The 86,712-nt window shown below is 56.6% G+C and carries 79 protein-coding genes (1 of these 79 running past the window's edge); 50 read left to right on the top strand and 29 right to left on the bottom strand.

The annotated features are described in order from the left end of the window. Window positions 1–516: 516 nt before the first annotated feature. The 5 genes from rpmH to mnmE all read left to right on the top strand — a co-directional run bounded on the left by rpmH (window position 517) and on the right by mnmE (window position 4,502). The gene (gene rpmH, locus PMYSY11_RS21835) at window positions 517–651 is read left to right on the top strand and encodes a 50S ribosomal protein L34 (RefSeq protein WP_003213577.1); all 135 of its coding nucleotides are present in this window, start codon (window positions 517–519) and stop codon (window positions 649–651) included. A gap of 15 nt (window positions 652–666) precedes the next feature. Further along, complete coding sequence (rnpA, locus tag PMYSY11_RS21830) at window positions 667–1,068, top strand: ribonuclease P protein component (RefSeq protein ID WP_170827746.1); 402 nt, start codon at window positions 667–669, stop codon at window positions 1,066–1,068. Beyond that, on the top strand, window positions 1,061–1,306 hold the full coding sequence (gene yidD, locus PMYSY11_RS21825; RefSeq protein ID WP_069900050.1) for a membrane protein insertion efficiency factor YidD: 246 nt from the start codon (window positions 1,061–1,063) through the stop codon (window positions 1,304–1,306). The genes rnpA and yidD overlap by 8 nt, the downstream gene beginning before the upstream one ends. Window positions 1,307–1,308: 2 nt before the next feature. After that, window positions 1,309–3,057 carry a membrane protein insertase YidC gene (gene yidC, locus PMYSY11_RS21820; protein ID WP_150547977.1) on the top strand — a complete coding sequence of 583 codons (1,749 nt, stop codon included), beginning with the start codon at window positions 1,309–1,311 and terminating at the stop codon, window positions 3,055–3,057. A gap of 77 nt (window positions 3,058–3,134) precedes the next feature. Next, window positions 3,135–4,502, top strand: a complete 1,368-nt coding sequence (mnmE, locus tag PMYSY11_RS21815) for a tRNA uridine-5-carboxymethylaminomethyl(34) synthesis GTPase MnmE (RefSeq protein WP_150547976.1) — start codon at window positions 3,135–3,137, stop codon at window positions 4,500–4,502. Between the two features lie 2 nt (window positions 4,503–4,504). Here the strand turns inward: mnmE and PMYSY11_RS21810 are convergent, their stop codons facing one another. Then, complete coding sequence (locus PMYSY11_RS21810) at window positions 4,505–5,401, bottom strand: LysR family transcriptional regulator (RefSeq protein WP_150547975.1); 897 nt, start codon at window positions 5,399–5,401, stop codon at window positions 4,505–4,507. A gap of 101 nt (window positions 5,402–5,502) precedes the next feature. Between PMYSY11_RS21810 and PMYSY11_RS21805 the strand changes: the two genes are divergently transcribed. The 17 genes from PMYSY11_RS21805 (at window position 5,503) to glmS (ending at window position 22,990) form a co-directional block, all read left to right on the top strand. Beyond that, on the top strand, window positions 5,503–6,501 hold the full coding sequence (locus tag PMYSY11_RS21805; protein ID WP_150547974.1) for a YeiH family protein: 999 nt from the start codon (window positions 5,503–5,505) through the stop codon (window positions 6,499–6,501). Window positions 6,502–7,053: 552 nt separating this feature from the next. Then, window positions 7,054–8,946 carry a tRNA uridine-5-carboxymethylaminomethyl(34) synthesis enzyme MnmG gene (mnmG, locus tag PMYSY11_RS21800; RefSeq protein ID WP_150547973.1) on the top strand — a complete coding sequence of 631 codons (1,893 nt, stop codon included), beginning with the start codon at window positions 7,054–7,056 and terminating at the stop codon, window positions 8,944–8,946. After that, window positions 8,946–9,605 (top strand): 16S rRNA (guanine(527)-N(7))-methyltransferase RsmG, encoded by a 660-nt coding sequence (gene rsmG / locus PMYSY11_RS21795; protein WP_090512508.1) that lies wholly within the window; start codon window positions 8,946–8,948, stop codon window positions 9,603–9,605. Before mnmG ends, rsmG begins: the two co-directional genes overlap by 1 nt. A gap of 13 nt (window positions 9,606–9,618) precedes the next feature. Then, complete coding sequence (locus PMYSY11_RS21790; RefSeq protein WP_069900044.1) at window positions 9,619–10,410, top strand: ParA family protein; 792 nt, start codon at window positions 9,619–9,621, stop codon at window positions 10,408–10,410. Window positions 10,411–10,428: 18 nt separating this feature from the next. Further along, the gene (locus tag PMYSY11_RS21785; RefSeq protein WP_150547972.1) at window positions 10,429–11,301 is read left to right on the top strand and encodes a ParB/RepB/Spo0J family partition protein; all 873 of its coding nucleotides are present in this window, start codon (window positions 10,429–10,431) and stop codon (window positions 11,299–11,301) included. Window positions 11,302–11,461: 160 nt separating this feature from the next. Further along, window positions 11,462–11,869 (top strand): F0F1 ATP synthase subunit I, encoded by a 408-nt coding sequence (locus PMYSY11_RS21780; protein WP_069900042.1) that lies wholly within the window; start codon window positions 11,462–11,464, stop codon window positions 11,867–11,869. Between the two features lie 16 nt (window positions 11,870–11,885). Next, on the top strand, window positions 11,886–12,755 hold the full coding sequence (atpB, locus tag PMYSY11_RS21775) for a F0F1 ATP synthase subunit A (protein ID WP_090512503.1): 870 nt from the start codon (window positions 11,886–11,888) through the stop codon (window positions 12,753–12,755). Between the two features lie 134 nt (window positions 12,756–12,889). Then, complete coding sequence (gene atpE / locus PMYSY11_RS21770; protein ID WP_003097235.1) at window positions 12,890–13,147, top strand: F0F1 ATP synthase subunit C; 258 nt, start codon at window positions 12,890–12,892, stop codon at window positions 13,145–13,147. Between the two features lie 58 nt (window positions 13,148–13,205). Further along, the gene (locus PMYSY11_RS21765; RefSeq protein ID WP_090512500.1) at window positions 13,206–13,676 is read left to right on the top strand and encodes a F0F1 ATP synthase subunit B; all 471 of its coding nucleotides are present in this window, start codon (window positions 13,206–13,208) and stop codon (window positions 13,674–13,676) included. A gap of 14 nt (window positions 13,677–13,690) precedes the next feature. Further along, window positions 13,691–14,227, top strand: coding sequence for a F0F1 ATP synthase subunit delta (locus PMYSY11_RS21760; protein ID WP_069900039.1), 537 nt, complete (start codon window positions 13,691–13,693; stop codon window positions 14,225–14,227). A gap of 21 nt (window positions 14,228–14,248) precedes the next feature. Further along, entirely contained in the window at window positions 14,249–15,793 is a 1,545-nt protein-coding gene (atpA, locus tag PMYSY11_RS21755; protein ID WP_069900038.1) for a F0F1 ATP synthase subunit alpha, read from the top strand. A 50-nt stretch (window positions 15,794–15,843) separates the two neighbouring features. Beyond that, on the top strand, window positions 15,844–16,704 hold the full coding sequence (gene atpG / locus PMYSY11_RS21750) for a F0F1 ATP synthase subunit gamma (protein ID WP_069900037.1): 861 nt from the start codon (window positions 15,844–15,846) through the stop codon (window positions 16,702–16,704). Between the two features lie 30 nt (window positions 16,705–16,734). After that, entirely contained in the window at window positions 16,735–18,111 is a 1,377-nt protein-coding gene (atpD, locus tag PMYSY11_RS21745) for a F0F1 ATP synthase subunit beta (protein WP_150547971.1), read from the top strand. A 78-nt stretch (window positions 18,112–18,189) separates the two neighbouring features. Then, the gene (locus tag PMYSY11_RS21740) at window positions 18,190–18,615 is read left to right on the top strand and encodes a F0F1 ATP synthase subunit epsilon (RefSeq protein WP_069900035.1); all 426 of its coding nucleotides are present in this window, start codon (window positions 18,190–18,192) and stop codon (window positions 18,613–18,615) included. A gap of 134 nt (window positions 18,616–18,749) precedes the next feature. After that, window positions 18,750–20,111, top strand: a complete 1,362-nt coding sequence (gene glmU / locus PMYSY11_RS21735; protein WP_150547970.1) for a bifunctional UDP-N-acetylglucosamine diphosphorylase/glucosamine-1-phosphate N-acetyltransferase GlmU — start codon at window positions 18,750–18,752, stop codon at window positions 20,109–20,111. A 246-nt stretch (window positions 20,112–20,357) separates the two neighbouring features. Next, window positions 20,358–21,128, top strand: a complete 771-nt coding sequence (locus PMYSY11_RS21730) for a DeoR/GlpR family DNA-binding transcription regulator (protein WP_150547969.1) — start codon at window positions 20,358–20,360, stop codon at window positions 21,126–21,128. 11 nt (window positions 21,129–21,139) lie between these two features. After that, the gene (gene glmS / locus PMYSY11_RS21725; RefSeq protein ID WP_150547968.1) at window positions 21,140–22,990 is read left to right on the top strand and encodes a glutamine--fructose-6-phosphate transaminase (isomerizing); all 1,851 of its coding nucleotides are present in this window, start codon (window positions 21,140–21,142) and stop codon (window positions 22,988–22,990) included. A 159-nt stretch (window positions 22,991–23,149) separates the two neighbouring features. On the opposite strand, the gene PMYSY11_RS21720 is transcribed toward glmS, so the two are convergent. Beyond that, the gene (locus tag PMYSY11_RS21720; RefSeq protein ID WP_069900025.1) at window positions 23,150–23,431 is read right to left on the bottom strand and encodes a hypothetical protein; all 282 of its coding nucleotides are present in this window, start codon (window positions 23,429–23,431) and stop codon (window positions 23,150–23,152) included. A gap of 23 nt (window positions 23,432–23,454) precedes the next feature. Next, complete coding sequence (locus PMYSY11_RS21715) at window positions 23,455–24,213, bottom strand: hypothetical protein (protein WP_150547967.1); 759 nt, start codon at window positions 24,211–24,213, stop codon at window positions 23,455–23,457. 716 nt (window positions 24,214–24,929) lie between these two features. Between PMYSY11_RS21715 and PMYSY11_RS21710 the strand changes: the two genes are divergently transcribed. Together PMYSY11_RS21710 and PMYSY11_RS21705 are read left to right on the top strand one after the other, a co-directional pair. Next, window positions 24,930–27,641: a cation-transporting P-type ATPase gene (locus PMYSY11_RS21710; RefSeq protein ID WP_150547966.1), complete on the top strand. Its 2,712-nt coding sequence runs from the start codon at window positions 24,930–24,932 to the stop codon at window positions 27,639–27,641. A gap of 516 nt (window positions 27,642–28,157) precedes the next feature. Further along, the gene (locus PMYSY11_RS21705; RefSeq protein ID WP_150547965.1) at window positions 28,158–29,486 is read left to right on the top strand and encodes a sigma-54 dependent transcriptional regulator; all 1,329 of its coding nucleotides are present in this window, start codon (window positions 28,158–28,160) and stop codon (window positions 29,484–29,486) included. Between the two features lie 50 nt (window positions 29,487–29,536). Here PMYSY11_RS21705 and PMYSY11_RS21700 read toward each other — a convergent pair whose 3' ends face one another. The 6 genes from PMYSY11_RS21700 to PMYSY11_RS21675 form a co-directional block, all read right to left on the bottom strand. Beyond that, window positions 29,537–30,802 carry a transporter gene (locus tag PMYSY11_RS21700; protein ID WP_150547964.1) on the bottom strand — a complete coding sequence of 422 codons (1,266 nt, stop codon included), beginning with the start codon at window positions 30,800–30,802 and terminating at the stop codon, window positions 29,537–29,539. 48 nt (window positions 30,803–30,850) lie between these two features. Further along, a complete protein-coding gene (locus tag PMYSY11_RS21695; RefSeq protein ID WP_150547963.1) occupies window positions 30,851–31,591 on the bottom strand; it encodes a hypothetical protein in 741 nt (246 codons plus the stop codon). Window positions 31,592–31,622: 31 nt separating this feature from the next. Further along, on the bottom strand, window positions 31,623–32,303 hold the full coding sequence (locus tag PMYSY11_RS21690; RefSeq protein ID WP_069900018.1) for a C39 family peptidase: 681 nt from the start codon (window positions 32,301–32,303) through the stop codon (window positions 31,623–31,625). 115 nt (window positions 32,304–32,418) lie between these two features. Continuing rightward, a complete protein-coding gene (locus tag PMYSY11_RS21685) occupies window positions 32,419–33,408 on the bottom strand; it encodes a hypothetical protein (RefSeq protein ID WP_150547962.1) in 990 nt (329 codons plus the stop codon). Window positions 33,409–33,462: 54 nt separating this feature from the next. Further along, on the bottom strand, window positions 33,463–34,035 hold the full coding sequence (locus PMYSY11_RS21680) for an adhesin (RefSeq protein WP_090512479.1): 573 nt from the start codon (window positions 34,033–34,035) through the stop codon (window positions 33,463–33,465). 1 nt (window position 34,036) lies between these two features. Beyond that, the gene (locus PMYSY11_RS21675) at window positions 34,037–34,516 is read right to left on the bottom strand and encodes a hypothetical protein (protein WP_090512478.1); all 480 of its coding nucleotides are present in this window, start codon (window positions 34,514–34,516) and stop codon (window positions 34,037–34,039) included. Window positions 34,517–35,068: 552 nt separating this feature from the next. On the opposite strand from PMYSY11_RS21675, the gene bufA2 reads away from it, so the two are divergent. The 11 genes from bufA2 (at window position 35,069) to PMYSY11_RS21620 (ending at window position 46,789) form a co-directional block, all read left to right on the top strand. Next, on the top strand, window positions 35,069–35,329 hold the full coding sequence (bufA2, locus tag PMYSY11_RS21670) for a BufA2 family periplasmic bufferin-type metallophore (protein ID WP_069900014.1): 261 nt from the start codon (window positions 35,069–35,071) through the stop codon (window positions 35,327–35,329). A 129-nt stretch (window positions 35,330–35,458) separates the two neighbouring features. Further along, a complete protein-coding gene (gene bufB, locus PMYSY11_RS21665) occupies window positions 35,459–36,304 on the top strand; it encodes an MNIO family bufferin maturase (protein WP_150547961.1) in 846 nt (281 codons plus the stop codon). Continuing rightward, complete coding sequence (locus tag PMYSY11_RS21660; RefSeq protein ID WP_150547960.1) at window positions 36,295–37,074, top strand: HvfC/BufC N-terminal domain-containing protein; 780 nt, start codon at window positions 36,295–36,297, stop codon at window positions 37,072–37,074. Before bufB ends, PMYSY11_RS21660 begins: the two co-directional genes overlap by 10 nt. A gap of 88 nt (window positions 37,075–37,162) precedes the next feature. Further along, complete coding sequence (gene cfaB / locus PMYSY11_RS21655; RefSeq protein WP_150547959.1) at window positions 37,163–38,347, top strand: C17 cyclopropane fatty acid synthase CfaB; 1,185 nt, start codon at window positions 37,163–37,165, stop codon at window positions 38,345–38,347. Window positions 38,348–38,451: 104 nt separating this feature from the next. Next, window positions 38,452–40,200, top strand: a complete 1,749-nt coding sequence (locus PMYSY11_RS21650; protein ID WP_150547958.1) for a sensor histidine kinase — start codon at window positions 38,452–38,454, stop codon at window positions 40,198–40,200. 93 nt (window positions 40,201–40,293) lie between these two features. Beyond that, window positions 40,294–41,637, top strand: a complete 1,344-nt coding sequence (locus tag PMYSY11_RS21645; protein ID WP_150547957.1) for a sigma-54-dependent transcriptional regulator — start codon at window positions 40,294–40,296, stop codon at window positions 41,635–41,637. A 269-nt stretch (window positions 41,638–41,906) separates the two neighbouring features. Next, on the top strand, window positions 41,907–42,860 hold the full coding sequence (locus PMYSY11_RS21640; protein ID WP_150547956.1) for a TAXI family TRAP transporter solute-binding subunit: 954 nt from the start codon (window positions 41,907–41,909) through the stop codon (window positions 42,858–42,860). A 235-nt stretch (window positions 42,861–43,095) separates the two neighbouring features. Beyond that, a complete protein-coding gene (locus PMYSY11_RS21635; protein WP_069900008.1) occupies window positions 43,096–45,123 on the top strand; it encodes a TRAP transporter permease in 2,028 nt (675 codons plus the stop codon). Then, window positions 45,120–45,536, top strand: a complete 417-nt coding sequence (locus PMYSY11_RS21630) for a DUF1850 domain-containing protein (RefSeq protein ID WP_150547955.1) — start codon at window positions 45,120–45,122, stop codon at window positions 45,534–45,536. Before PMYSY11_RS21635 ends, PMYSY11_RS21630 begins: the two co-directional genes overlap by 4 nt. Window positions 45,537–45,716: 180 nt before the next feature. After that, entirely contained in the window at window positions 45,717–46,193 is a 477-nt protein-coding gene (locus tag PMYSY11_RS21625; RefSeq protein ID WP_090512713.1) for a GNAT family N-acetyltransferase, read from the top strand. A gap of 65 nt (window positions 46,194–46,258) precedes the next feature. Beyond that, complete coding sequence (locus PMYSY11_RS21620) at window positions 46,259–46,789, top strand: DUF3617 domain-containing protein (RefSeq protein ID WP_069900006.1); 531 nt, start codon at window positions 46,259–46,261, stop codon at window positions 46,787–46,789. Window positions 46,790–46,796: 7 nt separating this feature from the next. On the opposite strand, the gene PMYSY11_RS21615 is transcribed toward PMYSY11_RS21620, so the two are convergent. From PMYSY11_RS21615 to PMYSY11_RS21600, 4 genes are all read right to left on the bottom strand, one after another. Beyond that, window positions 46,797–48,353, bottom strand: a complete 1,557-nt coding sequence (locus PMYSY11_RS21615) for a sulfite reductase subunit alpha (protein WP_150547954.1) — start codon at window positions 48,351–48,353, stop codon at window positions 46,797–46,799. A gap of 72 nt (window positions 48,354–48,425) precedes the next feature. After that, complete coding sequence (locus PMYSY11_RS21610; RefSeq protein WP_150547953.1) at window positions 48,426–49,301, bottom strand: DUF4198 domain-containing protein; 876 nt, start codon at window positions 49,299–49,301, stop codon at window positions 48,426–48,428. A gap of 42 nt (window positions 49,302–49,343) precedes the next feature. Further along, a complete protein-coding gene (locus PMYSY11_RS21605; protein WP_150547952.1) occupies window positions 49,344–49,856 on the bottom strand; it encodes a DUF2271 domain-containing protein in 513 nt (170 codons plus the stop codon). Window positions 49,857–49,869: 13 nt separating this feature from the next. Beyond that, a complete protein-coding gene (locus tag PMYSY11_RS21600) occupies window positions 49,870–50,469 on the bottom strand; it encodes a PepSY-associated TM helix domain-containing protein (protein WP_150547951.1) in 600 nt (199 codons plus the stop codon). Window positions 50,470–50,808: 339 nt separating this feature from the next. Here PMYSY11_RS21600 and PMYSY11_RS21595 point away from each other — a divergent pair, with 339 nt between their 5' ends. Both PMYSY11_RS21595 and PMYSY11_RS21590 read left to right on the top strand, forming a co-directional pair. Further along, on the top strand, window positions 50,809–52,896 hold the full coding sequence (locus PMYSY11_RS21595) for a TonB-dependent siderophore receptor (RefSeq protein WP_150547950.1): 2,088 nt from the start codon (window positions 50,809–50,811) through the stop codon (window positions 52,894–52,896). Window positions 52,897–52,947: 51 nt separating this feature from the next. Then, a complete protein-coding gene (locus tag PMYSY11_RS21590; RefSeq protein WP_150547949.1) occupies window positions 52,948–54,159 on the top strand; it encodes a PepSY-associated TM helix domain-containing protein in 1,212 nt (403 codons plus the stop codon). Between the two features lie 31 nt (window positions 54,160–54,190). On the opposite strand, the gene cls is transcribed toward PMYSY11_RS21590, so the two are convergent. After that, window positions 54,191–55,636 carry a cardiolipin synthase gene (gene cls / locus PMYSY11_RS21585; RefSeq protein WP_150547948.1) on the bottom strand — a complete coding sequence of 482 codons (1,446 nt, stop codon included), beginning with the start codon at window positions 55,634–55,636 and terminating at the stop codon, window positions 54,191–54,193. Window positions 55,637–55,860: 224 nt separating this feature from the next. On the opposite strand from cls, the gene PMYSY11_RS21580 reads away from it, so the two are divergent. Next, window positions 55,861–57,528 (top strand): BCCT family transporter, encoded by a 1,668-nt coding sequence (locus PMYSY11_RS21580; protein WP_069899999.1) that lies wholly within the window; start codon window positions 55,861–55,863, stop codon window positions 57,526–57,528. A gap of 82 nt (window positions 57,529–57,610) precedes the next feature. On the opposite strand, the gene PMYSY11_RS21575 is transcribed toward PMYSY11_RS21580, so the two are convergent. From PMYSY11_RS21575 to PMYSY11_RS21565, 3 genes are all read right to left on the bottom strand, one after another. After that, complete coding sequence (locus PMYSY11_RS21575) at window positions 57,611–58,348, bottom strand: 3'-5' exonuclease (RefSeq protein ID WP_090512446.1); 738 nt, start codon at window positions 58,346–58,348, stop codon at window positions 57,611–57,613. Continuing rightward, window positions 58,345–60,261, bottom strand: a complete 1,917-nt coding sequence (locus tag PMYSY11_RS21570) for a putative nucleotidyltransferase substrate binding domain-containing protein (RefSeq protein WP_150547947.1) — start codon at window positions 60,259–60,261, stop codon at window positions 58,345–58,347. The genes PMYSY11_RS21575 and PMYSY11_RS21570 overlap by 4 nt, the downstream gene beginning before the upstream one ends. A 414-nt stretch (window positions 60,262–60,675) precedes the next feature. Continuing rightward, window positions 60,676–61,029 carry an NADH:ubiquinone oxidoreductase gene (locus PMYSY11_RS21565; RefSeq protein WP_150547946.1) on the bottom strand — a complete coding sequence of 118 codons (354 nt, stop codon included), beginning with the start codon at window positions 61,027–61,029 and terminating at the stop codon, window positions 60,676–60,678. A gap of 118 nt (window positions 61,030–61,147) precedes the next feature. Between PMYSY11_RS21565 and PMYSY11_RS21560 the strand changes: the two genes are divergently transcribed. Continuing rightward, on the top strand, window positions 61,148–62,125 hold the full coding sequence (locus PMYSY11_RS21560) for a CobW family GTP-binding protein (protein ID WP_150547945.1): 978 nt from the start codon (window positions 61,148–61,150) through the stop codon (window positions 62,123–62,125). A 64-nt stretch (window positions 62,126–62,189) separates the two neighbouring features. Then, window positions 62,190–63,068 (top strand): alpha/beta fold hydrolase, encoded by an 879-nt coding sequence (locus PMYSY11_RS21555; protein WP_150547944.1) that lies wholly within the window; start codon window positions 62,190–62,192, stop codon window positions 63,066–63,068. A gap of 15 nt (window positions 63,069–63,083) precedes the next feature. Here PMYSY11_RS21555 and PMYSY11_RS21550 read toward each other — a convergent pair whose 3' ends face one another. The 5 genes from PMYSY11_RS21550 to PMYSY11_RS21530 all read right to left on the bottom strand — a co-directional run bounded on the left by PMYSY11_RS21550 (window position 63,084) and on the right by PMYSY11_RS21530 (window position 68,222). Beyond that, the gene (locus PMYSY11_RS21550; protein ID WP_150547943.1) at window positions 63,084–63,548 is read right to left on the bottom strand and encodes a DUF3301 domain-containing protein; all 465 of its coding nucleotides are present in this window, start codon (window positions 63,546–63,548) and stop codon (window positions 63,084–63,086) included. Between the two features lie 95 nt (window positions 63,549–63,643). Beyond that, window positions 63,644–64,126 (bottom strand): acyl-CoA thioesterase, encoded by a 483-nt coding sequence (locus tag PMYSY11_RS21545; RefSeq protein WP_150547942.1) that lies wholly within the window; start codon window positions 64,124–64,126, stop codon window positions 63,644–63,646. Window positions 64,127–64,311: 185 nt separating this feature from the next. Further along, window positions 64,312–65,070: an SDR family NAD(P)-dependent oxidoreductase gene (locus PMYSY11_RS21540; protein ID WP_150547941.1), complete on the bottom strand. Its 759-nt coding sequence runs from the start codon at window positions 65,068–65,070 to the stop codon at window positions 64,312–64,314. A gap of 324 nt (window positions 65,071–65,394) precedes the next feature. Then, window positions 65,395–66,762: a glutamine synthetase family protein gene (locus PMYSY11_RS21535; RefSeq protein WP_150547940.1), complete on the bottom strand. Its 1,368-nt coding sequence runs from the start codon at window positions 66,760–66,762 to the stop codon at window positions 65,395–65,397. Between the two features lie 68 nt (window positions 66,763–66,830). Further along, on the bottom strand, window positions 66,831–68,222 hold the full coding sequence (locus tag PMYSY11_RS21530; protein ID WP_150547939.1) for an aspartate aminotransferase family protein: 1,392 nt from the start codon (window positions 68,220–68,222) through the stop codon (window positions 66,831–66,833). 134 nt (window positions 68,223–68,356) lie between these two features. Here PMYSY11_RS21530 and PMYSY11_RS21525 point away from each other — a divergent pair, with 134 nt between their 5' ends. Both PMYSY11_RS21525 and PMYSY11_RS21520 read left to right on the top strand, forming a co-directional pair. Next, on the top strand, window positions 68,357–69,136 hold the full coding sequence (locus PMYSY11_RS21525) for an SDR family NAD(P)-dependent oxidoreductase (RefSeq protein WP_150547938.1): 780 nt from the start codon (window positions 68,357–68,359) through the stop codon (window positions 69,134–69,136). A gap of 63 nt (window positions 69,137–69,199) precedes the next feature. Then, window positions 69,200–69,847, top strand: coding sequence for a GntR family transcriptional regulator (locus PMYSY11_RS21520; protein ID WP_069899989.1), 648 nt, complete (start codon window positions 69,200–69,202; stop codon window positions 69,845–69,847). A gap of 82 nt (window positions 69,848–69,929) precedes the next feature. Here the strand turns inward: PMYSY11_RS21520 and PMYSY11_RS21515 are convergent, their stop codons facing one another. The 5 genes from PMYSY11_RS21515 to uvrD form a co-directional block, all read right to left on the bottom strand. Beyond that, window positions 69,930–70,337 carry an SMI1/KNR4 family protein gene (locus PMYSY11_RS21515; RefSeq protein ID WP_069899988.1) on the bottom strand — a complete coding sequence of 136 codons (408 nt, stop codon included), beginning with the start codon at window positions 70,335–70,337 and terminating at the stop codon, window positions 69,930–69,932. Between the two features lie 125 nt (window positions 70,338–70,462). Further along, window positions 70,463–70,831, bottom strand: a complete 369-nt coding sequence (locus PMYSY11_RS21510; protein ID WP_150547937.1) for a VOC family protein — start codon at window positions 70,829–70,831, stop codon at window positions 70,463–70,465. A 133-nt stretch (window positions 70,832–70,964) separates the two neighbouring features. Next, window positions 70,965–71,804, bottom strand: a complete 840-nt coding sequence (locus PMYSY11_RS21505; RefSeq protein ID WP_090512422.1) for a Tim44 domain-containing protein — start codon at window positions 71,802–71,804, stop codon at window positions 70,965–70,967. A gap of 161 nt (window positions 71,805–71,965) precedes the next feature. Further along, window positions 71,966–73,078 (bottom strand): TRAP transporter substrate-binding protein, encoded by a 1,113-nt coding sequence (locus PMYSY11_RS21500; RefSeq protein ID WP_150547936.1) that lies wholly within the window; start codon window positions 73,076–73,078, stop codon window positions 71,966–71,968. A 33-nt stretch (window positions 73,079–73,111) separates the two neighbouring features. After that, on the bottom strand, window positions 73,112–75,307 hold the full coding sequence (gene uvrD, locus PMYSY11_RS21495) for a DNA helicase II (protein ID WP_150547935.1): 2,196 nt from the start codon (window positions 75,305–75,307) through the stop codon (window positions 73,112–73,114). A gap of 299 nt (window positions 75,308–75,606) precedes the next feature. Between uvrD and PMYSY11_RS21490 the strand changes: the two genes are divergently transcribed. Next, entirely contained in the window at window positions 75,607–76,272 is a 666-nt protein-coding gene (locus PMYSY11_RS21490; RefSeq protein ID WP_069899983.1) for a hypothetical protein, read from the top strand. Window positions 76,273–76,290: 18 nt separating this feature from the next. On the opposite strand, the gene zwf is transcribed toward PMYSY11_RS21490, so the two are convergent. Then, a complete protein-coding gene (gene zwf / locus PMYSY11_RS21485) occupies window positions 76,291–77,778 on the bottom strand; it encodes a glucose-6-phosphate dehydrogenase (RefSeq protein ID WP_172970646.1) in 1,488 nt (495 codons plus the stop codon). A 110-nt stretch (window positions 77,779–77,888) separates the two neighbouring features. Here zwf and hexR point away from each other — a divergent pair, with 110 nt between their 5' ends. Both hexR and PMYSY11_RS21475 read left to right on the top strand, forming a co-directional pair. Beyond that, window positions 77,889–78,755: a transcriptional regulator HexR gene (gene hexR, locus PMYSY11_RS21480; RefSeq protein WP_069900112.1), complete on the top strand. Its 867-nt coding sequence runs from the start codon at window positions 77,889–77,891 to the stop codon at window positions 78,753–78,755. Between the two features lie 801 nt (window positions 78,756–79,556). Beyond that, window positions 79,557–79,781, top strand: a complete 225-nt coding sequence (locus tag PMYSY11_RS21475; protein ID WP_090512412.1) for a PA3496 family putative envelope integrity protein — start codon at window positions 79,557–79,559, stop codon at window positions 79,779–79,781. On the opposite strand, the gene PMYSY11_RS21470 is transcribed toward PMYSY11_RS21475, so the two are convergent. Then, window positions 79,723–80,685 carry a LysR family transcriptional regulator gene (locus tag PMYSY11_RS21470; RefSeq protein ID WP_150547933.1) on the bottom strand — a complete coding sequence of 321 codons (963 nt, stop codon included), beginning with the start codon at window positions 80,683–80,685 and terminating at the stop codon, window positions 79,723–79,725. The genes PMYSY11_RS21475 and PMYSY11_RS21470 overlap by 59 nt on opposite strands. Window positions 80,686–80,911: 226 nt before the next feature. Between PMYSY11_RS21470 and PMYSY11_RS21465 the strand changes: the two genes are divergently transcribed. From PMYSY11_RS21465 to PMYSY11_RS21445, 5 genes are all read left to right on the top strand, one after another. Next, window positions 80,912–82,327 carry an acetyl-CoA carboxylase biotin carboxylase subunit gene (locus tag PMYSY11_RS21465; protein ID WP_069900111.1) on the top strand — a complete coding sequence of 472 codons (1,416 nt, stop codon included), beginning with the start codon at window positions 80,912–80,914 and terminating at the stop codon, window positions 82,325–82,327. Between the two features lie 11 nt (window positions 82,328–82,338). Then, the gene (gene oadA / locus PMYSY11_RS21460) at window positions 82,339–84,159 is read left to right on the top strand and encodes a sodium-extruding oxaloacetate decarboxylase subunit alpha (RefSeq protein ID WP_069899980.1); all 1,821 of its coding nucleotides are present in this window, start codon (window positions 82,339–82,341) and stop codon (window positions 84,157–84,159) included. A 340-nt stretch (window positions 84,160–84,499) separates the two neighbouring features. After that, window positions 84,500–85,408, top strand: coding sequence for a glutaminase B (gene glsB, locus PMYSY11_RS21455; RefSeq protein ID WP_069899979.1), 909 nt, complete (start codon window positions 84,500–84,502; stop codon window positions 85,406–85,408). Window positions 85,409–85,920: 512 nt separating this feature from the next. After that, the gene (locus tag PMYSY11_RS21450; protein ID WP_090512404.1) at window positions 85,921–86,187 is read left to right on the top strand and encodes a YrhK family protein; all 267 of its coding nucleotides are present in this window, start codon (window positions 85,921–85,923) and stop codon (window positions 86,185–86,187) included. A 288-nt stretch (window positions 86,188–86,475) separates the two neighbouring features. Then, window positions 86,476–86,712: the 5' portion of a hypothetical protein gene (locus tag PMYSY11_RS21445; protein ID WP_069899976.1), read on the top strand. The gene runs 123 nt beyond the window's last position; the window shows 237 of its 360 coding nt (coding positions 1–237); the start codon lies at window positions 86,476–86,478; its stop codon lies beyond the right edge, outside the window.

Here is an 86,712-nt window from a genome sequence, read left to right as displayed (position 1 = left end):
GCATCTAGCCAAAATCAGCCGCCATTGTATCGTCCGCCAGCAAAGTTATCCACATGAAAACGTGCTTTATGGCTATGCAAAATCAATGTGTTAATGAAACGTAAAAGTTATTCATTGAAGAAATTTACTCTGTGGATAACACCATATGAGGGCTTTGCATAACCCGGACCGAAACCCTGTGAAAAACCTGCCTGTGGATAAAAACGCCTTTCATCCTCAGCTTTTGCGCCTGAACTGAACAACGGCAGCACGGCTTTCTTACAGACTTGCCAAACGCTGTAATTACCGAAGATACTAGCCTCCAGCTACTTATCCACAGATAATGGCCTGCGTAAGTATTACAAGCATTACAAGAAAGCTTTAAATAATCTCTTCCTTATATTTCTATTGACCGGCGAATTACCTGCTAATCGGTATTGGTTGGAAATTGACCTATGGCTCGGCTTTCTCTACAATCGCCGGTCTCTTAAAACGGGGGCCATTCCGGCCCGTTGTCGATCAATCAGGTAACACACCATGAAACGCACTTTCCAACCTAGCACCATCAAACGCGCTCGCACCCATGGTTTCCGTGCACGCATGGCTACTAAGAACGGCCGTGCTGTCCTGTCGCGTCGCCGCGCCAAGGGCCGTGCTCGTCTCGCCGTTTAATATTTCTGTCTTGTGGTGAGTCGAGGCTTCGGTCGGGATAAGCGCCTGCTTACTCCGCACCAGTTCAAGGCAGTCTTCGACTCCCCCAGCGGTAAAGCTCCGGGCAGAAATGTCCTGCTGCTAGCGCGTGACAACGACTTAGATCACCCCCGCTTGGGTTTGGTGATTGGTAAAAAGAGCGTCAAGCTCTCGGTCGAACGCAACCGACTGAAACGCCAGATCCGCGAATCGTTCCGCCTCAACCAGGAAAATCTGGTGGGCTGGGACATCGTGGTTGTGGCGCGTAAAGGTTTTGGCGATCTGGATAATGCTGAAGTGGCACACCAATTCAGCAAACTCTGGAAACGTCTTGCTCGTAGTAAACCCAGTCCCGGTGCTAACGCGCCGACTGGGATAAGTGACGGTGCCCATGCGTAAACTGGCTTTGATCCCAATCCAGTTCTACCGCTACGCCATCAGCCCTCTGATGGCGAGTCACTGTCGCTTTTATCCAAGCTGCTCCTGCTATGCGTATGAAGCCATTGATCAACATGGTTTCATGCGCGGTAGCTGGCTGACCGTACGTCGGCTGGGCCGCTGTCATCCGTGGAATCCCGGCGGCTACGATCCGGTTCCTCCTGTGCATAAATCCCGTACCTCTTCGATGGCCGAATAATCATGGATATCAAACGCTCGATCCTGATCGTCGCCCTGGCAGTCGTGTCCTATATGATGGTTCTTCAATGGAACCAGGATTACGGCCAAGCAGACCTGCCGACTCAGAATGTGACAGTCAACAGCACACCAAATAGTGCTGATTTGCCGGATACCCCGGTAGCTACCACTGGTAACCATGACGACATTCCGAGCACCAACAGCGAACAGCTGAAGCCGGATACCTCGGCAATCGCCAACAGCAATGAACTGATTCGGGTTAAAACCGACGTTCTTGATCTGGCCATCGATCCACGTGGCGGTGATGTTGTTAAGCTGACCCTGCCGCAGTATCCACGTCGTCAGGATCGCCCGGATGTTCCATTCCAGTTGTTCGACAACGGCGGCGAGCGCATTTATCTGGCGCAAAGCGGCCTGATCGGCAGTAATGCACCGGACAAATCCAGCGGTCGTGCGCTGTGGAACAGTGCCCAGAAGAACTACCAACTGGTTGAAGGTCAGAATGAGCTGGTGGTTGATCTGACACTGAACGAAGGCGGCATCAACTACATCAAGCGTTTCAGCTTCAAGCGTGGCCTGAACCCAGAATGTTCAGCCAAAGAGCAGATGCTGAAAAAGCCTGGCTGTATTGATCCGTCCTCGTATCAGGTTGATGTGAAATACCTGATCGACAACCAGAGCAGTGAAGCCTGGAGCGGCAGCATGTTTGCCCAGCTCAAGCGCGACAACAGCGATGACCCGTCGAAAACAACCGCAACCAGCACCGCTACTTACCTCGGCGCTGCGATGGCAACTCCTGAGTCGAACTACCAAAAAGTTTCGATGAAGGACATCGACAAGCAGCCGGTTAAAGAAACTGTAAACGGTGGTTGGGTTGCCTGGTTGCAGCATTATTTTGTGACGGCCTGGATACCGGATCAAAATAACAGCAACGTGATCCAAACCCGTAAAGACAGCCAAGGCAACTACATCGTCGGTTACACCAGCCCATCCGTCAGCATTGCTGCCGGTAGCAAAGGTGAAATTGGCGCGACCTTGTATGCCGGTCCAAAAATCCAGAAGCACCTGGGTTCATTGGCGCCAGGCCTGGAACTGACAGTCGATTACGGTATTTTGTGGTTCATTGCCCAGCCGATTTTCTGGTTGCTCGAACATATCCACAGCCTGCTGGGTAACTGGGGTTGGTCGATCATAGTCCTGACCTGCATCATCAAGCTGATCTTCTTCCCACTGTCTGCAGCGAGCTACAAGTCGATGGCACGTATGCGTGCTGTTGCGCCGAAGATGGCGGCCCTGAAAGAACAGTTTGGCGATGACCGCCAGAAAATGTCTCAGGGAATGATGGAGCTCTACAAGAAAGAGAAGATCAATCCGCTGGGTGGCTGCTTGCCGATTCTGGTACAGATGCCGGTATTCCTTGCGCTGTACTGGGTACTGCTGGAAAGCGTCGAGATGCGTCAGGCACCTTGGATGTTCTGGATCACTGACCTGTCGATCAAGGATCCGTTCTTCATTCTGCCGATCATCATGGGTGCATCCATGTTTATCCAGCAGCAGTTGAACCCGACTCCGCCGGACCCAATGCAGGCCAAGGTTATGAAAATGATGCCAATCATCTTCACCTTCTTCTTCCTGTGGTTCCCTGCTGGTCTGGTTATGTACTGGGTTGTGAACAACTGCTTGTCGATCGCACAACAGTGGTACATTACTCGCAAGATCGAAGCTGCAACCAAGGCCGCTAATCCCGCCTAAATGCTGCGCAGCTTCTAAGATAAAGCTAACGCCCCTGTAACAAGGGGCGTTTTGCTATTCAGCGTTTGGAGAAAGTTATGCACAATGCCCGCGATACCATTGCCGCTGTTGCCACCGCACAAGGTCGAGGCGGTGTGGGCATTGTGCGAATCTCCGGACCGTTGGCGGCAAAAATGGCTGTTGCCATTTGCCAGCGCGAGTTATCCCCACGTTATGCCCATTACGGTGATTTTTTCACCGAAGACGACACTGTCATTGACCAGGGCCTGGCGCTGTATTTCCCGGGCCCCAACTCATTCACCGGCGAAGACGTACTCGAATTGCAGGGCCATGGCGGCCCCGTGGTGCTCGATATGCTGCTGCGCCGCTGTGTACAACTGGGTGCACGACTGGCCAGACCCGGCGAGTTTAGCGAGCGGGCGTTTCTCAATGACAAACTCGACCTGGCCCAGGCAGAGGCGATTGCCGACTTGATCGAGGCCAGTTCCGAACAGGCAGCACGCAATGCTGTGCGCTCCCTGCAAGGTGAGTTTTCGAGACGTGTGCATAACTTGACCGAGCGCCTGATCAATCTGCGTATCTACGTTGAGGCGGCGATTGATTTCCCAGAAGAGGAAATCGATTTTCTCGCGGATGGCCATGTGCTCAGCATGCTTCAGGCTGTGCGCGAAGACTTGCTAGATGTTTTGCGTGAAGCCGGGCAGGGCGCACTGCTGCGCGACGGCATGAACGTTGTGATTGCCGGACGGCCGAACGCCGGTAAATCCAGCCTGCTCAATGCGCTTGCCGGTCGAGAAGCGGCAATCGTCACCGAGATTGCCGGCACCACCCGCGACGTTCTGCGCGAACATATCCACATTGATGGCATGCCCCTGCATGTGGTCGATACCGCTGGGCTGCGCGATACCGAAGACCATGTGGAAAAGATCGGGGTCGAGCGCGCCCTCAAGGCCATTAGCGAGGCTGATCGGATTTTGCTGGTTGTGGACTCAACAGCACCGGAAGCCATTGACCCGTTTAGCCTGTGGCCCGAGTTTCTCGATATTCGACCCGATCCGGCCAAGGTGACGCTGATTCGCAATAAAGCAGACCTGAGTAACGAGAACATTGCGCTGGAGGTCAGCAGCGACGCTCATGTCACCATCAGCCTCTCGGCGAAATCCACAGATGGCCTGGACTTGTTGCGCGAACATCTGAAAAGCTGCATGGGTTATCAACAGACTGCCGAAAGCAGCTTTAGTGCGCGCAGACGTCACCTCGACGCGCTCAATCAAGCGCAAGCGCACCTTGAGCATGGTTATGCACAACTGACACTCGCAGGCGCTGGTGAGCTGTTGGCGGAAGACCTGCGTCACGCCCAGCAAGCATTGGGCGAAATTACCGGGGCATTCAGTTCAGACGATTTGCTCGGACGGATTTTTTCCAGCTTCTGTATCGGTAAGTAAGCCTACTTATCCACAGTTTCAGCCTTGGCATGCTGTTGTAAATGCTCGACAAAGGCCCTGACCAAGGCATTGCTCTGCTCAACGGGGGGTGAAACCAGCGAAAACCGCCGGCGTAATTCCAAAGGTGTGTGCAAAACCACCAGCTCACCGGCGTCTACCTGTTCTGCAATCGACAATGCAGACAAACAACCGATTCCCAATCCAGCCTTCACCGATTGCTTGATCGCTTCCTGACGATTCAACTCCAACGCCAACTTAACTTGTCCACAGACTTGCTGAACGGCAGCGTCAAATACGGCACGCGTGCCTGAGCCATGCTCGCGCAAGACCCAACGCTGCTGCGCTATTTGCGTGGCAGTTAACTTACCCACAGCGGCAAGTGGATGGTCGGGCCGGCAGAAGACTGCCAGTTGGTCTTCGCTCCAAGGCGTAATCAGTAAATGGTTATGGGTGGCGGGACCTTCTATCAAGCCAATATGGACCTGGCCCTTTTCCACAGCACTGATGACTTCTCCGGTATTACTGATGCGAACATCGGGATCAACCTGAGGATGCTTGTGGATAAATTGGCTCAACAATTCGGGAAGTAAATAACTTCCAATGGTCACACTGGCTGCAACGCGTAACACACCACTGATTTCATCAGCCTCGCTGTGCATAAGGCTGTCCAGAGCTTGCAGGATCTGTCCCACCTTCGGCAGCGCATTGCGCCCAGCATCGGTAATGACCAGTTCACGACCGATGCGCATGAACAGTGGATAACCTAATTCCGATTCCAGCTCTTTCAACGCCTGACTCGCAGCCGACTGGCTGATGGCTTGGTCATCCGCTGCGGCAGTCAGCCGTCCCAGGCGTGCGGTGGCTTCGAAAATCTTCAGTTGCCTGATCGATACGCTCATAGTTCAGCTCAGCTTATGTAACGCATTAAAACAATCCAATTTTATTAACAGTATCACCGGCGCACTATTAGACCTAACATTTTTCAGCCTTGTGAATAACTATGCGTACTCTGATAGCACTGCCACTGATCGCAATCGCTTCGCTGCTTCTCGCGCAAATCCCAGCGGTTGCCCATTTGGGGCTCAGCGCCCTGCCACTGGCCATTCTGCTCGGCGTTATCTATGGCCACTTCAATCAACAAACGCCAACTGCACGGGAACAGGCATTCACCCGGTTCTGCCAGCAACGCCTGTTGCGCACCGGGATTATTTTGTTTGGCTTCAGCCTCAGCTTTCAACAGATCGTACAAGTCGGTTGGCAAGCTGTTGTCCTGGACATCATGGTCACCACCAGCATTTTGCTGATAGGGACCTGGCTGGGGATAAAACTGTTCAAGTTGCCCCGCGAGCTGTCCATCCTGATATCTGCGGGTAGCGCAATTTGCGGCGCGGCTGCAGTTCTTGCCAGTGAGCCTGTGGTTAAAGCCAAACAACAACACGTGACTGTAGCTGTCGCCACTGTTGTGCTGTTTGGCACGCTGGCCATGTTCAGTTATCCACTGATCTTCCAGTTTAGCGGCATGACTGATCATAACTTCGGGATTTACATCGGCAGCACCATCCATGAGGTTGCTCAGGCAGTTGCTGCGGGTGACTCTGTGAGCGGCGAAGCCTTGCAGGCTGCAGTTGTGGTCAAGCTGATCAGAGTGATGCTGCTGGCTCCCTTCATCTTGATTCTCAGCAGCGTGATGATGCGCAAGAGCAAAGGCCAGGAAACAGCAGGCAGCGCCACACGCAAAATCAACATTCCTTGGTTTGTTCTCGGATTTATTGCTGCAGCCGGTATCAACAGCTGGGTCGCCTTACCTCCAATGGTTATCCACAGCTTGCAGATGATCAGCCAACTGACTTTGGCCATGGCCATGGCAGCACTGGGTAGCCAGACACAATGGCGTGTACTCAAGCAGGCTGGGGCTAAGCCGATGCTGATGGGCGCCATATTGTTCACTTTGTTGATGTGCGGTGGCTTCTTCCTGAACACCTTGGTCATCCCGCAGTAAGACCTTAGGGCCTCTTTATCCACGGTTTTTATGGGTGTGCATAAACCCTGTGGAAAATCGGCCCTAAGCCCGGTCCATAAGCAGGTGACAAAGTTGAGGATAAACTGCCCTGTGCATAAGTAGCTCTTTCATCCACAGCTTAGTGACGGCTATCTGACAGTTAGATGGCAGGCTTAGCACAGTTCCATACATCGCTGTACAGCACGTTTTTATTGGCTTGTAGCAATGTATCCACAGAAAAGTGCTTGCTACTTTATAAACATATAAACAAAGCTTTATAAAAATTCTTTCTTTTTTATTCTTATTTGCTGACTCGTCTGTATTGCCAAATCAGGACCGTTTGGACGCTAAGGGCTGATTGGCTATTTTTTGTGCAAAAGGCTTCTTTAAGGTCGCTTAACTGCCTATACTTACCGGCTATTCAGCTTTTCAGTGGCATTTGAGCGTTATTACGCAATGGCACGCCTTGAGAAATGCCGGACTACCCAGCGAAGTAGGCCCGCGTGTTCTCTGATAAAAGCCTCATTTTTCAGTACAGGCACGAGGTGCGTGGTGGATTTCCCTTCCCGTTTTCAAGTGATCGTTATCGGCGGTGGTCACGCCGGCACCGAAGCTGCGTTGGCAGCTGCACGCATGGGTGTAAAAACCCTACTGCTTACTCATAACGTGGAAACGCTGGGGCAGATGAGCTGCAACCCGGCAATAGGTGGGATTGGTAAGAGCCATCTGGTCAAGGAAATCGACGCACTCGGCGGCGCAATGGCTGAAGCGACCGACAAAGGTGGCATTCAGTTTCGTGTGCTCAACAGCCGCAAAGGTCCTGCAGTCCGCGCTACACGGGCTCAAGCAGATCGCGTGTTGTACAAGGCCGCGATTCGCGAAACCCTGGAGAACCAGGAAAATCTGTGGATCTTCCAGCAAGCTGCAGACGACCTGATCGTCGAGAACGATGAAGTCAAAGGCGTAGTTACCCAGATGGGACTGCGTTTCATGGCAGATTCAGTTGTTCTGACTACGGGAACATTCCTCGGCGGACTTATCCACATTGGTATGCAGAATTACTCTGGTGGCCGTGCAGGTGATCCTCCGTCGATTGCACTGGCGCACCGTTTGCGTGAATTGCCGCTGCGTGTTGGACGTCTGAAAACCGGCACACCACCGCGTATTGACGGTCGTTCTGTGGATTTCTCGGTAATGGCCGAGCAACCGGGCGATACACCGATTCCAGTGATGTCGTTTTTGGGCAGCAAAGAGCAGCATCCGCAGCAAGTCAGCTGCTGGATTACTCACACCAATGCGCGCACTCACGAAATCATCGCCGCCAACCTTGATCGCTCACCGATGTATTCGGGTGTGATCGAAGGCGTTGGCCCGCGCTATTGCCCGTCTATCGAAGACAAGATTCATCGTTTTGCCGACAAGCAGAGCCATCAGGTATTCATCGAGCCGGAAGGCCTGAATACCCATGAGTTGTATCCGAACGGTATTTCGACTTCATTGCCGTTCGATGTGCAGATTCAGATCGTGCGCTCGATTGTCGGCATGGAAAACGCTCACATCGTGCGTCCGGGCTATGCGATCGAATATGACTATTTCGATCCGCGTGATCTGAAATACAGCCTCGAAACCAAAGTCATCGCCGGTTTGTTCTTTGCAGGCCAGATCAACGGCACCACCGGTTACGAAGAAGCCGGTGCGCAAGGTTTGTTGGCCGGTGCTAACGCTGCACTTCGCGCCCAGGGCAAAGATGCCTGGTGTCCGCGCCGCGATGAGGCGTACATCGGCGTATTGGTCGACGACCTGATCACCCTGGGTACGCAAGAGCCGTATCGGATGTTCACCTCACGGGCTGAATATCGCCTGATTCTGCGTGAAGACAACGCCGACTTGCGCCTCACTGAAAAGGGCCGCGAACTGGGCTTGGTCAATTATCAGCGCTGGGCAGCATTTGAAACCAAGCGCGAAGCCATTGCGCTTGAAGAACAACGCCTGAAAAGCACATGGGTGCGCCCGAATACGCCGCAAGGCACGGCGATTGCCGAACGTTTCGGTACGCCGCTGACCCATGAATACAATTTGCTCAACCTGCTGACGCGTCCGGAAATTGATTATCAAGGGCTGGTTGAAGTCACCGGTGGCGGCGCGCTTGATCCGCAAGTTGCCGAACAGGTCGAGATCAAAACCAAATACGCGGGGTACATTGACCGCCAGCAAGAAGAAATCGCCCGCTTGCGCGCCAGTGAAGACACCAAGCTGCCAGCCGATATCGACTATTCAACGATTTCCGGCCTGTCCAACGAGATTCAGGCCAAGCTGAGCGCTACTCGCCCGGAAACACTGGGCCAGGCTTCACGTATTCCGGGTGTCACCCCGGCGGCGATTTCGCTGTTGCTGATTCACCTTAAAAAACGCGGTGCCGGTCGCCAGTTGGAGCAGAGCGCTTGATGAGCGGTGTAAAAACTTTCGTAACAAGCCAGCATGCAGAAGAACTCGCTCGTGGTGCTCGTGAACTCGGTGTTGAGGTTTCTGCCGAACAGCAGCAATTGCTGCTTGGCTATCTCGAATTGCTGATCAAGTGGAACAAGGCGTATAACCTGACCGCGGTGCGTAACCCCGATGAAATGGTTTCGCGGCACCTGCTCGACAGCTTGAGTGTGGTCAAGTTTGTCGCCGAGGCTGGGGATAACTGGCTCGACGTGGGCAGCGGCGGCGGAATGCCAGGTATTCCACTGGCCATCCTGTTCCCGCAGAAGCAATTCACCCTGCTGGACTCAAACGGTAAGAAAACCCGTTTTCTGACTCAGGTAAAACTTGAGCTGAAACTGGCCAACCTTGAAGTTATCCACAGCCGGGTAGAGGCATTCACGCCGGCGCAGCCATTCAGTGGTATTTGCTCCCGGGCATTCAGTTCGCTGCAGGACTTTTCTGACTGGACGCGACATTTGGGCGATGGCAATACCCAGTGGTTGGCAATGAAAGGCGTGCATCCGGATGATGAGCTACAAGCGCTGCCAGAAGATTTTAGTCTGACCGCAACGCATGTTCTCAAGGTTCCCGGTTGCCAAGGTCAGCGCCATCTGTTGATACTGCGACGCTTGGTCTAAGGGGAAAAGCAGTATGGCAAAGGTATTCGCAATAGCTAACCAGAAAGGCGGCGTGGGCAAGACCACCACCTGCGTCAATCTGGCTGCCTCTCTGGTCGCCACCAAACGCCGCGTGCTGTTGATCGACCTCGATCCGCAAGGCAATGCCACCATGGGCAGTGGTGTGGATAAGCATGCGCTGGAAAATTCGATTTATGACGTGCTCACCGGTGAATGCAACCTGGTCGAGGCAATGCAGTTCTCCGAGCATGGCGGTTACCAGCTACTGCCGGCCAACCGTGACCTCACGGCTGCAGAAGTTGATTTGCTTGAAGTGAAAATGAAGGAGAGCCGCCTGCGTAATGCGCTGGCGCCGATCCGCGAGAACTACGATTACATCCTCATCGATTGTCCGCCGGCTTTATCCATGCTCACCGTTAACGCATTGGTGGCATCTGACGGCGTGATCATCCCGATGCAGTGTGAGTACTATGCGTTGGAAGGTTTGAGTGATCTGGTCAACAGCATTCAACGCATCGCCAAGTTGCTCAACCCTGAACTGAGAATCGAAGGTTTGTTGCGCACCATGTATGACCCTCGCATGAGCCTGACCAATGATGTGTCGGCTCAGCTGAAGGAACATTTTGGCGACAAGCTTTATCAAACGGTCATCCCGCGTAACGTACGACTGGCTGAAGCCCCGAGTTTTGGTATGCCGGCGCTGAGCTACGATAAGCAATCGCGGGGGGCCATCGCCTATTTGGCATTGGCTGGCGAATTGGTTCGCCGTCAGCGTGCAAACGCTCGTAAAGCGCCCGCACTGTAATCGAATAAGGAATTGCGCATGGCCGCCAAAAAACGCGGGCTTGGACGTGGCTTGGACGCTCTTTTGGGCGGTTCCACCGTCGATAAGCTGCAAGAAGAAGCCACACAGGTTGATCCTAACGAACTGCAATATCTGCCACTGGACCTGATCCAGCGCGGCAAGTATCAGCCGCGTCGGGATATGGACGTGACTGCGCTGGAAGAACTCGCGCACTCGATCAAGACCCACGGTGTGATGCAGCCCATCGTCGTACGCCCGATCGCCAAGGGGCGTTTCGAGATCGTTGCGGGTGAACGCCGCTGGCGCGCATCGCAGCAAGCCGGGCTGGAAAAGATTCCGGCAATGGTTCGCGAGTTGGCGGATGAAGCCGCCGTGGCCATGGCGCTGATCGAGAACATTCAGCGCGAAGACCTCAATCCGATCGAAGAAGCGATGGCGTTGCAGCGTCTGCAGCAGGAATTTCAACTCACTCAACAGCAAGTTGCCGATGCCGTGGGTAAGTCACGTGTGACCATCACCAACTTGTTGCGCTTGATTAGCTTGCCGGAAGAGATTAAAACATTGCTCTCGCATGGCGACCTCGAAATGGGTCATGCCCGTGCATTGCTCGGCCTACCCCTCGAACAGCAGGTTGAAGGTGCGCGACATGTTGTCGCACGCGGCCTCACTGTGCGCCAAACTGAAGCGCTGGTTCGTCAGTGGTTGAACAGCAAAGAGAAGCCTGCTGCTGTGGCTAAAGCAGACCCGGACATCACCCGGCTGGAACAGCGTCTGGCTGAGCGCTTGGGCTCTCCCGTGCAGATCAAGCATGGACAGAAGGGCAAGGGCCAGTTGGTCATCCGTTATAGCTCGCTGGATGAACTGCAAGGAGTGCTCGCGCACATCCGCTGAAACATTTAGCCATGTAGCACTAGTCGGAAATCACTACCTGACAGTTGAATGGGGCGGCCTGCGCCCCTATACTCTGCGCGCATTTCGACGGCATAAACTATGCCAACTGTGTTGGGATACCCAGTCGTCGAAGCCAGAGGTCTGATTTCAGGAAACAGTGATGGATACCCGCACGCCAAATCGCCTGCCCTTCCATCGTTGGCCGGTCTTCCCGGTTCTTGTCGTACAGTTGATTGTTGCGCTGCTCTTGGCTGCTGTCTTTTGGCAGTGGCGCGGCCCGATCGCAGGATACTCCGGTCTTTGTGGTGGCCTGATTGCATGGCTGCCTAATGTGTATTTTGCCCACAAGGCTTTTCGCTTTAGCGGAGCCCGGGCAGCTCAAGCCATCGTGCGGTCTTTTTATGCCGGCGAGGCGGGCAAATTAATTCTGACGGCAGCGTTGTTTACGCTGACGTTTGCAGGGGTGAAACCTTTGGATGCGCTGGCTGTATTTGGCGTTTTCCTGCTGACCCAACTGGTCAACTGGTTCGCACCGCTGCTGATGAAAACAAGATTTTTGAAACCTTAGGGCGTTTGAGGCAAACATGGCAGAACAAACCGCTTCGGGCTATATCCAGCACCACTTGCAGAACCTGACTTTCGGGAAGCTGCCTTCGGGTGACTGGGGTTTCGCTCACACAGCAGAACAAGCTAAAGAAATGGGCTTCTGGGCATTCCATGTGGATACCCTGGGTTGGTCTGTGGTTCTTGGTCTGGTTTTCATTCTCATTTTCCGCATGGCAGCCAAGCGCGCTACCAGCGGCCAGCCTGGTGGCTTGCAGAACTTTGTTGAAGTGATGATCGAGTTCGTCGATGGCAGTGTCAAAGACACCTTCCACGGTCGTAACAAGTTGATTGCTCCGCTCGCCCTGACCATCTTCGTCTGGATCTTCCTGATGAACCTGATGGACTTGATTCCGGTCGACTTCCTGCCGGTTCTGGCGCAGAAAATCACCGGCAACGAGCACGTCTTCTTCCGCGTAGTTCCGACGACCGATCCAAACGCGACCCTGGGCATGGCCCTGTCGGTGTTTGCTCTGATCATTTTCTACAGCATCAAGGTCAAGGGCATCGGCGGCTTCGTCGGCGAGCTGACCCTGCACCCGTTCGGCAGTAAGAACATTGTGGTTCAGGCGCTGCTGATTCCGGTGAACTTCCTGCTTGAGTTCGTAACACTGGTCGCTAAGCCTATCTCTCTGGCGCTGCGTCTGTTCGGTAACATGTATGCCGGCGAACTGATCTTCATTCTGATTGCCGTGATGTTCGGCAGTGGCATGTTCCTGCTCAGCGCGCTGGGTATTGCCCTGAACTGGGCGTGGGCTGTGTTCCACATCCTGATCATCACGCTGCAAGCGTTCATCTTCATGATGTTGACCATCGTCTATCTGTCGATGGCACACGAAGACAACCACTAATAGCGCACCGCGTACCTGCAAAGGTGCGCAGCGATATCGGTGGACGCCCGCAAGGGCTTGCTGGAAAACGATTTAGCTTTAACGCTTAACCTTAGTAACACTTAACCAATACGACATAAAAGTCGGGAGGAAAAATGGAAACTGTAGTTGGTCTGACTGCGATCGCTGTTGCTCTGCTAATCGGCCTGGGCGCCCTTGGTACTGCCATTGGTTTCGGCCTGCTGGGCGGCAAATTCCTGGAAGGCGCTGCGCGTCAACCGGAAATGGTTCCTATGCTGCAAGTGAAAATGTTCATCGTCGCCGGTCTTCTCGACGCCGTGACCATGATCGGTGTTGGTATCGCACTGTTCTTCACCTTCGCGAACCCCTTCGTTGGTCAAATCGCAGGCTAATCACTCGGTTATTACGAGTGAGATGGTTTGTTGAACAACGAACGAGCGAGGTGTTGGCGTGAACATTAATGCAACCCTGATTGGCCAGGCCGTTGCCTTCTTCATCTTCGTGATGTTCTGCATGAAGTTTGTATGGCCTCCGGTCATTACAGCCCTGCAAGAGCGTCAAAAGAAGATCGCAGAGGGTCTGGACGCTGCCAGCCGTGCAGCTCGTGATTTGGAGTTGGCCCAAGAGAAAGCGGGTCAGCAACTGCGCGAAGCTAAAGCACAGGCAGCTGAAATCATTGAGCAAGCCAAGAAGCGTGGCACTCAGATTGTCGACGAGGCCCGTGAACAGGCCCGCGTTGAAGCTGACCGCGTTAAGGCTCAGGCTCAGGCCGAGATCGAACAGGAAATCAACAGCGTTAAAGACGCCCTGCGTGCCCAAGTTGGCGCACTGGCTGTCGGCGGTGCTGAGAAGATCCTGGGCGTTTCGATCGACCAAAACGCGCATGCGGAGCTGGTTTCCAAACTGGCAGCCGAAATTTAAGCGAGGGCGCGATCATGGCAGAATTGACCACGTTGGCCCGACCTTACGCTAAGGCTGCCTTCGAGTACGCCCAGGCCCACCAGCAGCTGGCCAATTGGTCAGCCATGCTCGGCCTGGCTGCAGAGGTGTCGCAAGACGACACCATGCAGCGCGTGCTCAAGGCCCCGCGTTTGACGAGTAAAGACAAGGCCACCACCTTTGTTGAGGTGTGTGGTGACAAGTTTGATGGATCGGTTAGCAATTTCATCCACATCCTGGCTGAAAACGACCGTCTGGCATTGCTGCCACACGTGTCTGAACTGTTCGAGCTGTTAAAAGCCGAGCAGGAAAAGTCGATTGATGTGGACGTTACTAGCGCCTTTGCGTTGAACGATGAACAGCAAGACAAACTCGCCAAGGTTCTCAGTGCACGGCTCGGCCGAGAAGTGCGTCTGCACGCCGCGGAGGATGCTGCCCTTATCGGTGGTGTCATCATTCGCGCCGGCGACCTGGTTATCGATGGCTCAGTTCGCGGCAAAATCGCGAAGCTGGCCGAAGCATTGAAATCTTGAGTTTGAAGGGGCAGCAGAGCTATGCAGCAACTCAATCCTTCCGAAATAAGTGAAATCATCAAGGGACGTATCGAGAATCTCGACGTCTCTTCCCAAGCCCGAAACGAAGGCACTATCGTCAGCGTATCTGACGGTATCGTGCGTATTCACGGTCTCGCCGATGCTATGTACGGCGAAATGATCGAGTTCCCGGGTAGCGTCTACGGTATGGCACTGAACCTGGAGCAAGACTCCGTAGGTGCGGTGGTACTGGGTGCGTACACGTCGCTCGCTGAAGGCATGAGCGCCAAGTGCACCGGCCGCATCCTGGAAGTTCCGGTTGGTCCGGAACTGCTGGGCCGCGTTGTTGACGCATTGGGTAACCCAATCGACGGTAAAGGCCCGCTGAACAACGTCGCTACCGACGCTGTTGAAAAGGTTGCACCGGGCGTGATCTGGCGTAAGTCGGTTGATCAGCCGGTACAGACTGGCTACAAGTCAGTCGATGCCATGATCCCGGTAGGCCGTGGCCAGCGTGAGCTGATCATTGGTGACCGTCAGATCGGTAAGACTGCTCTGGCAGTCGACGCCATCATCAATCAGAAAGACAGCGGCATTAAGTGCGTCTACGTAGCAATCGGTCAGAAGCAATCGACCATCGCTAACGTTGTGCGCAAGCTGGAAGAAAACGGCGCTCTGGCAAACACCATCGTGGTGGCTGCTTCGGCTTCCGAATCGCCAGCTCTGCAGTACATTTCTGCCTACTCCGGTTGCACCATGGGTGAATACTTCCGTGACCGTGGTGAAGACGCGCTGATCGTTTATGACGATCTGTCCAAGCAAGCAGTGGCTTATCGTCAGATTTCCCTGTTGCTGCGCCGTCCGCCAGGCCGTGAAGCTTACCCAGGCGACGTGTTCTATCTCCACAGCCGTCTGTTGGAGCGTGCATCGCGCGTATCCGAAGAGTACGTTGAGAAGTTCACCAATGGCGCCGTGACTGGCAAGACCGGTTCTTTGACCGCTCTGCCAATCATTGAGACCCAGGCTGGCGACGTTTCTGCGTTCGTACCGACCAACGTGATCTCGATCACCGACGGTCAGATCTTCCTTGAGACCTCGATGTTCAACTCGGGTATCCGTCCGGCGGTCAACGCTGGTATTTCGGTATCTCGTGTTGGTGGCGCGGCTCAGACCAAGATCATCAAGAAGCTTTCCGGTGGTATCCGTACCGCTCTGGCTCAGTACCGTGAATTGGCGGCATTCGCCCAGTTCGCATCTGACCTGGACGAAGCCACTCGCAAGCAGCTTGAGCACGGTGAACGTGTAACTGAGCTGATGAAGCAGAAGCAGTATGCGCCTATGTCCATCGCAGATATGTCACTGTCGCTGTACGCAGCAGAACGTGGCTTCCTGCGTGATATCGAAGTTGCCAAAGTTGGCGCTTTCGAACAGGCTCTGATTGCTTACTTCAACCGTGATCACGCCGATTTGATGGCGAAGATCAACGTGAAGGGTGACTTCAACGACGAAATCGACGCAGGCCTCAAAGCCGGTGTCGAGAAGTTCAAAGCCACCCAAACCTGGTAAGCCGCAGCGAGGGCTTAGCGGCCCTCGCTTGCTAACCTGATAGGTGTCAAATGGCAGGCGCAAAAGAGATTCGCAGCAAGATTGCGAGCATCAAAAGCACGCAGAAGATCACCAGCGCCATGGAGAAAGTGGCGGTCAGCAAAATGCGCAGAGCACAAATGCGCATGGCGTCTAGCCGTCCTTACGCGGAGCGTATCCGCCAGGTTATTGGTCATCTGGCCAACGCTAACCCGGAATACCGTCATCCGTTCATGATCGAGCGCGAAGTAAAGCGTGTAGGTTATGTGGTGGTGAGCAGTGACCGTGGTCTGTGTGGTGGTCTGAATACCAACCTGTTCAAGGCTCTGGTCAAAGACATGGCGAGCAATCGCGAGCAAGGCGTAGAGATTGATCTCTGCGTAATTGGCAGCAAGGGCGCGGGCTTCTTCCGCAACTTTGGTGGCAATGTAGTTGCTGCGATCAGCCACCTGGGCGAAGAACCATCGATCAATGATCTGATTGGTAGCGTCAAGGTAATGCTCGATGCGTACCTCGAAGGTCGTATCGATCGTTTGTCCGTGGTCTCGAACAAGTTCGTCAACACCATGACGCAAAAGCCGACAGTGGAACAATTGATTCCATTGGTGGCGACTCCGGATGAAGGTCTCAAGCATCACTGGGACTACCTGTACGAACCCGACGCCAAAGAGCTGCTCGACGGCTTGATGGTACGTTACGTGGAGTCGCAGGTTTACCAGGCAGTGGTTGAGAACAACGCAGCTGAACAAGCTGCGCGGATGATTGCAATGAAGAACGCCACCGACAACGCCGGTGATCTGATCAGTGATCTACAACTGGTCTATAACAAGGCGCGTCAGGCAGCAATTACCCAAGAGATTTCGGAAATCGTCGGCGGCGCTGCCGCGGTTTAAGAACGGTTCAAATATTCAGAGGAACCAAAGATGAGTAGCGGACGTATCGTTCAAATCATCGGCGCCGTTATCGACGTGGAATTCCCGCGTGATCATGTGCCGAGTGTTTATGAAGCGTTGAAAGTAGTCGGCGCTGAAACCACCCTCGAAGTTCAGCAGCAGCTGGGCGACGGCGTGGTTCGTACAATTGCAATGGGTTCGACCGAAGGCCTGAAACGTGGCCTCGACGTAACCAGTACTGGCACTAACATCCAGGTACCGGTCGGGGTTAAGACCCTGGGCCGTATCATGGACGTGCTGGGCAACCCGATCGACGAAGCTGGCCCGATCGGCGAAGAAGAGCGTTGGGGCATTCACCGTCCTGCGCCAACTTACGCTGAGCAAGCTGGCAGCAACGAACTGCTGGAAACAGGCATCAAGGTTATCGACCTGATCTGCCCGTTCGCCAAAGGCGGTAAAGTTGGTCTGTTCGGTGGTGCCGGTGTTGGTAAAACCGTAAACATGATGGAACTGATCCGTAACATCGCCATCGAGCACAGCGGTTATTCCGTGTTCGCCGGTGTGGGTGAGCGTACTCGTGAGGGTAACGACTTCTACCACGAGATGAAGGATTCCAACGTTCTCGACAAAGTAGCCCTGGTCTACGGTCAGATGAACGAGCCACCAGGCAACCGTCTGCGCGTAGCGTTGACCGGTCTGACTATGGCTGAGAAGTTCCGTGATGAAGGCCGCGACGTACTGTTCTTCGTGGACAACATCTACCGTTACACCCTGGCCGGTACTGAAGTATCCGCACTGCTCGGCCGTATGCCGTCGGCAGTAGGTTATCAGCCGACTCTGGCCGAAGAGATGGGCGTTCTGCAAGAGCGTATCACTTCGACCAAGACCGGTTCGATTACTTCGATCCAGGCCGTATACGTACCTGCGGATGACTTGACTGACCCGTCCCCGGCGACCACCTTCGCCCACTTGGACGCAACCGTCGTATTGTCCCGTGACATCGCCTCTCTGGGTATCTACCCAGCTGTGGACCCGTTGGACTCCACCTCTCGCCAGCTCGATCCACTGGTAATTGGTCAGGAGCACTACGACACCGCACGTGGCGTTCAGTACGTACTGCAGCGTTACAAAGAGCTGAAGGACATCATTGCGATTCTGGGTATGGACGAACTGTCCGAAGCCGATAAGCAGTTGGTATCCCGTGCTCGTAAGATTCAGCGCTTCCTGTCTCAGCCATTCTTCGTGGCAGAAGTCTTCACCGGTTCTCCAGGCAAATACGTTTCCCTGAAAGACACCATTGCAGGCTTCAGCGGCATCCTCAAAGGCGACTACGATCACTTGCCAGAGCAAGCGTTCTACATGGTCGGCAGCATTGAAGAAGCCGTAGAGAAAGCGAAGAAACTGTAATCACCGTTCGCGCCTGGCAACAGGCGCATCGGCTTGTGTGTAAAATGTTATCCACAAGCTGTTATGTGAGGCAAGGTTATGGCTATGACAGTCCATTGCGATATCGTCAGCGCAGAAGCGGAGATGTTTTCCGGCCTGGTCGAGATGGTGATTGCGCACGGTAACCTGGGTGATATCGGTATCGCTCCAGGCCACGCGCCGCTGATCACTGATCTCAAGCCGGGCCCGATCCGCTTGATCAAGCAAGGCGGTGAAGCAGAGGTGTTCTACATCTCAGGTGGTTTCCTCGAAGTGCAGCCAAACATGGTCAAGGTTCTCGCCGACACCGTGCAGCGCGCTGCAGATCTCGATGAAGTTGCCGCTCAGGAAGCCCTCAAGGCTGCTGAGAAAGCACTGCATGAGCAAGGCGCCGAGTTCGATTACGGCTCTGCCGCTGCACGCTTGGCTGAAGCTACGGCTCAGCTGCGTACAGTTCAGCAGCTGCGCAAGAAATTTGGCGGCTAATCAGCGCTTTGATTTCTCTGTGTATAAATAAAGGGGTAGCTTAGGCTACCCTTTTGTTTTTCTACTGATTGATCAAGGAAACAGTCGATCAGTGCTCCTCGAAATTCATCTTCAATCACCGGTAAATCTTCGTTATGTCCCTTGATATCGTGATTCTCGCAGCAGGCCAAGGCACGCGGATGCGTTCAGCTTTGCCCAAGGTTCTTCACCCGGTTGCCGGCAAATCCATGCTTGGCCACGTCATCGACACCGCGCGTGAGCTTCAGCCGCAGGGCATTCATGTGGTCATCGGCCACGGTGCGGACACCGTGCGTGAACGCCTGGCTGGCGATGACCTCAACTTTGTCATGCAAACCGAGCAGTTGGGCACGGGCCACGCGGTTGCGCAGGCTCTGCCGGCATTAACAGCTGAGCGTGTACTGATCCTCTACGGCGATGTACCGCTGATTGAAAAAAGTACCCTTGAGCGTCTGTTGCTGCAGGTCTCCGACCAGCAACTGGGCTTGCTCACCGTGACCTTGGCAGACCCGACCGGCTATGGCCGCATCGTGCGTAACGCCGCAGGCCAGGTTGAAGCTATCGTCGAACACAAGGACGCCAGCGAGGCGCAGCGCCTGATCACCGAAGGCAATACCGGCATTCTTGCTGTGCCGGCAAGCAAGCTCGGCGAGTGGCTGGGCCGGTTGTCCAACAGCAACGCGCAAGGCGAGTATTACCTGACTGACGTGATTGCGATGGCCGTCAACGATGGTCTGGTTGTTGCCACTGAACAGCCACTGGACGCGATGGAAGTGCAGGGCGCCAATGATCGAATCCAGCTCGCTGAGCTTGAGCGTCATTACCAGCAGCGCGCTGCACGTGCGCTGATGACACAGGGCGTGACCCTGCGTGATCCAGCGCGTTTTGACCTGCGCGGTGAGGTGACTGTCGGTCGCGACGTGATGATCGACATCAACGTGATTCTCGAAGGCAAAGTGGTGATCGAGGATGGCGTGCAAATCGGCGCCAACTGCTTCATCAAGGACTCGATCCTGCGCAAAGGCGTTGTGGTCAAAGCCAACAGCCACCTCGAAGGCGCTGAAATGGGCGAAGGCAGTGATTGCGGTCCATTCGCACGTCTACGGCCTGGCGCTGTGCTGGGCAAAAAAGCCCATGTGGGTAACTTTGTCGAGTTGAAGAACGCAGTGCTGGGCGAGGGCGCCAAAGCGGGCCACCTGAGCTATCTGGGTGACGCTGAAATCGGTGCGCGCAGCAACATCGGCGCAGGCACCATCACCTGTAACTATGACGGCGCCAACAAGCACCGCACCGTGATGGGTGAAGACGTGTTTATCGGCTCGAACAGCTCATTGGTTGCCCCGGTGAGTCTGGGAGATCGCGCGGTGACAGGCGCGGGTTCGGTTATTACCAGCGAAGTACCGGTGGATAACCTGGCTGTCGGCCGCGCCCGGCAGCGCAATATTGCTGGCTGGAAGCGGCCAGTCAAAAACAAGTGAGAGACATGTGGGTAAGCGCTGAGGCTTATCCACAGTGTACTGGTTAGGCTGAAAAGTTATCCAAGAGCGATTTTTTTCAGTCGTTGTGGATAAAAGCACCTTGTGCATAAAGCCTAGCTAAGTTTCGTTTGCTCTGTTGATAAGTAAAAAAGGCTACCATTTGGCGGCCTTTTTTGTGGTTTTACTTGACCAAAAAGCCTCATTAGGTTTTGATTCACGCAATTATCTTTCGAATCGAAACTTAGCATGTCAAAACGCAACACCCCGCAACGTCGTCACTCAATCCTTGCTCTGCTCAATGAACAGGGCGAGGTGAGTGTGGATGAGCTGGCAAAAGCCTTTTCGACTTCTGAAGTGACCATTCGCAAAGACCTCGCTGCACTTGAGACCAACGGCTTGTTACTGCGGCGCTATGGCGGCGCGGTGCTGATGCCGCAGGAGCTGATTGCTGATGCGGGTCAGCAGGTTTCGCCTTATAAGCTGGCCATTGCCAAAGCTGGCGTGGCGCGGATTCGCGAGCATGCGCGCATTATCATCGACAGCGGCACCACCACCGCGGCCATGATTCCCGAGCTCGGCCACAAGCCGGGGCTGGTGGTCATGACCAATTCGCTGAATGTCGCCAACGCCCTGCGTGATATCGAGCATGAGCCCGTTCTGCTGATGACTGGCGGCACTTGGGACCCGCATTCCGAGTCGTTTCAGGGCCAGGTCGCTGAGCAAGTGCTGCGTTCCTACGATTTTGATCAACTGTTCATTGGCGCAGACGGTATCGATCTGCATCGTGGCACCACGACGTTCAATGAACTGCTGGGCCTGAGCCGTGTCATGGCTGAAGTCGCCCGGGAAGTGGTGGTAATGGTTGAGAGTGACAAGATTGGCCGCAAGATCCCCAATCTGGAATTGCCCTGGGGCAATGTGAATACCCTAATTACTGATGAGCGCCTGTCGGCAGACGCTCGTGAACAATTGAGCGCACGCGGGATCAATCTGATCTGCGTAAGTGTCGAGGCTTAAGGAGAGCAACTATGTGTGGAATCGTCGGTGCGGTAGCTGAGCGTAATATCACGGCGGTGTTGGTCGAGGGGCTCAAGCGCCTCGAATATCGCGGTTACGACAGCGCGGGTGTTGCCCTGATCAATGACGCTGGGGTACTTGATCGCCGCCGCCGTGTCGGTAAGGTCAGCGAACTCGATGCTGCGCTCGCGGCTGATCCGTTGCCGGGTCGCGTCGGTATCGCGCACACACGTTGGGCCACCCACGGTGCGCCGAGTGAGCGCAATGCGCACCCGCATTTCTCCGGTAATCAGCTGGCCGTTGTGCACAACGGCATCATCGAAAACCATGAAGCCCTGCGCGAAGAACTCAAGGGCTTCGGTTACACCTTCAGTTCGGATACCGACACCGAAGTGATCGTGCACCTGCTCGACCACACCCTGAAAACTCAGCCGGACCTGGCGGCTGCGCTGAAAATCGCCGTCAAACAACTGCACGGTGCATACGGCTTGGCAGTTATCAGTGCCAAACAACCCGATCGTATTCTGGCGGCGCGCAGTGGCAGCCCGCTGGTGATTGGTTTGGGTCTGGGTGAAAACTTCCTGGCCTCCGATCAACTGGCGCTGCGTCAGGTTACTGATCGCTTCATGTACCTCGAAGAGGGCGACATCGCTGAGATCACCCGTGACAGCGTGCAGATCTGGGATGTCAGCGGTGCGCCGGTCACCCGCGAGCAAGTGCAGTATCACGAAGGCGCTGAGGCGGCGGATAAAGGCGAGTTCCGCCACTTCATGCTCAAAGAGATTCACGAGCAACCCAGTGTTGTGCAGCGCACGCTGGAAGGTCGTCTGGGTGAAGATCATGTTCTGGTTCAGGCGTTCGGCCCGCAAGCGGCCGAGATTTTCGCCAAAGCCAAGAACATCCAGATTGTCGCCTGCGGCACCAGCTATCACGCCGGCATGGTCGCGCGTTACTGGCTCGAAGAGTTGGCCGGCATTCCATGCCAGATCGAAGTAGCCAGCGAGTTCCGTTACCGCAAGGTCGTGGTACAGCCAGACACGCTGTTCGTAAGCATTTCGCAATCCGGTGAAACCGCCGACACCTTGGCCGCCTTGCGCAATGCCAAAGACTTATCCCCAGGCAATGGCGGCTATCTTGCCAGTTTGGCGATTTGTAACGTGGGCATCAGCTCGTTGGTACGTGAATCCGACCTGACTCTGCTCACGCTCGCAGGCCCGGAAATTGGCGTGGCATCGACCAAAGCCTTCACCACACAGTTGGTAGCCCTGATGCTACTGACCCTGGCGTTGGGTCGGGTGCGTGGCACGCTAGAGCCGAAAGTCGAGGCTGAGCTGGTTGCCGAACTGCGCCGCCTGCCGACGCGTTTGGGCGAAGCGCTGGCGATGGATCATGTGGTCGAGAAGGTTTCTGAGCACTTCGCCGAGAAGCATCACACTCTGTTCCTCGGTCGTGGCGCGCAGTATCCCGTGGCAATGGAAGGCGCACTCAAGCTCAAGGAAATCTCCTATATCCACGCTGAGGCGTATCCGGCCGGTGAGCTGAAGCACGGCCCGTTGGCGCTGGTTGATGCCGATATGCCGGTGGTCACCGTTGCGCCGAACAACGAACTGCTGGAAAAGCTCAAATCCAACCTGCAGGAAGTACGCGCCCGTGGCGGCGAGCTGGTCGTGTTCGCCGATGAGCAAGCGGCCATGAGCAATGGCGAAGGCACACATGTGGTGAACATGCCGCACATCCACGATGCGCTGGCCCCGATTCTGTACACCATTCCGCTGCAGTTGCTCTCGTACTACGTTGCCGTACTCAAGGGCACCGACGTCGATCAGCCACGCAACTTGGCCAAATCGGTTACTGTCGAGTAAGCAGTTAGGGCAGATTTGAGCCATTAAGTCTGCCGCGCAGCAACCCTGCAAACTCTGATCATGCTGGACGGTGCACCCTTGCACCGTCCACGCGTGTCTCCTTCAAGCGCATGAACCTTTGCAAGACTGGTGTCACCCAGGTGCACAGCTGAAAGCCAATTATCGAAAGCAGCGAAATACCACCCACAACAGGGAAGCTGTCAGCACAGGCCAAATCAGCAGCAAGTCGACGCGGATATTAGCTTCGGGCGTATACAGCAAAATCAGCCATTCCCAGGCCGCATAAACAGCCCACAAAATCGCTGCCAGCAATAAGGCGCCGCTGAGCCTCGGCGGGCGTTTTGCCCTGTTTCGCACGGCAAGGAACCCCACGAACAACAGAACAGATACGATAAGTATGTTCAGGGGTTTACCGATCAAAACTTGCGCGATGTATTCCATGAGCGCCTCTGTGCGTTTTGGTTTCAGCCCCCAAATACAACCGCATCGGGAATTTCGTAGCGTTCGTCACCGATGCGGATGATGCTCAGATCGGCCTCTTTACTGGCAGAAAACTTACCGGTGTCAGCCTGACTCTGGTCGTAGCCGGTTGCGTTGCCATTCTCGAAAAAGATGACGCGCTTACCACCGTCGCCTTTGCTGATCGTCACCGTGCCGCCGCCATTACCGCTCCGCACCACGCCAAAATCACAGGTGCCAATCGTCTGACCTCGGGTCATCGAACAGGGGATCGAGCCAGTGGCATGAAATTCTGTTCCCGGCACCAGGGCATCGTTGCTGGGTGCCTCAGAAGTTGAAGCAACAGCGTTGATGTTTATTTCAAGTCGGTACGGCGCTACCTCGTTGCGGCGCGCTGCTGATCGCATCATGTAAACGCGAATCTTGTAGTCGCCACTTTTCGGCAAAATGCCTTCGTACTGGTTTTCGTCCATGGAGCCGTTGAACATGGCTTGTTCAGTCTCGCCGGGCGCCAGAATGTTGAAATAGGTAGCTGTATTTTTTGTCGCCAGACTGGCCTGCATCTGTTGGCCTTCGCGGGCATTCAATACATAGTCGACAACTTGGTAACCCTTGATCGTGCCCTCGACCACCGCGCCGCTCGTGCCTTTCTTGAAATGTACCCGCTCGGTACGTATATCCTCGGCGGCGTGGCTCATAGAACCGGCCATCAATATAAATACAGCCAGCAAGTAGCTTGAACAGATTGCGAGAGTCGATTTCATTTTATGCTCCTTGGCCAACGTATTACGCCGGTCAATGTGTGGCTGTCACAGACCACACCTGCGGACAGTCTGTAGCTGTCAGAACTCCACAATCAGCTGGGAGCTAACGCCACTGTCAGTAACATTACTGGCGAATTGACCGGTGTAGGCAAGACCTAACTTCACGCTGGAGCTGATCGCCATCAAGCACAGCCGTGTCATCAGCAACGGGCAAGCCATCAACCTGAAAAGGGCTGCTGGAAACTTTGCTTCGCACCACTCACGTGACGTTACATACCTATCGAGTCTAGTTTCGGAGCGACTCGATATCGACTCCTATTCGTTGTTTGGCAAGGTTCTTCGGTTTTTGCCTCATCAAACGCGAGCCTTTGCCTCTCCACGAAAGACCGGGCTAAGGCTCGATGCACTGGCCTTCTGGCAATTCAGGTCTCAGTCAGATCAAACAGGCAACCCATTAGCCTCCAGAACGTAGTGCCATTCTTAAATGGCTGACATCGCAACCAACGCGTACTGCAGTGTCCACAGCTGTCCAGAGTTGGGGCAGGCCGGTGAAGAAAGACCCCTGACCTGCATCAAATCTGCCTCCGGGCAAGGGAGGATAATTACTGTCTAGACTCCTGCATCCAGGAGTGAGGGCGAACACCTCAGCAGGTGCTCGTCCGTGCTGATTAGTCCCGCGCCCGCTTCCCATTCAGGGCGTTAATTGGGAGGACTTTATGGATTCGATGCAACCCAACACGCAGGATCATCCGAACCAGTGGTACCGCAAGAGTGCGGAGCAGGCGATGGCCGATCTGCAAACCAGCACCAGCGGGCTGGCTCCGGAAGAGGCAGCCGCGCGGCTGCTTCGCGTGGGCACCAATGCCTTGCCAGCCAAGGCTGTTGATCCGGTCTGGCTACGTTTTGCCCGGCACTTTAACGATGTGCTGATTTATATCTTGCTGGCGGCAGCAGCCGCTACCGCGCTGATGGGGCACTGGACCGACACGGTGGTGATCCTCAGTGTGGCAGTGATCAACGCCGCCATTGGCTTCTTTCAGGAGAACAAGGCGGAGAAATCCCTGGCGGCGTTGCGCGGCATGCTCAGCAGCCATGCTCAGGTGGTGCGCAACGGCAACAAGATGAAGATTGACGCCCGCGAGCTGGTGCCGGGTGACATAGTGATCCTGCGGCCCGGCGATAAGATTCCGGCGGATGTGCGGCTGTATGAGGCGCATCACTTACAAGTCGAGGAGTCGATGCTCACGGGCGAGTCCATGACTGTGGACAAGCAGGTTGAGGTCATCGACCAAGAGGTGCTGCTGGCCGACCGGCTCAATCTGGCGTTTTCCGGCACCAGTGTCAGTGCGGGTAACGCCAAGGGCGTGGTGGTCGAGACCGGTGTGTCTACCGAGCTGGGCAAGATCAACCGCATGATCGCCACGGTGGATGAGAGCCGGACTCCGTTGCTGCGGCAGATCGACCAGATGGGCAAGCGTATCTTCCAGCTCATCGTCGGCATGATGCTGGTGCTTTTTGTCATCGGCTTCTTCTTGCATGACTACCCGTTCGGCGAGCTGTTGCTGTCGCTGATCAGCCTGGCCGTGGCGGCGGTGCCCGAGGGGCTGCCAGCGATTGTCTCGATGATTTTGTCCATCGGTGTGCAGCGCATGGCGACCAACAAGGCGATTATTCGCAAGCTGCCGACGGTCGAGACGCTTGGTGCGATGAGCGTTATTTGTTCGGACAAGACCGGCACTCTGACCATGAACGAAATGACGGTCAGGAGCGTGCTGACTGCCGATACCAGCTTTAACGTCGAAGGGCAGAGCTACGAGCCCAAGGGCCGTATCACGCTGGCGGGTGGTACTGCGCCGATTAACTGGGCCGATCACCCGAACCTCGCGGCCTTTATCCGCGCAGTCGATACCTGTAACGACAGCAGCGTGCAACGCGATGACAGCGGGCGCTGGGGTGTGGTCGGTGGCCCTACCGAAGGCGCGCTCAAGGTGCTGGCGCGTAAGGCTGAGCTGCCTGCGCAGGAAGTAAAACGGCTGGGCAAGATTCCTTTCGACTCATCGTACAAATACATGGCCCGACGCTGCGATGTTGGCGATGAAAATCTGATCTACCTGAAAGGCGCACCCGATGTGTTGTTGGGTATGTGCGAGCAGCAGTTGGGTAAAGATGGTATCCAACCACTGGATCGCGATTACTGGGAGCGTGAGATGGGCCATATCGCCAGCCAGGGCTTGCGCATGCTGGCGGCTGCTTACCGGCCAGTGCCTGGCGCTGATAGCGAGATTGATCATCCGGATGTGCAGCAGGGCATGATCTTTCTCGGCATTGCCGGGTTGATGGACCCGCCGCGCCCCGAGGCGATCGAAGCTATCTCCATGTGCCGGCAGGCGGGTATTCAGGTCAAGATGATTACCGGCGACCACCCGGATACTGCCGTGGCCATCGCCGGCATGCTTGGCATGGGCACCGACTTGCGCGCCATGACTGGCCATGAGCTGGAAGCCATCGACGACAGCGAGTTGAAGTCGCGGGCCATGCAGTATTCAGTGTTCGCGCGGACCAGCCCTGAACACAAACTGCGGCTGGTGCGTGCGCTGCAAGCGAATGATCAGGTTGTGGGCATGACCGGCGATGGCGTCAATGACGCGCCGGCGCTGAAGCAGGCAGACGTTGGCATCGCCATGGGTATCAAGGGCACCGAGGTGACCAAAGAGGCCGCCGACATGGTGCTCACCGACGATAACTTCTCGACAATTGCCGGAGCCGTGCGTGAGGGCCGGCGGGTCTATGACAACCTGAAGAAGACGGTGCTGTTCGTCTTGCCAACCAGTATGGCGCAAGGGTTAATCATCGTTATCGCCATTCTCGCAGGGATGGTGGTTCCGCTTTCGCCGCTGCAAGTTCTGTGGATGAACATGGCGACTGCTACCACCTTGTCTTTCGGTTTGGCTTTCGAACCCGGCGAATCGGGGATGATGCGGCGCAAGCCGCGCGACGTTCATGAGTCGATTCTTGGTGGCTTTACTCTGTGGCGGGTGATTTTCGTCGGCATTCTGCTAACGGCTGCGGCGTTCTCGGTAGATACGTGGATGCTGGCCAACAATGCCGACACCAACCACATCCGGACCATGGTTCTGCACACGCTGGTTATTTCGCAGTGGGCTTACTTGTTCAACTGTCGCCTGCAGGAGGAGTTCTCACTGAACGCCGCCATGCTTCGCAACGGCGCCTTACTCGCGGTAACGCTGGCGCTGATTCTCCTGCAATGCCTGGTGCTGTATGTACCCTTCATGCAGTCAGCCTTCGATACCCAGCCTTTGCCATTCAGTAACTGGTTGGTTGCCATTGGCATCGGCGCTTTGGTTTTCCTCGCAGTGGAACTGGAGAAGTGGGTGATTCGCAAATGGAAGGCCCGCCGTGGGCGTTGACGTTTGAGTGGTTTGATCAAACTCTGGCATTGATCAGCAACCGCGAAGACGCAGTCAGAACGCGGTGATCCACAAAGTGGAGGGCACAATAGTTGAGGCGCAGACTCCGAAAAGTCTGCGCCTCAATCGTTTCAGGTGTGCACCAAGCGTCCGTGCTTTCAGGTTATTGATCCGGGCTTTTCGCAGGCTGTGGATAAGTCACTTGTCGGCTGGAGGTGTTTGCATAACTGATAAGCCAGTGCACCGGGGTGTTATTGAAACTATAGTTAGTTGAAATGATTGAAAAAATTATGTTGTAAAGTTTGTTTTATATAGCCAATAAGAATTACATGTTTTATCTACAGGGCTATATTTTCATGCTTTGTTGCTGTCAGTGATTGTTTATTTATATCTGTAGTTATTGAAATCGCTGTTCTTATTATAATTAGTTACAAGTCGTAGTTGAGATTCTGGTCAGTGTTTTCTGCCTGGCGAGGACTATTCGAAATGACAACTACATGATTCTAGGGAATCACTATGCGCGATGCTGATCCATCCTGCCGTCGTCTTCTGGTGATTGATCCGTGCGAGGCGTGCAGGAGCCTGATGCCTGGCTTGCGCTCGGCAGGTTGGCAAGTTGAGTGCGCCGTACTCGATCAAGCAGAAAGCCGTGACTGCGATGTGGGCCTCATCCCCATCGGGCCAGATACCCTGCGCGACCGTGAACATTTAAAGCAATTGCTCGGAAGCAGTTCGGCCGAATGGATAGCCGTACTCAGCCCTGAAGTGGTTTCTATGCCGGAAGTTGCCGACTTTGTTGGCGAGTGGTGCTTCGATTACCACACGCTGCCATTCGATGTGTCGAGGTTTCATGTCACCTTGGGCCGTGCATATGGAATGGTACGTTTGCGCGCCCGTAAAAGCTGCAAGCTGCAGGATGACAACGATGAGTTGCTAGGTGAAAGCTCCAGTGTCGATGACCTGCGCAAGCTGATCAGCAAGCTGGCGCCCACGCAGTCTCCGGTGTTGATCCGTGGCGAAAGTGGCACCGGCAAGGAGTTGGTAGCGCGTACGCTGCACCGGCAATCCAGCCGTGCCGATAAACCGTTTATAGCGATTAACTGCGGGGCCATTCCCGAGCACCTGATTCAGTCCGAGTTGTTTGGTCACGAGAAGGGCGCGTTCACCGGGGCGCACCAGCGCAAGATCGGGCGCATAGAGGCGGCTGATAACGGCACGCTGTTCCTCGATGAAATTGGCGATCTGCCGTTGGAGATGCAAGCCAACTTGCTGCGGTTTCTGCAAGAAATGCAGATCGAGCGTGTGGGCAGCACCCATCCGATCAAGGTTGATGTACGGGTGCTTGCGGCTACTCACATTGACCTGGAGCTGGCGGTGCGCGGAGGAAGCTTCCGCGAAGACCTGTATTACCGCCTGAACGTCTTGCAGGTGCATACCGCGCCGTTACGAGATCGGTTGTCTGACGTGCAGTTTCTTGCCAGCCACTTCGTCAATCTCTACAGCCAGGAAATCGGACGTAAGCCCAAGCGCTTTAGTGAAGATGCCCTACGTGCAATGGTTGCCTATGCATGGCCAGGCAATGTGCGCGAGTTGGCCAATCGGGTCAGGCGCGGTTTGGTGCTCGCCGAAGGCCGGCAAATAGAACGTGTCGACCTGGGGCTGGATAAGGTTGAGTTGATCGACGTAAACCTAAATACCCTGGAGCACTACAAGATGCAGGCGGAGTGTCGTGCCTTGCAGCACGCCATGGCGGTATACCCGGAGAACATGACACTCGCTGCACGCGGCCTGGGCATCTCACGCCCGACGTTTTATCGTTTGCTGCACAAACATCAGATCCGCTGAGTTGTGGATAAAAAAACGCCCGGCATGCCGGGCGTTTTTGCATTGGACGTTCAGAAGTAGTAAGGAAATTTCACGCTGAAGGTGAAATCGGGTGAGTCGGGCGTCAGGCCGACAGACAGGTTCGGCACAATGCTCAGGTTCTGATCGACTGCAAAGGTCATCCCAATGTTGTAATAAGCGGCGTTGGCATCGCTGCTCGGCACTGTGTTCCAACTCTGGCCGTCCTGTTTGATCTTGCTTTTCTGCGAGATAAGTTGCGAGTAAGACATCGCCAGGCTCATGCGCTCGTTAAGGGCAAAAGCAATGCCCAGGCCGTATTGAAACCAGTTACCCAACTGAACTTTGCCGGGAATGGTTACGCCTTGCTGAGCGCTGATATCGTCGAACGATTCCTCAAAGTTATAGGTGTATGAGAGGTTGCCGAACAGCACGGCCGGGTCGACTGTCTTGACCAGGGAAATCCCCGGGCTGACCGACCAGACTCCGTTACCACTGGGTAATTCTTCTGGCACGGTGAGGTTGTCATTGCCCGGTACTGGCCGCAACTTGATGCCGTAAGGCTCGTTACCGGTCGGCGCTTTAACCCGCAAGCTGGCAACAGCGTCGGGCAGGGTGTCGGTTTCGGTGATGAATTTGTAGGCAACCCCGAAACTCACATCGCCCAAGTCCGGGTCACGCGTAACCGTTTCTTCGGTAATTGCATTCGAAGCGCCACCCGCGCCGGCGGACTCGAACGTCGAGTCGCGGTAAACCACCGGAACGTTGACATCGAACTGCCAGCGGTCACGCCAGTTATAGCGCCCGGTAACATCGAGGGTGAAGGTGTCGGCATTAATCTGGTCGACGCCAATGTTGCCAAGAAAGATGGTGTCCAGCGCCAGGAAGCCATTCAAGAACAGTTGTCGGGTGTCGTAATGGCTGTAGGTCAGGCCTGTTTCCACGCTGAACGAGCCGTTACCAAAGAAGCCGCTGGCTTCGTTGTAAAGGTTCTCGACGCTGCGCGCAGGCGCGCCGTCATCCTGTAGGTCTGCGCCGTATCCGGCACCTTCTTGTTTGGCAACTGTTGTCGTACCACTTGGTGGCGTCACCGGCGCCACAATTGGGCGTCTGTTGGGTGTTACGGGTTGTCCTTCAACTTGCTTCAAACGCTGCTCAAGCACCATCAGTGCATTTTGTTGGGCTGCATAGTTTTGTCGTAATTGTTCTAATTCTTGTTTGAGTGCATTAACTTCGGCATCAGTTGCAGCCATCACAACCGATGCTGGAAAAATAGTCGCAGCACATAAAACCAAGCGCAACGAAAAGTGCTTTTGCATTGTTACGGCTTCCCTTTCGTTATTAGGTAAATCCAGCCTAGTTCATAATCAGAGACCTGTCGGACGTAAGGCGTTTAGTTGGTTCCAATTACAATCCAGGCCACCGGCCGCAGCCGAGTTTTCGCGCAACATGACACTTAAAGCCGCTATATTTTCCACGCGATTACCGGAACTTGAGATATCTGTTCTTTGCATCACACCCCCGGCGCCCAGTTGCTGCAGGCTCACACCGTGGTCTTTGGCATTAATGGCGAGTTGCAGGCCGCCATTGGTTGGCGAAACGCTGACCATGCCGGCTTCGCTGCTGGTCGATGAGGCTGTGAGGAGGGGTTGGCCACTCATCGCGGGTGCTGTGTTGCCATGCGCAACCTCAATGTCTACGCCGTTATAGCTGCTGTTGTAGTCGCCTGCAGAGCGGGTGCTTTGCACAACTCCCTGCACCGCGTTCAGCCCATTGCCTCCAGCTATCTGGCCATTGCCTGAGTTGCTGGCCAAGGTATTTTCACTGCTGTTGCCGGACTGGCTGTAGGTTTGCACGTTGAAAACTGGCTTGGGCATGTTCTGTTGAATCTGCATGCTCACATTGGCGCCCAATACTTGGCCGCTGGCGTTTTGCCAAGAGCTGCTCATGGTGATGCCGAAGTTGATTATTCTGCCCGGTAATACGTAACGACCACGCAGTTGTGAGAGTTCCTGGTCGCTGAGCTCAACTGGGACAAACGGGTTGGCCGCATAAATGGGTAAGCTGGCAGCTAAGCAGGCTGCTGCCAGGCAGATTTGAAATTTCATATTGTGCTCCTTGGCATTGCCTTACATGCCATTAGAAGAAGTCACTCTGAATGAATCCGAATTCCATCAACTCGGCGTCATTAACTGGTTTGAAACGATCCAGTTGATGCTTGGCGGTGAGTGGAACCGGCGGGTCCAGCAAAGCGTTGGTCTTGTCATATCCGGCGCCGATTACGGCAAAGACGATGCCATTCCAGCCGCTCTCGAAATCTTCAAGCGTATAACGCTTGTGGCCTAAAACCGGGTCGCCGATATAGACCCAGTTGCCCTCGGTTTTCTGCAGAACAACAAAGTGCTTGTAGCCGCGTACATCGAGGAGAACGACTACCGGGACTTTGATCTTTTCCAATTCCTTGGCCGGGATCCGGTAGCCGCGTGCGCGCATACCGATACCTTCCACATACCGCTTCATGTCCAGCATCGAGAAGCCCTGGCTTTGCACCAGATCGTGGTCAGCATTGACCAGCATTCCCTGGATGACCATGTCCTCGTCTATATCGAAACGGTAGGCCTGATACAGCACTGTGGCGAGTGAGGCGGCGCCACAACTGAAATCGGTCTTCTGCTCGATCAGATTGCTGAACTTGCGCTCGCGAATACTTTCAACGGACTTGTACACAAGGCCGCCACCCTGCATGGCAGGTATGCCTACTTGGGCTGAAAAGGCCGCAGGACAGGTAAGCAGCAGAACGCTGAGCAGTAAACCGCGCATGAGTCAGTCCTTTGATTGGGAGAAGGGCTCCAGCCGAAGCCGGAGCCCTGTTTCACCGGGTGCTAAAAGGAGAGTCTTTCACCTCCTCCATTACCTCTCGGTATTGAAGGAGCTGTTACTCCCCCCCGGTTGGGCACGAGGTGCAGCCCGCTGCTATAGCCAGCGAGTTGCTCTGCTGGTTACCGGAGCCTGCAGCAATGTTCACACCGACGTTACCGGATACACGGTTGAGCGAGCCGGACAGGTCAGCAGTATTGACCACCGGTGCTTTGAACCCTGCAACAACCGGGATCGAGCCGGTTACAGAGCCACCAAGGGTGATGTCGCCAGCCTCGTCGAAGAGGAACGCGCCTTCACCATTAGGGCCTGCCTGAGCACCCTGAGCGTCGCTGTCGACGTCAACGTGGCCGGTGTTGTTGCCGCCGGTATGGCTTTGGCCCGACCAGGTATCCAGATACACATCGCCAACCTGATCGGAAATACCAGTGTAGGAACCTTCGCCTTCAAGGGTCAGGTTAACTTTGGCCTTGCCGTAATCGAGCGTGGCGTAGTTGTTGGTGGTATTGCCTTTGATGCTTTGAGTCGCACTGCTGCTAGCAGTAGAGAAAGCACCGGCAGACACAGCGGCAGCCATGTCGTTCTTCTGTTGGTTGTAAGTACCCGCCGCTACGTTGGCACCGACATTACCACTCGCACCGTTAAGCGAACCTGTGAGCGAGGCAGCGCTTGGGTTTGAGTAGTTTTTGACGCTGTTGTTTTTGAGGTTCTGGGTCACGTTGGTAGACGCTTCAGCGGTACCAAAGATGAATTGTGCATCCGCACTGGCCAGAGCCGCAGCGTTGGCTTGCTGGTTATTGGTACCGGCAACGACGTTGACTCCAACGTTACCTGATGCCGATTGGCCTACATCGTCAACAGTGGCGGTGTTTTCAGTGCCTTCGTTGTTTACCTTGTTGTTTTGGATCAGTTGGCTGTCTTCCACGGTTGCCGAGGCACCTGTTTCAGGAAACCAGGATTTTTTATTTTCGGCATAAGCGGACGTGGCGGCCATGGCGGTTGCCAATGCAATAGCGATCGGCGTCATTACTACCATTTTGGTTTTCATGGTGTATCTCCTTGCCTTGCTGTGTTGGACTTACTGTTGGGTGTTACTGCAGGGTCATTCCACAACCCTGATGCTGAGGGAGTTGGCCATTCGGTTACCTACCCCGGCACTCTGGTTCAGCTGCACCACGCCACGACTGCCTCCAAATGCGCTGTCGTCAGTAACGACGCGCCTCTCCCCTGTGGCTGATTCACCTGCTCCTGAGATTCCTGAAACAGCGATGCTTTGGGCCAGAACCGAGTCGTCGATGCTCTCGACGCCGGTGCCCACACTGATACTCATCGCGTTGACTTGTTGAGTTGCCGCGCCAGCAGACTGGTTGACCCCAAGGGCACCATTACCGTTGCTGAAGGCAGAGCCTTGAATAGCGGCGCTGGTGTTCATGACTGAATCCAGGCCGTCTATTTGAATATCTTGTTTTTGCACAATGGCGGCATTGGCGCCTGAACCGACAGCCAGTGCCCGGGCATTGCTCTGCTGCTGCATATCCCCGGCGGCCTGATTGACCGACAGCGCGCCGCTGTAGGAGCTGCCGCTGTTGGCAATGGTTGAGTTATGGGTCGGTGCTGTGTCTGCCAATGCCAACGCAGGCACGCAAAGCAGCACGATGAGCGGCCAATGTTTCATTTTATTGGCCTCCACCCAGCATATTCAGCGGCGCAAGCCCGCGTTGAATCGTACCGTTGATGGTATTGCTCAAACCCGCACCGGCACCGCCCGCATGGCCGACATCATTGCCGCCAGTATTTTGCGTGCTAGTGGGCGTGGTGCCGAATGTGCTGAGGCCCGTCAGGTTGCCGCCGGGCATGATGGTCGACTTGATGCTGGAGCCACTGGTAACACCGGCGAAGTCGCTGTCACTCAGCTCAGCGCTGACCCGATTGCCGCTGGCAGATCCATTGAGCAGGTTGTTGACGTCACGCGAGATGTTGGTGTTGACCACAGTAGGATTCGGGTCAGGCATGTCGGTAGGATGAGTGGCAACGCGAGGCTGTACTTCCCGGTTGAGTACGATGATGCCATCTGCAGCAATAGCTGGCGTTGCGATGCAAATCGCCGCCGCCACACTGATAAGCCCTAGCAAGCTCGTTCTTCTAATAATTTCCATGACATGCGTTCCTTGTTCTTCCCTACAAAACCGCACAAATCGCAAAATGGATGTCACTGCTCTCTCGTGTTAATGCGCGGTGGTACTCGCAGAACTCATGCCGGAAATGGTTTTATACGGTTAATCAGGTACTTATAAATTTTCGCCTAAGTTCAAAACTTTTTACTGTTGCGCTGGTGATACACATTCAGCGCATTCATTGTGTTGACCCCCCGTTTTCATTGACCGAACGGACAACACAGACGGCTGTATCACCTATGAAACACCGGCCTGAATATCATTCCCGGCTAGCGTATATGCGGGGTATAGAGCGCTGGCTTGTTTCATTTTTGAAACAGCTTCGAGAAATCTCGATTCAGCAATAGCGCTTTGCCATTATTGCGAGGCTGGTTGCGAAGCCTCTAGCACGGCGGTTTTAGCGATTCTGCTAAAACTTCTGGCAAATAATTTGATTGGTGTTGTAACGCAGCGATTAGTGCAGGCTCTAATTTCCTGCCAGAGTCATGAGCAGTTCTGCTCGACTGGTTTTAACAACAATTTGAGGATGAACTTATGTCGACTAAAACAAACGTTGCTGCTACTGGTGCTGCTATCGCTTTCGCTGCTGCCACAATGTTTGCCACCATGGCGAGCACGGTTGTAGTGGCTGAAGAATCTCCAGTCCATTGCTTCGGCGTAAACTCCTGCAAAGGCCAGAACGACTGCAAAACAGCTAACAACGCTTGTAAGGGCCAAGGCATTTGCAAGGGTCAGGGCTTCAAAGCGATGTCACTGGCTGAGTGCAATGCCGCTAAAGGTACTGTTGGCGAGTAATGCACAAACGCAGCGGTTCTTCACAAGAGCCGCTGCGGCTTTTATCTGATTGTTTCAGGCGCCTCTGAAAAGGCAGTCAAACCAAAGCGCTGGCTCGATGTTTTTTCAGAGGTTCCTTGAGGAGTGCCAATGCCGGCTGCATCTCAATTTCTGGGCTTCGGCCTGGGTTTGCGTACCAACTACTATCAGGAAATTCTTGAACAGCGCCCTGCGGTCGACTGGTTCGAGATCATTTCCGAAAACTACATGGTCGAGGGCGGTAAGCCACTCTATTACCTCGATGCCATCGGCGAGCACTATCCGCTGGTGATGCATGGCGTTTCGCTGTCTATCGGCGGCCCGCATGATCTCGACAACGATTACCTGAAACGCCTGAAAGCGCTTGCTGAGCGGGTCAAACCGCAATGGATCAGCGATCACTTGTGCTGGAGTCGTGGCAGTGCCCATCACCTGCATGATCTGCTTCCGCTGCCGTTCACCGAAGAAAGCCTGAGCCATGTGGCGAGTCGCGTGCGCCAGGTCCAGGATGTTATCGAGCGGCCGCTGGTGCTGGAAAACGCTTCAACTTATATCCGCAGTGCGGGCGACAAATTCACCGAGTGGGAATTTCTCTCAGCGCTCAGCGCCGAGAGCGGCTGTGAGTTGCTGCTGGATGTCAATAACGTCTATGTCAGCGCGCGCAACCATGGCTTTGATCCGTGGGAATTCATCAGCAGTTTACCGGCCGACAAGATCCGCCAAATGCATTTGGCCGGGCATACCGATTACGGCACATACCTGATCGATACTCACGATCACCCTGTGTGTGATCCGGTGTGGGAGCTTTATGAGCGCACGGCCCGTCACTTTGGCCCCGTTGCAACGATGATCGAACGCGACGATCACTTTCCGCCGTTTGCGGAGTTGATGGACGAGCTGGAAAAAGCCCGCAGCATTGCCGCCCGCGCCTTTGCCAAGGAGCCTGCATGCGTCTGATCGAATGGCAGAATGAAATCGAGAACTACCTGCTCAACGCCGACTCGGTGCCCAATGCCGCGCTGCGCGACACGCTGATTGGCGGCCCGACACTGGATGTCGATCTGGGGCTGGCGATTTATCACAACGCCTATCGCGCGCGCTTGCAGGAAGTGCTGCGCGGTGATTTTGAGGCTGTGCATCAATGGTTGGGCGACGAAGAGTTTGCGGCCCTGGCTCAGGCGTATATCGATGCCCATCCGCCCAAGCACTTCAGCTTGCGCTGGCTTGGCGCTGACTTTGCCGACTTTATCGATGCACACCTGATACCTGAACAAGCGCAACCCTTGAGCGAGTTGGCGCGGCTTGAGTGGGCGTTCACTCTGGCGTTCGATGCGCCGGATGCGCAGGCCTTGCTGTTCGAGCAGGTCGCGGCATTGCCGGCAGAAGACTGGCCGAACTTGCAGGTGCGTTTGTTGCCCAGTGTGCAGTGGCAAACATTTACCTTTAACACGCTGGATATCTGGCGAGCGCTGAAGAATCAGGGTGAATTTCCAGGCAGTGTAAAACTTGAGCAGCCCAGTGTATGTCTGGTTTGGCGGCAGGAACTGGTCACCCGCTATCGCAGTTTAGGTGAGGCCGAGACTGGGGCGTTGCAGGCCATGGCTGTGCAAGGCACGAACTTCTCGGGTTTATGCGCAGCGTTGACTGAGCTGGGTGATAACGCGCCGGTTCAAGCCGTTACCTGGTTGCGCCAGTGGCTCAGCGACGGCATTTTGCAGGCGCATTAAGTCTGGCTATCGCGCTCATTAGCTGAATATTTTCGTGAGTGGGCTATCCTTTTTTTCAGGTGTTGTTGACTGAGAATTGGAGGCCCTAATGCTCGCGCATCTTCCGCAATCATTCGATAATCTCAACCTGCCGCTACGCCTGCGCTTGTGGGACGGCAAACAGTACGATCTTGGCCCCAGCCCCCGTGTGACGCTGGTGGTGAAAGACCCGACGCTGATTGCCCAGCTCTCACACCCGGGCCTTGATACGTTAGGCGGTGCCTATGTTGAGGGGCGCATCGACCTCGAAGGCTCAATGCGCGATGTGATCGAGGTGGGAGACGCCCTGAGTCAGGCCGTTTTGGGCGATGACGTGTCAGCCGAGCCTGAGCATCAAGCTCATGACAAGGAAGTGGACGCGGCGGCAATCAGTTATCACTACGACCTTTCCAACGACTTCTATGCCCTTTGGCTCGATCCGGACATGGTCTATTCCTGCGCCTATTTTCCTCAAGGCGATGAGACGCTGGCGCAGGCTCAACAAGCCAAGCTTCGTCATATCTGCCGCAAATTGCGCCTGCAGCCAGGCGATAAATTACTCGATGTCGGCTGCGGCTGGGGCGGGCTTTCGCGGTTTGCGGCGCGTGAATTCGGCGCGCAGGTGCTTGGCATCACGTTGAGCAAAGAGCAGCTGCAACTGGCGCGGCAACGGGTTAAGGACGACGGCCTTGAAGGGCAGGTAAACCTCGAATTCATGGATTACCGCGACCTGCCGCAGCAGGGCCAGTTCGACAAGATTGTCAGCGTCGGCATGTTCGAGCATGTCGGTTTGGCCAATCTGCCGCTGTATTGCAGTTGCCTGTACGGCGCATTGAAGCCGGGCGGGCTGATACTCAACCACGGTATTACCTCCAAATTCACCGACGGCCGCCCGGTTGGCCGGGGCGCTGGCGACTTTATTGGCCAGTATGTTTTTCCGCACGGTGAATTGCCGCATGTCGCAACCATGACCAGCCTGCTCAGCGAAACCGGATTGGAAGTGGTCGATATCGAGAGCCTGCGCCTGCATTACGCCCGCACGCTGGCCATGTGGAGCGAGCGTCTGGAGCGCCAACTCGACCGCGCCAGCAAGCTGGTGCCGGATCAGGCGCTGCGAATCTGGCGGCTTTATCTGGCAGGCTGCTCGTATGGCTTTGCGCATAACTGGGTCAACATTCACCAGATTCTAGCTACCCGACCGTATCCCGATGGCGGGCATGATTTGCCTTGGAGCCGGGTCGATATTTACCGCTGATCGCAAGGCCCGCGAATGACCTGACCGCGTGAGGGCAGGCGATCACCCTGCACAATTCAGCGCATTGCCTTACCATGCCTGAATTGCCGAGTGATGAGTTGCACATGCCTGCCTTGTTTGTCCGTTATCGGGTGTTCTGGATTGTTCTGCTGATCGTCATCGGCTTGCTGTTGAGCATGCTGGTGGCCGGGCGTTATGCACAGAATCAGGCTTGGAAGGACCGCAGCGTTGAAGCGCGGGATCAACTGCAGTTATATGCCCAGTCGGTACACGCGTTGGTTGAGCGGTTTCGTTCGGTCCCAGAGCTATTGGCGCTCGACAGCGACATTAAAACCCTGCTGCATGCGCCCAAAGATCGCCTGCTCCGCGAAAAACTCAATCAGCGCCTCGAACGGCTCAACCTGGCCGCCGGTTCTAACGTCTTGTATCTGCTGGATATGCGCGGGCAAGCGCTGGTGGCGAGCAACTGGCGGGACTGGAGCAGTTTTGTCGGCAATAATTACGCCTTCAGGCCGTATTTTCAGGATGCGCTCAAGCAGTCTGCCGGACGTTTTTTTGCCGTTGGCGTGACCACCGGAATTCCCGGTTATTTCCTTTCGCATGCGGTGCACGATGACGATGGCAGCGTGATCGGCGTACTGGTGGTCAAGCTTGAGTTCGAGCAATTGCAGCGTGAGTGGGCAGGGCAGAGCGGCGTGTTGTTGGTGGCTGACGGCTATTCAGTGGTGATTCTGAGTAACCGCCCGGCCTGGCGTTTCCGTTCGCTGCAGCCGCTGAGTGACAGCGTTCGCAACGAGTTGGTGGAGGTGCGCAAGTATGCCGAACAGGCACTCAAACCCTTGCCCAGTACCTTGCGCCAGCAGATTGATAACGACGCTCAGCGGCGCACAGTAGATGGCCCGGATGGTCAGCGTGACTACCTGTGGCAGAGCTTGTTGATGCCCGAAGAAGGCTGGACGCTGCACTATCTGGTCGAACCTTCGAGTTTTGACGAGAGCATTCGCAGTTATCGGCTGGCCGCCGCCGGCGTGTGGATGACCTTGGTATTTTTGCTGCTGTATCTGGTTCAGCGGCGCAAGAATCAGCGTTTACAGATCGGCATTCGCGAACGCCTGGAGCGCGAAGTGGAGCTGCGCACCGCCGAACTGCATGAAGCGCAGGAAGGCCTGGTACATGCTGCCAAAATGGCCGCGCTGGGACAGATGTCGGCGGCAATGGCCCACGAAATCAACCAGCCACTCACTGCCATGCAGATGCAATTGGGCAGCCTGCGCCTGTTGCTCGATAGCGGTCGCCAGGCAGATGTGCATGAAGGGCTGCAACGTATTGATGGGCTGTTGCAGCGCATGGCCGGGCTTACCGGACACCTGAAAACTTTTGCGCGCAAGAGCCCGTCGGGGCTTAAAGAGCGCCTGCGCCTGGATGATGTGCTGGAGCAGGCCCTGCAATTACTCGCCCCACGCATGCGCAGTGAAAATGTGCAGCTCAGACGCGAGACAGACGACAACGTAATGGTCATGGGCGATGCCATTCGTCTTGAACAGGTGTTGCTCAATCTGCTGCATAACGCCCTTGATGCGCTTACGGATCAAGCGCATCCGCAGCTGTGGATAACTATTGCGCAGGAGGGCGAACACGCTGTTTTGCGGGTTGAGGACAATGCCGGCGGGATTAGCACTGATCAACTCGCGCAGGTTTTCGAGCCCTTCTTCACCACCAAGCCAGTGGGCCAGGGGCTGGGTCTCGGTCTGGCGGTTTCCTACGGAATCGTGCGTGAAATGGGCGGTACGCTGGAGGCGGCAAATGGCGCGGCGGGCGCTGTGTTCACCCTCAAACTGGCAGCCGTCTCCTGAGTTGACTGTGACTGATTGCGCCGTGCAGATGATTTTCGCACTAGAGAATTTTGCGGTTGGCGATACACTGCGGCCGGTCAGTCAGGAGGTGATATGAGCGGTCAGGTTTTGGTAGTCGATGATGAAGCGGCAATCCGTGATGCGGTTCAGCAGTGGCTGGAGCTGTCCGGCTTCGAGGTCACTGCCTGCGCCAGCGCGGCCCAAGCCCTGAATCTGGTCGATCGCGAATTTAGCGGCGTGGTCATCACCGATGTACGTATGCCGGGCACTGATGGCTTGCAGTTGCTGGATAAACTGCTCGCCCAGGATGCTGACCAGCCGGTGATCATGGTCACTGGCCATGGTGATGTGCCGATGGCGGTTGAGGCCATGCGCAACGGCGCTTACGACTTCATCGAAAAGCCGTTCACCCCGGAACGCCTGCTCGACAGCGTGCGCCGGGCTGTGGATAAGCGTCGGCTGGTGTGTGAAAACCGCGAATTGCGCCAGCAGTCGGCGTTCAAAAACCGCATAGAAAGCCAGTTGCTGGGCCTTTCCAAACCGATGGTCAACTTGCGTCGGCAAATCCTTGAGCTGGCCGGAACCTCGGTCAATATCCTCATTCGCGGCGACACCGGTAGCGGCAAGGAGCGCGTTGCGCGTTGCCTGCATGACTTCAGTCCACGCGCCGACAAGCCGTTTGTTGCGCTCAACTGTGCGGCGATTCCAGAGCACTTGTTCGAGAGCGAATTATTCGGCCACGAGAGTGGCGCCTTCACGGGCGCCCAAGGCAAGCGCATTGGCCGCATAGAGCATGCACACGGCGGAACCCTGTTTCTCGACGAGATCGAAAGCCTGCCGCTGGCCCAGCAGGTCAAGCTGTTACGCGTGTTGCAGGAGAAAAGCCTTGAGCGTTTGGGCTCCAATCGCAGCATTCAGGTTGATCTGCGGGTCATCAGTGCGGTCAAACCCGACTTGCTTGACGAGGTCAAAGCCGGACGCTTCCGTGAAGACTTGTACTATCGCCTGAATGTCGCGGACTTGCAGTTGCCGCCGCTGCGTGAACGTCGGGAAGATATTCCGCTGCTGTTCGAGCATTTCGTTCAGGCGGCGGCCGTGCGCCATGAGCGCGCTGCACCGGCGTTGGCCTCCAGTGAACTGGCTCGGTTACTGGGGCATGACTGGCCCGGCAATGTGCGCGAGTTGATTAACGCAGCAGAGCGTCATGCGCTGGGGTTGAGTGCGCCGGCCGAGCACGTCGAGAGCAGCTCGCTGGCCGAGCAGATGGAAGCATTCGAGGCGCAGTGCCTGCACAACGCGTTGCTCAGTTGTCAGGGCAACATCAATCAGGTGATGGAAATGCTGCGTCTGCCGCGGCGCACCCTGAATGAGAAGATGCAACGCCATGGGTTGCAGCGCAGCACCTATCGCCCGGTTGGCAGCGTGGATGACGAATAGGCGTATTTTTGCCTATGGGATTTTTCGTATAAGCGGTTTTCCGCCTGATATGGCTGGTTTTTCAATCGAGATGGCTCTAGCACGGGTGTTTAGCAGCTTGGCACGGCATCTGCTATAGCTTTAGTCAGGCCGGTGCATCTGCGGCCACGAACAATAACGATCACAGGCCTGTATTCAATGCACAGGTAGTCGCCTGTCCGGTGACGTGCTGACTGATCGTCTACATTGAAAACTCTGCATAAAGCCATAACAACGACGGAGCTTCTTCCATGCGAATGACCAAACGTTTAAGCCTATTTGCTGCTGCCGCAACGCTGACTGCCAGCACTGCCGTACTCGCGGCGCCGACTTTCATCAACATCCTCACGGGCGGCACCAGCGGTGTTTACTACCCGATTGGCGTTGCGCTGTCGCAGCTCTACAGCAATGGCATCGAAGGTTCAAAAACCTCCGTACAGGCCACAAAGGCATCGGTTGAAAACCTCAATCTGCTGCAAGCCGGTCGCGGCGAGCTGGCCCTGGCTTTGGGTGACTCGGTTGCGGATGCCTGGACAGGCGTGGAAGACGCGGGCTTCAAGGCGCCGCTGAAAAAGCTGCGTGCAATCGCCGGTACTTACCCGAACTACATCCAGATTGTTGCCAGCAAAGAGTCCGGCATCACCACGCTGGCTGATCTCAAAGGCAAGAGCATTTCGGTGGGCGCACCCAAGTCCGGTACCGAACTCAACGCCCGTGCAATCTTCAAGGCCGCTGGCCTGAGCTATGAAGACATGGGCAAGGTCGAATTCCTGCCTTATGCCGAGTCGGTTGAACTGATCAAGAACCGTCAGCTGGATGCCACCCTGCAATCTTCGGGTCTGGGCATGGCGGCGATTCGTGACCTGTCTGCAACTCTGCCAATCAACTTCGTTTCGGTGCCAGCCGACGTTGTCAGCAAAATCGGTAACGACGCCTATCAGGCTGCAGTGATCCCGGCCGGTACTTACGACAACCAGACAGCTGATGTGCCGACTGTGGCCATCACCAACATTCTGGTCAGCCACGAAGGCGTGTCGGAAGAAACGGCGTATCAGATGACCAAGCTGATGTTTGAAAACCTCGACCGTCTGGGCAACGCCCACGCTGCGGCCAAGGACATCAAGCTGGAAACTGCTGCCAAGAACCTGCCGATCCCGCTGCATCCAGGTGCTGAGCGCTACTACAAAGAAGTTGGCGCGCTGTAAGCATCGTTTGCCGAAAGTGACCGGGTGGCTGTTGCCGCCCGGTCCAAAGCAGCCTTGGCGCGGCCACTCCGCACTTGGGCTAATCGCAACAACCGATGCAGCCGAACATGCTTAACGTGTGATTGGTATCGGCTGCAGACGTTTTGCAGAGGGAGCCTAATAAAGCCAGTGCCGCCTGGGCAGTCGGTTTTGTTAGCACCTCTATCGCAGTAGCAATATTGAGAGTGTTTGCGCCATGAGCGAGCAAAACCAGGGCCTGTCCGCCAACCCCGGCGAGTGGCCAAAAGCGCTGTTTATCGTAGCGCTGCTGTTCTCTGTTTTTCAGATCATCACTGCCGCGTTTCACCCGGTTTCAAGCCAGGTGTTGCGCGCCGTTCACGTTGGCTTCTTGTTGCTGACGGTGTTTATCAGCTTCTCCGCCACTGGCAAGGGTCGCCCTTGGCAACCGCTGGCCTGGCTGCTGGGTTTGGCCGGTATGGCGACGGCGGCGTATCAATGGATTTTCGAAGCCGACCTGATTCAGCGCTCCGGCGACCTCACCAGCATGGACATGTTTGTCGGCCTGGTGTTGGTGTTCTTGGTGTTCGAAGCCGCGCGCCGCGTCATGGGCATTGCCTTGCCGATTATTTGCGCGCTGTTTCTGGCTTACGGCCTGCTTGGCCAATACCTGCCAGGTGATTTGCAGCACCGTGGCTATGAGATCGACCAGTTGGTCAATCAGTTGGCTTACGGTACTGAAGGCCTGTACGGCACGCCGACCTATGTGTCTGCGACCTATATTTTCCTGTTCATCCTGTTCGGTGCGTTCCTCGAACAAGCCGGCATGATCAAGCTGTTCACTGATTTTGCCTTGGGCTTTTTCGGCCACAAGCTCGGTGGTCCGGCCAAGGTGTCGGTGGTGTCATCTGCGTTGATGGGCACGATCACCGGTTCCGGCGTTGCCAACGTGGTAACCACCGGCCAGTTCACCATTCCGCTGATGAAACGCTTCGGTTATCGCCCGGCCTTTGCCGGTGGCGTCGAGGCGACCTCCAGTATGGGCAGCCAGATCATGCCGCCGGTGATGGGTGCGGTCGCGTTCATCATGGCTGAAACCATTAACGTGCCGTTCTACGAAGTCGCCAAGGCGGCATTGCTGCCAGCCATTCTGTATTTCGGCTCGGTATTCTGGATGGTTCATCTGGAAGCCAAGCGGGCCAACCTGCTGGGCCTGCCGAAAGATCAGTGCCCGGATCCGTGGGCCGCGGTAAAAGCCCGCTGGTATCTGCTGATCCCGCTGTTCATTCTGGTTTACCTGCTGTTCTCGGGCCGCACGCCGTTGTTCAGCGGTATGGTCGGCTTGTCGCTGACAGCGATTGTGATTCTTGGCTCGGCGATCATCATGCGCGTCTCGTCACTGGGCCTGCGGATTGCCTTCTGGATTGCCCTGGGTCTGCTCTGCGCCGGTTTCTTCTCGATGGGTATAGGTGTGGTGTTTGGCGTTGTGGCTCTGTTGGTGGCCATCTGCTGGTTCATCAAGGGCGGCCGTGAAACGCTTACCGTCTGCCTGCATGCGCTTGTTGAAGGGGCTCGTCACGCTGTGCCGGTGGGTATTGCCTGCGCACTGGTCGGGGTGATTATTGGTGTGGTTTCCCTGACGGGCGTGGCGTCGACCTTTGCCGGTTACATTCTGGCCATCGGTCAGGACAACCTGTTCCTGTCGCTGGTGCTGACCATGCTTACCTGTCTGGTGCTGGGCATGGGTATTCCGACCATCCCCAACTACATCATTACCAGCTCGATCGCCGCCCCCGCGCTGCTGGATCTGGGCGTGCCGTTGGTGGTGTCGCACATGTTCGTGTTCTATTTCGGCATCATGGCTGATCTTACGCCGCCGGTAGCGCTGGCTTGTTTTGCGGCGGCGCCGATTGCCAAAGAGACTGGTTTGAAGATCAGCCTGTGGGCGATTCGTATCGCGATTGCCGGCTTCATCGTGCCGTTCATGGCGGTTTACGACCCGGCGCTGATGATGCAGAGCGATAGCTGGCTGGCGATTATCTATGCGCTGTTCAAGGCCGGTGTGGCGATTGGTTTGTGGGGCGTGGTGTTTACCGGCTACCTGCAATCCAAGCTGCCGTGGTGGGAGCGCGTGCTGGGCTTCGCCGCAGGGGCCAGCCTGATTCTGGCAACCCCGGCGAGTGACGAGATCGGTTTTGTGCTGGCGGCATTGTTCTTCTTTGCGCACTTCTGGCGTTCGCGCCGCAGTCAGGCGGCTACTGCATGATTGGTTTGTGCATGGGGCTTGCGGGCGCGGTCTGGGCGCAGTTGCCAGTCAGCGAATTTACCCTGGCCTGGAAGCACACAATTGAGCACATCCGCTGGGAAGAGGATTACCGCGTGACCGCCGAGGGCTTGCAACTCGGCGAGGCGCGGGTACGAGGTTCTGGTGCTGGCATGGAAATCCCTGCCGATGCCGAACTGCGTGAGGGCAGCTGGCATTACCATCGCCAGCTTCCACCCTTGCAACCCCTGCGCTTGGGACGAACTCCCGAGGCCGGGGATTACCAACTGTGTTTTAACCAACGTTGCCAGGCGGCAAGTAAATGGCTCGGCCCGCCAAAAGCGAGCCAGCCGGCGTTGGAACTCTGGAGCTGTGAGTTCGACTCCCCTGCAGCGAACGGTGCAGGCAAGGGCTGACATGTCGGCCTGCTCCCGGCGCCACAAGCACCGGTATACTGTTGAATCGAACCCCCATTCGGCTAACGCCTGTGGGGGTTTTGTTCGTCTGCGACGGGACGTTTTCAGGGCGCTTAACAGGCCCGCTCATTAAGGGATTTGATCGTGAGTGATTTGAGTTACACCACTTATTACCTGCAAATGCTCAGCCCGCAGCAACTGCGCAGCAAACCGCTGCCGACAGCGCTGAGCATCGTCGAGTGTGAGTTCAAGCAGTATCAACTCAATCGGTTTCTTTATCAGCTGGTGGGTGAGCCGTGGCAGTGGACCGATAAGCTGGTGTGGACGCCCGAGCAGTGGCAGGCGTTGGTCAATGCCGATAATCACCGCACCTGGGTGGCGTATTACCGGGGCGCGATTGCCGGTTATTACGAGCTGCAAATGACCGGGGATGGCGACGTTGAGATTCTCTACTTTGGTTTGGCCGAGGCGTTTTTCGGTCAGGGCTTCGGCGGCCCGATGCTCAGCCATGCCTTGCAGTCCGCGTGGAACTGGCCCGGCGTGAAACGCGTCTGGGTGCATACCTGCACGCTCGATCACCCAAGTGCGCTGAGCAACTATCAGGCGCGCGGGCTTGAGATCTATAAACAAGAGCTGACGACCGAAGCCGCGCAGTGATGTGCTCTGGCTGAAGGCGCGATAGACTGGCTGGGTTATTAACCATTGATCCACCGGAGCATGTTATGTCTACACGGAGTCGCAAAACACTGATTCTCGGGCTGGTCTGTCTACTTCCTACACTGGCGAGCGCTGCGCCTATCCTGCCTGGTCTGTGGGAAGTCAGCACAGACAAGATGGAGGTAGATGGTAAAGCGATGCCGGGCATGGAAGAGATGTTCAAGAAGGTTAAGCAAATGCCGGATGAGCAGCGCAAGGTGATGGAAGACATGATGAAGCGCCAGGGCATCCGACTTGGCGAGAAGGGCATTCAGGTGTGCATGAGCGAGGAGCAGGTGAACGCCAATCATCTGCCGTTGCTGGACACCAATTCGGGTTGCTCGCAAAACATCACCGAGCGCACCGACAAAGTCTGGAAGTTCGAATACCTGTGCCCGAATACTCGCGGTGAAGGCGAAACCCACTTTGCCAGCAAGAAGGCCTTCACCACCAAAGTGAAGACTCACTTCCAAACCGAGAACGGCGAGAAAGACGGCTCCATTGAATCGAGCGCCCGCTGGGTCGGTGCCGATTGCGACACCTTGGCGCCTCGCTAAAACCCGGTCAGTAAAGGTCGCGTCGATAGCGCCCGCTCAGGCTTAGCTGGCTCAGCCGTTCAGGCCCCAGCAACTCGCGCAGGCAGCTGTCGACGCCGCGACCAAGCTTTTCCAGGCTGCCGCAAACATAGATTGCCGCGCCCTGATTTAGCCAGTATTCCAGCGTTTCTGCGTTCTCGCGCAGGGCGTCCTGCACATAACGCAGCCGCTCACCGTCGCGTGAAAAGACCCGGTCCAGCCGCTCAAGGTGGCCGCTGCGCTGCCAGCCCGTAAGTGTCTCATCGAACAACGCGTCATGCGCGCGCTCGCGCTCACCCATGATCAGCCAGTTGCGTGACCGCGCACCTGCAGCGCGTTCGTGCAGGTGCGCGAGCAACCCTGCCAAGCCACTGCCGCTGCCGAGCAGAATCATCGGTACTTCCGGCGCCGGGCCGTGAAATCCGGGATTGCGGCGGATGCGCAGATCAATCCATTCACCCAGATCTGCGTGACGACACAGCCAGCCGGAGCCGAGCCCGAGGCGCCCGTCGGCCTGATGTTGTTCGCGCACCAGCAAATCGATGCGACCCTGCGCATGGCTGGAGGCGATTGAGTATTCACGGTGAGCCAGCGGTTTCAGGTTGTCGATCAAATCTTCGACGCCACCTTCGAGCAGATGCTGGTCGGGCGCTGGCAAATGATGGCGACTGAGCACCTCAGCCAGGCTCTGACCGTCATCCAAGGGCGTATCTGCGGGCATGCCCAAGCCTTGCAGGTATTCAGCTACATGCTCGGCTGAATGCCGTGGGCCGATCTCGACAATATCTCCGGCCTGCCACTCGGCGGAGTCCGCACCTTGCAGGCTCAGATGATGAATCGGCGCGGCGCTGCTTCCGGGATTCAGGCACGTGCGCCGGACCAGTTGCCAAGGCCGATAATGCGCGGGCTGCCAGTCGACAAAGTCACTGTTGGCGCTCAGGTGCGCCAGTTGTTGCTGCCAGTGGCGCAAAGTGCCGGGGTCGAGATTATCCACTCTGAGCAAGTCGAATAACGGCTCGGCGCCGCGTGCTTGTAAGCGCTGTTGCAAACGTTCACCCAGCGCACAGAACTGCGCGTACTGGCTATCACCCAACGCCAGAATCGCGAACTGCAGGTTGGCCAGTGACGAGGTTTTTGCAAACAACTCGTGCTCGAAACGCACGGCGTTATCCGGCGCCTCGCCCTCACCGTAGGTACTCACGACCAGCAACAGGCGCTGCGCAGCAGACAATTGCTCAAGGTTGATCTGGTTAAGGGGCAGGCACTGCGCCGCCACCTTGCTTTCAATCAACTGCGCACAACTGCGCTCGGCAATCTGTTGCGCCTGACCGCTCTGGCTCGCATAGGCAACCAACAACGTGTCGGCATTGCTTGCTTCGGGGCGAGCGCGGCGGTGTTGCCATGCGCATTGCGCACACAGCGCCACATACACCAGACAAATGAGCAGCGCAGATATTTCGCGCGCCGGCTGCAGCCACAGTAAAGCTGCCGCGAGCAGCAGGCTGACAGGTACAGGCCAGCGACGAAGGATGGAATGAGCGATCAAGGCGGGCCGCTTAAACTGGAGGATGAAAAAGAAGGCGCCGCTGTCGTCTTGGCCGACAGCGGCGAGGCAGGCTTAAGGCGCCAGCACTTCCAGCGTGGCGCTGTAGGACGCGCGACGCTCAGTGGCGGGTGCTTTAACCCCGTCCTTGCTGCTCAGCTCAGCTTCGAGCCAGTACATGCCCGCTTCGTGCCAGGTGATGCTGATTTTGCCGTCGGCATCGCTGGTGGTTTTGATTTCACCCAGATGATCACGGTAGCGGTTGCCACCGGGAATCACACTCACCGCAACGTCTTTGGCCGGCTTGCCATCGAGCAGCAAAGTGAACTCGGCCGCCTCACCAGCAAACAGGTCGTTGGGGTGAGTGATCGGCGCCAGTTCCAGGCCGACACCGGTGGTTTTCAGCACGGTTTCAGTTGGGTTGCCCGAGGTCACGAACACTTCCATGCGGTTGCTGTTCTGCGCCACTTTGAGGTCTTTGGCGTCGCTCGGAACCTGCTTGGCGAAGTCTGCTTCCTTACCCATCCAGCGGCGCTTTTCACCGTTCTCGGTGTAGCTGGCAAACAGGCCACTGTTGGCGATGGCCAGCTTGTAAGTACCTTTCTGGGTGAGATGAACATCGAAGGTGCTGCGGTAGCGACCGATGCTGCCGTTTTCAGCTTTGATGCTGCTGCCGTCCGGCGCCAACAGTTGCAGTTCAGCAGCCGGGCGTGGGCGCATGCCTGGAGGGCCACCGGCTTTACCGGCGTCGAGTTTGCCGATACCGGCAATGCGCAGCGGGAAGTGCTCGAAGTAGAACAGGTCGTTGGAAACAGCGGCATCAACGGTGACCCACGGATCTTCGCCGGATAAAACCGTCGCTGAAGGCAGCATCCAGGCGCGGTGGGCTTGTGCGCTGAGTGGCAGGCAAACAGCTAGGGTCAGGGCAGTCCATTTGATGATGGGGTGCATGGCAAGCTTCCTTAGAATGGCGTATTTCAGGGATCGGCGGGTTTAGGGAGTCAGGGTCAGGTTGATCTGGCCCAACTCGGTTTTGCCTTTGCTGTTGCTCTCGGCGCGTTCCTGCGGCGGCCAGGTAAATGGCAGGCGCAGCAATTCGCGGCCACCCACCTCGCGGGCAGCCTCCACAACAACGCGATACTCGCCCGCAGGCAAGTTATTGAAAGGCGCATCGGCGCTGTTGAATGTCAGTGATTGCTTGCCGACAGCGCGGGTTGCACCGCTCACACCATCAATCGGCATTTCCAGGCTGCGACCGCTACGGCGCCACCATTGGCGCAGGTCTTTGAGCCATTTTTCGCCTTCTTTGTCCTTGAGTTTCTGGTCGTACCAGACCGCCAGATTGGCGACGTGCTTCTGGTTCGGCTGCTCCAGCCAAATAGCGACATAGGGGCGATGGTATTCGGCGACCTGCAAGCGCGGGATTTCTACATCCAGTTTTACTTCGGCGGCCATTACAGGGGCGCTGAGTAGCGCGCAGAAAGGCAGGAGCAAGCGTTTCGACATAGCAATGTCCTTATTAGTGGATAAACAGCAGCGCCAGTAACACGGGGAGAACCAAGCCCAGACCCAGCATCGGCCAGGTAGTGGGTCGGTTACTGGCGTAGCGCTTGAGTAACAGCAGGCCGCTGAGGCTGAACACCACGCACAGCCCAGCGAAAATATCGATAAACCAGGACCAGGCAGCACCGGTGTTGCGACCTTTGTGCAGGTCGTTGAGGTAGGCAATCCAGCCGCGATCAGTGCGCTCGTACTCCAGCTCGCCGGTCTGGATATCCAGGCTCAGCCAGGCGTCACCACCGGGGCGGGGCAGGCCGATGTACAGCTCGCTGTCCGACCATTCTGCCGTGCGGCCATCCAACTGCACCGGCAACTCGGCTTGCAGCCACTGCCTGAGCGCCAGCGGTATTCCTGTGCTGGGCATATCAGCCTGCAATGTGGCTTGCAGCTCGGCTGGGAGCTCGGCGTGGTGGCTGGTGATTGTCGGTTTGGCTTCTATCTGCGCGGCGTGATTGAGGGTGATGCCGGTAATGGCAAACAGCAGCATGCCGGCCAGGCACAGGGCAGAACTCAGCCAATGCCATTGGCGCAGCGTACCGAGCCAGGGAAGAGCGCTCATAAAGTTCACATTACGAAGAGAATGAGAACGATTCTATAAGGTTTTTAATGCAAATGGGAAACCTTTACAAAATCTATACGTTGCCGGCCCTGCACTCATGTGTATCTGAAACCTGCGGTTTTAAAGGGTCAAAGGCATGAATCTGTGGTGGGGCGGGGCAAAACTTTCGGAACGCAGTTAAATGATAATACTTCGCAATTGTATTGACGGAGAACAGCCGAACTGTAAACATATAATGATAACCATTATCAATAGTGCTGGGTGATCCAGGCTGTCTTGGGTGCCCAGAGGTGCTGCGGATGGCTGTAGAGCATCCAGATTTCCTGGAAGGGGAGCTCTGTGTTGTCGTACAAGACCCGTTTGGCGCTGGCCATCGCTGCAACAATCAGCTGCACTCATGCATGGGCCGAAGATCAGGCAAGCGTCACGCTCGAAGCGCAGACCGTTGTGGGCAGCACCGCCGCCGAAGATCCTGATAGCTACAAGCCAGTCAGCAGCAGCGCGGCGACCAAGCTTGATCTGACGCCACGGCAAACGCCGCAGTCGATGTCGACCATTACCGGTGCGCAGTTACAGGACTTCCAGTTAGACAGCGTTAACGATGCCCTCAAATACACCACCGGGATTCAGGTGGAAGAAGTTGAAACCGATCGCACCTATTACACCGCGCGCGGTTTTGATATCACCAACTTTCAGTACGACGGCATTGGTATTCCGTTTGTTTACGGCAACGTCGAAGGTGATCTCGACACCGCCATGTTCGAGCGGATTGAAGTGGTGCGCGGCGCCAACGGTTTGATGTCCGGCACCGGCAACCCGTCGGCCACCATCAACTTCATCCGCAAGCGCCCGACCTTTACCCCGCAAGCATCGATCGATCTCACCGCCGGTTCCTGGGACAAGCGGCGCATCGATGTCGACGCCTCGGGTGCGCTGACTGATTCGGGCAATATTCGTGGGCGAGTGGTCTACGCCAACGAAAACAAGAACTCCTATCTCGACCGCTATTCGCGTGAGAAGAACGTGTTTTACGGGATCATCGAGGCAGATCTTGATGAGCGCACGATGTTCAGCATCGGCCACACCCTGCAAAAGAGCGACGCCAACAGCCCGATGTGGGGCGCTTTGCCACTCAATTTCAGTGATGGCTCACCGACCAATTACGACGTATCGACCAGCACCGCAACCGACTGGGCTTACTGGGACAATCAGGAAAACCGCAGCTTCGCCGAGTTGGTTCACCGTTTCGACAACGGCTGGCAAGCCAAAGGCGTGCTCACCTATGTCGAGAAGACCAGCGATGGCTCGATGTTTTATGTCTACGGCGAACCTGACCGCGACACCGGGCTGGGTTTGTTCAGCTATCCGTCCGAGTACAACGAGAAGAACAAGCAGCTGATCGCAGATGTGTACGCCAACGGCCCGTTCATGCTTGGCGGGCGGCAGCACGAGTTGGTGGTCGGCGCCAGTTGGTCGAAATCCGAGCTTGAAGATCTGTCGTGGTACGACTCCACCACCGGCACCGCATTGCCGCCACTGGAAAGCTGGAATGGCGACTATGCCAAGCCACTGAACGACGCCGGAAGTGCCGGCAGTGACTTCACCGACAAGATGAAAAGCGCCTATTCGGCGGCGCGTTTCAGCCTGGCAGACAGCTTGAGTCTGATTGTCGGCGCGCGTGCGATTGATCTCGACAGCGAAGGCGAGAACTACGGTGACAGCAAGGCCACCAGCGAGAACAAAATCGTCCCGTATACCGGCGTGGTGTACGACCTTAACGATGAGTATTCGCTGTACGCCAGTTACACCGAGATATTCACTCCGCAAACCAAAGAAACCTTTGCCGGTGACCGACTCGATCCAATCGAAGGGGTGAACTACGAAGCCGGTATTAAGGGTGAGTTGTTCGACGATACGGTGAATGTTTCGTTCGCCGTATTCCGCACCGAGCAGGACAATATTGCCGAAGTGGCCGGCATGAGCGGCGCGACCACCTATTACTCAGCCGCCGAAGGGATTACCAGCGAAGGTTATGAACTGGAGGTTTCCGGCGAACTGCTGCCTGGTTTACAGACCACCGCCGGCTACACCTTTGTTGATATCACCGATGCCGATGACCGCCATGCGGTGACCTACGCACCCAAACATATGGTGCGTGCATCCACGACGTATCGGGTGCCCGGCATCGACAAACTCAAGGTCGGTGGCAGCCTCAGCTGGCAGGACGAAATTTACAACGGCATTGCCGAGCAGGACAGCTACGCACTGGTCAACCTGATGGCCAGTTACGAGATCGACGAGCACTGGAACGTCTCGGCCAATCTCAACAACCTCACCGATGAAAAGTACCTGACCAGCCTGTACTGGACGCAGGCCTATTACGGTGCTCCACGTAACGCCAGCATGACGGTCAGCTGGAAATACTGAATACCGGCGCCCCGCAAGCGGCATTGCGGGGCGCGGCTTATGGGATAGTTTATGCGCGCAGCACTGGTTCGTTTACACCGCTGGTTTGGCTTATTCATCGCGGTGTTCCTGATTGTCTCCGGCCTGACCGGCGCGATCATTTCCTGGGATCATGAGATCGACGAGTGGCTTAACCCCACGTTGTTCAAGTCCACCACGGTGGGCACCCCACAATCGCCGCTGGAGTTGGCCGATCAACTGGAGGCGCGCGACCCGCGTTTGCAGGTCGGCTTCATGCCGCTGTACACCGAGCCCGGCCATGCCTTTGGCATGAGCGTTAATCCGCGCGTCGACCCGGCCACCAACAAAGCCTATGAGCTGGGCTTCAACCAGCTCGCACTCGATCCGGTTACAGCGCAAGAGCAGGGCAAGCGCATGTGGGGTGCGGTGTCGTTGACCCGCGAAAACCTCATGCCATTTCTCTACAAACTGCATTACAGCATGCATATTCCCGATGGTTTTGGCATTGAACTGGGCGTGCTGCTGTTCGGGATCGTGGCGATAGTATGGACGCTGGATGCCTTTGTTGCGCTGTGGTTGTCGTTCCCCAGTTGGCGCGCGTGGCGCAAGTCGTTGGCGTTTCGTGTGCGTCAGGGCGGCTACAAGCTCAACTTCGATCTGCACCGTTCAGGCGGTGTGTGGATCTGGCTGCTGTTGCTGGTGCTGGCAGTTACGTCGGTGTCGATGAACCTCAATGTACAAGTAACGCGGCCGCTGGTTGAGCTGTTCTCGCCGCTTACGCCGAGCCCGTTTGCCAGTCGCACACCGGTGAGTCTCGATCAGCAGGTATCGCCTGCGATCAATCGGGCGCAGGTGGTTGCGCGGGCCAGCAGCGATGCCCCTGAGTTGGGGATCACCAACCCGGCGGGCGGGGTGTTCTATTCGCCGGAGTTTGATGTGTATGGCGTCGGCTTCTACACCGCCGAAAATGATCATGGCGATGGCGGGCTGGGCAATCCGTGGCTGTATTACGATGGCCAGACTGGCGAGCCGGTGGGCCACTCGATTCCGGGCACCGGCAGTGCCGGGGATATTTTCATGCAGGCACAGTTCCCGCTGCATTCAGGGCGGATTCTCGGCATGCCGGGGCGTATTCTGGTGTCGGTGATGGGTTTGGCGGTTGCCGGCTTATCCATCACCGGGCTGGTGATCTGGGCCAGAAAGCGCCGTTCGCGGGTGCTCGGTCGCGAACGCCGCAGTGTGCTGAAGCAGGCCGTCAGCTAGCGCGCTGGCCAGCTGACTAACGCCTCAGACGTTAGAGGATCGGCGAAACCAGACGCGCGACGCGCATGCCGAATTGCTGCAGGACGTTGACGCTTTTACGGTCAGCGGTTTGCAGCTCACGGGCCAGTTTGAAGTCATCGTTGAGCATCTGCTCAACCTCCAGGGCGAAGGTGTTATCCACCGTCAGCAGGTTGATTTCGAAATTCAGCCGGAACGAGCGGTTATCGAAGTTGGCGCTGCCGATGATGGCGGCGCCAGAGTCGATAAGCATGGCCTTCTGGTGAATAAATCCGGGCTGGTAGCAGAACACGCGAATGCCACCTTTCATGGCCTGAAAGGCGTACAGGCGAGTCGCGGCCGATACCACTTTGCTGTCGCCATGCGCGGGGATCATCACGCGCACATCGACACCGCGCAGCACCGCCAGGCGCAAGGCCGCGTCCAGTGCCTCATCCGGAATAAAGTAAGGCGTGGAGATCCAGATGCGCTCATTGGCGGCATGGATCGCTTCGACGAACAACAGCGAACCGGTTTCCTGCGGGTCTGCCGGCCCGCTGGGGATGACCTGACACAGCACTCCGCCCGCGTCGAAATGTTCAGGCAGTACCAGCTTGGGCAGTTCATGGGTGGCCCAGAACCAATCCTGTGCGAACGACACCTGCAAGCTCGCCACCACCGGCCCGTGAATCTGCACATGCGTATCGCGCCACGGCGAGAGCTTGGGGTCTTTGCCCATGTACTCGTCGCCCACGTTGTGGCCGCCAACGAAACCGGTGATGCCATCGACCACGACGATTTTGCGGTGATTGCGGAAGTTCAGCTGGAAGCGATCAAGGATGCCGCCGCCCGTTGGGAACTCACTGACGTTTACGCCGCCAGCGCGCAGGCTGTCGACATAGGCTGCGGGGAGGGCATGGCTGCCGATACCGTCGTAAAGGAAGTAAACCTGCACACCTGCTGCTGCGCGCTCAAGCATGGCTTGATGCATACGTTTGCCGAGTTCGTCATCGTGAACAATGTAAAACTGAATCAGCGCCACCTTCTGCGCCTGGCTCAGGGCCGTGAAGATGGCGGCAAAGGTATCTTGTCCGTTAACTAGCAACTTGACCTGATTATTCGCCAGGCACGGCAGACGGCTGAGCTTGGGCAGTGCGCGCAGACGACGGTACAGCGGCGACTCACGAGCGGCTTCTGCCTCAGCCAGCCACGGCTTGGAGTCCAGCGAAGTCATGGCCTGACGCATCTCTTCGTCACACTTGCGACGCGCTTTCACGTAAGCGTCGAAACGGCTGCGGCCAAATACGATGTAGGGCAACAGGGTCAGGTAGGGCATGAAGAATAATGACAAACCCCAGGCCAGCGCGCCTTGCGCGGTACGCACGGTGAGCACGGCATGAACGGCGGCAATCAGCCCGCACAGGTGAATGGAGATAAGCAGGTAGCTGAGAAAATGGGGCATGCCGAAATCCGCGAGCATTACTTAGTCCTTTATTGAGCCTTCAGAGCAGAGATAGTGCAGTGATTGGCTGGCGTTAGTCTAAAGTTTAATTGGCTGGACTTGTGCAGAGTAGTAGTCCCCCAGACTGCACGATTGGCGCATGACTGTTAGTATGGTTGGTTGAGTCGATTGCGAGTCGGCTGAAAGTTGTGCGGATTTAAGCTGCACATGATTGTCAGCAAGACCAAGAAAAGGAGCTATTCATGGGCCAAGACCCTTCGCAAGACCCTGCTGCAAAGCCAGTTGATGACCGGCCAGACAGTATTCCCGCGCCTAGCGGCGAGTCCAATCTGATCGACACGGATTATGTTATCGGGCAGGACAACTACACCGGTAAGTTCCTGTTTTCCATGGACATCCACAGTAAGGTTTTCAGCATTTCGGCGTTGGTCGTGGTGTTGTTTGTCGTACTGACGATGGCCTTGCAAACAGAAGTAGAACCGCTGTTTACATCCCTGCGGGACTGGCTGACCCACCACATGGCGTGGTTCTTCCTAAGCGCCGGTAATATCTTCGTGTTGTTGTGTATCGCTCTGGTCGTCTCGCCGCTGGGCCGGGTGCGGTTGGGCGGTAAAGAGGCCGTGCCGGATTATACCTATATCGGTTGGTTCTCCATGCTGTTCGCCGCCGGTATGGGTATCGGGCTGATGTTCTACGGCGTTGCCGAGCCGATGGGGCATTTCTCATCTGCAATGGGCGGCATTACCGTGGGCGCAGATGGCGTGCGTACCGACTGGGCGCCATTGGGCGGTGCCGAGGGTGATCCCAAAGCCGCTGCCAGCCTGGCAATGGCTGCAACCATTTTCCACTGGGGCCTGCACCCGTGGGCGATCTACGCGGTTGTTGGTCTGGCGCTTGCGCTGTTTTCCTTCAACAAAGGCTTACCCCTGAGCATCCGCTCGATTTTCTACCCGCTGCTGGGCGAGCGTGTATGGGGCTGGCCGGGCCACATCGTCGATATCCTGGCGGTATTTGCCACTCTGTTTGGTCTGGCGACTTCTCTGGGTGTGGGTGCCGAGCAGGCGCTGGGCGGGTTGCACCACCTGTTTGGCTTCTCGGTGTCGAATGCCAACAAGGTATTTTTGATTGTCGGCATCACCGGCATCGCCTTGCTGTCAGTGCTTGCGGGTCTCGACAAGGGTGTGAAAATCCTTTCCGAGATCAACATGGGCCTGGCCTTCCTGCTGCTGGCGTTCATCATTGTCGTCGGGCCTACTCTGGCGATCTTCACCGGCTTCTTCAGCAACCTGGCGGCTTATGCCACCTACCTGCCCGAGTTGTCTAACCCGTTCAACCGGGCAGATGCCAACTTCACGCAAGGCTGGACTGCCTTCTACTGGGCCTGGTGGATTAGCTGGTCGCCATTTGTCGGCATGTTTATCGCGCGCGTAAGCCGTGGCCGTACCGTTCGCGAATTCCTCGTTTCGGTATTGCTGGTGCCTTCAATCGTGTCGGTATTGTGGATGACTGCCTTCGGTGGCACCGCCATCGGCCAGCTGGTCACTGACGGCTTTACCGGCGTGCAGGATGCTGCGTTGGAACTGAAACTCTTCGCCATGCTGGCTGAGTTGCCGCTGGCGCAGATCACCTCGTTCATCGGTATCGTTCTGGTGGTGGTGTTCTTTGTCACCTCGTCCGACTCCGGCTCTCTGGTAATCGATACCATCACCGCAGGCGGCAAGGTCAATGCGCCGGTGCCACAGCGGGTGTTCTGGGTATTGATCGAGGGTATCGTGGCCATCGCCCTGCTGTTGGGTGGCGGGCTCGGCGCCTTGCAGGCAATGTCTGTTTCGACCGGCTTGCCGTTTACCGTGGTGCTGTTGGTGGGTTGTATTGCCATCGTCAAAGGCTTGATGTCCGAGCCGCGGTAAATCGCTCGCTGCTACAACTAAAGGCGCGTCCGGTTTCGGACGCGCCTTTTTATTGGGCGCTGTTCAAGTCTTTCGGGCTGCTTTACAGCCAGAGATCGCCGAGTGGCGTGTCAGGCGAGAAATGCGTGGCGATCTGCGCTTGCAGCAGCTCTGCTGTTGCCATTGCATCGGTCAGCGCGTGATGCGCCTGATAATGCGGCAGGTTGTAACGCAGGCGGCTGTCGGCCAGGCGAATCGACAAAGGTTGGCGGCGCAGCAATTTGCTCCACAAGCTCTGCTTCAACTGGCTGCCATGTAAATGAGCCTCCAGTTGCATGGTGTCGATAACCGGAAAACTAAGGCCTTCATTGAGGTGTACATGCACCGCATGATTAAGAAACTCACGCTCGATGTTGCGGTAATGCACCACCACAATTTTGCCGGCCATAGCGTCGAGTAACTCCTCGAAGATATGGGTGAGGCGGGGGGCATTGTCAATGTCGGAGTGGGTAATGTGATGGAACGCCACCGACTCGCTGCTGAGTTCAGACATCGGTTTTACTACCCAGTATTTACTCTGGCCGCAATGAATCCGGTTCAGGTCGAAAGGCATCAGGCCCAGGCTGACAATCGAATGTGTGCCGACCTGCAAACCGGTAGTTTCGACATCCAGCGCAATCATCGGCACGTCGCGTATTGGCGTGTCTGCTGCGGGTACACCGGCGGCATAAAACCCGCGCAAATGTGAGTCCTTGGCCGTTTCCGCCAGCGCTGCAAGATGCGCCTGCCAGTTTGGCGCAACTGTTTGCGGCTCGCGCTCACGCGGCATGAACAGGCTCATCTCGACTTACCTGCCGGATGCGCCGGGTAGCGGAAGCGAAGAAACTTTTGCGCGTTGCTCAGTACCTGGAAGGCCTCTTTGAGATTGTGCCGGTCAGTGGCTGAGATTTTCTCGGGCTCGATGTAGTTGTTCGGTACGCGGCCTTCTTCCAACTCCAGCGCCTGATGGCGGATGCGCACAATCGACAGGAACTCGAATGCATAGCGCAGGTGGTTTATCGCCTCCTGCGGCATCAGTTTGGTGGCGGCGATGGCATCTAGGCGTTCCAGCGAGTTTTGCGCGGTCGCGCCACAAGCCAGCGCGTGCACACGGATCAAGTCAGTCAGCGGCGCCGTACCGCGGCCCTTGAGATTGATGATGTGTTTCTGCTGGCCGTCGGTTTCCATTACAAAGGTGCGGAAGAAGCCCAACGGCGGCGTTCGATTGAGTGCGTTACGCGCCAGCGCCGCGAGAAACAGCGGGCTGTTGCTGGCCTTGTCGGCGAGCAGTTCCTTGAGTGTTTCAACCAGATCGGCATTGCCGTAGACGCTGTCGAGATCGAAGAAAATGCAGGCATTGAGCAAGGTCTGGGCGCTGGGCTTGTCGATCCAGTCATTGAAGTAGCGCTTCCACACCCGCAATGGCTGGCGCCATTTGGTATTGGTCGCCATGATCCCGCCCTTGCAGTAGCTATACCCGCAGGCGGCGAGGCCATCACTGACAAAGGTGGCCAACTTGAGGAAGTACTCGTCATGCAGCTTCGGGTCGAAGCTGTCGTCGAGCACCATCGCGTTGTCCTGATCGGTGACAATCAACTGTTCGTCGCGCGCCATCGAGCCCAGAGCCATGAAGCTGTAAGGCACGGGCGGCGGTCCGAATTGTTCCTCGCCCAACTCCAGTAAACGCTGGGTAAAGCCCCGGCCGATGCCAGCCATCGCGCTGCCGATCATGTGCGCGCTGGCTTCCTCGTTGGCCATGCGCAGGAACGTGGAGCGCAGATCCGGCACCAGTGCCTGCAACTCGGCGACCGACTTGCGGTTGTAGATGCTGTTAGCCAGATACAGGCTGCTCTGCGACTCGTAGCGGATGATATCCGCCAGGTTGATCATGCCAATCGGCCGCCGCCGGCTGAGCACCGGAAGGTGGTGAATATTGTTGCGCAGCATCTGCAGCATGGCCTCAAACACCGTGTCATCCGATTGCACAGTGATCGGGTGAGCGGTCATGACATCACACACGGACGTCTCTGGCGGCAGGCCTTCGGCGATTACGCGAGTACGGAAATCGCGGTCGGTAACAATGCCGATCATGCTCGCAACAGGCTTGTCCAAAGGCTCGACTCGCTCAGGATTGGGCCAGCTTGAGTCGGGATCAACAATCAGTACTGATGAGACGCCTTCTTGCGTCATCGCCTGCGCCGCTTCCTGCACCGTTGCACGCGGGCCAACGGTTACCGGCATACGACTAACCAGCTTGCGCACCTTGATCTTCATCAGGTCGCTGGCCTTGCCATGCGAGTCGACAGCGGACTTCAGGCGCGACTGACCTTCGGCTTCGACGAAGTCGGCAAAGCTGTCATGGTTATCACACAGTTGATGGAACAGCGCCGCGGGCAAAAAATAGATCAGACTGTCTTCAATTGCGCGCGCCGGCAGGCGGACTTTGTTGTTACGCAGCAGGCCGAACTGACCAAAAATATCGCCCTCGGTCAGGCGGTTGTAGAGGTCGCCGTCGCGCCGATAAATCTCGACTGCGCCCGAGCGCACATAGTGCAGATCATGAATCGGGGCACCATAGCTGAGGATGTCAGTGCCAGCCTTGAAGTACTTGATCTCGACCTGAGGCGCTATCTCGTCCAGCGTATCTTCCGGCAGGCCATCAAACGGCGGAAAGCGACTTAGGTGGTCCCTGATTTCGATCAACTCGATTTGCATGCGATCCTCGCGTGTTGCAACTTTCGACAATTAGGGTCAACGATACAGGTTATAGCCTGTTCAGAGGGCCACTGTTTGTTTGTCGGGCCTCCTGCCGGGTTGTTCTATCAAAAGTTGCTGTTATTTCAATAGGTTCCACGTGGAACTCTCTCGAGAGTTCAGTTGCTGAGAAGCCGGGGCTCAGGCGCTGCGCAGATGACAGATCTGCCCGGTTGTCAGTGCAATGGAGTAGGCCAAGGCAAATCGCAGACAAAAAAAGACCGCGAAGATCGCGGTCCTAAGCACCATTAATGTTCTGCCAACACATGATCAGCAGGGGCGTGAGTCTCCCGCTGTTATTAAGCACTTTGCAGATGACACTAATGTGTAATTTTTGTGGCATTGGTGAAAACGTTGAGCGTTTGCAACGTGGTCCTAGCGGCTCATCCACACCCCTTTGCTCTGTTGCTCGCAAAAGGGCGTGAGGAAGTTACTGTCGCTGGCGACGCCGTAATAGTGGATATCTTGCTGGTACGGCGTACCGTTGATTTTGGCATTGCGGCAGACGCCGAACGCGCCTGTCGGGCATTGCTCAACAAAGGCGACATCAACCTTTTGCCCTTTGAGTTCGGGCTTGCAGAAGCCGCTGCGGAACAGGTTGGGTGGGATGCTGCGGTTCTGCTGGCAAACTTTTACGTCCAGGCGTTGCGCCTGAGTGTGCACAACACAGGCCTCGCCCCAAGCCAGGCTCGACATTACACTCAACGCCAGTACTGCAAAGCAACGCATGCGGCCACCTCCGGATCAATTCCGGCGACTCTAGCACGACGCCATTTCTGCGTCAGCGCCGCCCTGCGATGCTGTGATCGCGCTGCTTATATTTGCCTCACAAGAACAGGTTCAGGCCATGCTCAAGAACATTCCGACTCACTTGATAGCAGGGCCTCTTGGCGCCGGTAAAACCAGCCTGATCGATCATCTGTTGGCGCAGCGTCCCGCGCACGAACGCTGGGCGATATTGATCAATGAGTTTGGCATGATCGGCCTGGACGCCGCATTGTTGAGTCGCGATGAAGACGGCCTGGCAATTGCCGAAGTGGCGGGAGGTTGCCTGTGTTGCGTCAACGGCGTGCCGTTTCAGGTGGGGCTGAGCCGACTGCTGCGCAAGGTCAAACCGCATCGGCTGTTTATCGAGCCATCCGGGCTTGGGCATCCGAAAAGTCTGCTCCAGCAACTGCAAGCGCCGCCTTGGCAAGATGTGCTGGCAGTGCAGCCGTTGGTCATGGTTCTGGATGCGGCTGCGTTGGCGCAGGGAGTTGCATTGCCTGAGAGCCAGCAGCAGGCTGTGGATAAAGCCGGATTGCTGGTGCTTAACAAGGCAGAGAGTCTGACTTCACGCGATAAGCTCAGTGTGGCCGCGCAGTTTGTGGATAACTCAATTGTATGGACCACGCAGGGCCAGTTAGCGCTGGCCAAACTGCCGGGCATTGAGTACTCGGCAGTCGCTGGCGAACAGTCCATCGCCTTGCCTGCGACTGGCCCTGCCTTGGGTCAGGTTTGGCAAAATCCGCAGCAACCCATCACCCAGGTTCAGCAGCAAGCCGAGGGTTGGAGTATCGGTTGGCGCTGGCATCCCGGTCAGCATTTTGAACTGTCGCGCATCGAGGCGTTTTTGCTCGGGTTGCCGTGGCGTCGTGCCAAGTTGTTGCTGCAAACGGCGCAAGGCTGCTACTCGGCCAATGCGCTGGCGCAACAAGCGCTGCACTTCAAACCCAGCGAGTGGCGCAAGGACTCACGCCTTGAACTGATTTTCAGCAGCGCACAAGACGCTCAGGCATTAACGGCTGGCGTGAGCCGCTGCGTGTTGGATACCTCTGGCGCTTGAGTTGCGCTTTCGCCAGCAGGCGGGCGCTGGTTAAACTGCGCGCTGATTTTTACAGGCGCAGGCTATGCAACTCATTCAGTGGTCACACGAAAGCTCAGCAGGTTTCACGTTGCGCGGCTGGCATACGCCGCCCAGCGGCAAACCCGTGCTGCATTTCATTCATGGCAACGGCTACTGCGGGCGTGTTTATGAGCCGATGCTGGAGTTGCTGGCAGCGGACTTTGATCTGTGGCTGTGTGATGTTCAGGGCCACGGCGACAGTGATCACGGTGGGCGCTTTCATGGGTGGAATCGCAGCGCCGAGCTGGCCCTTGAAGCCTTCGCCGTTGGCTCCCCGATGTTTGCCGATGTTGAGCGCTATGCCGTCGGCCACAGCTTTGGCGGCGTGCTCACCAGCCTGATGCTGGCCCAGCAGCCGCAGTTGTTCAAACGCGCGGTGTTGCTCGATCCGGTGCTGTTTAGCAAGGCCATGATCGGGGTTATGGCGCTGTCTGATGTTACTGGTTTGAGCAAGCGTCACGGCCAGGCCACCCGAGCACTGAAACGGCGCAGTACATGGCCGGATCGGGACGCGGCGTATGCCAGCCTGCATAATCGTGGGATGTTCCGCGGTTGGACTGAGCCGGCATTTCTGGCTTACATCAACCATGCGCTGAAAGACACCGACAACGCTGTCGAACTCAAGTGTCGACCCAGTCGCGAGGCCGATATTTTTGGCTCCTATCCCAGGCGCCTCTGGCCGTCGTTGGCTCGCGTGATCACGCCGACGCAGGTAATAGTCGGGCAGAACACGTATCCGTTTGTGGCCAAGTCAGTTGCACGCTGGTGCGCGAGTAATGCGCATGTCAGTGCGCATACTGTGCCTGGCGGGCATTGCTTCATGCAGGAACAGCCCGAGAACACAGCCGCCCGGGTTACAGCGGCCCTGCTCGGGAATAGCTGAGAAAGTTTGCCTCGGTTAGTCGCGGGGCGGGCGATGCTGGCGGCGCCACTGATCCAGTTCGATCACCTGCGAAGTCCGCGGACGGGGCGTATTCGGTTGCTCCGCACTTGTATCCGGCGGAGCCGGTCGTGCATTGATCACTTGCGGGCCATCACCCATGGGTTGGCGAAATGGATGCGGCTCAAGTTCGATGCGGCCCATCTGCTGGCCAAACATGACCACACGACCGACATGGCGCTGCTCACCGGTGACGGTGAATTCGAAACTGTAGATGCGTGCCAGCCGCTTGCGCCCACGGGCGTCGGCCAGCAAGGTAATTTTGCGCAGCGCGACGTTTTCATCCAGCAGGTCGATATCGGCTTTGGCGCAATGCGCCTTGACCAGCGCCAGCGTCTTTTCGCGTAAACCGTGGGCGTGCCAAAGCCAGGCGCCGGCTGTTGCCAGCAGCATCAGTACAAAAATGTTGCCGAGGGTCAGCATTACTTGGCTCCGGGTGCGCGCTGGCAGCTTCGCGCAATAGCGTTGCGGGTTAACTCATTCTGCCAGCCATGCACAGGGCTGTCTTGTGCCGGTGATTAGCCGAGGTCTTTCAGCTGTTTGTAGCGGCGTTCCATTTCCTGGCGGATCTCCCGGCGCCGTTGGCCTTTGTGGAAGCGCTGGTGCTCTTCGGGCGTTTGCGGCTGACGCGGCGGTACCTTGATCGATTTGCCGTTGTCATCCACCGCGACCATGGTGAAGAAGCAACTGTTGGTGTGGCGTACCGAGCGTTCGCGAATGTTTTCGGTGATGACCTTGATGCCGACTTCCATCGAGGTGTTGCCGGTGTAGTTGACCGAAGCCAGGAACGTCACTAGCTCGCCCACCTGAATCGGTTCGCGAAAGGTTACCTGATCAACCGACAAGGTCACCACATAGCAGCCGGCATAGCGGCTGGCGCAGGCATAAGCGACTTCATCGAGGTATTTGAGCAGGGTGCCGCCGTGTACCTTGCCTGAGAAGTTGGCCATGTCCGGGGTCATCAGGACGGTCATCGAGAGTTGCGCGTTTCCGGCTTCCATTGGCTAAGGCTCTTTATGCGGGGGTGAGAACTCGGGGATGTTACTGATCAGAGTGTCGCTGGCGTTTGAGGGTCACTAATCAGGGCATATTTAATCGCTACGGGGCAAAGCAGTGCAAATTAGCCCGCGCCACAAAGACACAGGCCCTACTTAAGCAGGGCCTGTAAGGGATGCAAAATTCAAGCTTATTTGCCGGCAGAAAGGCCGAAGTCGATGGCCATGTCGGCGCCAGTAATTGCCTCTGCCTGTGGCTGGCAGAGGTACCAGACCAGCTCGGCGATTTCTTCGGGCCGCAGGAAGCGCGCTTCACGCCCTTGCGGATACTGGCTGAGCAGCTCGCGTTTGTAGGCTTTGGGGTTGCCATTGCCGTAGCGTTCGGCTTGATAGTCGAGCATCGGTGTGGCGATATCGCCGGGCGACACAGTGTTGACTCGCACGCCAAACTCGGCCAATTCGAGTGCCATGGTTTTGCTCAGCATCACCAGTGCAGCCTTGCTCGCACAGTATGCCGCTGAGCCACGATAGGCCTGACGTCCGGCATCGCTGGAGATATTGATGATGCCGCCACGGCTTTCCTTGAGGAATGGAATCGCCGCCTGGCTCAGGTAGAAGGCTGCCTTGAGGTTGACGCCCATTACCTGATCAAAGTCGTCCTCCTGAAAATTCTCGACCGGCCCTTCGCGCCACACGCCGGCGGCGTTGATCACGGCATCGATACGGCCAGCACTGGCCATCACCGCCGAAATCAAATCGTGGCAGTTCTTGGCGCTGCGCAGATCGGCCGTGGCGCTGTAATCCAACGGCACCAATGTGTTGAGTGAGTGCAGCCCACTTTTGTCGACGTCTGTCGCTGTCACGCGCCAATGGCTCGTTGAGAAGCGCTTGGCAATGGCCCGACCAAGTCCACCAGCAGCGCCAGTGATCAAGACAACAGGGGTGCTCATAGTGACATTCCTCCGGGTTGGGATGGTTCCGTGCTGTTGCTGTGCCGCAACATGATGCTTGCCGTAGGCCTGCGTGAGCAACCTTTGTGCACTCGGCTGGCCGGGTTGTCCTGAGCATATACGCTGCGGCCAACTCTGCTGGGAGATTTGATTGGCTTGAGTGATTTAAATTCCAGCAGAGCGATCCCGTTCAGGTGCCGGGAATCAATTGCTGATGGCAGATGCGCCCGGCTGTATCGAAGACGTATCCGTTCGTCCTGCCTGAAAATCCGCCGATGCTTGCTTGCAAACGCAGCACCGGCGGGCATTTCGCCACGAGGAAACTCAGGCGTGAGTCAGGTACCAGCGCCAGTCCTGCTCGCTGACTTCGCCCATGAACTGGCCGAACTCTTCCCACTTGATGGCCAGGTAGACCTTGAGGAAATCCTCGCCGAACGCCGACTTGGCCCAGCTCGAAGCCTCCAGCGAGCGCAGTGCAGTTAGCCAGTCTGTCGGCAGGGTTTCGTGGCTTTGCTGGTAGCCATTGCCGGTCACAGGCATTCCCGGATCAATTTGCTCGTGGATGCCTTTGTGGATACCACTCAAGATCGCTGCGGCGGCGAGATACGGGTTGGCGTCGGCACCGCAGATCCGGTGTTCGATATGACGGCTGTTGGCCGGCCCACTCGGCACGCGGAACGATACGGTGCGGTTGTTGACGCCCCAGCTCTTCGCCAGCGGCGCGTAGCTGTTGGCCTGAAAGCGGCGGTACGAGTTGGCGTTCGGGCAGAACACCGCGAGCATGTCGTTGAGCGTTGCCATCATGCCGCCTACCGAATATTTGAGCAGGTCGGTGCCGTGCGGGCCTTCGCTGGCGTATAGATTATTGCCCTGCTCGTCGGCGAGGCTGACATGCATGTGCAAGCCGCTGCCGGACAAATCGCCAAATGGCTTGGCCATAAAGCACGCCTGAAATCCATGACGACTGGCAACGCCCTTGACCAGTCGCTTGTAGCGCATGCCTTCGTCAATCGCCTGCAGCGCATCGAAGCGGTGTTCCAGAGTCAGTTCGAGCTGGCCTGGCGCGTATTCCGAAATGGCCGTGCGTACCGGCAAGCCTTGCGCCTCGCAGGCAGCGTAGAGGTCATCAAGGAATGGCTGCAACTGCTCCAGCTCATACACGCCGTACACTTGCGGCGCTTGCGGTCGCACGCCATTGCTCTGCAGGGCGGCTTGCGGGCGACCGTTAGCGTCGCGCTGCTTATCCAGCAGGTAGAACTCCAACTCAACCGCCATGACCGGGTGATAACCCTCGGCTTTGAGCCGGTCTATCGCGCGAATCAGCGCGTGACGCGGGTCTGCTGGCGCGGCTGGTAAACCGCGCTCGGGGTGCATGCTCACTTGCAGCTGCGCAGTCGGTACGTTGCGCCATGGTTGCAGGCACAGGCTGCCCGGCAGTGGATAAGCCCAGCAGTCTGCATCGGCGACTTCCCAGACCAGCCCGCTGGATTCGACGTCTTCCCCGTTAATGGTCAGCGCCAGAATCGAGCTGGGCAGGGCGCGGCCGTTTTGATAAATCGCCAGCAGTTCATCGCGGTGCAACAACTTGCCGCGCGGAATGCCGTTGGCGTCGAACAGCATCAATTCGATGCTGCGAACCTGTGGATTGTTTTCGAGGAAGTCGCGGGCTTCATCAATCTGAGCGAATTGCATGGGTTTTCTCACCAAAGGCGCCGGGCTGGGCGGCCGCGCTGCGCCTTATAAATTTGTCGGGGTTGGACTTATTCGCGCGCACCGGGGATGGCCAGCAACTCGCTCAGCGCCTGGTCCAGCGTGCTGATGAGGCGGTCGACGTCTTCCGCGCTGGTGTCCGGGCAGCACAGCGTCATGTTGTGGAACGGGGTAATCAGAATGCCCCGGTTGATCAAGTACAGGTGCAGGGCCATTTGCAGTTCATCGTGAAATGCCGCTTCGGCTTCGGCGCCGGTTTTCGGTGAGACCGCGCAGAACTGGAACTCGCTGCGTGCACCCAGCTCGGTCACCGACCATTGCAGTTGGTGCTTGTTGATCAACCCGCGAAAGCCATCGGCGAGGCGCTTGGCCAGCGGCAACATGTGCGAGTAGGCGCCCGGGGTCATTACCTGTTCGAGGTTGGCGCGCATGCAATGCATTGCCAGTGCGTTGGCTGAAAGGGTGGTGCCCATGCCGCTGTGGCCATGGCCGTGGCTGTTTTCGCTACCGGCTTTCTGCACCTCTTGCATGGCTTCTGCCATTGCCGCGCTGCAGCCGAAAATCCCGCAGGGCATGCCGCCGGCAATCGGTTTGCCGACCACGAAGAAGTCCGGATCAAGTTGCCACAGCTGGGTGCAGCCGCCGATGTCAGTGGAGATGGTGTGCGTCTCGTCGATGATCAGCAGGCTGTTGTATTTGCGCGTCAGCTCGCGGCATTTCTGCATGAAGCCTGGCTCGGGTAAAACCATGCCGATATTGGTCATGGCCGGTTCGCACAGCAGTGCGCAGACATCACCCTGAGCCAAAGCAGCTTCCAGTGCGTCGACATCGTTGAACGGGATCGAACGGCTGTACTGCGTGAGGTCATACGCTTGGCCGACCAGCCCCGAGCGGTGCACGGTGGCGCCGTTCTGGTTGCGCACCATGACGTCGTCCACGGTGCCGTGATAACAGCCATCAAACACCAGCAACACGTTGCGTTTGGTAATGGCCCGCGCCCAGCGCAGCACATAGCGGTTGGAGTCGGTGGCGGTCGCGGTGACTTGCCAGTACGGCAGGCCGAAACGCTCGGCAAGCAACTCGCCACACACCACCGCATCTTCGCCGGGCAGCATGGTGGTCAGGCCGCGCTCGGCTTGCTCGGCCATGGCGCGGGCGACCGGCGTTGGTGAGTGGCCGAACATGCTGCCAGTGTCGCCCAGGCAGAAGTCGGTGTACTCGTGGCCATCAACATCATAAAAGCGAGCCCCTTTGGCGCGCTCGACAAACAACGGAACCGGCGTCGACCAGTCGGCCATCCAGTGCATCGGCACACCACCGTACAGCGAGTGTCGGGCGCGCTCTGCCAATGCCGCAGATTTCGGGTTGCGGGCCAGAAACCGCTCGCGCTCGCGCTGGCTGAAAGTTTCTACGGCGGATGGGCTGATGCCGCTGGCTGTCATGGTTGAACACCTCGTTCGAATTTTTGCACATCTTGTATTTGTGATCACATTTGTGTCAATAGCCGGTTTATTTGCTGCGACAAGCTGTTTGATTTGTTAGTGTCTGCCTAACTATGTGATCACAAAGGTGTGAGATGACTGATTCAGCATGGCAAGGACAAGTTGCGCTTATCAGCGGTGCAGGCAGCCCGGACGGTATTGGAATCGCCATCGCCCGGCGCTTGGGCCGTGCCGGGGTAAAGCTGATCATCACCGCCAGCAGCGCCCGAATTGCCGAGCGCGTGGCTGAGTTGCGCCGTGAAGGATTCTGCGTAGAAGGCCGGCCCGCCGATCTCACGGATGAGGTTCAAGTCGAGCAACTGGTGACGTGGGCTGAGCGCGTTTGGGGGCGCATCGACATTCTGGTGAACAATGCCGGGATGGCCATGTTGGGCAGCCCTGAACCGTTCTCGGCGCTGGCAAGCACCGATCTGGTCAGCTGGAACTTATCGCTGGCGCGCAATCTGACGACTGCCTTCCTGCTGACTCGTAGCGTATTGCCCGGCATGCAGGCGCGCGGTTACGGGCGCATCGTTAATGTCAGCTCAACCACCGGCACCCGCGGCAGTAATCCGGGTGAGGCGGCCTACAGCGCTGCCAAAGCCGGGATGCTCGGCATGAACATGGGATTGGCGCTGGAGGTGGCCAAGCAGGGCATCACCGTCAACAGTGTTGCTCCAGGCTGGATTGCTACCGGTTCCAGCACCGCAGAAGAGGTCGAGGCAGCCAAATACACGCCAATCGGCCGCGCCGGTAAACCTCAAGAGGTGGCCAGCGCCGTGGCATTTTTAGCCTCCCCGGAAGCCAGTTACATCACCGGCGAAGTGCTGGTGGTCGATGGCGGAAATTGCATTATCGAGAACAAGGCCCCGTAACCATGAATAACTGTTTACTCACGTTCAGTCAGTTGCCCGCACCGCCCGCTACGGAGGTGGTTGATGAGTGACAACCTGCAAGAAACTCTTTACCAGAACATTCGACAGGCGTTGTTGAGCGGCCAATATATGCCCGGCGAGCGCCTGAAGATTCGTGACCTGGCCGCGCAGTGGGGTTCCAGCCCTATGCCCGTGCGCACCGCGTTACAACGTCTGGTTTCCGAAGGCGCACTGGAAGGCGAGCAGCAGCGCTCGGTGCGCGTACCGTTGATGACCGACGAACGCTTCAAGCATATCTTGCAGGTTCGGCTTAATCTCGAAGGCCAGGCCGCCGAGTTGGCTGCCGAGCGCTTAAGCGCTGAGCAAATCGCTCAATTGCGCCGCTGTGTCGAGCAAATGGAGGTGGCGCTGGAAGGCCGTGACCTTAGCAAGTATTTGCACGAGAACAGCCAGTTTCACCTGATTCTCTACCACGCATGCGGCAACCCGATTCTGCTGCGGATGATCGAGTCGCTGTGGCTGCAAGTCGGGCCGTTCTTCAATCGGCTGTTCACCGAGGCCGATCTGTCGCCGCGTTTGAATGACTTTCACTTGCAGGCGCTGCAAGCCCTTGAGGCTGGGGATAGCCGAGGCGTGCGCCACGCAGTTGAGCAGGATTTAACTTACTTTGGGCGTTTTTTGCTCAATCTGCTGGCGTTGGAACCCGCCTGATAAATGACCGGCGCTTAAAGCACAAAGGCCCTTGAAGCAGATCGCTCAAGGGCCTTTGTGGCTTGCATGACCAGGTTTCTGATCAGCTTTCCAGCCAGACGTCTCGCGCCCAGTGCCAGACCGATTCCCAGCTCTCTTCGTTGAGCTCTTCGGTGTCGGCTTCCCAGAGTACGACAGTGCCGTCTTCTTCTACGCAGTAGTAGTTGCCACGGTCTTCGCAGAGCGGCACCAACTCACGCGGTACGCCCAACGACCAGGCAACTGATGCGACTTCCGGTAAGTAGGTGTGTGATTGCGGGTCGCAAGCCGTGACCGGCTCCAGACGACCGTAAACCACGTCGCTGACCTTGAGCAGAAATTCATGCAGGCCAAACGGCAGATGGATGAGGATTTGTTCCTGAATTTCGACCAGCGTTTCTTCTTCCGGCAATTCCAGCGGCACTGGCACGGGTTCGTTCAATTCGCGCAGTTGATCGATTATTTCTTCCACGGGCAGGCTCCTGAGAGGCGGATGGCTGGCAGTATGAATGCGCGCTGAATAAGCCGCGCATTAGCGTCTGATGGGCGCTTTATACAGCAGCCAAGCGCAGGCAAACAGTCCAGTGGCGAGGAAATTTAGCCAATGTGCACGAATGCCAGCTTGTTGCCTTCGAGGTCACGCACGTAGCCGCCGTAGAAACCGGGCATACGCTCGCCAGGTTCGCCTTCCGAGGCGGCGCCCAGGCTCATGGCTTTGGCATAGAGGTTGTCGACGGCTGCGCGCGAGCCGGGCGCCAATGCCACCATGTTGCCGTTGCCGACAGTTGCCGGCTGGCCGTTGAACGGGGTGCAAACGGCAAACATCGGCTGGCCTTGTGCTTTGCCAAACAGAACGATGCGGCCCAGATCCATCAGTGCGCTGCAGCCCATTTCGCCGAGCAGTTCTGAATAGAAGGCTTTGGCCTTTGGCAGATCATTGGAACCTACGGTGGTGTATCCGATCATGCGAGTGCTCTCTTTGTGTTGGATTGATCAAGCCACTCTAGCCGAAAAGAAAAACCCCGGTGCTACAACCGGTTGCAGATCACTACCTTGAATAGGCAGCCCTGCAATCGGCGGTAACGACCGGGGTTTGGCTTTAGGCGTTCTGGCGAATGCCGGCAACAATCCAAGGCTGGTTGTCGCCAGTTTCACGCTCAAGGCGCCAGCTTTCGCTGAAGGCTTCGCCCTGATCAAAGCGTGAAGTTTTCGACAGGCCGCTGAAGGTCAGCGTTGCGATAGTCTTGTCGCTCTGGTCATCAACACCATCCAGTTGCACGTTGAGGTCGTCGATGTAAGTCGACTGGAAGGCATCACCCAGCTCTGCACGCTCGCGCTTGAGGAACTCAAGCAGTTGCGGCGTTACGAACTCGCTGATCTGGTCCATTTCGTTGGCGTCCCAGTGCTGCTGCAAGCTCAGGAAGTGCTCACGGCCAGCGGCAATGAAGTTTTGCTCGTTGAACCAGGCAGGCGCGTTGATTACCGGCTTGGCGGCAGCGGCGTTGTTACCGAAAATCGAAGCGGCTGGCGCTGCTTGCGGCATTTCACGCGACATCGGGGCGCCATTGGCAGTTTGTGGCTGAGCAGCCTGACGGCGCGCCGCGATAAAGCGGAAAGCCAGGAAAGCGATCAGGCCGATGATCAGGAAGTCGAAAATCTGCATGCCCTGAAAGCCGTCACCCATGAACATCGACGCCAGCAAACCACCCGCTGCCAGGCCAGCCAATGGGCCCAACCAGCGAGAAGCACCGCTAGCGGCGGCCGCACCGCCAGCCTTTGCTGCACCGGCGGTTGGTTGCGATGCAGGTGCTGCCTGACGCGTTTGGTGGCTCGGCGCGGAGCCGAAAGATTTTCCGCCGCCAAAACGTTTGGCTTCGGCGTGAAGACTAAAAGTCATCGCCAGGCACAAGGCCATGGCAAGGCTGAGAAAACGCTGCATTAGGAAATTTCTCTTGGTTATGAGTGGTTAGCTGACAATGGAGCTTTGCGCGGGATACTGCGCCAGGCAGGGAAGGAAGACCAGACAGAGAATGTTTCGGCTTTTTACCGAACAGGCCAAGCCCCCGCAGTTTCTGGCTGCGAGGGTTTGGAGGAGGAGGGTTACCGCCAGTCGTACAGCTCTTTTTCAGCCACTTCGTGCATCGGCGTCACTTGCTTCTGGAAGTTCTTCATCGAAGTCCAGATACGCCCGTTCAACTCGTTCTGGCTGGCCAGCTCATCGAGTACTTCGCCGGACTTGGCTTTCATGGCAGCCAGTACTTCATCCGGGAAACGTTTGAGTACCACGTTCTGCTTCTTCAGTTCAGCCAGGGCAACAGCGTTGTGATAGACGTAGTCATCCATCATGTCCTGATTGGCCGCCAGTGTGGCTTCTTCAAGAATCGCCTTGAGATCGGCTGGCAGGCTGTCGAGCGCCTTCTGGTTGACCAGCAGTTCGAGCACCGCTTGCGGCTCCTGCCAGCCCGGGAAGTAGTAATACTTGGCCGACTTGTTCAGGCCAAATGCCAGGTCGTTGTAAGGGCTTACCCAGTCGGTGGCATCAATTGCACCGGTTTCAAGCGCGGTGAATACTTCGCCGCCCGGCAGGTTGACGGTGGTTGCGCCCAACCGGCTGAGCACTTCGCCACCCAAACCCGGCATGCGGATTTTCAGACCCTTGAGGTCGTCCAGCGAGTTGATTTCCTTGTTGTACCAGCCGCCCATCTGCATGCCGGTGTTGCCCACTACCAGCGGCTTCACGCCATACGGGGCATAGGCTTCGTCCCAGAGTTTCTGGCCTTCGCCCTTGCTCAGCCAGGCATTCATTTCGCTGGCTGATAAACCGAATGGCACCGCAGTGAAGAACTGCGCTGCCGGCACTTTGCCTTTCCAGTAGTACGCCGCGCCATGGCCGATTTCAGCGGTGCCGCGAGACACAGCATCAAACACTTCCAGCGCCGGAACCAACTCGCCTGCGGCGTATACCTTGATGGTCAGACGGCCGTTACTCATGGTCGCAATGCGCTCAGCCAGTCGCTCCGCCGCAGTGCCCAGACCCGGATAGTTCTTTGGCCAGGCGGTGACCATCTTCCAGTGGAATGTGGTTGCAGGTGCTGCAGCGGCCTCGGTAGCGGCGGGTGCCTGCTTTGCAGGGCTGGTTTCTTCCTTGCAGCCAGTCATGCCGAAGGCGGCGAGTAGCGCGGCAGCGGCGCCGAGCAGAGTGCGGCGGTTCATCAATGTGTCTCCCCAGAGTGACAGTTGTGGTGCTTATAAGGCTTCTAGCTTGGCGTAGCTGAGCATCAGCCACTTGCTTCCTTCGCTTTCAAAATTAACCTGTACCCGCGCCTGCGCCCCGGCACCCTCAAAATTGAGAATGGTGCCTTCGCCGAACAATGAGTGTTGTACCCGCTGGCCCAGGCTGAATGGGGTTTGCGGAACCTCGGAGCCAGCGAACATGCTGGTGCCGCCCATGTTGCGGTTGTTGCTGGTGAAAGGCCGGGAAACACTGTTGGAAAGGCGTACTTCCTGAACCAGTGCCGGCGGTATTTCACGAATAAAGCGCGAGACTTTGTTATAGGTTTCACTGCCGTACAGGCGACGGGTTTCGGCATAGCTGACAATCAGCTTCTGCATCGCCCGGGTGATGCCCACGTAGGCCAGACGGCGTTCTTCTTCAAGGCGGCCCGGCTCATCGAGGCTCATCTTGTGCGGGAACAGACCTTCTTCGACGCCCACCAGAAATACCAGCGGGAATTCGAGGCCTTTGGCGCTGTGCAGGGTCATCAGTTGCACGCTGTCTTCGTTTTCGGCTGCTTGAGTATCACCTGCTTCAAGCGAGGCATGGCCGAGGAATGCTTGCAACGGTGTCAGGTCTTCTTCGGGTTCTTCGTGATTCTCGAAAGCGCGCGCTGCGCTCACCAGTTCCTCAAGGTTTTCTACCCGTGCCTGAGCTTTTTCGCCTTTTTCAGCCTTGTGATAAGTGATCAGGCCGCTTTGCTCGATAACGGTCTGGGTCATCAGGTGCAGCGGCATTTCGGCGACTTTGGCGGCCAGGTTCTCTATCAGCTCGATAAAACCGGCGAGCGCCCCCGAGGCACGGCCCGGCAGAGCTTTATGCTCAAGCATCAGGGTGATCGCGTGCCACATCGAGACGTCGTGGGTGCGCGCATATTCGCGGATCTGCTCGACAGTTTTCTCGCCGATGCCGCGGGCTGGAACGTTGATTACCCGCTCCAATGCGGCGTCGTTGCCACGGCCATCGAGCATGCGCATGTAGGCCATCGCATTCTTGATTTCGGCGCGCTCGAAGAAGCGCTGGCCGCCATAAATGCGATAGGGGATTTTCTCGCGCAGCAGGGCTTCTTCAAGCACCCGCGACTGGGCGTTGGAACGATACAGAATGGCGATTTCACTGCGCTTGAGACCGTCCTTGCGCAACGCATCTTCGATCGACTCAACCACGTAACGGGCTTCGTCGTGCTCGTTGAAAGCGGCGTACAAGCTAATCGGTTCGCCGTCGCCATCTTCGGTCCACAACTCTTTGCCGAGGCGTCCCTGATTATTGGCGATCAGGGCATTGGCGGCCTTGAGAATGCCAGCCGTGGAGCGATAGTTTTGCTCCAGACGGATCATCTCGGCGTCGGCGAAGTCGCTGGAGAACTGCTGAATATTTTCGATCTTGGCGCCGCGCCAGCCGTAGATGGACTGATCGTCATCGCCGACCACCATCAAGCTGTCACCGCCTTTGGCGAGAATCCGCAGCCAGGCGTATTGCACGGCGTTGGTGTCCTGGAATTCGTCGACCAGTACGTGCCTGAAACGGCGCTGGTAGTGCTCAAGCAAACCGGGCTTGTTGCGCCACAGATCCAGCGCGCGTAGCAGCAGTTCGGAGAAGTCGATGACTCCGGCCCGCGCGCAGGTTTCTTCGTAGGTCTTGTAGATATTGAGCATGGTGGCGAGGTAGTGATCACCCGCCGGCTGAATATTGTCCGGGCGCAGGCCTTCGTCTTTCTGGGCGTTGATAAACCACTGCGCCTGACGTGCGGGCCAGCGTTGCTCATCAAGGCCAAGGTCGCGGATAACCCGTTTGACCATGCGCTGCTGGTCGTCGGAGTCGAGGATCTGGAAGTTTTCCGCCAGTCCTGCTTCCTGCCAGTGCGCGCGCAATAAGCGATGCGCCAATCCGTGGAACGTACCCACCCACATGCCGGCTGGACTGTGACCGAGCATTTGTTCGATACGCGCGCGCATTTCCGCAGCTGCTTTGTTGGTAAATGTTACCGACAAAATGCTGTGCGGCGAGGCATGCTCGACCTGAATAAGCCAGGCGATACGGTGCACCAGCACGCGAGTTTTGCCGGAACCTGCGCCGGCCAGAACCAACTGACGGCCAAGGCTGGCCGCTACGGCCTGACGCTGGGCATCGTTGAGAGAGTTGAGGAGAAACGAGATGTCATCATGCATCGCGGCATTCTAGGGGGCTGCGCCATATTGGGCAAACCGCCGTGAGCTTTAATACGTGCCGCGAATAACCGGCCAGCGGACAAGCGGTACATAAAGGTGATGTGAGTAGCAGATAAGTTTCAAGAAGTGAGCAAGGTGGCATCAAGGGGCCACTATTGCGGCATACTCCGTCTCAGATTGAGATTTTCATCTGGCTAGTGCGCCGGTCAATCTTGATCCAATCCAGCCAGCACAAGGCGTGCTGCACCCGTAATAAGGATATTACGTGTTTGTTCTACTGGCTTAAAAGGATGTTAGCCATGTCTCATGTTCCGAGTCTTGCGGTGCGCCTGTTAACGGCGAAACAGGGTAAAACCCCATTGATGTTCAAGCGTGTTCTGCTGCGAAGCATGAGCACCAGGCAGGCGGCAAGCGCTGTAGCCCAGCTATCGGTTGATGCGTTTCGTGAAATAGCCTTGTATGAGTCAGTTGAGCGGGTTGCCAGACTAGCGGCGCATCTCGACCCTGAAACCGTGCGTAATGCCTACCTGAATATGCCCGATAGCTTTCATCTCAAGCTCACGCGTGAGTTGTGCAGCAAGCAAGAATTCTCAGCTGCGGCGGGTTTTGCTGATTTGCTTACGGGCATGCAGTTGAAAGTGCTGTTCTTCGCCATCAACAGCGTCAGCCACGTGGTGCAAGTCATCAAGTACATGAAAAATGAGCTTCTGGTGGTGGAAAGTATCCGCAACTGCTCGACCAGCTACCTGCGCCAGCTCACTGAGGAAGCGGTCAAGCTGGGCGATGTCGATGCATCGGCGAACTTACTCGGCATGTTGCCCATGCAACGTCAGGTCGACGTGTGCGCCAAACTGTCGCCCGCGATACTGATACCGCTAATGCCGCAGTTACTGCCGATTAATGACCATGAGTTGAGCCGGCATTTGCCGCCCAAACTCATGGATGCATTGTTTGGTGCTATCTAGCCAAGGCTCAGCTTAGCGCTATTCCATCCACTCGCGACCGTGGCGTTCGAGCAAATGTTGCAGCTGCTCAGGGCCATTGCTGCCAGCAGGATAGGGACGAGGGCGTTGATAATGTTGCTGCCAGCCTTTGATGATCGGGTCGATCCACTGCCATGCAGCCTCGACCTCATCGCGGCGCATGAACAGAGTCGAGTCGCCCTCGATCACATCGAGCAGCAAGCGCTCGTAAGCGTCCCAACGGCGCTGCTTGCTGAATGCGGCTGCAAGATTGAGGTCCAGCTCCACAGGTTCCAGACGCATGCCTTTGCCCGGGTTTTTCGCCATCAACCGTAAACTGATGCGCTCTTCGGGCTGCAGGCGGATTAACAGGCTGTTGGCGTCGCCTTCGCCAAACAGTTGATGCGGCACCGATTTGAACTGAATGAGAATTTCCGAGGTTTTCTTCGCCAGCCGTTTGCCGGTGCGCAAGTAAAACGGCACGCCGGCCCAGCGCCAGTTACCTATCTCGGCTTGAACGGCGACGAACGTCTCTGTATCGCTGTCGTTATCGACGTTTTTTTCGAAGTAATACGCCGGCACGTCTTGCCCGCCGATCTTGCCGGCGCTGTATTGCCCGCGCACGGTCTTGTCGCGTACGTCCTGTCCGCTGATCGGGATCAGCGCTTCCAGCACTTTGACCTTCTCGTTACGCACAGACTCGGCATCGAAGCGCACTGGCGCTTCCATTGCGACCAGGCAGAGCAGTTGCAGCAGGTGATTCTGGATCATGTCGCGCATCGCGCCGGAGTGATCGTAATAACCGCCCCGATTCTCGACACCGAGGGTTTCACACACGCTGATTTGCACGTGATCAATATGCGCAGCGCGCCAGACCGGCTCGAACAGAACGTTGGCAAAGCGCAGCGCCATCAGGTTCTGCACGGTTTCCTTGCCCAGATAGTGGTCGATGCGAAACACCCGATGCTCATCGAATACCGCACCAATCGCTGCGTTGATCGCTTGCGCCGATTCAAGTGAGTGACCAATCGGCTTTTCCAGCACGATCCGCGTTTTCGGGCCCGCGAGGCCGGCGATATTGAGATGCGAGGCGATGTCTTCAAACAGGTTGGGCGCTGTCGCCAGATAGTAAACTCGCACGCGTTCCTCATTCTTGCCAAGCAGCTTGGCAAGGCGGCCAAAGTCGCCGCTTTGCGAGGCGTCAATGCTCAGGTATTCCAGGCGTTGGGCAAATTCGGCCCACGCCTCTTCAGTAAAGTCGGCTTTGGCAACCTGGGCGCGGCAGTGGCGCTCGGCCAGTGCTTGATAGGCTTTGCGCTCGTGCAGGCTGCGCGCCAGGGCAATTATGCGTACGTCTGAATGCAGGCGGCGTTCGCGATGCAGGTGATAGAGCGCCGGAAGCAGCTTATGTAACGCCAGATCACCGGTTCCGCCAAACACCAGAATGTCGCAGGGAATACTCAAAGCGTGATCTCCAACTCGGTTAAATCGTGCGAGTGAGGCACTCATGTAGTATAACTACAAAGTCACTACAATCCGGCAAGTCCCTGATCATACCCGAGCATGTGCTCGTATGCGGCTAGCCGATGGATAAGCCCATTGAATCCGAGTCCAATCTTGTGAATTTGTTGCAGCACATAGCCCAGTCCCGTCACCTGTTGCGTAAGTCCGAGCTCAAGGTGGCCGATCATGTACTCCTCGATCCTGCGGTGGTGATGCACAGCTCCATGGCTGAACTGGCGCACAGCGTCGGCATCAGCGAGCCAACCATCGTGCGCTTTTGTCGGGCGATTGGGTGCAGCGGTTTTCAGGATCTCAAACTCAAGTTGGCGCAAAGCCTGGCCGCAGGTGCCAGCTTTGGTCAGTTTGCGATCCATGAAGATGACTCAGTGTCTGATTTCAGCCTGAAAATCTTCGATACCACGCTGCATACGCTGATGGAGGTGCGCGAAAAGCTCGACCCGCAAGCGTTGCAGCAGGCGATTGCCGCGTGCGCTCACGCTCAGCGCGTTGAGTTCTACGGTTTTGGTGCCTCCGGCGCTGTAGCGGCAGACGCCCAGCACAAATTCTTCCGTTTGCTGCTGACCGCCGCTGCGTATTCCGATCCGCACATGCAGGCCATGTCGGCAGTAACCTTGAAGGCCGGTGATGTGGCGATTTGTATTTCGCAGTCTGGGCGCTCAAAAGATCTGCTGATCACCGCCAATCTGGTGCGTGAGTCCGGCGCGACGCTGATTACTCTTTGCCCGAGCCAAACCCCGCTGGCGGACCTCGCCACCGTGAATTTGGCGATTGATGTGCAGGAAGACACCGAAATCTACACCCCGCTGACCTCGCGTATCGCGCATCTGGTGGTGATCGATGTGTTGGCGATGGGCGTCGCAATGGCCCGTGGCCCAACGCTGGTTAATCACTTGAAGAGCGTCAAGCGCAGCCTGCGCAGTTTGCGTCTGTCACCGAAAACAGTGAAAACACCAGAAGATTGACCCTCTGCGCCGGAGGATGGAATCCGCATCGCGGCTTCCGTCATGGCGGCCTCCCGACAGGCGCGGCTTTTGCGTTGAATGTTTGATCGCTATGACGGTTTACCCTTCGGGTTAACCATCCTCCGTGTTTGATCGGGCGCTGATGGAGGATGGAATCCGCAACGCGGCTTCCGTCATGGCGGCCTCCCGGCAGGCGCGGCCTTTGCGTTGAATGTTTAATCGCTATGACGGTTTACCCTGCGGGTTAACCATCCTCCGTGCGTGATCGGACTGCTGGCGGAGGATGGAATCCGCATCGCGGCTTCCGTCATGGCGGCCTTCCGACAGGCGCGGCTTTTGCGTTGAATGTTTGATCGCCATGACGGTTTACCCTGCGGGTTAACCATCCTCCGTGCGTGATCGGGGCGTTGACGGAGGATGGAATCCGCATCGCGGCTTCCGTCATAACGGCCTCCCGACAGGCGCGGCTTTGCGTTGATTGTTTAATCGTCATGACGGTTTACCCTGCGGGTTAACCATCCTCCGTGCGTGATCGGGCTGTTGGTGGAGGATGGAATCCGCACCGCGGCTTCCGTCATGACGGTCTCCCGACAGGCGCGGCTTTTGTGTTGAATGTTCGATCGTTATGACGGTTTACCCGTTGGGTTAACCATCCTCCGTGTGTGATCGGGTAGTTAGGTGTGTTTCGCTGGCGTGATGAACCCCTGATCACTGTTCATCGTTGTTTAATGGCTTTGCAGTCAAACTGTCATCCGCAGCTAGGAATCTATGGCTCCCGATATTCAGCCTGGGAGTCATGCTATGCCTCGTCATCTGGAAGAATCGTCAAGCGTACACAACACCGATGCTAAAGCTCGCCGCAAGGTGATTGATCAGCGTCGTATGGAATATCGCCGTGCGATTGAGAGTTATGCCGAGCAGCGCCTGCTGCAACATGAGCTGGCGGACTTCCCCGAGATAATCGCAGCTAATTATCTGGCTGGTGCGCGCGAGTTTGGTCGGCAAACTGCTCGGCCAGCTGGCTGATCTGGCTGCGCTGCCCGCGTACGAAATCGAAGAAGGCCTGCGCGACCGGTGACAAATACTTGCCGCGCGGGTGTACCACGCACCAGCTGCGCACCAGTGGCAGCTCGGTCACCGGCAGCTCATTGAGAGCGCCGCATGCCAGCTCACGCAACACGGCGTGACGCGGCAACATGGCAATGCCCAAACCGGCTAACACGCATTCGCGCTGACCCTCCATTGAGCCAACTTCCAAGGTGTTGGCGAAGTGTGCGCGCTTCTGATTGCAATAGTCTTCACAGGCTTTGCGCGTGCCGGAGCCTTGCTCGCGAATCAGCAACGGCCACTTTGTCAGGTCTTCCAGGCTTAATTTTTTAGCTTTGCTCAGCGCGTGATCGGGCGGCGCCACCGCAATAATCGGGTTGTTGAGAAATGGCAGAAACTCCAATGCCATGTCGGTTGGCACTTGCGACATGATCAGCAAATCATCGCGATTTGTGCTCAGGCGCTTGATCGCCTGCTGATGATTAACCACTACCAATTGCAGGCTAACTTCGGGGAAGTCGCGGCGAAATGCTGCGAAAAGATGAGGTATAAAATACTTGGCGCTGGACTCGACGGCTAGGCTCAATTGCCCTTGAAGTGAGCCTTTCAGATTGGTCAATTGCATGTCGAGGCTTTCGAGTCGACCGAAGATATCATCACTGGCTTTGCGCAGGGCTTCTGCCGCATCGGTCAGGTAGAGCTTTTTGCCGACATAGTCGAACAGGGGTTGGCCGATCAATTCTTCCAGCTGTCGAATTTGCAGGCTGACCGCCGGTTGAGTCAGTGACATCTCCTCAGCTGCCCGGCTGTAAGAGTGCTGTTGGCACACTGAGCGGAATACCTGAATTTGGCGCAATGTCATACGCATCAGTGACTTACGCATTGGCTGGGGTCTCCTTCAGGGGGTTATTCAGCGCGCAAAAGCGGGCCTGTTCAACGCAGTTTATCTCCATGCATAAGTAATTACTTATATTGAATCTAATAATTATTGATTTTGGGTTATCCGCTACACGGCGTAGGGTGAATAGGCGGCCACTACAAACTTGATAGTGGTCACGTGCTGACTGGTTTTGGCTGGTTTGCTTGCCCATTGGTCGAGGATGATGCTCGTGATCAAGAAAATTCTGATTGCTAACCGTGGCGAGATTGCCGTCCGTATCGTGCGTGCTTGCGCCGAGATGGGTATTCGCTCGGTGGCTGTCTACTCAGACGCCGACCGCATGGCGCTGCACGTTAAGCGTGCGGATGAGGCGCATAGTCTCGGTGATGACCCGCTGGCGGGTTATTTGAACCCCCGCAAACTGGTCAATCTGGCCGTCGAAACCGGTTGTGATGCCTTGCATCCCGGTTATGGCTTTCTCTCGGAGAACGCCGAGCTGGCAGAGATTTGCGCCGAGCGCGGGATCAAGTTCATTGGCCCCAGCGCAGAAGTCATTCGCCGCATGGGCGACAAGACAGAAGCCCGTCGCAGCATGATTAAAGCCGGCGTGCCTGTCACGCCTGGCACTGAGGGCAACGTTGCGGATATTAACGAAGCGCTGAGCGAAGCCGACCGGATCGGTTATCCGGTCATGCTCAAGGCCACTTCTGGCGGTGGCGGTCGTGGTATTCGCCGCTGCAACAGCAAAGCCGAGCTAGAGCAGGCGTATCCGCGGGTAATCTCCGAGGCTACCAAGGCCTTTGGTAGCGCTGAAGTATTCCTCGAAAAATGCATCGTTAATCCCAAGCACATCGAAGCGCAGGTTCTGGCTGACAGCCACGGCAATGCCGTGCACCTGTTCGAGCGCGACTGCTCGATTCAGCGCCGCAACCAGAAACTCATCGAAATTGCGCCAAGCCCGCAGCTAACGCCGGAGCAGCGCGCCTATATTGGTGATCTTTCGGTACGTGCGGCCAAGGCTGTGGGTTACGAGAACGCCGGTACCGTGGAGTTTTTGCTCGCCGATGGCGAGGTCTACTTCATGGAGATGAACACCCGCGTTCAGGTTGAGCACACGATTACCGAAGAAATCACCGGTATCGATATCGTCCGCGAGCAGATTCGCATTGCCTCGGGCTTGCCGCTCTCGGTGAAGCAGGAAGACATTATTCACCGTGGTTTCGCGATCCAGTTCCGGATCAACGCGGAAGACCCGAAGAACAACTTCTTACCGTCGTTCGGCAAGATCACCCGTTACTACGCACCTGGCGGCCCGGGCGTGCGGACCGACACGGCGATTTACACCGGCTACACGATTCCACCGTATTACGACTCGATGTGCCTCAAGCTGATCGTTTGGGCACTGACCTGGGAAGAGGCCATGGACCGTGGCTTGCGCGCCCTGGATGACATGCGCGTGCAGGGGGTTAAAACCACTGCCGCCTACTATCAGGAAATTTTGCGTAACCCGGAATTCCGCAGCGGCCAGTTCAACACCAGCTTCGTTGAGAGCCACCCGGAACTGACCGAATACTCGATCAAACGTAACCCGTCGCACCTGGCCATCGCCATCGCCACTGCAATTGCTGCCCACGCTGGCCTGTGAGGAATTGAGAAATGGTTAATAAGTCTTCGCCTAAAAAGATCACCGTTACTGATACCGTCCTGCGTGATGGGCACCAGTCTCTGCTGGCCACGCGCATGCGCCTCGACGATATGTTGCCCATTTGCGGCAAGCTTGATCAGGTGGGTTACTGGTCGCTGGAAGTTTGGGGCGGCGCCACCTTTGACGCCTGCGTGCGCTTCCTAAAGGAAGACCCGTGGGAGCGTCTGCGCAAGCTGAAAGCAGCACTGCCGAACACTCGTCTGCAAATGCTCCTGCGCGGTCAGAACCTGCTCGGCTACCGTCATTACAGCGATGACGTGGTTAAAGCCTTTGTCGCCAAAGCAGCCGTGAACGGCATCGACGTGTTCCGTATTTTCGATGCGATGAACGATGTGCGTAACCTGCGCGTATCCATCGAGGCTGTAAAAGCGGCGGGCAAGCATGCTCAAGGCACGCTCAGCTACACCGTGAGTCCGGTGCACACCACGCAAGCTTACGTCGATCAGGCCAAAGCCATGCAGGCAATGGGCATCGACTCAATCGCCATCAAAGACATGGCCGGTTTGCTGACGCCTTACTCGACTGCCGAGTTGGTTAAAGCGCTGAAAGATGAAGTCGATCTGCCGGTATTTATCCACAGCCACGACACGGCAGGCATGGGCTCGATGTGCCAGCTCAAGGCGATTGAAGCCGGTGCTGACCATATCGACACCACTATCTCCAGCTTCGCCTGGGGCACCAGCCATCCGGGTACTGAGTCGATGGTCGCCGCGCTGCGCGGCAGCCCTTACGACACCGGCCTCGACTTGGCGCTGCTGCAGGAAATCGGTTTGTACTTCCACGCCGTGCGCAAGAAGTACCACCAGTTCGAAAGCGAATTTACCGCGGTCGACACTCGCGTGCAGGTGAATCAGGTGCCGGGCGGGATGATGTCCAACCTCGCCAACCAGCTCAAAGAGCAGGGCGCACTGAATCGCATCAACGAAGTATTCGCTGAGATTCCACGCGTTCGTGAAGACCTTGGCTTCCCGCCACTGGTGACCCCGACCTCGCAAATTGTCGGCACTCAGGCGGTGTTCAACGTACTCGCCGGTGAGCGTTACAAAACCATCACCAACGAGGTCAAGCTTTACCTGCAAGGCCGTTACGGCAAGGCGCCGGGCAAGGTCAACGAGAAGCTGCGCAAGCAGGCGATCGGCAGCGAAGAAGTGATCGACGTGCGTCCGGCTGATCTGCTCAAGCCGGAGCTGGCGAAACTGCGTGAAGAGATTGGCACAGTGGCCAAGTCTGAAGAAGACGTGCTGACCTACGCCATGTTCCCGGACATTGGGCGCAAGTTCCTCGAAGAACGTGAAGCCGGCACGCTGGTACCCGAAGTGTTGCTGCCAATCCCGGACGGTAGCGGCGTTGCAGCGGCGGGTGGCGAAGGCGTGCCGACCGAGTTCGTGGTCGATGTTCACGGCGAAAGTTATCGCGTAGACATCACCGGGGTCGGCGTTAAAGGTGATGGCAAGCGTCACTTCTACCTGTCAATCGACGGTATGCCGGAAGAAGTGGTTTTCGAGCCGCTGAACGACTTCGTCGCCGGTGCCGGTGGCAAGCGCAAACAAGCCAGCGAGCCGGGCGATGTCAGTACCAGCATGCCGGGCAACATCGTCGACGTTTTGGTCAAAGAGGGCGACACGGTCAAGGCCGGTCAGTCACTGCTGATCACCGAAGCGATGAAGATGGAAACCGAAGTGCAGGCGCCAATCGACGGTACGGTCAAAGCCGTTCACGTGGCCAAAGGCGATCGGGTTAACCCGGGTGAAGTTCTGGTCGAGATTGCCTAGTTTAGGCAGCGCTGAAAGCGAATGCAGCCAGGCATTGCGGGGTTGAAACAGGCGAAAGAATGCTCATTAAAATGAGTGAAGTTGAGCGTGATCTCGCTCGTTCTTAGCCTGTTTTTAACCTGTACATGTGCCGCTTGCTGAGCCCTTAGAAGCGCACCGGGGGATTGAGTCATACAGCGCTTAAGCGCTGGCCCTCCCAGCAATTTACAAGTTTCTCAGTGGGAGCCAAATGGCTCCCTTTTTTTGTTTGGGTCGGGTCGGTTTGTGTGATTGCGCCTAGCCGGGGCGCGTCTAGCAACGGTAGTCTGGACGTCGTTCAGAGCCATCACGAGTCGATCAGATGCAAGCGTTGCTAGATGAAATTATCGAGAAGACCCGCCCGCTGATTGGTCTGGGCAAGGTTGCCAATTACATTCCGGCGTTGGGCTGCGTTGAGCCGAATCAACTCGGTATCGCGGTGTACAGCAATGAAGGCGAACTGTTCTGCGCCGGCGATGCGCACACGCCGTTTTCGATTCAGAGTATCTCCAAGGTTTTTAGCCTGGTGCAGGCGGTGAGCCACTCAGGCGAAGCGATCTGGCAGCGCCTCGGTTATGAGCCGTCGGGTCAGCCCTTCAACTCGCTGGTGCAGCTTGAGTTGGAGCGCGGTATTCCGCGCAATCCGTTTATCAACACGGGCGCGTTGGTCATCTGCGATATCAACGAGTCGTGCTTCGCCGCGCCGTCACTGTCGATGCGTGACATGGCCCGGCGCCTTTCGGGAAACTGCGAAATCGTCATCGACAGCAAAGTTGCCGAGTCCGAATACCAGCACCGAGCGCGCAACGCGGCGGCTGCTTATTTGATGAAGTCGTTCGGCAATTTCCATAACGATGTCGATTCCGTTCTGCGCAGTTACTTCAATCACTGTGCGCTGCGCATGAACTGCGCAGACCTGGCGCGGGCATTCTGCTTTCTGGCCAACGCTGGCGTGTGCAAACACAACGGCGAAACCATCATGAGTCCACGCCAAGCCAAACAGATCAACGCCATCATGGCCACCAGCGGGCTGTACGACGAGGCAGGAAACTTCGCCTACCGCGTCGGCCTACCCGGCAAGAGCGGCGTCGGCGGCGGCATCGTCGCAGTCGTTCCGGGGCGCTATTCGATTTGCGTGTGGTCGCCAGAATTGAACCCGTCAGGTAACTCACTGGCAGGGCTGGCAGCGCTGGAAATGCTCAGTGACCGGATTGGCTGGTCGGTGTTCTAACTGGCTCAGCCTTATGGGCTTATATTCCGCCGCGCATTATCAAGGTTCATTGACCTGCCGCCGCATGCCGAACTTGTTACCGGCGTATAACATCCCCCCTGCGTGCTCATGAATTTCTTGATGAATGCTCTATATCAAAACTTTCAGTCGGTTTCGATACGCGTGGTTTAGCGTTTTCTTGCTGTATTCAGGGAGACATACAAAGAGAGTCAGGGATGTTCAACCCAGCAACGAAACCCATTTCAGCGTGCAGATCCAAGGCTTTCAGGTGCGGGCTTTACCGGCCCCGAAGCGATCAGTACGTCGTATCAGTTGGTCAGTGAGACCATGAGCAGGCACGGCTTGCTGCTCCCGTCTCGGCCAAGCCCTACATCCCATGGCGTGTATTGTGTGCAACACGAAGAAGCTTGAACTTCATCCAGAGCCTGCTTTTCGAAGCCGTTTCAGCTTATTCAAAAACGTGCCTTGCTTGATCGAAGCCAAGCATCCGACTTACCCAGCAGAGAGGATTAATGAACTCGAACAACCCCAAAATACCTATCCCGAATTTTATTCAGCGCCATGTTGTGATTCAGCGGCGCTACGAGGCTGTAGGCGCGTTCAATGATTTGCTGATCGCGATCTGGTTTCTTGTTGGTAGTTTTTTCTTTTTGAGCGATTCGCTGATGCAAACCGGCACCTGGCTGTTTATTGCGGGCAGTGCGCAGATGCTTATCAAGCCGATGATCAAGCTTGCGAGTCTGATCCACGTGGGTCGCCATTTGGCCAATCAGACCTAGCAAACAACGCGTGCAGCCCTGTGCTGTCGCTGGATTCGGCTTGCCGCCGGCCATACCAAAAGCTTGTATACGCTCAATTTTTACTCGCAATCGATATAAGCATTCATGGGCTTAGGGATACTTGAGTGGCTGCCTGCTGCTTAACTTCTTTTGTGCATGCAGCTGCCAGCTTGATGTCTTGGGTTAGGGCGCACACGGTTCCGTTGCCCTTGATTTTGCTGCGTAGCCTACCGAGGTCGGGGCGTTGAAATGTTTCTGCGCTCCTGTCTTTCATCACTGGAGATCGACATGAAATGGAGTAAGTACACTTTGGCGCTTTGCCTGGTTTTGGCATCTGCAGGCGCGTTGGGCGAGCAAAAGGCATCCCCCGTAGTTGTTGATGGCAATAACTGGATGAGTTCTTCCTCCGGTGAGCGCCGAGCGTTTTTGATTGGCGTCACCAATATGCTGATCGCCGAAGCGGCCTACGCCAAGCGTCACGGTCTGGATGCTCCACCGATGGGGGCGGCGATCACCAAGGGCGTT

The organism is Pseudomonas marincola (assembly GCF_900682675.2).
Taxonomy (GTDB): Bacteria; Pseudomonadota; Gammaproteobacteria; order Pseudomonadales; family Pseudomonadaceae; genus Aquipseudomonas; species Aquipseudomonas marincola.
This window is presented reverse-complemented; position numbering and strand designations above follow the sequence as displayed.

Excerpts from the sequence above, each read along its gene's own strand:
- PMYSY11_RS21500 (WP_150547936.1), bottom strand. The coding sequence starts at position 73,078 with ATGAACCGCCGCACTCTGCTCGGCGCCGCTGCCGCGCTACTCGCCGCC.
- oadA (WP_069899980.1), top strand. The coding sequence starts at position 82,339 with ATGGTTAATAAGTCTTCGCCTAAAAAGATCACCGTTACTGATACCGTC.
- PMYSY11_RS21710 (WP_150547966.1), top strand. The coding sequence starts at position 24,930 with ATGGATTCGATGCAACCCAACACGCAGGATCATCCGAACCAGTGGTAC.
- PMYSY11_RS21640 (WP_150547956.1), top strand. The coding sequence starts at position 41,907 with ATGCGAATGACCAAACGTTTAAGCCTATTTGCTGCTGCCGCAACGCTG.
- PMYSY11_RS21505 (WP_090512422.1), bottom strand. The coding sequence starts at position 71,804 with ATGCAGCGTTTTCTCAGCCTTGCCATGGCCTTGTGCCTGGCGATGACT.
- rsmG (WP_090512508.1), top strand. The coding sequence starts at position 8,946 with ATGAGCGGTGTAAAAACTTTCGTAACAAGCCAGCATGCAGAAGAACTC.
- yidD (WP_069900050.1), top strand. The coding sequence starts at position 1,061 with ATGCGTAAACTGGCTTTGATCCCAATCCAGTTCTACCGCTACGCCATC.
- PMYSY11_RS21635 (WP_069900008.1), top strand. The coding sequence starts at position 43,096 with ATGAGCGAGCAAAACCAGGGCCTGTCCGCCAACCCCGGCGAGTGGCCA.
- uvrD (WP_150547935.1), bottom strand. The coding sequence starts at position 75,307 with ATGCATGATGACATCTCGTTTCTCCTCAACTCTCTCAACGATGCCCAG.
- atpD (WP_150547971.1), top strand. The coding sequence starts at position 16,735 with ATGAGTAGCGGACGTATCGTTCAAATCATCGGCGCCGTTATCGACGTG.
- atpE (WP_003097235.1), top strand. The coding sequence starts at position 12,890 with ATGGAAACTGTAGTTGGTCTGACTGCGATCGCTGTTGCTCTGCTAATC.
- atpG (WP_069900037.1), top strand. The coding sequence starts at position 15,844 with ATGGCAGGCGCAAAAGAGATTCGCAGCAAGATTGCGAGCATCAAAAGC.
- PMYSY11_RS21685 (WP_150547962.1), bottom strand. The coding sequence starts at position 33,408 with ATGAAAACCAAAATGGTAGTAATGACGCCGATCGCTATTGCATTGGCA.
- zwf (WP_172970646.1), bottom strand. The coding sequence starts at position 77,778 with ATGAGTGCCTCACTCGCACGATTTAACCGAGTTGGAGATCACGCTTTG.
- rpmH (WP_003213577.1), top strand. The coding sequence starts at position 517 with ATGAAACGCACTTTCCAACCTAGCACCATCAAACGCGCTCGCACCCAT.
- glmU (WP_150547970.1), top strand. The coding sequence starts at position 18,750 with ATGTCCCTTGATATCGTGATTCTCGCAGCAGGCCAAGGCACGCGGATG.
- PMYSY11_RS21550 (WP_150547943.1), bottom strand. The coding sequence starts at position 63,548 with ATGCTGACCCTCGGCAACATTTTTGTACTGATGCTGCTGGCAACAGCC.
- PMYSY11_RS21600 (WP_150547951.1), bottom strand. The coding sequence starts at position 50,469 with ATGAGCGCTCTTCCCTGGCTCGGTACGCTGCGCCAATGGCATTGGCTG.
- PMYSY11_RS21565 (WP_150547946.1), bottom strand. The coding sequence starts at position 61,029 with ATGCGTTGCTTTGCAGTACTGGCGTTGAGTGTAATGTCGAGCCTGGCT.
- PMYSY11_RS21470 (WP_150547933.1), bottom strand. The coding sequence starts at position 80,685 with ATGCGTAAGTCACTGATGCGTATGACATTGCGCCAAATTCAGGTATTC.
- PMYSY11_RS21700 (WP_150547964.1), bottom strand. The coding sequence starts at position 30,802 with ATGCAAAAGCACTTTTCGTTGCGCTTGGTTTTATGTGCTGCGACTATT.
- PMYSY11_RS21720 (WP_069900025.1), bottom strand. The coding sequence starts at position 23,431 with ATGGAATACATCGCGCAAGTTTTGATCGGTAAACCCCTGAACATACTT.
- PMYSY11_RS21690 (WP_069900018.1), bottom strand. The coding sequence starts at position 32,303 with ATGCGCGGTTTACTGCTCAGCGTTCTGCTGCTTACCTGTCCTGCGGCC.
- glsB (WP_069899979.1), top strand. The coding sequence starts at position 84,500 with ATGCAAGCGTTGCTAGATGAAATTATCGAGAAGACCCGCCCGCTGATT.
- bufA2 (WP_069900014.1), top strand. The coding sequence starts at position 35,069 with ATGTCGACTAAAACAAACGTTGCTGCTACTGGTGCTGCTATCGCTTTC.
- PMYSY11_RS21545 (WP_150547942.1), bottom strand. The coding sequence starts at position 64,126 with ATGGAAGCCGGAAACGCGCAACTCTCGATGACCGTCCTGATGACCCCG.
- atpB (WP_090512503.1), top strand. The coding sequence starts at position 11,886 with ATGGCAGAACAAACCGCTTCGGGCTATATCCAGCACCACTTGCAGAAC.
- PMYSY11_RS21555 (WP_150547944.1), top strand. The coding sequence starts at position 62,190 with ATGCAACTCATTCAGTGGTCACACGAAAGCTCAGCAGGTTTCACGTTG.
- PMYSY11_RS21630 (WP_150547955.1), top strand. The coding sequence starts at position 45,120 with ATGATTGGTTTGTGCATGGGGCTTGCGGGCGCGGTCTGGGCGCAGTTG.
- PMYSY11_RS21605 (WP_150547952.1), bottom strand. The coding sequence starts at position 49,856 with ATGTCGAAACGCTTGCTCCTGCCTTTCTGCGCGCTACTCAGCGCCCCT.
- PMYSY11_RS21790 (WP_069900044.1), top strand. The coding sequence starts at position 9,619 with ATGGCAAAGGTATTCGCAATAGCTAACCAGAAAGGCGGCGTGGGCAAG.
- glmS (WP_150547968.1), top strand. The coding sequence starts at position 21,140 with ATGTGTGGAATCGTCGGTGCGGTAGCTGAGCGTAATATCACGGCGGTG.
- PMYSY11_RS21650 (WP_150547958.1), top strand. The coding sequence starts at position 38,452 with ATGCCTGCCTTGTTTGTCCGTTATCGGGTGTTCTGGATTGTTCTGCTG.
- PMYSY11_RS21705 (WP_150547965.1), top strand. The coding sequence starts at position 28,158 with ATGCGCGATGCTGATCCATCCTGCCGTCGTCTTCTGGTGATTGATCCG.
- PMYSY11_RS21525 (WP_150547938.1), top strand. The coding sequence starts at position 68,357 with ATGACTGATTCAGCATGGCAAGGACAAGTTGCGCTTATCAGCGGTGCA.
- PMYSY11_RS21590 (WP_150547949.1), top strand. The coding sequence starts at position 52,948 with ATGCGCGCAGCACTGGTTCGTTTACACCGCTGGTTTGGCTTATTCATC.
- PMYSY11_RS21760 (WP_069900039.1), top strand. The coding sequence starts at position 13,691 with ATGGCAGAATTGACCACGTTGGCCCGACCTTACGCTAAGGCTGCCTTC.
- PMYSY11_RS21575 (WP_090512446.1), bottom strand. The coding sequence starts at position 58,348 with ATGAGCCTGTTCATGCCGCGTGAGCGCGAGCCGCAAACAGTTGCGCCA.
- PMYSY11_RS21680 (WP_090512479.1), bottom strand. The coding sequence starts at position 34,035 with ATGAAACATTGGCCGCTCATCGTGCTGCTTTGCGTGCCTGCGTTGGCA.
- PMYSY11_RS21520 (WP_069899989.1), top strand. The coding sequence starts at position 69,200 with ATGAGTGACAACCTGCAAGAAACTCTTTACCAGAACATTCGACAGGCG.
- PMYSY11_RS21785 (WP_150547972.1), top strand. The coding sequence starts at position 10,429 with ATGGCCGCCAAAAAACGCGGGCTTGGACGTGGCTTGGACGCTCTTTTG.
- PMYSY11_RS21540 (WP_150547941.1), bottom strand. The coding sequence starts at position 65,070 with ATGAGCACCCCTGTTGTCTTGATCACTGGCGCTGCTGGTGGACTTGGT.
- PMYSY11_RS21625 (WP_090512713.1), top strand. The coding sequence starts at position 45,717 with ATGCTCAGCCCGCAGCAACTGCGCAGCAAACCGCTGCCGACAGCGCTG.
- PMYSY11_RS21715 (WP_150547967.1), bottom strand. The coding sequence starts at position 24,213 with ATGAAATCGACTCTCGCAATCTGTTCAAGCTACTTGCTGGCTGTATTT.
- PMYSY11_RS21780 (WP_069900042.1), top strand. The coding sequence starts at position 11,462 with ATGGATACCCGCACGCCAAATCGCCTGCCCTTCCATCGTTGGCCGGTC.
- PMYSY11_RS21645 (WP_150547957.1), top strand. The coding sequence starts at position 40,294 with ATGAGCGGTCAGGTTTTGGTAGTCGATGATGAAGCGGCAATCCGTGAT.
- cls (WP_150547948.1), bottom strand. The coding sequence starts at position 55,636 with ATGCTCGCGGATTTCGGCATGCCCCATTTTCTCAGCTACCTGCTTATC.
- PMYSY11_RS21475 (WP_090512412.1), top strand. The coding sequence starts at position 79,557 with ATGCCTCGTCATCTGGAAGAATCGTCAAGCGTACACAACACCGATGCT.
- PMYSY11_RS21740 (WP_069900035.1), top strand. The coding sequence starts at position 18,190 with ATGGCTATGACAGTCCATTGCGATATCGTCAGCGCAGAAGCGGAGATG.
- atpA (WP_069900038.1), top strand. The coding sequence starts at position 14,249 with ATGCAGCAACTCAATCCTTCCGAAATAAGTGAAATCATCAAGGGACGT.
- PMYSY11_RS21510 (WP_150547937.1), bottom strand. The coding sequence starts at position 70,831 with ATGATCGGATACACCACCGTAGGTTCCAATGATCTGCCAAAGGCCAAA.
- PMYSY11_RS21620 (WP_069900006.1), top strand. The coding sequence starts at position 46,259 with ATGTCTACACGGAGTCGCAAAACACTGATTCTCGGGCTGGTCTGTCTA.
- cfaB (WP_150547959.1), top strand. The coding sequence starts at position 37,163 with ATGCTCGCGCATCTTCCGCAATCATTCGATAATCTCAACCTGCCGCTA.
- PMYSY11_RS21450 (WP_090512404.1), top strand. The coding sequence starts at position 85,921 with ATGAACTCGAACAACCCCAAAATACCTATCCCGAATTTTATTCAGCGC.
- PMYSY11_RS21570 (WP_150547947.1), bottom strand. The coding sequence starts at position 60,261 with ATGCAAATCGAGTTGATCGAAATCAGGGACCACCTAAGTCGCTTTCCG.
- PMYSY11_RS21660 (WP_150547960.1), top strand. The coding sequence starts at position 36,295 with ATGCGTCTGATCGAATGGCAGAATGAAATCGAGAACTACCTGCTCAAC.
- PMYSY11_RS21490 (WP_069899983.1), top strand. The coding sequence starts at position 75,607 with ATGTCTCATGTTCCGAGTCTTGCGGTGCGCCTGTTAACGGCGAAACAG.
- mnmE (WP_150547976.1), top strand. The coding sequence starts at position 3,135 with ATGCACAATGCCCGCGATACCATTGCCGCTGTTGCCACCGCACAAGGT.
- PMYSY11_RS21580 (WP_069899999.1), top strand. The coding sequence starts at position 55,861 with ATGGGCCAAGACCCTTCGCAAGACCCTGCTGCAAAGCCAGTTGATGAC.
- PMYSY11_RS21695 (WP_150547963.1), bottom strand. The coding sequence starts at position 31,591 with ATGAAATTTCAAATCTGCCTGGCAGCAGCCTGCTTAGCTGCCAGCTTA.
- bufB (WP_150547961.1), top strand. The coding sequence starts at position 35,459 with ATGCCGGCTGCATCTCAATTTCTGGGCTTCGGCCTGGGTTTGCGTACC.
- PMYSY11_RS21810 (WP_150547975.1), bottom strand. The coding sequence starts at position 5,401 with ATGAGCGTATCGATCAGGCAACTGAAGATTTTCGAAGCCACCGCACGC.
- PMYSY11_RS21730 (WP_150547969.1), top strand. The coding sequence starts at position 20,358 with ATGTCAAAACGCAACACCCCGCAACGTCGTCACTCAATCCTTGCTCTG.
- PMYSY11_RS21610 (WP_150547953.1), bottom strand. The coding sequence starts at position 49,301 with ATGCACCCCATCATCAAATGGACTGCCCTGACCCTAGCTGTTTGCCTG.
- PMYSY11_RS21805 (WP_150547974.1), top strand. The coding sequence starts at position 5,503 with ATGCGTACTCTGATAGCACTGCCACTGATCGCAATCGCTTCGCTGCTT.
- PMYSY11_RS21535 (WP_150547940.1), bottom strand. The coding sequence starts at position 66,762 with ATGCAATTCGCTCAGATTGATGAAGCCCGCGACTTCCTCGAAAACAAT.
- PMYSY11_RS21530 (WP_150547939.1), bottom strand. The coding sequence starts at position 68,222 with ATGACAGCCAGCGGCATCAGCCCATCCGCCGTAGAAACTTTCAGCCAG.
- PMYSY11_RS21560 (WP_150547945.1), top strand. The coding sequence starts at position 61,148 with ATGCTCAAGAACATTCCGACTCACTTGATAGCAGGGCCTCTTGGCGCC.
- yidC (WP_150547977.1), top strand. The coding sequence starts at position 1,309 with ATGGATATCAAACGCTCGATCCTGATCGTCGCCCTGGCAGTCGTGTCC.
- PMYSY11_RS21675 (WP_090512478.1), bottom strand. The coding sequence starts at position 34,516 with ATGGAAATTATTAGAAGAACGAGCTTGCTAGGGCTTATCAGTGTGGCG.